Below are 85,616 nucleotides of genomic sequence, written 5' to 3' on the forward strand. Positions count from 1 at the left end.
AAACCGCGTCGGAGGACTTCCGCAGCATGTTGTCGCGCTCGTTGTCGCCGTACGTGGTCTTGTGGCCGAGGTCGATGGGCTCCTTGGTGCCGTCCCCCAGGCCGGCGCTGGTGGCGTTCATGGCCACGCTGGAGCCGACGTTGCGGACGGAGTCGATGCCGTTGACCCACGTCTGAGGCGAGGTCAGCAGGGAGATCGAAAAGATCGTGGACACCGCCACCCAGCCCAGCTGTGACAGGCTCGATCCGCTGGCCTTGCGGTGGTTGGCCCACGCGACCAGCGCGCCGATCACCATCGCGGACGGCAGCAGCGTCTCGGTGAGCGTCTTGGCGGCGCCGCCCACCGAAGAGGTGATGGCGCTCTCCAGCGGCGGGATCGTGGTGACGTTGAAGATCCACTGCACGATGGTGACCGCGGCGGAGCCGACTACCGCGGTGAGCCCCATGCAGATGATCGCCGGGATCTCCAGCATCGGGTCCATGACGTCCCACATGCCGTAGTCGTCGGTGACCGTGTAGAGCAGCGGGTTGCCGTACTCCTCGTAGAGGGTGCCCTGCCCCTTGGTGTAGGGAATTGACACCGAAGGGAGCAGGTCGCCAACGCCGACCGGGGTGTAGTCCTTCGCCCACGCCGACTGCGCGGTCACGAGCAGCGTGACGTAGACACCGAGGATCGGGATCAGGATGTTCCGCTTGCGGGGCAGGCGGAAGTTCTGCAGTCGGATCAGCAGCTTCAGCACGCTGAACCGGTAGGTCTTGCGTTCAAGGCTGGTCACGGCGTCATCCCCTCGTCAGCGCGTCACGGACCGGATCGCCGTGGGCCTCGTCCGACTCGGCGATGTCCTCGGCCTGGTCGACCAGCCATGCGTCTCCCTGCTGCACGACACGGAGGGCCCTGCGCGTGGTGGTGGTGGAGTCGGGCCAGGTGACGGTGTACTCGACCAGCACACCCATGCCAGCCGGGTGGTCACCGATCGCCGGAACGTCCTCTGGTGCGCTGGCCTTGACCTTTCCCGTCTTCGCACGGTCGGGTCCGCTGGCGCTCGGCGTCGACTTTCCGGGGACGATGGAACCGTCAGCTCGTCGCAGCGGCGGGAACTCGTCGCTTTCGGTCGGCGTCGGCTCCGGGCTCTTGGTCTCCGGCTGGTTGTTGGCGACGCACTCCTTGACGGAGCCGTGCCGGTATCGCTCGGTGCGGAGTCCACACGCCGTGGCCCAGTCTTGATCGTTGACGGCGGTCTGGTACTTCTGGGCGACCAGCACGACGGCCTTGGTGGCGTCGGCGGTACTGCCTCCGCTGGTCTTTCCCTTCTCGCCTTCGTCCTTCGATGAGCACCCGGCGACGAGTACAGCGGCCGCCACGGCGGCGGCGGTCACGGCGCGCTTCATACCCCTACCCCCTGCGGTTCCTTGGTCAGGTTGGTCTCACCGGCGCCGCCGGTGTCGACCTTCGGCGTCGTGCTCAGCAGCTCCAGCAGCTCCACGGACGGCACATCGAACTGGACGGTGGCGGACTGGAACCGCCGGTCGCGCATGATCGCGTGGCCGTGCCGGATCTCTTGGTCGTAATCCACGCCGATGGCCTGGATCAGGGCTCGCGTGTGGGCTCCCACCGGCAGGTCGAGCAGGGCGGCAAGCGCGTCCTGCTGCTCGGCGCTGGTGAGCTGGAAACCGAACATGGTGGTGATCTGCTCGATCAGGCCGGTCAGCTTCGCCAGCGACTCCGGGTCCTGGGTGTCGATGACGAGAGCCGTCTGCAACGCCCTGCCGACCCTTGCGATGTACTGGAGGAAGGAACTTCCCTCGCGGGTCGCGGTCAGGACGTGCACCTCGGGGACGGCGATCACCTTGCGCAGGCCACGCAGGTCCTTGCGGCCGGCCATCGAGATACCGAAAGCCAACATCGAGTGGACCAGGGCCACGCTGAGCCTCTGGTGCACGGACCAGTCCTCGCGGTCGTCGTCCGGGCCGGGGAGCGAGATCCCGGGGATCTGCACCACCCAGATGCCAGGCTCGGGCCGCATGAACGCGCTGCCGGACGGCTTGCCCATGAACGGGGCGCCGAGTCCCGTCTGCGCGAGCTCGTACAGGGCCTCGCCCGTCTCCTTGGCCAGGTCGTCGGTGGAGTGCCGCAGGTGCTCGATGACCTTCCACACCTGGGGGTCACCGGCGGCGATCACCTCGTTGACGGCCGACTGGATCGGCGTCTCGGCACCGCGCATCCGCAGGTGCTGAGGCAAGGCGATGCCCAGCTGTGCGGGGACCTCGGTCTGGGCCCGCTCGGCGCTCTCGCCGGTCAGCAGGGTGAAGAGGTCCGCGACACCGGCGAACTGGCTTCCCGTCTCGACCAGGTGCGCGTTCAGGCCGTAACGACGGCCGGCGGCGACCAGACCGCCCATGTCGCCCTTGAAGTCGAGCGCCAAGACGAAGCTGCCGCGGAATGCCGAGTCCAGCAGGGACATCATCATCGCGGTCGTCTTGCCTCGTCCCGACCTGCCGATGAAGGCCGTAGTGGTCGCGTCGCCCCGCTGGCTGCCGCCGGTCAGGTCGTTGCGGACCAGGCCCGGGGTCGAGCCGGTGAGGTAGCCGATCACTGGACCGGTGTCGTCTCCGACGCTGGCGCCGCCCCAGAACCACGATCCGGCGAAGGCACCGACGGTACGGATGTGGTTGAGGTCGGGGACACGGACCTTGTCACCGGGCAGCGTCTCCAGCCAGAGTTCCTTCTGCTCCTCGCTGGCGACGGACACCTCGATGCCGAGTCCGCCGTAGTGGGTGACCACGGCGTCGATCTTCGACCGCAGGTCGTCCAGGGATACGTCGCTGGAGACGACCAGCCGGGGATGGTCCTCCATCAGGGTGACGTCCTCGCGCTTCATGTCTCGCGCGAGCTGGGTCATGGTCTCTTCGGTCTCGATGATGTCGGCCGCGGGTGTCTGTGCGGAGTGCTGGGCCGCTGAATCTCCCTGTTCCTTAGCCAGGCGCCGGGTTTCCTCGGTGATCTTCAGTGCGTCGCGGCGGTGCAGCACCTTGAAGCGGACGCTGGGCTCCGGGTTGACGGGGAGAATCTGGACGTCGGGGTCGACGCCCTCCTCGTCGTACTCGGGGACGTACGTGATCTCGCTGACGGTCCGCAGCCACTCCCCCGGGCCGGGGCTCTCCATCTCTTCCGGAAAGCTGTCCATCGTCAGGACGCTGGTCCAGGACGCGACTTCCCCGTGCGCGTCGATCACGCGTACGTGGTCCGGGTAGGGGACAACGCGGCCGCGGGTGAGCGCGGCCAGCTTCGCGCCGGTGATCACCCCTGCGGAGTTGGGGCTGGGCAGGGCGGTGACCCGGTGCTGTTCGCGGGCGATCATCCACGCCAGGACCTCGACCGGCGCGGGCTTGGCCTTCCACGGTGTGGTCTCCAGCTGTCGGCCGAGCCGTCGCGCGAGTGCGTCGAGTCGGGCCAGTTCACGCTGGGGGATGCCCGTCGACTTGATGCCGAGGGCGTCCTGCAGACCGCTTCGGCCGCGGGCCTGGGCCTGGCCGGATCGCTCCTGGATACGGACTCCCAGCAGCAACTGGCGGCTGGACAGGGCGAGATCGTTCAGCCGCTCGACCCGCACGTCCGCCCACGACTGGAAGTCGCCAGCGGTGAATAGTTCCTCTGCCTCGACGCGGTAGTCCTCCGCGTTGAGGGGGCTCCACAAGATCCGCAGGTGGCACTCGTGCCCGGCGAGGATGCGCGCGAGTGCACTGGACGCCTGGTCGTGCTCGGTGTCCCGCGCGCTCTCGGGCATCAGGTCGGTGTTGCTGCTGGACAGGACGTACCACGCTTCCGCGTGAGTCTCCGTCACCAGGACTCCGTCCGCCAGAGCCACGTAGCGCGGCGGCGGCGCCGACCGGTCGCCCGCGACTCCGAGGAAGCGCCCTACTGCCTTCGCGATCTTCATCCCCGTACCCCTCTGTTACTTCCTGCCGCTGGCACGCTTACGGGCGCGGTAGACCACGTCCGGCCCGTACAACCGGGTCTTGGTGTCGAACGGAACGCTGCGGCCGGCGGTCGGCCGGGGTGCGTCCTTGCCCAAGGCCTTCTCGAAGACCCCCATTCCGGGGAGCTCGACAAACGCCTCGGCTCGTTCACCGAGGCGAGCCCGCATCGGCATCCATTCGTGGCGTTCCGCCGCACGGCGGCCGCCGTTGATGACGGGGCGGTGCCCCACCGTCAGGTAGCGCACCCACAGCGCCCACTGGGTGAGGTTCCACCTGCGTTCGTTGGACCGGCTGCGCTGGGCACCGTAGAAGGTGATCACCGCCGGAGGCGCGAAATACAACGTGAACGTCAGCTGGCTGGGCAGCCCGAAGACGGCCAGCAGGGTGCCGGTCCACACGGCGTAGATCGCGGCGCCCGTGACGAGCATCCGGCGGGACGGGCCTTCACCCAGGTCCATGCCGAGGATCTCGTGCTGGCGCGTTTCAAGATCGAAATGCCGGGTGTAGGTGTGTCCGACCCTCACGCGCCTGCGACCTTGTTCCAGATTTCCACGAACATCGTCTTGGTGGTGTCGGTGGCGAACACGAAGCCCGCCACCACGACGCCCGCGATGATGTGGCCGATGAGGTCGCCCCACTCGCGCTTGGCGTAGTGGCCGATTGCCCGGACTACCAGGACGATCAGGAAGATGTTTCCGGCGATCAGGAAGACCCACGTCTTCAGGTCTGCGCCGCTGGTCAACGCAAGGTTGACGCCGTTGGACATGCCTCGTATCCCCTCGTTCGGTTCGTGCGGGCGGAGAGTCAGGACGCTCCGCCGTGGACCTCGGCCACCTGCCAGCGTTCGGCGGCGGCCGAAGCCACCCGGGTCAACTCGACCCGGTAGGTCTGCTCCAGCTCCGCGCCGCCGATCTGCCAGCGGACGACGGCGGTACCGGTGCGGTCGTCCCCCTTGCCCTTGTCGACGTTCCAGCTCTGAACGTCCAGCAGCGTCATCCCGGCAGGCAGCGGCGGAACGGTCGCGCCCGGAGCGGTCACGGTGTCGGACTCGCCCTTGGCGTACTCGGTGAAGAAGGTCTCCACGGTGCTCTGGGTGTGAGCGGACAGCTCAACGTCACTGTCGACCGTGTTCTGGTCGGTGACGGAAGGGCCGGAGGTGGGGACGCCCACGATGCCGGGCTGGCCGGTGACGACGATGCGGCCGGAGGTGTAGAGGACGGGCACCTCCAGCCCGACCCACTTCTGCTCGGCCGGCGGGGTCTTCTTGCCCTTGCCGGTCTCGCCCGGGGTGCTGACCAACGCGTCCACGTGCACCCGCGCTCGCTTGTCGCCGAGCTCGTCCACCCTGCCCGGCTGGACGATCAGTACGGACTGCTGCCCCTTCGCGTTCCAACCTGCGGAGGTGTCCATGCCCTTGGGCATGTCCCGCGCCAAAGCCTTGGTTCGCTCCTCCGGCTTCGCCTCGTCCCAGGTCAGGTAGGAGTACGCGAAGCGGGTGGCGACCGCCTGGGCGTCCTGCACGGGATACGTCGGGCCCTGCTGGACCTTCGGGGGCGGAGCGGGCGCGGGCTCGTTGGGCCAGAACCATGACCTGACGCCGGTGATCGCGGCCAGGGCGACCACCGCCCACAGCGCGATCCGGCCCGCAGTGACGAGAGCCCTCGTGCCACTCTTCTCCTCGTGGATGGCCCAGGGGGTCACCGGAGTTCGTGTTTGCTTGGGTTCGGTCGCAACCTGCGGCTTGCTGTGGCCGTTGCGCTCAGCCTGCACACGCTTGCCTGCCGCCACCCACTGCTGCGCGCCCACTGGCGAAGCGGTCCGCTGCGGGGAGGGTTCCGGTTGGGGGGGCGGGGTGTCCTTGCGAGGCTCCGGCAGGTTGAGGATCTTCCACACAACCGACTTGAACGCACTCATCCCCTGATGACCTTCCCCGCGATAGGCCCGAATGTTTCTGGACAGTACGCCGTTGACTACTGATCGTCAAAAAATTTCGTATCGGGGCGGGTAGAGTGCGGCGCCATGCGCACGGGGGCAGACGGATGGCGTCTGCGGGGATGGCTTGTCGCGGAGTTGCGGCAGGCCCGTGGAATCCCCCAACAGGTATTGGCAAAAGAGGTGGGGTGCTCTCGCAGCACAGTCGCGATGTGGGAGGCGAAGAACCAGCGACCAGGTCCACGGTACCTTCCCCGGCTGGCCAGGCGTCTCGACGTCTCCCCCCTTGACCTTGTCGAACTCATAGATGCCGAGTGGACGTTGAGGGTGCTGCGACGGCTCCTGGGCTTCACCCAGACCCAAGTCGCGCAGGCCCTGAAGGTCGCTGTCAGCACCTATTGCGATGTCGAGCGGGGGCGGCAGGCTCTCCCTGACAGATGGGTTCCGGTACTGCAAGTGCTTTTCAATACCGACGAACACACCGTCAGGAACAGTGCCCCATACAAGAAGACGAAGAAGAGATAGACCTTTGTCGACAAACCCACAGAATGCATGGCGACGAAAGCGCGAGTCCGATTAGCTCGGTCTACCGTATTTTGAACACAGATGCGGCTTTCGGGCAGTCACGCAGATTCGATTCCGCTTCTGTGGACCGCGTACCCGGGATGCCGTAGGGCATCCTCGCCAGTCCCGCCGTGACCAGGACAAGGGCACATGACAACAGCACAGCTAAGCCCCGGAGTAACGGCGCTTGCCGCATTCCGGGGCTTTGCTGTCGTGCAGCCGTGAGCTACTGGGGGTTGATCTGGCGGAGCCACTGCCCCAGCTGCTCGGCGGTGGGCCGGTCGGCCGAGGGCCGGGTGAGCGCGTACTGCAGGACCTCTTCGAGCGCGGGCCAGTGCGTGATGCGGCCGTGCGGGACACGGTTGCGAAGCAGCAGCCGCCGGAGCTCGGTCGGCGTGAACCTCGCGGGGTCGACACCCATAGCGGCGTAGTCGCGGTGCCAGGTCCCGGTCGCCGCCCACCACAGGCCGGCCGCGAGGGCGTACACCTCATCCGACGGGTCGGTGGTCACCGGCCGGACCCGCGACTCCACGCGGTGCATCAGCTCTGGTGACATCAGGTGCAGCAGTCCGCCGAGGTAGCCGTGCGACGGCGGCAGGCTTGGACTCGATGCCCATGCACAGTCGATGAGCCGAACCGCTGCCGCCGTGTGCACGGTGTGGTGCGGCTGAAGGTCACCGTGCACCCACCCGGCCGCGTGCAGAGCACTCACAGCCAGGCACGTGTCCACCGCGGCGGCGAGGGCCGAGGCCCGGCCGTCTTCGCGCCGCTGTCGTACGCCCTCGAACCGGTTCCACGTGGAGGCGCCTTCGAGCCACGGCGTGATGAGCCATGCGGAACCGGCGCCACGGCCCGCCTTCGCCCGTCCGCCGTACGACAGGCCGGGCACCAGGGAGTGCGTCTGTTGAAGTACGGCTGCCTCGCGTGCGACGGCGGCGGCGTCTTCGCCGGTGCCGATCTTCAAGGCCCACAGTCCGCGCGGACCGGACACGCGCCAGACGGCCGCGCGTGAAGCCACCTGTTCCCACTGCGCGGGCTCACCCGCCAGCGCCTCCGCGTCTGCCCGGCCGATCATCGGCGGTCCCTGCGCGACACGTTGCCCCGGCAGGTTGACGGAGTCCGTCCCCTCAGTGTCCAACACGGAAAAGCCCTCTCTCTACGGTCACGCGGTGATCGGGGTCAGGTCGTCTCAGAGCAGATTCAGAGCGGCTACGAGCGCGGTCACGGCCCACATGACGCCCAGGTAGGTGCACAGGCAGCGGACCAGCACCGGATGATCACGGCGCATGTGCCTCAGTGCGGCGAATCCCGTCCTGCCGTGCGACTGCGCCCGGAAGCCGAAGAACGAGACGGAGACCGCCGAGACCTGCACCGCGCGGTCCTCGCCCTGGCCCCGTTCCTGCTCCAGAAGCATGTCCATGAGGGTGCGCGGCTCGAAGTCCTGGCGCGGGGGGCGCTTCGCGCGGATGCGACGCAGGTACGGGAAGTCAGGCATGGCGGTTCGCTCTCTCGGTGGTCCGGATGGGTAGGGCGGCAGACGCGGTGGCCCGCCGGCGTTGACCGCCCGACGGCCCGGGCGCGAGGCATCGGGTCGCCGGGCGGGGCTAGGCCGCGACGCTCGGCGTCGCGAGGTCGGCCAGGTTCACAGGGGTACAGCCGTGCAGAGTCACGACGTCGCGGGCGGCGAGAGTCCACCGGAGCGTGGGGTCTTCGAACGCGACGTCGGTGAGGCCGTTCTTGTTCCTGGTCGGGATCGGCCGAAGAGTCCGCGGGTCGTAGACGATCCCGGCAACCCCCCAGGGCTCTGCCCGCTCCACCAGGGCGGCGGTGTGTCCCTTGACCAGGTGCGGGCAAGCCTCAGCGGCCTCGACGGCGCACGGCAGGCATACGGGAGGTGTGTCGGTCCTCTCGCCGTCGCGGATCGGTCGCCCGTCGACCGCGCGCCCGATGAACAAGTGCTTCCCGCCCCACTGGCGGAACTCATCGTTGAACGTGGAGGCGGCACAGACCATGCACAGCATGTGCGACATGGCCTGTCGCTGACGCAGAGGGTGGATGTCGGCCAGGCGGGGTTTACCCCTCCCCCGCAGGGCCGGCCACCGTACCCAGAGGTTGCCGTCCCTCCGGTCCGCGCTGCTGACCTCGTCGGCGTAGCCGATGCCTTCCACGCCATCCGGCCCCACCCGCTTGATCACCTTGTATGGGAGCGGCTTCTCCTCGCTCCACGGTGCGATGAATGGGACGTGGAGGCCCTTCCAATGGAACTGCTGGCGGGCCGTCACGTCGCTGTCCTCTCACGGGTCTGGGGTGGTGTCATCCGTCGGCGGTTCATGCGACCTGCTTGATCGTTCGCGTCGCCGTGAGCCGTTCCAGGAGGTCGTTGGCCACGGCGCCCTGCCTACGCAGGTGAGCGATCTGGCCGCGGTGGTCCTCCGGCAGCTCCACGGCCTGCAACTCGACGGCGCGGGCGGTCAGCCTCAGCACTTCGGGGTCCTTTACCTCCGCCACCGTGGCGATGGTGGCCAGCCGCTCCAGGTCACCGCGCAGACGCTCATGGATGTCCTTGACCTCGGCCGCTGCGGGCGGCTGGGGGTCGAGCGCGTCACCGATGTCGTCCAGCACCTGAGAAAGCGTGCGCATCTTCCGCAGGGCCGCGGCCAGCCGGATCAGCGTCTCGACGTCCGCCTGGCCCTCTCTGGCGGGCACGGTGAGGGTTGGGTGCATCAGAAGCTCCCTATCTCGTAGACGTGCCGCCCCCGGCCCGGGATACGGGGGGGTTGCCCTGCCGGGGGCGGCACGAGGGGCGCCGGTAAGGCGCCCGGGGTCCGCACCGGACGGCGCACTCGCCAGTCCGGTGCGGTGGCTGTGGTGGGGCACGAGTGGCCGGCCCGAGCCCCGGTCAGGCTCTCCGTCTCATGCAGTCGCGGTTCGCGAGCGGGTCGCGGCATATCGGTCATTGGTCACTGTCCGTCGCCCGGATCGCGGCCCAGACCCTGAGGCCGGGCCCGGCTTCGGACGCGCCCCACCGGCTGGCGAGCCTGCGCACAAGGTCGAGCCCGCGGCCGTTCTCGTCCCACAGGTCTCCGGTCTCCTCCGAGATCGCCTGGAGCGACCTGGCGGGCCGGGGGCCGCTATCGCAGACGGCCACCTCGACTTCACCGTCACGTCGCAGCAGTTCGAGCTGGATAAGAGGCGAAGTGGTGTGCTGCACCGCGTTGGTCGTGATCTCGGAGGCGAGCAGGACGGCCGTGTCCACGGTGTCCTCCGGCATCCGCCAGGAACACAGGGCCTCGCGCACGTGAAGACGGGCGCGTGCCGGGGCCTGGATGTCGCCGTCGAAGGCGTACTGGTGCGGCTCGGCCTGGCCGGCGCTCGACTCGGCGGCGCCGGTGGGGCAGACTTCGCGCGCCGGTGTCCTCACCGGGCGATTCGACACGTCACGCGTCACAGCACACCTCCGTCCACGGGAGCCGACGCGGCACGGCGGCGGTATCCGGGCAACGCGAGCCGAACGGCCGTCCGCAGCTCGGCGGCGGTCAGCAAGTCGCTCTCCACGTTGGGACGGTGGAGCCACCAGGTCGGGCAGTCACACGGCCCGAACTCCGGGTGGGGAATGGTCAACCAAGACTCGCGGGGGAGGGTCCAGATGTCCTCTGCCCAGACTCCGCCCTGGTCCGGCTCGATGAAGAGGTAGAGACGGCGGTTCCAGCGGTCGGCCAGCGCCGGGGGGCAGCAGCCCCTGAGCGTTCCGCACGCTCCGAGTACGTCGAGTCCGAGGGTGTATGGCATCGCCACGGCGTCCCACGCCCGGCCTGCCGGAAGTTGCCCAGTCCACTTTGGGGACTCGGTCCACTCGACGGCCAGCCGGTCAGGGCTGGGGTGGGCGGCAAGGAACCAGACCATGTTGGTGTCCGCCAGGGCCGCTGTCACGACGCGCCCCCGGCGGCCTTCAAACACCCGTCGTGGGCTCGGACGTCCCACCAGAGGGTGTCGCCGCCCGGGCTGATCGTGCACGCGCGGCCGGCGGAACGCAGTTCCCCGTCCGGCATCTGGCAACACAGGCAGGAAGCACCCTGAAGCACGCGTAAGACCTGAGTGCTCACGGGGATCTCGAACTGCCGCTGTACTCCTTCTGCGGCATTCGTCGCACCACTTCGGTCGGCGCTCTGTGGAGTCACTTCGCTGGGCATCCGGGTTCCTCCCGGTCCGGTCGGTACGACGCGGCCCACCCCATCCAAGATCACGGGCTGTTGTCAGGTGGGCGCGCTCTGTGCTGACTCGGTACAGGATGCCAGCAGATTCGCTACGGTGGGAACCACTCTCGCAGAATTCTGCGGAATCAGTTTCTGTTCGAACTGACGCACAGAGGGGGGAAACTGACTGGTGTTCGGGAAGTGGCAGAATTTTTCGCGGAGCCGCAGAAGATTCCTTGCCGTGGCAGAACAAGCACCGACACACTGGCCCTGGCACGACGAAGGGACGCTGGATGATTGAGGACGTAGGGTCGGCGGCACCGGCCCTCTGCCGTCTTCAGCTCGCTGTCGAACTCCGCAGCCTGCGAGAGGGATCAGGGCTGACCGCCTCAGAGGTGGCCAGGCGCCTTGTTGTGAGCCCGTCGAAGGTCAACCGGCTGGAGGCCGGCGAGAACGGGGTCGTAGAACCGGCCGATGTGATGGCCCTGTGCGACATCTACGGAGCCGAACCCGAGCAGCGAGCGACGCTGATCGGCTACGCAACCGTCACCAAGACGAAGAAGGACTGGTGGCAGGAACGCGAGTACGCGCCGGTCATCCCGCCCGGCTTCAAGGCGTACCTCGGCCAGGAAGCCACCGCATCCGCGCTCCACAACTACGAATCGGAGTACGTCCCCGGCCTGTTGCAGACCGAGGCGTACGTCCGCGCCCTGCACCGCCGAGCGCACGAGGGCCTGGGCAAGGACGAGATCGACCGCCTGGTGGCCGTTCGTATGACGCGACAGGAGGTCCTTCACCGGGAGGCGTCGCCGCTCAGGCTCATCGCCATCATCAACGAGTCGGTCCTGCGGCGCCGTGTCGGCAGCGCTGAGGTGATGCGCGAGCAACTGCAGCACATCGCGGAACTCGCGTCATCCCTCTCCAACGTCCGCGTACAGGTCGTTCCGTTTGAGTCCGGAGCACACCCCGGCATGAACGGAGCGTTCACCATCTTGCAGTTCCGGGAGAAGGACCCCTTCCCTCCGATCGTCTACCTGGAAAACCTGTCCGACGCGTGGGTCGTTCGGAAGCGGGCCGACGTCGACCGGTACGAGGAGACGTTCACGGACCTGCAAGCGTTCGCTCCAGGGCACACAGAGTCCTTGAGCATGATCAAGAAAGCGATCGAGGAGTTCTGATTCCTATGACCAGGGACGACGCCCAGAGCCCCCAGTGGTTCACGTCCAGCTACAGCAACGACCAAGGGGGTCAGTGCGTCGAAGCGGCTCGCATGGGCAACGGGACGGCGATGTGGGTGCGTGACTCCAAGAACCCGAGGGGAGCCGTGTTCGAGTTCGGTGACGGGCCCTGGATGAGCTTCCTCCAGGCCGTGGTGGACGGTGACATCGAGCAGCGGGACGCCTAAAACTCACCCAGCGAATGACGCGGCCCGAATCGGCCCGGCAGACACGCGTCTGCCGGGCCGATTCCGTTTGCAGCATGACCCGGTCAGCTCATGAGCGGGAGGTCGCACGAGCGAGCCAGGACCGTGAGGACGGCCAGCGCGACCAGACCGTACAGAACCTGACGGCCCGTGATCGGCTGACCACCCGTCTCCTCGGGCCCGTCCTCACCGTCAGGGACGCCCCCAAAGTGAGCCTGATGGCGGTGGGCCTCGCGTGCAGCCGCTTCCCCCTCCGGGCCGATCGGGAAGCGGGTTCGACAGGCGCCGCACCTCCAGTACGCCACGGGGACGTCCTCCTCTCACAGGCCACCCACGGGGCGGCTGCTGAATACGCGAGTCGAGCCTAGAACCTGCTCCGGAGAGCAAGTAGCCCGCCTACCGAAACGGTAGACGGGCGGTAGGTGGCGGGTAGTTATTGCAGGTCAGAGGGCTGACCTACCGGAAGTAGGCGGACCAGGTTCGAGCCCTGGGCCGGCAGGGGAGTGAAGGTCTGGGGAAGGTCTGCGGAGTGCACACCGGGCCGGTTACGCGTGGCCCCGTCCTTGTCCGATGCGGGGGCCTTCACGCCATCCCGGACGGGGATCTGGTGGGCCGCCAGGAGGGCCCTCACCCGGCCGATTTCGGACCGCACGTCACCCCCCTCGGGCACGCTTTCCAGGGCCAGTTCACGGAGGTGCACAGCGGTGCCGTTCCCCCGCGTTCTGATGCTCTCGCGTACCCACGCGTAGACCCTGATTCGCTCCGCTGCAGCGGCCTCTTCGGGGGACGGTTCCGCCACTTCCCCACCGGACGGATCGGGTTCCGCTTCCCCACTCCCCTGATCCTGTTCGTGATCTTCAAGGGGTTCCGACTCCGCGACTCCCCCGTCCGCACTCTCTTCGCGATCTTCCTCTTCGTGATCTTCGTGAGCCCCGGCGGCCGCTCCCACAACCCAGGCGATCACCACGAAGATGATCACCAATCCGCTCGCCCCTCGGATCAGGTCCAGCGGGTGGTCGATCACCCAGTTCCCCACTCCCGCCGCCAGCTTCCCCACGGCCGGGACCGCCGTGTTGACCAGGAACATGCCGCCCATGCCGGTGAGCACCGCACCGCCGATCACGAGGTCACCGGTGCTGGTCCCGGACTTCGCGGGCGCCTTCTTACCCCCCGTCGACTTCTTCGCCGGAGACTTCCCGCCGCGCCGCTTCGGCTTCGCGGAGCGCTCGGCGTCGCCACCGGCCGCCGCCTTCGGGGCCGACTTCACGCCCTTCCCCCTCCGCACCCGGCCGATGACCAGCACCCAGCCTCGGCGTGTCAGGGTCCAGGTCGCGCGGAGGATGATCACCGACCCCGCCCGTACGGCGACCAGGCCGGCGCGGTCGAACGCGTGATACGCAGACAGGTCCGGGCGGGTGACGGCACGGCCGGGCGCCCGGGGGGCGTCCGCCTGGCTCTCCAGGGACTCGATGATCTGGCCCCACCACGCCCGAGGGCGTGACGGCTGCTCCGCCGCCACGCCCTCGTCGTCCACCAGCTCGACGTCGTCCGCCACGCCCTTGCCCTCGTCGCCCGGGTCGGGCTTGACCAGGTCCACAGCCATCAGGCGACCACCGTTCCGGTCAGGTTGCTGATCAGGCCCGTGAGCGTGTCGAAGATGCCACCGGCCGCCGTGAACATGCTGGGCAGCATCAAGGCGAACAAGCCGTTGCGGAACTTCGACGGCTTCAGGCCGTAGATCAGGATGCACATCAGGAGGGCGACCGCACCGGCGCCGAAGTTGCCTGCGGACCCGAAGCTGGTCTGGATCGCCTGGGACAGGCCGCCGCTCATGTCCGCGACGAAGCTGAAAGTCTCCCCGCCCTGGGCATAGAGCTGGCCGGTGATGAACGCGGCCACGATCACGCCCTCGTGGGACAACTTGATCTTCCACTGGCCCCGCGCGCCGACGATCAGGAACGCGGTCATCACGACGGCGCCGCCGGTGAAACCGATCGCTCCGAAAATCTGGCCCATGTCTGTGATCTGCTCTCTCGGTTAGTTCGTGCCGTACAGGAGAAATGCGACGGTGGCCGTGGCGGCGGGAACGTGGGCGGCCCAGACCACGCCCTTCCAGGGCCACTTGTCGCCGTAGTGGCCGATCCAGCCACGGACCATGCGGTAAGCGGTCTGGAGCCCCAGCGCGACGCCGCCGCCGACGACCCAGGCGGGCTGGGCCATCTGCAGGACCGTGATCAGACCCAGCGAAGAGACGAAGATGACGCCGCCCAGCTTCGTCCGCGCGGCCAGGCCCACGAGCCCGCAGTACAGGGCGCAACCAGCCACGGGAGTGGCGTACTGGTCGGCGTGGGCCATCAGGCCCGTGACCCAGTCGTCCAGGTGCAGACCCCAGCCCGCGGCGTACGCGGTGCCGGCGAAGACGACCTGGCGGCCTCGGGGGTTGTTGATCAGGCCGCCGCCACTCGTGGTGCCAGCGATGACCGGACCGGCGTTCCTGACCGCGGCCGCGAACCGACCGCCCGTCGTCGCGTCCGGTGCCGGGGCCTCGTCGGTGTCCGCCTCGTCGCCGTCGTCGCCACGGGAGGACTTGCCCTTCCTCCGCCAGAAGGCCTTCTTCGGCTCGGGCGCCTCGTCCTGGTCGTCGCCGTCCTCCTCGGCGTCGGCCTCGTCGGCGTCGTCCTCTTCGACTACCGGCTGGGCCGGGGCGGCGGGGGCGTACTTCGGGGCGGACGGCGCGGCCGCCTGAGCTGGAACGTTGCCGGTGAAGGTGTCCTGGTCTGCGGCGTCGTCCTTGTAGACGTCGTTCCACCAGTCCTTCGCCGGTGCGGTCGGGGCGGGTGCCTCGACCGGGGCGGGTGCCTCGACCGGGGCGGGTGCCTCGACCGGGGCGGGTGCCTCGACCGGGGCGGGTGCGGGCGCGACGGCGGCCGGCGACGTGTCGGCGTCGGCGTCCGGGCCGACCACGTCCAGGTCCAGGTCGACGTCGGGCATGGTCGCCGCAGCATCGGGCTCCGGGTCCCGCTCGGTGGCCGGTGCCGGAATCGTCGGCGCGGTCGACGTCGCCAGGACGTCGTCCAGGTCCGCGAGGAAGTCGCTCACGTCGCGGACGCCTGCCTCGGAGACCTGCGTCTCCGAGTCGGTGTTCGTCGTCATCGGGCCAGCCACCCCCATCGGCGGACAGCGGCGGTCATCAGCCGCCGGATACGGATTTCGTCGGGGTCAAGTCGTCGCAGTGCCTCGTCCGGGACGGCCGGTGTGCCGACCCGCTCGAATCCGGGCGGGAGGTCCAGGGCAAGCGGCGAGAGACCGTGCTGCTGGACGCTGCGGGGGCCGGGCACGTGCTGGTCCCCGGAACGCGCATCACAGCGCGAACTCATGGTTGTCAGTGAGCCGTTCGGGTCGCCCGGGTGCGGTGCGCGCGTCGCGCGCCGGTTCACCGTCACAACTGGCTCCAGATGATGAGGACCACCAGCGCGGAGCCGATGGTCATGGTGTCCTTCGCGATGCGGACGGCCCGGGTCTGCGGCCGACTGAGGTGAGTCGCCGCCAGCACGATCAGCACGCCGCCGAGCAGGAGGTGGGGCACGGGAGTCCTTCAGGAGTGCGCAACACCGAGGGCGACGGCGAACGCCGCGACCAGGGCGGTGCTGCAGGCGAGGGCCTGCCGTCCGTGGGGCCGGACGCCGAGAGCGACGGCTGCCCCTGCGGCGGAGGCCGGGAACATGAGGGTGAGGACCAGTTGCAGCGCGTACATGGCGCCCTTCCCGCCGGGGCGGCCGGAGCCCGTCCGGCCGCCCGCGGCTCGCGGCCGGCTACTGGGGGCTGGTCTGCTCACCCTGGGGGGTGCCGGGGACCGGCTTCGCGGGCTCGGGGAACCAGCCGCCACGGCTGGACTGGTACGTCGGGCCGCTCGCCCGCTGCTCGGGCGTCAGCTTCTGTCGCAGCTCGGCCTGGGAGATCGACTTGCGAAATGCCATGATGGAGGTCCGTTCCGTGATTCGGGATGGGACCGGGGCGGCCGTCTGCTGTGGAAGGTGGGAGGCCGCCCCGGAGCTTGTCCGGCCCCGGCTGCGCTCGCGCGTCAGTACGGGGCCTTTGTCGTGCAACGGAGCGCCGCAGCAAGCGCGTTGGCGTCCTGCGGCACAACACCAGTAAACGCCAACCTCCACGGGAGGTCAATCGAGTTCCACGGGAGATTTAGAAATCTCCACGGGAGATTGAGTGAGCTGCTGCGGAGCCTTACCCTCAGCTCATGACAAAGCACCCGTCCGCCACCGTGGAGTTCCGTCGCGTCGCTCAGCGGCTGCGCGACGCCGTGACGGGCGGCACGTACGAACCCGGCTCGCGGCTCCCGGCCGCCGCCGATCTGGCCGAGCACCTTGGGTGCACGCGCTCCGCTGTCGAGCGGGCCGTCCGGGTGGCGGCCGCCGAGGGCCTGGTGACCACCCGGAAGGGGTCCGGGGCCTATGTCTCCCGCTTGCTGAAGCGGATCACCCGGCAGACCACCGGCCTGCTCCGAGCGGGCGGCGACGGCGAAGCGGACGGCTTCGGCGAAGCGCTGGAAGCGGAACTGCGGGCGCTCGGCCTCGTCGCCCGCCACTTCCCCGATGTCCGCACCGAGCGGGCCCCGCAGGACCTGGCCGCGCTGCTCGGCCTGAAGCGGAGCGGGCAGAACGTCCTCGTCCGCGACACCAGGACCTTCGCCGTGGCGGCCGGCGCCGCGCCGACCGATCCGGGCACTCCCGTCCAGCTCGCCGTTACGTATCTGCCGCTCGACATCGCGCGCCATACCGCCCTGGAGGACCCGGACCCCGGCCCCCGGGGTGTGAGGGGCCTCCTTGCCGACCTCGGGCACCGGCCCACGGACTTCTCCGAGACCATCGACGTCCGCCCGCCCCGCGAGGACGAAGCGGCCGCCCTGGAGATCGACCCGGACAACCGAGTCATCCAGCTGACCCGGACCGCGGCCACTGCCGACCGTGCCGTGGAGGTCACCGTCAGCGTGCTTCCCGCACACCTGTGGTCGCTCTCCTACCGGTGGACGACCGCCTCCTGACGCCCCTCTCCCCGACCGGTCCGGCCGGCGCGTCGAGCTACCAGGTAGGCCGGTAGATTCGCAGGTCAGAGGCCACCTACCGGCCAACTACCTACCGCCTACCAGCGGCTGCCGCCACCCAATCCGGAGACCGCTGAGAGGACGCGGAGCGCCCTCCCAGAGAGGCCCTGGCGGGTCCGGGCCGGACGGGGCTCGCACGGCCTCAGCGGGGCCTCCAGGCACCTTCCAGCCCGCTGCGGCAGGCAGCAGAACGGGGGCTGGCCGGACCTCTTCCAGGTCCGGCCAGCCCCCGCTTGCATGCGTCAGATCCCCACCAGCGTCTTACCCTTCGGGTCGAGCTGGTCCAGGTCCGCGATCGGACGGCCGAAGGTGTCCAGCAGCTTGCCCTTCTTCGCGTCTTTCGCCGCCTTGGCAGGGGCGTCCGCCTTCTTCGCCGCCTCGGCCTGCTGCGCGGCCTCCCACCGCTCCATCGCTTCCTGCATGTAGGTGCGAGCCGTCCCCTGCGAGGTGAGCCCCAGTTCCGCCTGCACCTGGTACGCAACATCTGTGCGGGTGCGCGGGGTCACTGCCGGACCGAGCAGACGCGGTTCGCCCTGCTCGCACAGCTCATGCACCCGCTCGATGAAGCGCTGCTTCAGCGATCCCTTGTTCAGCGGTGCCAGCGGCTTCGTCGCCTCCCTCGGCTTCGGCGTCCGCGGCTGCTCCGTCGACTGCTCGGCGGGCGCGGACTGCTTCGTCTCCGCCTGCTTCGCTTCGAGCTCGGCCCGCAACCGCTCCGCCTTCTCCCGCTCGGCGGTCACCGCCCGCTTCGCCTCGGCCCGCTCCGCTTCCAGTCGCTCGGCTGCTTCGCGCTCGGCCCGCTCGACCGCTTCGCGCTTCGCCTGCTCTGCTTCCGCGCGAAGCTGCTCAGCCTGCTCGCGAAGCTGACGTGCCGCTTCGGTGCGAAGCTGCTCCAGCTCCCCGCTCCACCGTTCCCGCTCCATGCGGACCTGCTCGGCGCTCTGCTGCTTGAAGCGCTCCGCCTGCTCCTGGAGCTGCCGCTTCGCCTCGTCACGAAGCTGTTCGACCTGCTCGCTCCACCGCTTCGCCTCACGCTCGGCCCGCTGCTCGGTGCTCTCCCGCTCCGCTCGACGGTCCGCGGCTTCACGCGCCGCGCTCTGCTCGACGGCTTCGCGGATCAGCCGGACCTGCTCGGCCGCTTCACGCTTGGCAGCTTCACGCTCCGTCTGCGCTGCCTCGACCTGCTCGCGAAGCTGCCGGACCATCTCCTCGAAGCGCTCGCGCTCCGTCTCCCGCTCCGCGTTGAGCCGCGTACGCTCCTCCCGCTCCGCTTCCAGAGCGGCAACAGCCGCGTCCCGCTCCTGCTGGGCCTTCCGCTCCGCGGCCCGCAGTTCGTCCTGCACCTCGGCCTTCTGCTCCTCCAACTTCTGCTTGACCTTCTGCTGCAGCGCGGGCAGCGAGACGACGGTGTCCACCACGCTGTCGACGTCGCCATAGTTGAGCCGTCCCAGCTGTCCCGCCTGCATGTGCCCCATCGTCCGTCGCACGACCGCGAGAGCCTGCTCCACGTCGACCGGGGCGTCCGCGCGGTCCAGCGCGACCGCCGCGTCAGCGGTCAGCCGGTCGACCTTGCGGTCCGCCAGCGACTTCCTCCAGCCGAACCGGAATTGGCGGTCGGCTCGCGTCTGGGCTCGGGCCAGGTCGATCACCGCGCGGGCCGCACGCTGGGCCAGCAGCCGGCGAGAGGTCTCGCTGGTCGTGGAAGCGGCGTCCAGACCCAGCCACGCAAACAGGGCGATCCAGGTCCGGCGCCACAGCAGAACGACCAGCCGGAGGGGTCCGGGCCGGACGCCGTCCTCCTCCTCGGCCTTGGCCAGCTCGGCGATCCGCAGGTCCAGCCCGTGTTCCAGCAGCTTGACCGACACCACGGGGACACCGGCCAGGGCCACCTTCGCCCACAGACCGCCGCCCTCGGGAGCGTGCGCCCAGTTCGCGGCGGCCGAGAGACCCACCAGGCCCCACGCCATCCGCCGGGACCGGATCATGCCCTCGGTCCACCGCGGGACCTCCTGGGCGGCCAGGGCCCGGGCCAGGCCCAGCATGAGGCCGATCTCAGCACCGTCGAAGATCGCGATGAAGAAGATCCGCAGCACCATGGGCAGTCCGGCGGTGTCCTCGGCGAACCCATACAGGCCATACATGCTGACCGTCATGCCGCAGATGCCGACGATGGTCCGCCAGCGGTCGTCAATCATCGCCATGACGCGGGCCCGGGCCTCGCTGTCATCATCCCGGCGGGCCTTTTCAACCGCCCGCGTCACCGCCCGGCCCGCCAGTCGCAGGGCCAGGACCAGCAACGCCAGGCTCGCCACGCCAGCGGCCACCCCACCGAGCGCCACCGTCCACGGCGGCACCCCCAGGGACTCGGCCACGGCGTGGACACGGGGAAGCACGTTCACGCCTGCACCTCCGAAGCCTGAACAGCGGAAGGTGCACGTCCACCCGCCCACGGGGGGATACTGAAGTACGACATCAGAGCCTCATCTCTCTGGTGTGAGCCCCCGGGATGCCCGCCTCCACAAGCTGAGGCACCCCGGGGGTTCGTGTTTATGTCGCAAGCACATCCCTTGCGACACCCTTAATTATGCCTTATTCAGGGATCTTTGTCAAGCCCTTCCTCAAGGCCCCCTACGGCGAGTTGGGGCAGCCTGCTCTGTAGGGGCCACCCCAACTCGTATTCGTCCTCACGATGCCCGACGAGCCTAGTCGTCGCGATCGAACGCACACCCGACCTGCTGATTCCCGTCAGTTGACGCGCTCCAGTCGGACCGGGATGTCGAAATAGGCGCCTAGCGCGATCCGCGCCAAGACGGACTGTTTGAGATTGTGCTTCTTCGCCACGGCCTGAAGCGTCGGCATCCACTTCATCGACACGGAATACTGCAGTCGCGAGTTGGCCGGTTCAACCTTCTTCGGCCGGCCTGGGCCACGCTCTATGATCTCCAGCCCCGGGAAGAGACCACCCTCGTGAACGGGCCCGCGGGCTTCGGCGATGAGTTCGGGCAGCCGGTCCGCGCACTGTGCCACCGCGGTCAGAATGATGACCTCTGCCGACTTGCCGGTCTGCTGCATGTCCTTGACCTTGACCGCGATGGAACTCGGCACGTAGGTCTGGAGAGTGACCTTGCCGGTTGCCGATCCTTGGTACTCGGATTCGTCGTAGTCCGTAGCAGCATCGGCCTCCGCCTCAGCACGAGCGGCTTCCTCCGCCTCCCGCTTCTCCTGGGCCTCCGCCTCAGCACGAGCGGCTTCCTCCGCCTCCCGCTTCTCCTGGGCCTCCGCCTCAGCACGAGCGGCTTCCTCCGCCTCCCGCTTCTCCTGGGCCTCCGCCTCAGCACGAGCGGCTTCCTCCGCCTCCCGCTTCTCCTGGGCCTCCGCCTCAGCACGAGCGGCTTCCTCCGCCTCCCGCTTCTCCTGGGCCTCCGCCTCAGCACGAGCGGCTTCCTCCGCCTCCCGCTTCTCCTGGGCCTCCGCCTCAGCACGAGCGGCTTCCTCCGCCTCCCGCTTCTCCTGGGCGGACTGATCGCTCGTGCCGTTGCCGACGAATGCGGCTGGCACAGGCGCCCCAGGCGGCGAAGGGACCGCGGACGGACTGCCAGCCGCAGCAACGCGAGACCCGCGTCGACGTCCCAGGCCACCCACTTCAGGTTTTGGCGGTGCCACCGGGCCGCTCGGCTTGTACGTCTCTGTCATGCGGCCAGAGCCTCCTCCCGCTCGACCTGGGTCACCCGCTCAACGATCTCGACGACCAGGTCCTCGTAGTCACGGCCGACCTCTTCAGCGCGTTCCGTGGGGAGCACCGTTCCACTTTCCCCGCGCTTTTTCTGCCACCACTTGATGCCGTCGGAGGCTTCGGCGATCTCGTACGAGAGCTGGCCCCTGTCCCTGCAGTTCACCGCGACACCTTCCGCGGCCCGAATGACCGCCTGAAAAACGGGGGCGTCCGAGCCGGCCTCGGTCAACAGTGCCTGGATTCGCTCGCGGGCCTGGACCCACATACCGACCGGCCTCTTCTCCTTGGTCTTCCTGTCGGTGTAGTAACGGTGCACGAAGCCGAAGAGGACCGCGCCCAGCAGCTCCAAGTCCGGGTTGAGGTGAGCGGTCTCCTCGAAGCGGTGCGACACGCCACCAAGGCCATCGATTGATGAGCTGTCGCCAGTGGAGACCGGGGCCAGCACCCATCTTGCGGCGCACAGGGCCAGCAGCTGAGCCTCCTTGGTAACCGGCGGGCAGTCGATCACGATCCAGCTGTACTCGCGGGACAGTTTGGCGAGCATCACGGCGAGGCTGAGATTGGCCGCCTGACCGTGCCTGCTCTGCATGGTCACCATCTGGAACGGGATCTGTTCCAGCTGTCTGCCGCTCGGCACCACGTCAAGGTGGGGGCGCACGTCACGGATGATCTTGGGCAGGTCGCCGAACTGAAGGGCGATGGCCAGGGATTTGCCGTCGTCGTTCAGTGGGTGTCCCTTGACACCCAGGTCGTGCAGCGTGTTGCCCTGGGCATCGACTTCGAGAAGCAGAACGCGTCCGGCGGGCTGTCCCTCCGCGGCCTTGGCTGCCTCCCCCTCAGCGAGCAGGCCGGCCGTGTGGGACGCGATGCTCGTCTTGCCCTGCCCACCCTTGCCGTTGAATACCGCGACGCAACGCGTCAGGAAGGGACGAAGCGACTCCACGAACTGGTTCAGCACCTGCGGCGGAGTCGAGGGCGTGAACGGCTCCAGCGAGAAGTCAGGAAGCGCGAGTTCATCCACGGTCATCAGTGCGGGTTCCCCTCCGAACGATCGACGGGCGCTGTGTGGCGCTCGATGGCGGACTCCGCCTTGAGCCAACGAGCAGTCCGCGGCCCTGGCGTAGAGACGGGACCGCAGCCTACCCGAGGGGCTGCCTGCCGAGTGGGTCCCCCGCTACGGCCGAGGCCGGTTCCGTTGGTTGTCGGTGTGGTGTTCCGCTTAGGGGAGCTGCTGTTCCACTCTGTGCATGAATCGTGGATGGTTCTAGAGAAAGAGCAACCTATTGATCTGTTGGCTGTTCAATAGTGGGTTCTTAAGGCGGTCTCGGGCAGGAGACCACCAATCGGGCAGGTCGTAGTTCCTTCACCAGCCTCAGGGCAAGACTTGCGCAAAGCCCTAAACACATCCCCTACCTCAGAACTACCGCTCAACTTGCCTATAGCAATATGGATCAACCTAGCTATAGGTCTGAGGCGAGGTCGATACTTCGTTCTGTGGATAGGCCCTTGATTGAGTCTACCCATAGACCTATGAACGAGACTGTTGAGGATCTGCCGAGAAGGGTTGCCTAACCACTGGTGGCACGACTAGTCAGGAGGCTGCACGAGAGACTTTAGACCCACTGGATAGGAGACTAGGGCAGAGACTTATACAGGTCTGTGACCTGCACAGATGGACCATCTGTGCAACACTGCAGAGCTGATGAACTGGACGGATACGAGGTAGATTCTGTTCTGGTTCACTCATCGAATGGACTTCTGACGAGTCCTCAAATTCTCCATATTTAGCCCGACGCAAGGGCATAGATGACGCGACGGCAGGTCTCTCCTGCCGCCATGTCGCCAACATTCCTTGTGTGTATCTGAACTAAAATGGCCGCGCCTTACGCACGCATCGGAGTATTTGTTAGCACGCCGGTGAATGCGATTCCGTCACTCAACGCAGCACGATGGGGACGACACCCGCAACCATGTGACCCATTTTGATAGCCCTCCCGTAGGCCACCAGCGGGGGAGTCACGGAGTGCAAGACAGAGTGTTCAAGACGTCCCATCATGAGGGTGACTTCACCTGTCTCCTCGGCGAGCATCCGCCAGGCAGGCGGGACGTACATGTCGCCGTCCTCCAGGTGGACTCGTGCGTTGGACCGGACGTGCACGCTCGTGCCCGGCCCGATGACCGCCTGCCATCCGGCACTTCGGGGTGCGGGCTTGCCGAGCGAGGGGACGTGATGGAGCCCTTCCGCTACCAGGTGACGGACCACAGGGTCATACGGTGGCTCGTCTCCTTCCTCGACCGTGACCTCCTCCTCGTAGGCGAGCAACAGCGCTGGTCTGGTCCCGTGCGGGGACGGTAGCCCCAGCACCCGGGGGATCAGATCGACCGCGCCGGCGAGAACCAGGTCTCCAGGGCCGTACTCCCGGACCTGGGAGTCCGCACAGCGATGGTGTGCGACCCCCAGGTGGGAGAGACCGGGACTCCGTCGCAGAACAACGACGGCAGGCTCCTGCCTGGCATCGCCAGCGGTGCCGCACTCGACGCACTCGAACTCGGTGATGCGACTCTGGAACTCCGCGGCCTTCTGCAGCCCAACCTGGTCAATGACGTCGGAGGCGATGGTGACGCTGGTGGTCAAGTGATCACCCCTCCGGGTTCTGGCGTGCGCTGCGGACGATGTGGGACCAGGTCCCCGCCGTGCCGCCGTGCTGGCGGGCGAGGTCACCAGCGAGCTGAGCGGTCGGCGTGTCGGGGCTCGCCTTCAGCGCGGTCCGGGCCTGGTCCAGGCGGGGGTCGCCGTCGTACGGGAAGCGGCGGGTGGTTTTGGACGTGCCGGCGGGGCGTCCTCCGCCCCCGCGCTCGCGGAGCTCGCCGTACTTCCAGATGTCTCCGCGCCTGTACCAGCGCTTCACGCGACCACCGCTAGGGCTGGGTTCCACCCTGATCGGCTCGGGCCAGTGCTTCGGCGGCCTGACGGGGTACTTCGTGATGCTGGTGGGCTCCATGTGCAGGACTCGGGCGGCCTCAGCGAGCGTGATCTCGTCCTCGGCGTTCCCGCTTCGGTCGATCTCTGTACGCCATGCCTGGTTGGCCTTGTACTCCGCGTACCAGGCGTCCCAGGCCTTGGTGTTCCAGTACATGGTGTTCCCCACCGTCTTCTCCGGCAGGGGGTGACCGTTGTTCTCGCGCTCCCTGTAGAGCAGTTCGAGCGTGCTGCGCGCCAGGCCCGTCCGTTCCTGAAGGTCCTCCCGGGTCTCCAGCCCTGCCGTGCCCGTGAGTTCCTTGTACCAGCGGCGCCACTCCGTGGCGTCCCACATCAGTTCCCGGCCTGGGGCATCGACCGGCGCGGGGTGTCCGTTGGCCTCCCGCTCGCGGTACAGCTTCTCCAGGTGGGTGACGCTGAGGTCGTGCTTCTCCGCCAGCTCCCTCCTGGTCAGTACCCGGCGCCCGTTGAGCATGGCCATGAGGGTGTCCTCCGTGATGTGTTCGTCCCGCGGCGGGGCTTCAGTCGTCATTGCTCGCCTCCTGGTCGCGGTCGTGCTTGTCGTGACCGGCGGCGCGAGGCAGGAGTACCACGCCGGACCCCGTGAGACCGTGCTCGACCTCCGGCTCGTCGTCCTCGCCGGTGTCGGCCGGCTCCTGGCCAGCGGTGTGCTTCCACTGCATCACCCCGGACTCGATCGGCCTGGTGATGGTGTCGATGTCGCGGTCCTGGATGGTCGTCGCCCAGTCCAGGGCCCCCGCAGCATTCTCGTCCGCGAGCAGGATGAACCATCCCGCGTCACCGGGGAGGGGACCGTCCTCGATGCGATAGAGCACCTGGTGGTCGGCTCCGGCCGTGTTGTCGGCGTGGAGGGTGATCAGGTCGTCAAGCGCGGGAGCCGTGTTGAGCTCCGCGTCGTTTACCATCATGCGTAGATGCCTCTTCCTGGATATGGGCTTGTTGAAGGGCCTGGGGCCAGGGGAGCGTCAGGGCGGTCAGCACTACTGCCATTGAGCTGACCGCCCGCCCCCTTCTCCCGCGTTTCCGCGGCAGCGCCGGACATAAAACCTTCCGACTTCACTAATCGTGCCTTACTCAGTCACTGCATGTCCAGTCGTTCGGCACATCGGCCGGCTGGAACGTGAACGGGCCGCGTTCGCATCGCAACCCCTGAAGGCATCCCTAATTCTGCCCTGTTCCGACCGGTGCGGCAACCCGTAAAACACCAGGTCATCGGGCCTTTGCGTCGGCCCGAAACCGTCTCGTTGACTGACGTTCTGTTCATGCAAAGGGGACCGCCTCCGGCGGGGGCCCTCACTCCCAAGGGGGCGGGGGGCTGGTCGCCGGGTGCGGGCCGGTGGGTGGCTGGGGTGTGGGGGGTGGCCGGGGTCTCCCCTCGGCCGGTCGGTCACCCGGAGGGCTACCCGGAACCCGGCGGGGCCGCCAGGCCGGGCCGCTTCGCGGTCGCTTCGCGAGCCTGGCACCCCCGCCGGAACCCGGGTACGGGCGGAGCCTGCCCGACCGACCGAGGGGAGCCCCCGCCCACCGGGCGGGAGCCGTGGCGGACGCCGCCCGGCGAGGTTCAGGCCGGCGCGACACGGCACCGGGTCAGGTACGTCTCGACCTTGCCCTCCCGGACCGCGTTGCGCACAACCCGGCCGGTGACACGGAGACGTTGCCCTTCGTCGGGGAACGGCTTGGTCATCGAGTCCCACGCGTAGAGACGTCCGGCGCCGTCGGTGAAACGGATACGGCGGCGCTCGCCCCACTCACTCGCAAGTGGGCTGACTTCCGTCACCGTGGCCGTGATCGACTCACGGTCCTTCGCCTTCAACTGGCGTTGAGCCTCGCGCAGATACATCGGAACCGCGGACACCAACAGGCCGATATCTCGGGGTGCCACATCATGCGCCGCCGCGCGGGCTAGCTTGCGGCGGTAGTCGCTCGCAGCGGTGACCCCACGACGGCACCAGTCCCGGACCGCGGCGGCCGTGGCCGCGACATCTCCGGCAGCTCGAAGGTGTTCGTACATCTGGCCCAGGACCTCCCGGCCGGCGCCGCCCAGCAGAAGCGCACGAACCTGCTCGGCGGTCGTCCAGCCCTCGCCCCGCTTGACGTACCCGGCCTGGACCGTCAGGGCGACGGCGTACTCCAGGACTTGGTCGACGTGCAGCCGAAGGTCCGGCGGTACCTCTCCCGGTTCGTACGGCTCGACCGTCGTGCACCAGCGAATCAGGCGCCACAGGTCGCCCAGGACGGCCACGGGGAGATTCGCGTACGGCCCCGCGCACGTGGTGCCCAGCTGCATGGTGCTGCCGTCCTCGTGGCGGAGTAGATAGCTGGTCAGGGCCCCCCGCTCTCCGCAGGCGTCGCAGTGCGCGATCCGGCCGGCGGCTTCGTCCTCGTACGGGGGCAGCGCGGTTACAACGCTGCCCGCCGCCGGGTCGTGCTCGACCTGGGCGATGACGGTCCACCCCTCGAACTGCAGCAGGGGGAGCGTCACGGTGACGTCCTGGCTGGCCACGGCGCCGATGGGGACGCCGTTGATGTCGGGCCACGGCATGGTCTCGACCGGGCCGCGGGTGAGGTGGCAACCGGCCAGCCCATGGGCCCGGGTCTGCCGGTCCGCCTGCTCGATCACCTGCCGCAGGGCGGTCAGTTGATCGGTCCGGACGGGAAAAGTGAGGGACATGCTGGTCATGCGTTCTCCTGGGGGCGGCACGGCCCGGCCGTGCGGGACGGCCGGGCCGGCGGGTTGGTCAGCTTCGGTGGACCGGGCCGGTCCGCCCCGCGGGAGCACGGTAAGCGCGGTGGGGCTCATCACGGCTCCTCGTCGTTGAAGGTTCGGGGTCCGTCCGAAGGAACTGCCACACCTTCAGACGTAACTAATTCTGCCTTATACCGGCGGCGGGGTCAACGCTGTTCTCCCTGCTCTGGGCCTACATCGTCAGGGTGCAGGTGTCGCACCCGCCGGTGGCGTGCAGCAGCGGGGCAGACCCGCCGGTACGGGCCTTGGACTCGTACGTCGGCGGCCGCCGGAGGGCGGCGTGCACGTCCCGCTCCATCCGCTCGAAGTCCGCGTCCTCTTCCACCACGACGCCAGGGTCCGGCGCATCACGCCGACGGCTCAGCGTGATCAGCTCGGCCATCGTGACGTTCGGGTTGAACGGGACCTGGCGGACGCGCTCAACCAGGGCGCACAGCTCGGCAAGCCGGGGCCGGCGGGCGACGGCCAGCAGCAGATCACGGTGGCTGGCCAGCGTGCAGGTCGAGCAGGAACAGCGGCTGGACCCCCGGCGGTCCCCGGCACCGGGGTGGGAGTCGTAGCACCAGTGGTACGGGACCTCTTCCGCAAGGGTCCACGCCCACACGTCGGCAGTGCTCACCTGGTGAGCGGGCAGCCACTCGTCCACCACACGGTGGCTGTTGTCGGTCGTGCGGCGCCACACCTGCCGGTTGCGGCGGTCGCGGCTCTCCTCCGCCCTCAGGCCGAGGACGTTGGCGAACATCAGCGGCCCCTGGACCTCCTTGCGCAGCGCGCGGACCTGAGGGGTGAACGCGCCGAACACCATCCTCGTCTTCCACGGCCCCGTGCAGGTGCGGGCCTGGCCCAGCCAGGGCCAATCTCCCCGCTCGGCGATGAACGTGAGCAGATCGAAGGGGACGGTGCGGCCGTCGACCTGCCGGGTGCGGCGGACCTCGATGTGCCGCTCCGGCGGGACGCCGAGGATCTGGCTGTGCTGGGCTGCGAGCTCGCTCGCGCTCGGCCACCGCACCCCGTCCACGGTGACGGCGGGCCACTCCATCGGGCCCAGGCTGGCGTGGGCGGTCCAGACGCGGTCGGCGACCCCGGCCCGGCGGGCGGCGTCCATCGCCTTGGCGCCCGCGATCACGCCGTCCTTCCCACCGGACAGGTTGATCACGATGCGGTGCCGGGTCGCTGCGAAGGCGACGGGATCGGTGTAACTCATCTTTCTCTCCTCGGTGTTGGGCGGGCTCCGGCCGTTCCGGAGCCCGCAGGGTGGTTCAGGCGATGAGGGTCACGCCGCCGATGCTCTTGGCCCGGCGGATCAGCGGCTTTCCGCCTGTGGGGCGCGGGGGTTCGGGCGCGGGCAGCGGGCGAAGCGGGTTCCAGCGGGTGCCGACGTCCCCGGTGTGCCGGGTCCATGCCTCCTCGAAGTGCCTTCGCTGCTTGTCCCGTACTCCGGCCGGCGCCGCGACGGCGAAGGCGGCGGCCGCCGGGAACCCGCCGTCGGCGGTGAGGTAGTGGGCCCGCTGGATGCCGGACGTCTCCCCGCGCTCCAGGGCAAGCCCGTGGCGGGCGGCGAACTGCCGGATCAGCTGCTCGGCGGTGCGGCGGTCGCCTTCCCACACGGTCCGCACCGACCGCCAGGCGGGCCCCTTCTTCGCCGGTCCCCGGCATTCGCTGTGCCCGGGGCACCACGGCTCGAAGGCCCCGGCGGGGTGGTCGACGCGGCACTGCTCGGTCCGCGGCTGTCGGCACCACCACTTCGGTGACCGGCAGGACCGGCCGTGATGTGTGCGGCAGTCCGGCGTACGCGCCGCGAAGTAGATCCTCCGCACCTCGTAGATCGCGTACGGGGCCTGGTCCAACGACTCCTCGAAGGCGCTGAGTACGGGGTGGTTGCGGCCGTCCTCGGTGAGCCTGCGGTACAGGCTGTCCGTCCCGTACAGGCTGGAGCGCTCGTTGAGGGCCATCGCGACGTGCTCCATCCGCAGGACGTCCGCGGCGATGTGCGGGTGTTCCCGCAGACGCGCCTCGTGGGCGTCCCTGCTGGCGCACACGCCACTGAACGGGCACTGCGAGCAGTACGACTTCTGCACCGGCTCCCCGAGCCGTTCCAGGACGAACCGTTCGACGGCGGCACGGTCCTGGCGGGCCAGGATCAGGGGATAGAACGGCTCGCAGATCGTCCGGCCTGCGGCCCGGTTGTGCTCGCGCTGGATGCGGCTGTCCTTCTCGGCGCGCTTCAGCTCGCCGTAGTGGTAGCCGATCACCCGGCGGTAGCTCGCGCCGTCGAACTCGGCCTCGGCCCACTGGTCCAACACCCACCCCTTGAAGCGGATGCTGCAGGTCCTCCGGCCGTTGGCGATCTGGGGGACGGTTCCGGCCTCCCGGAGCTCGTCGCTCAGGCGCCACGGCCCCCGCGCGAAGATCCGCCGGGGAGAGCGGCTGTCGTCCAGGACGACCACGCCGTCCGCGTCCTGGCGGCCGGCGCGGGCGACCTGCACCAGCCGGACCCCGGCCCGGCGCAGGCGCGGCAGGACCAGCCGGTCGACGTAGTCCAGGGTGTCCGGCCATTCGTCGCCGGTGACCGCGTGGACCACGATCAGGTCGGAGAGGTCGGGGGCCAGCCCGTACCGCTCGGGGTGGTCCAGGAACTCGATCAGGATGGCTGTGCTGTCGGCTCCCAGTCCGTAGCTCAGCACGGTCATGCCGGAGGACCGGCCGAACGCGGGTCGCTCCGAGGGTGAGGGCTCGGGCAGGTCGAAAAGGGTGGCGGGCAGGGCGGTTGCGGACACGGAGAGCTGAATCCTCGGGTCGAGTGGTCTCGCGCCGGCGGACGGCGGTGGTCGTAGCGGGCGGCTCTATCGCCGCCTGTCGGCCGGGGGGCGCGGGCGCGGGCCCGCGCCCCCCGGCGGAGGTCAGCCCTTCTGCGAGGGCTTGACGATGTCCCGCATCACGGCGGCGCGGGTCGGCGCCGCCGGGCAGGGCCCCAGCAGCCGGGTGAGGTGACCGCGCAGGGCCTCGGTGTCACCGGCCTTGCGGGCACGGTCGGCCTCGTCCAGGAGGCTGATCACCGCCTCGCGGTCGGTCGGGTGCGTGATCTCGCACGGGCACCGGGTCGGGCGCTTGCCCACCAGCTCGGCCACGCGGGCGGCCTGCTCCTCGAAGGGAACCGTGCATCCCTCGTGCCGCCACGCGGGGCGCGGGGTGGGGTCGCCATTCCGTCCGCGCAGGTGGCTCCACCAGCGGTTCCCGACCCAGCCACAGATCAGGTCTTCCATCTCGAACGGGTTGTCGGACCCGGGGTAGCCGTGCTTGGGTCGCCACGCCAGTTCATCGAGCCTGCCCAGGCAGATACCCGCGCTCAGGATGTTGCGGCGCGTCGGCGCCATCCGCGGGTGCAGCCACGGGACGATGCCCGCCGGTGCTTCGTCACTGGCCTGTTCCGTTCCGGGAAGGGCGGCGCCGGACTGGGTGACGGTGTCCAGGTGGGCGGCGGCCGTGTCGCGGTCAGGGTGCTGGGTCTCCTCGGTCTGACCCAGCACACGCGCGTGCCAATCGCCGTGCCAGCGGTGAATGTGGCCGATCAGCTTCCCGTCGACCGTGACGGGGTACCGGCCGTCCGTGGCCCGGTCGCCGATGCTGTAACGCGGCTTCGGGGTGTCGGGGGCGTCGTTCGTCGCCATCTCGTTGTCTCCCTGCGTTGAAGGTTCGGGGGGTGGGCTTCTGCCAAAGCCCTGGTGGGGTGGGCCCGCCTCGCTGCCTCGGGGCGGGCCCACCGGCCCTACCGGCGGCGGTGCTTGAGCAGTGCGCTCAGACTCGGGACGGACGGGCGGGCGTTCTGCGGGTGCCATCCCTCGCGGAGGAACGCGACGGGGCGGTTCTCGCAGTCGCGTACGAGGATCAGGTCCCGGCTCGTCGCGACGGTCTCGCCCCGTCGGGCGGCGCGGACCAGCAGGTCACGCACCTCGTACCGGTCGGCACTCTCGGGCTCGGTCATCGACTTGCCGGTGAACAGCGGGCTGCTCATCCAGCGGGCCGCGAGGGGGATGGTGCGGGCCTCCACGAGGGTGGGGGTGTGGTGGTCGAGCATCCCGGCGGGGACGGGGACGATCGTGGTGACCACCGTGCCGTCCGTGGCGTCGAGCAGCCGGACCAGCTCCGAGTCGGGCGACTGACTGACCGTCAGCTCGTCCGACAGGTCGGCCGCGCAGACGGTCCACCATGCCGCGTTGATGTCGGCGGCGGCCGTCACCAGCCGGGGACGACCCTCGGACCACACGTAGGTGGTGCCCAGGTAGAGGGCGAACCCGCCGATTTCGCGCGGGGTCTCGGTCTTCAGCTCTGCGTACATCGGTGCTCCCGTGTTGAAGGTTCGGGGTGTCGAGAGGGACTGCCACCCCTTCCGACATCACTAATTCTGCCTTATTTTGGGTTGGAAGTCCAGCCCTGGCGACCTTCCAGATGGGTGATTTGGATCACACATTTCCGCAGGTCAGGGGCGGTTCCCGCCCCACCGGCGCGGGCCTCGGTCGGCGGCCCCCGCCACAACTCCGCCCGGTGGGCGGGGGCTCCCCTCGGTCGGTCGGGCAGCTCCGCCGTACCGCCGGTTCTGCGGGGGGTGCCAGGCTCGCGAAGCGACCGCGAAGCGGCCCGGCCTGGCGGCCCCCGCAGGTTCGGCGGTAGCCCGAAGGGTGACCGACCGGCCGAGGGGAGACCCCGGCCACCCCCACACCCCAGCCACCCACCGGCCCCAACTCGCCTCGCGCCCCGACCCCCTTGGGAGTAAGGGGCCCGCCGGAGGCGTCGCTGTTCGCCTCGACCTCGACCTGGTGCTGCCCGGCGTCGACCGTCGCGGTACGGACGGACCCGGCGGTCCGCGCCAGCGGACCCGGAACAAGGTCGTCGCCCCGCCAGGGGCGCCCGCTTCGGCCCGACGAAGGAGGGCCCGGTCCGCGCCAGCGGACCCCCGGCCGCCCCGCGGCCGCCGGCCCCGAAGGGGCCCAACAGGGTGCCGCGCCGCCAGGCGCGTCCACGGCCCGGTGCCGACGGCACCGGCCGACGAAGGAGGCCGGGGCCGGCGAGCACGCACCGGGCCACCAACACCGCCACGCCGCCAGGCGTGTCCGCTACCGCCGCCGCGCACGGCGACGCCCGCCCCGGCCGGCTCGACCGGGACGGACGGCGTCCGGCGGCGATCAGCCGCCCTGGAGCTCCTGGCGGCGCCTGTCGCAGTCCTCGGGGCTCCAGCCTTCGACGTAGACGCCGGACCTGTGAACGGGGTACTCCAGCCGGGGATGGATGCTGTCCACGGTCCACGGGAAATCGTCGTGACGGAAGTACACGCGGTGCTGGTCCCATGCCGTGCCACCGGGCACGCGGCTGCACCACATCTTTCCGACTCGGACACCGGCCTGGTGCTCGTAGTGGTACAGGTGGTCACCGGGCTGCACGTCGGCCCCCTTCACCTTGATGATCTTCAGGCGCGGGATCAGCCGGTACACCTCGGTCTCGTCCGCTGCGGTCCTCATCATGTCTCCTCTGTTGAAGGTGCGGGGTGCCCGCCGGAAGGGCCCGGCGGGCGGAGTGAGTCAGGACCCGAACACCAGGTCAAGGGCGTTCAAGAAGTGGAACGCGCAGGCCCGGTAACGCGTGGGGCGGCGGTCCCTGTAGTCCCGCTTGATCCACGGGTCTGCCTCGATGGCGACGGGCGCGGGCTGCGTGCACCGTGGGTGGTCGCAACGGCCCGGCCGTCCGGCCTTGGCCAGGTCGATGACGCGGTACGGATCGGCCAGGTCGACGTCGAATCCGAACGCGCTGGTGCGAATCGTCGCTTCGTATGCGGCCCGCTTCTCGGCTTCAGCGCGGGCCTTCTCTGCGGCGGCGGCTTCCTGCTCCGCAAGGACCCGCGCCAGGGTGGCAGCGGACGGGGAGGGGCGGCCTGCCAGCGTGTGGGCCTTCAGAACTGCCCTGCGGCGGCTGGCCAGCGACTCGTCGTCCTCCCACGGCTCCCGGATGGGCAGCACGCGGCCGTGGGCCCAGTTCCACCGGTCGACCATGTAGTTCAGGGCGATCTGCGCGATACGTCCGGTGCGGACTTCGGCGACGAACTCCAGGTCGTCCAGGGTGACGTCGTTCCACCACTCGACGTGCGCCCGGCGGCCGTCACTGAAGAAGGCTCCGAGGAATGCGTCCGTGTCTGCGAAGTACACGTTGGCGGCGACGATGTCGCCGTGGTAGCCGTCCTCCCGGAGAGTGTCGAGCAACCAGTCGTAGTGCCGGAGTTCACCGGGCGGCATCGGGATCACAGTGAGGGGGACGTCCCGACCCTCAGCCAGATGGGGGCCGCGGCGGTGGAACGCGACGACTCCGCCGGTGCGGTATGGGGTGCTGGTGGTCACGTCGTCTCCCTGGTGTTGAAGGTTCGGGCCTGTCGTCCAGGGCTGCCATCCCCTTCCGACATCACTAATTCTGCCTTATTCGAGGGTCTGAGTCCACCTGGAACACCCCTCCGAACGGGTGACCTGAATCACATCTTTCCCCAGGTCAGGGGCGGTTTCCGCCCCACCGGCGCGGGCCTCGGTCGGCGGCCCCCGCCACAACTCCGCCCGGTGGGCGGGGGCTCCCCTCGGTCGGTCGGGCAGCTCCGCCGTACCGCCGGTTCTGCGGGGGGTGCCAGGCTCGCGCTTGCGCGACCGCGAAGCGGCCCGGCCTGGCGGCCCCCGCAGGTTCGGCGGTAGCCCGAAGGGTGCCCGACCGGCCGAGGGGAGCCCCCGGCCACCCCCCACACCCCAGCCACCCACCGGCCCGCACACGACCACGGAGCCCCCACCCCCTTGGGAGTGAGGGCCCGCCGGAGGCGTCGCTGTTCGCCTCGACCTCGACCTGGTGCTGCCCGGCGGCGGCCGTCGCTCGGCGCGACGGACCCGGCGGTCCGCGCCAGCGGACCCCGAACGGAATAGCCGCCCCGCCAGGGGCGTCCGTTCGGCCCGACGAAGGAGGGCCTGGTCCGCGCCAGCGGACCCCCGGCCGCCGCGCGGCCGCCGGCCCCGAAGGGGCCCAACAGGGTGCCGCGCCGCCAGGCGCGTCCACGGCCCGGTGCCGACGGCACCGGCCGACGAAGGAGGCCGGGGCCGGCGAGCACGCACCGGGCCACCAACACCGCCACGCCGCCAGGCGTGTCCGCTACCGCCGCCGCGCACGGCGACGCCCGCCCCGGCCGGCTCGACCGGGACGGACGGCACCGTACGGCGGGTGCTACTCGGCGGCGGGCGCCTCGACCGTCACGCAGCAGGTGAGCGGGACGCCGTGGAGGTCGTAGTTCGTGACGCCGGGGGCGACGAAGAACTTGCGGCTCCCGCTGTAGCGCAGGACGTTCGTGCTGTCAGCGTCGAGCGTCACGGTGGCACGCGGCTTGCCGCGACGGGGGCGGTCGACCTCGGCGACGATCCCCTGGAGGCCGTTGAGGTACGCGGGGGAGAGCCGGGCGAGCTGGACCGTGGCTCCCTTCGTCACCGTCGCGGCGGCGACGGTCTCGGCCTTGCGGCGGTCGGCCGCACGCCGCGTGTTGACGGCCTCGATGATGTGGTCCAGCGCCGCGTCGTCAGCGTCGCTGACGATGAAGGCGGTCATTTGCTCAAGGGTCGTGGTCAAGTGAACTCCTGTGTTGAAGGTTTGGGGTCGGGCCGGGGGAGGGCTGCCTCCCTCCCCCGGCGGGTCAGGCGGTGCTGCTGGAGAGTCGGCTGATTGCCTCCTGGAAGGTCTCGGCGGAGAACATGACGTCGGGCCACTGGACGGACGCCTCGCGACCGTCGCTGTACTCGATCCGCCACGCCAGGGAGTCGCTGCCCCCGGTGGCCGGACCGGTGACCTGGGCGGGCTCCCATCCGGCGAAGCGGCGGCGGGGGTCTCGGGCGTCGGGCACCCACTTGCGGACCCTGACGGGCAGACCTGCCACGGCGGTTGCGATCCGGGCCGCTTCGTCTGCGTATGACATGCGGTCTCCTCGTGTTGAAGGTTCGGGCCTGTCGTTCGGGGCTGCCATCCCCTTCCGACAAAGCTAATTATGCCTTATAGAGGGACCTGGGTCAACGCTGCGACGTGCGTGTTTCTAGCTTCCCCACCACACGCGCTGCCCATCGATCAGCAGCTCCATCGGCAGGGCTCCCGCGCCGTTGAGTGCGGTCGGTGACACCTCGTCACGGTCGACGGACAGGCGCATACGGGCGTCGCCGTCGGGGTCCAGGACCAGGTAAGCCGAGACGTGCACCCCGACCAGCGTGATCATGGGGACCTCTCCGGCTCCGTCCCGCTCGGGCGCGTGTACGGGATACACGCGGGATTCCGCGTGCAGCCGCTCGACGTCCTCTTGCCGCACGGGTTACGCCTCCTGCGCGATCTCGTCCGCCTTGTATCCGGCGGGCCTGCGCATACCGGGCCAGACGATCATGGCCAGTTCGTCGCCGGTGAAGGGGTCGGTGCCGTACCCCGTGACGGTTCCGAGGATGAGCGGCAGCGTGCGGTGCCGCACGGTGCTGTTGAGGGGGTGGGCCTTCTCGATGGCAGGGGCCTGGGGCTGGGCTTTTTCGGTGTTCACGTGCACCTCTCGGAGGATGGGGGCCGGTGCCGACCGGCACCGGCCCGGGGGCGGTCAGGCTTCGGCGTGGTCCCGGTCGATCGCGTGACGGGTGCCGTTGCAGCAGGGGCAGGCGTCGCCGATCAGCTGCGCGAGGGTGCGACCGAGCGTGATCGCTCGGACGGCGCTCGCCTTGACGGGCGGGTTGTTCGGATCGGCGGTGATCCACCCGGCGGACGGCGGGACCAGGAGGGGGCCCGGCGGCACTCCGAGGATGCGGGCGGCGACGTGGGCGGCGGCTGCCGCCTCGGCCTCGACCTGCTCGGCGTCGGCGCCGCCCGTGGACTCCAGGCCGGCTCGGGCGACCTTCAGCAGCAGGGCGCGGGATGCGTCCTCCGGGTCGATCGCCTCGGCGGGCACCCCGTTGATCAGGAAGGCTCGGTGGTCTCCCTGGGCGGTCAGGGCGGCGATCAGCCGGTTGCGGACCACCTGGGCAGGGCTGCCAGCAGCCGGACGGGCCGCGACCGGCGGGCCGTCGGTCTGCGAGACATCGAAGACCGCGTTCGAGACCCATCCGCGCGCCTGTGCCTCGTCCTGGGGCTCAGGGTCGTCCAGCGTCGACGCCTCGACCTCCCGCCGTCCCCCTCGGGTGACGGGCCCCCAGATCCGGATGCTGGTCTCGCCCTTCCGGACCTGCCGCCCTTCGTCCTGCCATGCCCTGTAGCTGCGTACGCGCGTCGCCTCCGGGGCCTGGAGGCCGATGGCGATGGCATTGACGGGTCCGCGGTCCAGGTGGACGGCGCCCGCCCTCATGACCGCCGCCCACACATCTCGGCGTCCCATAGCGGCGTATCCGGCCTGGAGAAGGTCCGCCAGTTCGGCGGTGCGCTGCCTGCCGAGTTCCCGCCGGGCTTCCGGCGTGAGCTTCCTGTACCCCATCGGGCTTGTCCTTTGCGTTGAAGGTTCGGGCCTGTCGTCCGGGGCTACCATCCCCTTTCGACATCACTAATTCTGCCTTATTTTGGGGTCCGAGTCCACCTGAAGCGGGGGTTTGAGCGGGTGATTTGGATCACATATATCCGCAGGTCAGCGGCGGTTTCCGCCCCCTCCGGCGGCGGCCTGCTCGGCGGCGTCCGCCACAACTCCGCCCGGTGGGCGGGGGTTCCCCTCGGTTGGCCGGGCAGCTCCGCCGTACCGCCGGTTCTGCGGGGGGTGCCAGGCTCGCGCTTGCGCGACCGCGAAGCGGCTCGGCCTGGCGGCCCCCCGCAGGTTCGGTGGTAGCCCGAAGGGTGCCCGGTCAACCGAGGGGAGCCCCCGGCCGCCCCTCCACCCCAACCACCCACCGGACCCGCGCCCGGCACACTGCCCCCTGCACCCCTTGGGCAGGCCCGGCGCCCGCCGGAGGCATCGCTGTTCACCTCGACCTCGACCTGGTGCTGCCCGGCGGCGGTCGTCGCTCGGCGCGAGCGGTCCCGGCCGGTCCGCGCCAGCGGACCCCGAACGGAATAGCCGCCCCGCCAGGGGCGTCCGTTCGGCCCGACGAAGGAGGGCCTGGTCCGCGCCAGCGGACCCCCGGCCGCCGCGCGGCCGCCGGCCCCGAAGGGGCCAGAAGAAGGGGCCGCGCCGCCAGGCGCGTCCACGGCCCGGTGCCGACGGCACCGGCCGACGAAGGAGGCCGGGGCCGGCGAGACGCACCGGGCCACCAACACCGCCACGCCGCCAGGCGTGTCCGCTACCGCCGCGGCGACGCCGCCCCGCCCCGGCCGGCTCGGCAGGGACGGGGCGGCACCGAGAGGCAGCCTCAGAACAGCGCCGCTTCCACGTACTCGTACGTGGCTTTCGTCGGCTTGGGCACGGCGGTGCGCGGGGTGGACACGGAGCGCGGGGCGGGGACCGGCAACAGGCCCTCTTCCGCATCCTCGAAGTCAGCGAACACCACCTCTGTGCGCGGGCTGACGCCTCGCCAACCGTCCGCGTATGCGGACGTGTCGATGCCCACGCGCGAGCACAGGGTGAATCCGGTCTCCCGGTGGAAGCGCTCGTAAGCGGTGCTGTGCTGCTCCTCGTAGCACGGGACGCCCGACACTTTGAACGGGCTGGACATCTGAGGGACGATGAACACGCCCTTTCTGGCGACGGTGGACGCGACGTCGATTGCGTGGAACTCGAAGTTGGGGCCCCGGTATCGGGGGCCGTTCCCGGTCCGCTCCACTCGGCCGAACGGAGGGTTGGCGACCGCGTAGTCAAAGCGCCCCAGCGTCCCCGGGTCCAGGGTGAAGATGTCGGCGCAGATCCAGCGGGCTTCCGGTACGACCTTCCGCCCCACCTCCACGTACGCCGGGTTCTTCTCGACGCACACCAGCTCGCGCGGGGGCAGCCCTTCCCACTCCCGGCTCCACTTGTCCCGCAGGGCCCACGCCAGGCGGCCGATGCCCGCGCACAGGTCGATGACCCTTTGCCCGCACACCTCCAGCCGGAGTTCGAGCGCCAGGTCCTCCGGGGTGAAGAACGCGCCGTCCAGGCTGTTGCTGGTCGTGCTGGACTCCTGCCAGTGATCGAGCACGGTTTCCCGCTCCTCCTCCGTCAGCTCCCGGTCCAGCTTGACCAGCCGCGCCGCCTCGCGGTGCAGCCGCTCTTGCTCCTTGGTCAGCTTCGCCATCGCGTCTCCCTGGGTTGAAGGTTCGGGGTCTGTCGTCCGGGGCTGCCATCCCCTTCCGACATCACTAATTCTGCCTTATTTAGGGGTAGGAATCCACCTGAAACAGGGGTCCGGGCGGGTGATCTGGATCACTATTTCCGCAGGTCAGGGGCGGTTTCCGCCCCACCGGCGCGGGCCTCGGTCGGCGGCCCCCCGCCACGACTCCGCCCGGTGGGCGGGGGCTCCCCTCGGTCGGTCGGGCAGGCTCCGCCCGTACCCGGGTTCCGGCGGGGGTGCCAGGCTCGCGAAGCGACCGCGAAGCGGCCCGGCCTGGCGGCCCCGCCGGGTTCCGGGTAGCCCTCCGGGTGACCGACCGGCCGAGGGGAGCCCCCGGCCACCCCCACACCCCAGCCACCCACCGGGCCCAACTCGCCCGGAGCCGCCGCCCTTGGGAGTGAGGGCCCGCCGGAGGCGTCGCTGTTCGCCTCGACCTCGACCTGGTGCTGCCCGGCGGCGGTCGTCGCTCGGCGCGAGCGGTCCCGGCCGGTCCGCGCCAGCGGACCCCGAACGGAACAGCCGCCCCGCCAGGGGCGTCCGTTCGGCCCGACGAAGGAGGGCCTGGTCCGCGCCAGCGGACCCCCGGCCGCCCCGCGGCCGCCGGCCCCGAAGGGGCCAGAAGAAGGGGCCGCGCCGCCAGGCGCGTCCACGGCCCGGTGCCGACGGCACCGGCCGACGAAGGAGGCCGGGGCCGGCGAGACGCACCGGGCCACCAACACCGCCACGCCGCCAGGCGTGTCCGCTACCGCGCCGCGCACGGCGACGCTGCAGAGGGCGTCGCCGTGCGGGCCGGGAGGGGGGTTCTCCCCTCCCGGCGTGCGGTCACTGCGCGTCGAGCTGGTCCTGTCCGGACTCCTGCGCCTTCTCGGCGGACACCTTCGCCGCGTGCTCGGTGCCGTCGTACTCCTCGCCGTCGATGATGGCCTGTTCGATCGGCGTGGCCGAGTGGCCCAGCTGAACCAGCATGGAGAGGTACGCGCCGATCCGCTCCCGTGTGCGGTCGCTCAACCCGTGGCGGTCCGTGCGCCACGCCCTGTTGTCCTTGTGCCCGGTCGTCTTCTCGTAGGACGCGACGACGGCCATGAACGGGTACAGGAACAGGCGGCGGGCGTCGGCCTTGGCCACGATCTCGGCCGTCATCGTGCCCGCCCTGGAGGCGTCCGCGATGCCGAGCCATTCCCGGACCATGCGGCTTCCGTCCTCGCTGCTGATGTCACCGATGCCCAGATCGTCGCCGCGCAGGGTCGCTTCCGCGACGAACCGCGCCATGATCACCTGCGCGTCACGGGGGAACGTCTTGCGGGTCATCCAGGTGTTCAGCCACTCGCGGCGTGCTGCCGTCGCGGCCTTGTAGTGCTTGTTCCCCTGGATGATGCGCTGGCGGGCCTCCTTGTCCTCCTTCTTGGTCGTCGCCGTGGTGCCGTACGGCTGGCGGACGGTGTGGTCGTACAGGGCGGGCTTCAGGCAGTAGGGCACCCACTCAGACCCGTACTTGCCCGGGGCCATGACGTGCCCCCGGCACGTCTTGTGCTCCTCCTCGCTGATCGTCTTCGTACCGTCGTGGGTCAGCAGCTCGTGAATCTGGGTCGCGCTGTCCGGCAGTGCCTCGTACTCGTCAATGACGGTCAGCCCGGCTGCGACGAACTCCGCCCGCTCCTTGGCCAGCCGCGCCGTCTCCTCCCGGTCATCACGGAGCCTGCGCAGGCGGTACGCGAAGTTCCCGCTCTGGGCCGCCTCGGTCAGTTCGGCCAGGGCCTCCGGGTCGTCCTCGAACTCGGTCAGCGCTGCAAGCTGGTCGAGCGTCCATGCGTACTGGACGGACTGGGCCGCTTCCATCGACTTCGCCGCGCGTCCCACCTGAACGGCGGTCTTCACGTCCTTCTGCGTCCACCCGGTCTCGCTCGCGATGGCCTTGACTCCGGCCCCCAGCTCGCTCGCCTGGAAGAGAGCGGCGGCCTTCTCCCGCGTGCTCAGCCCGACGCGCTGTTCAGCGGTGGTGACCATGTCCACGTACTGCCCGGCCTCGTCCTCCGCCCTGCTGTCGTCGATCACGACGGGGACGGTCTCCCACTTGTCCTCGATCATGACCAGCAGTCGGCGGTGTCCGTCGATCACCTTGTACGTGCCGTCCGCCTGTGGGGTCACCAGCAGCGGCGTCCGCAGCTTCTTGCGGATGCTGCGGCGGAAGCGGTCGGTCACCGCCAGGTCCTCGCGGACGTTGCCGGGGTGGGCGGTGAGCTGGGAGAGCGGGACGTCCTCGAATCGGAAGGTGGTCGGGGTGATCTGCTCGACGGTCTCGGTCGTCACGTCGTTGTCCTTGGTGTTGAAGGTTCGGGTCTGTCGTCCGGGGCTGCCATCCCCTTCCGACATCACTAATTCTGCCTTATTCGGGGGTCTGAGTCCACCTGGAACACCCCTCCGAACGGGTGACCTGAATCACATCTTTCCCCAGGTCAGGGGCGGTTTCCGCCCCACCGGCGCGGGCCTCGGTCGGCGGCCCCCGCCACAACTCCGCCCGGTGGGCGGGGGCTCCCCTCGGTCGGTCGGGCAGCTCCGCCGTACCGCCGGTTCTGCGGGGGGTGCCAGGCTCGCGCTTGCGCGACCGCGAAGCGGCCCGGCCTGGCGGCCCCCGCAGGTTCGGCGGTAGCCCGAAGGGTGCCCGACCGGCCGAGGGGAGCCCCCGGCCACCCCCCACACCCCAGCCACCCACCGGCCCGCACACGACCACGGAGCCCCCACCCCCTTGGGAGTGAGGGCCCGCCGGAGGCGTTTCACTCAACGGGGCCGGCTGAATGAGGATCGACGCCCGCGCCGCGCTCTACCCCTGCGTGGGCAGCAGTTCCTCGGGCACACCGTCCACGGCCGTCCACATCCGGTTCACCACCGGCCGGCCATCCGGGTGCCGCTCACGGTACTCCCGGACAAGTCGGTACGGGTCACCGTCGATCGTGTGCAGCACCGTGTCACCCTTGGCCAGCACCGCGTCAGCGAGGATCGACGCCACGGTCAGGGAGGAGTTCAGGGTCGTCACCGGCTCGTCGGTCGGTTGTGCTTGCGCGGGCCGACCGTCCAGCGGGTACAGCAACACGGACCATGAGCCGTCCGGCTGTTCCTCGTGATAGGCCACGGCGGACACCTCGGCCCTCATCTCCTCGAACGTCCCGCCCGAGGTCACCAGGCCGGGGGCGTCGGATCGGCCCGCGACGTACCCGAGCCAATCAGCGTGCTGAAGCACGAAAGGGGTGTCGCACACCCCGGAAGCTGCCGGTCCTCGATCTCGTCGCGGCTTCCGCGCCTTGTCCCTGCCCACACCTCGGTAACGACGGACCGGCCGCAAGGTGCCGTTGCCCGTGTCGGCTACCACGCAGTTGACGACCTGGTGCTGTCCGGCGGCGGCTGTCGCTCGACGCGACGGTCCCGGCCGGTCCGCGCCAGCGGACCCCGAACGGAACAGCCGCCCCGCCAGGGGCGTCCGTTCGGCCCGACGAAGGAGGGCCTGGTCCGCGTCAGCGGACCCCGGCCGCCGCGCGGCCGCCGCCCGAAGGGGCCAGAAGGAGGGGCCGCGCCGCCAGGCGCGTCCACGGCCCGGTGCCGACGGCACCGGCCGACGAAGGAGGCCGGGGCCGGCGAGCACGCACCGGGCCACCAACACCACCACGCCGCCAGGCGTGTCCGCTACCGCCGCGGCGGCGCCACCCCGCCCCGGCCAGCTCGACCGAGTGCGGAGCGGCGCCGGTTTCCCGGCGGGTGTTCAGTTCGCGGCACGGTCGCAGTACGACCAGTGGCCCGGGGTGCAGGTGGCCGGAGTCTGCGGGCTCCCGAGCCCCTTGCCCCACATCCGGCCGCAGTGCTGGCACTGCTTGCCCTCGTGCTCACCGGCCGCCGCGACGTGCTCCCGGATCACCTCCAGCGTGCCGGTCCAGTCCTTGCCCACACCGACAGCCGTGCCGGTCGCGTTGGCGGTGCGCACCTGGAAATGCAGGTCCTTGACGTCCCGTCCGGTAACCATCCGTACGCGGTACACCCGCCCGCACGCGCTGGTGAAACTCCACTCGCCTTCGGGCAGCTTGAGCATCTGCTCACCCTCGGCCAGCAGAGCCCGCAGACGCTCGGGGATGTCGGCGGACCCCTCCACCTCCGCCGGGCCCTGGTCCTGGCCCTCGGGGCCGACTGCGGTCACGCCGTCCATAAGCGCCTTGGCGTCAGCGATGCTCGGCGTACGGTCACGCTCCAGATAGCGCGCCATGTCTCCGGCGCTCATCCGTGCCTTGACGTCGGAGTAGTCCACCGGCTGCCTGCCGACGCGGCCGTCTTCGAACGTCGCATCTGCGGCGGTCATGACCGCCTTCGGAGCAAGGCGCAAGTTCCACGCCACCGTAAGTGTCTTCTTGTTGACCCGCAGCACCTCGTACCACGATCCGCGCGAGCGCACGAAGTCACCCTTGGTGAAGTCGTCGGCCCCCCACACCTTGAACCCCTCGGCCTCCGCCTTGGCCACGATCGACCGCCAGTAACCGACTTCCTCGGTGAGCTCGTCGCGCCGCCGCGAGAGCTCGACCACGACGGCCGGCGACAGACGCACGGGATAGCCGTTGTTGGACTCCCCGCGCTGCCAGCGGATGACCCCGCGCAAGTCCGCTTCCTTCGTCTCGATCCGGCGCAGGGTCCGGGCCGGGTTCGTTCGGTGCTCCGCGTACGCGCCGGACGCCTCCGCCCGCTGGGCCCAGTGCTTGGCGCGCTCCCGCTCGTTGATGGACTTGCGCATGGCGTTGTCCATACGGGCATGGTCCCGCCGGGCCCGGCCCTCGCTGTGGTGCCCGACCAAGATCGGCTGCCCCATGTGGAAGCGCTCGCTGATCTGCTTCGACCGCTGGTAAGACGCATCGGACGATGCGGTTGCACGGCTGGCCCGGTCCTCGAACCGCTCGGCGCGGCTCTCGGCCCGCTGCTCGCGGTCGGCCTCGGCGTCGGCGAACGCGCGGCGCTCGTCCTCGTTGACCACGATGCAGACGGTGAAGCCCAGTTCACGAATCGCCTTCGCCGCCGGGTCGATCTTGCTCCGGTCCGCCGACGTGTCCCGGGAGTGGTTGAGGCCCAGGCATCCGAGCGAACGGAAGAACCGCCACCCGTACGGCCGGATCGCCTCAAAGATCCCGTCCCCCTTTCGCGAGCCCTCCAGAAGGGTGCCGTCGGCGCGGGTGTGGGTGATCACGACGTCCGCCTTCTCGGGCGGGCAGTCACCCTCCCACGGCGGCGGCGGGAAGGTCGCGGCCACGCACGCGGGGCACACGCGGGTGACTTCGTCGCCGGAGTACAGCGGGGTGTCCTCGTGTCCGCACGCGGAACACACGCCGTCTCCGGCGAAGGTGAGCGTCACGGTCTGGTACCGGTTGTCCACCGGCGTGATCGTCTCGACCTGATTGGTCGTCACGGTTGCTCCTGTGTTGAAGGTTCGGGGTCTGCCGTCCGGGGCTGCCATCCCCTTCCGACATCACTAATTCTGCCTTATATGGGGGGTCCGAGTCCACCTGAAACAGGGGCCCGGGCGGGTGATCTGGATCACACATTTCCGCAGGTCAGGGGCAGTTTCCGCCCCACCGGCGGCGGCCTCGCCGGGCGGCGTCCGCCACGGCTCCCGCCCGGTGGGCGGGGGCTCCCCTCGGTCGGTCGGGCAGGCTCCGCCCGTACCCGGGTTCCGGCGGGGGTGCCAGGCTCGCGAAGCGACCGCGAAGCGGCCCGGCCTGGCGGCCCCGCCGGGTTCCGGGTAGCCCTCCGGGTGACCGACCGGCCGAGGGGAGACCCCGGCCACCCCCACACCCCAGCCACCCACCTGGCCCAACTCGCCCAGAGTCCGCCGCCCTTGGGAGTGAGGGCCCGCCGGAGGCGTCGCTGTTCGCCTCGACCTCGACCTGGTGCTGCCCGGCGTCGACCGTCGCGGCACGGACGGACCCGGCGGTCCGCGCCAGCGGACCCGGAACAAGGTCGTCGCCCCGCCAGGGGCGCCCGCTTCGGCCCGACGAAGGAGGGCCCGGTCCGCGCCAGCGGACCCCCGGCCGCCCCGCGGCCGCCGGCCCCGAAGGGGCCCAACAGGGTGCCGCGCCGCCAGGCGCGTCCACGGCCCGGTGCCGACGGCACCGGCCGGCGAAGGAGGCCGGGGCCGGCGAGCACGCACCGGGCCACCAACACCACCACGCCGCCAGGCGTGTCCGCTACCGCCGCGGCGGCGCCACCCCGCCTCGCATGACCGAGGGGAGGCGGCGCCGGGCTGGCGGGGCGCTGTTAGCGGGTCGGCTCGGCGGTCCACGTTCCGCATCCGGTCTTGTCGCGGCGGTAGCGCCGCCACCCGTGACCCGGAGTGTGGTCCGTCTGGTAGTGACCGCAGTCCGCGCACGGGGCCCCGAAGTCTCCGGGCTCGGCCACGGGTTCGGCGGCCCATTCCTGGGGCCCGGACCACGGGAATCCTCCTGGTGCGAAGCGAATGCCCCCATCGGGCATGAGGTGAGCCCATCCGCTGGGCCAGTCGATCGGCCCTTCTCGGCGGCAGACCTCGATGGCTCCGAGCATGGCGTGACGGCTCCACAGGTAGCTCGCGCCGTCGGGGGGAGTGATCCGGTAGCCGGGAGCGGTGACCTGCCTTTCAGGGTGGCGGATGAGCACTCCTGCCGCCGGGTTCGGTTCAAAGCGCCGGACGGAGTGCCTGGAGGACTGGCGGTATCGGATCACGCCGTCATCTGTGACGGTCGCCTCGCTGGCGACCAGTCCCCAAAGGCTGCTCTGCAGGAAGTTGCGCACCCCCTTGCCCGCTTCGCGACGGGGTCCGTAGGCAACGGGCGCCGGGGGCCATTCGCCGCCGCTCTCATCGACCCTTTCGTAGTGCACGTGAATGGGCATGTCGCTGAGGACGACGTGCGGGAAGGGGGGGCCTTCGTACCACTGGGGCACGGGGGCAATGAGGATCTTGGCTCCGGGGAGCTTCTGCCCTGCCTGGATTTCGCCGTTGTCGATGACCACGGGAGGTTCCTTCTGCCGTTGAAGTGTTCGGGGTGTGGGCGGGGGCGTCGCCCCCGCCCGATCGGCCGTAGGTGTCAGATCACACCGATGGCCAGCAGCCATGACGGGGAGCCGTGTTCACAGGTGCCGTCCGGCTCCACCCAGCACCCGTCGCGGGCCTCGGCTCCGCCTTCGGACATCCAGCTCTGCATCTGCTCGATGGACGGCATCCCCGCGCCGTCCCCGCGCTCGGGCTCCTGGTCCTCCTTCACCTCACGGGAGACGATGAGCGCCTGGCCCGACAGATCGAAGGTGGTCATGTCCTTCGCCCACCACGGGGCTCCGCTGACCTGGAACGTCCGGTGTGTGACGTCCTCCAGGCCCTGCTTGCTCAGCTTCAGCACGCGGTCCGTCCAGCCGGTGACGCGCGGGTAGGCGCTGGCGTCACTGAGCAGACAGGCGATCCTGTCGCCCACCTCCACGTCCTTCGTGTCGATCCATTCGGTTTCGACGGTCACGGTCACTCCCTGGGTTGAAGGTTCGGGGTCTGCCGTCCGGGGCTGCCATCCCCTTCTGACATCACTAATTCTGCCTTATATGAGGGTCCGAGTCCACCTGAAACAGGGGTCCGGGCGGGTGATCTGGATCACACATTTCCGCAGGTCAGGGGCGGTTTCCGCCCCACCGGCGGCGGCCTCGCCGGGCGGCGTCCGCCACGGCTCCCGCCCGGTGGGCGGGGGCTCCCCTCGGTCGGTCGGGCAGGCTCCGCCCGTACCCGGGTTCCGGCGGGGGTGCCAGGCTCGCGAAGCGACCGCGAAGCGGCCCGGCCTGGCGGCCCCGCCGGGTTCCGGGTAGCCCTCCGGGTGACCGACCGGCCGAGGGGAGACCCCGGCCACCCCCCACACCCCAGCCACCCACCGGCCCGCACCCGGCGACCAGCCCCCCGCCCCCTTGGGAGTGAGGGCCCCCGCCGGAGGCGTGCCGACCTGAGCAACCAATTCGCTTCGGTGCAGTGCAATGTAATGCAACGTAATGGAATACCGTGCCGACCGTCTGGGTTCACGGGCTGCCCGGCTGTCCGGTCCCTGTTGTCCTGGCGAATGGCCCGCTGTAGTTGGCGAGTTGTGGGCCACTCGTCTAGGTGGACCTGGCGAACGTGGCGAACCGGGGTGGTCGGCGGCTGTTGTGCGCTACGCCTCTGTCGTACGCAGGTAGGACCGGGCGAAGCGGGCTGCTGGCTCTACGAGCGGTGCCGCACCCTCGACGTCTCCGAGCTCCTCTGCCCGATCAGCCAGCGAGGCCGTGGTCTCCAACCAGGCGGCGAGCAGCACCGCAGTCTGCGGGTCCAGTGCGGCCATGTGCGAGGCAGCGCCCAGGACTCGCGCGTGAGTCGCCCGCTCCGCGCTGCCCGGGTAGGCGAACCAGGCCACGACACCGCCACCCACCACGCCGTCCGGGGCGATGTCCTCCGGTACGAACGCGGTGAGGACCAGGCCGCCCGCCTCGTCCTGGTCCACCATCCACCGCTCGTCAGGGAACGCCACGGCCTCGCCGGCGCGCAGTCGTAGAAGGGCTGCGGCCTCGCGCAAGAGCCCCTTCGTCATCACGGCCTCCGGTCGGAGAAGTGCCCGATAGCGTCACAGGAAGACGTCACACGGTGACGCCTGCTGAACGCGAACGCTTCCGCCACGCCCGGGTGCGACACCGAGGCGAGCAGTAACGGCTGTCCGAGCGCTTCCGGGTACCGAGCGGGCTGTCGCTGGCGTACCAGGTGTCCCCGCACTCCGGGCAGCGGAACCGGGGCCACGGGTGCCTCCGCCCCTCGACCAAAGCCCGGTACGCCTCGCCACCAGCTTCGATCGCCGCCCAGCGGGCGCGCGCCACCCTCCAGGCCCTCGTACGGCACGCTGCCCCGCAGTACCGGCGCGACCGCCTGCTGCCCGTGGGCAGTTCCATGCCGCACTGGCCGCACCGCCGGAGGTTCCTCCTGGCCATACCTCCAGAGTCCTCCCCTTCGGCGGTGCAGGCCAGCGCCGGTCAAGGTGCCTTCGTTGCGAGTCTGTGCGAGCAGATGGACCGGCCCACTGGAGGAACCTCAGAAACGCCATGATCGCTGAGACAGCGACACCGTGAACCTCTCAATGATCATGACGAGCCGCAGCAGAAGATGCCCCTCTCGCCATCTTCGCTGAGAAGGAACACCGGCGACGGCGCCGCTCGGCGCGGACGGACCCGGCCGGTCCGCGCCAGCGGACCCCGAACGGAACAGCCGCCCCGCCAGGGGCGTCCGTTCGGCCCGACGAAGGAGGGCCTGGTCCGCGTCAGCGGACCCCGGCCGCCGCGCGGCCGCCGGCCCCGAAGGGGCCCAGAAGGAGGGGCCGCGCCGCCAGGCGCGTCCACGGCCCGGTGCCGACGGCACTGGCCGACGAAGGAGGCCGGGGCCGGCGAGCACGCACCGGGCCACCAACACCGCCACGCCGCCAGGCGTGTCCGCTTCGGCCCGACGAAGGAGGGCCTGGTCCGCGTCAGCGGACCCCGGCCGCCGCGCGGCCGCCGGCCCCGAAGGGGCCCAGAAGAAGGGGCCGCGCCGCCAGGCGCGTCCGCTGCCGCGCCGGTGCGGCCCCCCGGCTTCGGGCGGGGGGCCGCACCGCGCGGGCTTCAGCTGCGGCGACGGTCGAGCATTTTCAGGACCACGCCCAGCACACCGCACACGACGAATGCGGGGATGAGGTGCTGAATCAGCCACCACACGCCGTCAAGGCCGATCGCGCCGCCCACGAACAGGGCACCGATTCCGACGATGATGGCCAGTCCGTAGCTGCGGCCGTCGTCCTGGCGGGTGTTGCGGTTCCGGGGCATCGTCTTGCTCCTCGTTGAAGGTTCGGGGCCGGGAGGGGCTGCCACCCCTCACGGCGGGGTTTCGCGTCAGCGGCGGACGGGCTCCAGGTCCTGGGGCATCCCGTGGTTCGCCACGAACTCCATGACGCCCGTGGCGGAGTGCATGACGACCGGGGGAGTGCCCTTCTTGATCACCGCGATCCACCCGAAGGAACGGCGCTCGGCGGCGTACAGGTATCCGCGCTGCTGGAGTCCGAGCAGTGCCTTGGTGGCCTGCAAGTTGGCCTGCGCCTGCTCGTCGGTGGTGGGGGTGTTCCGCATTGCGTCTCCCGGTGTTGAAGGTTCGGGCTGTCGTCGGGAGGGGCTGCCATCCCCTCCCGACATCACTAATTCTGCCTTATTTTGGGGTCCGGGTCCAGCTATGTGCGTCGCCCGATCGGGTGATCCAAGTCACACCAGGTTGCGGGCCTGGAGCACTCCGGCGAACTGGCGCGCGACGGTGGTGACCTGGGCTCGCGGGCGTCGGACGGCCTGGAGCCCCAACAGGCGCTGTCCGCCGCGCTGGATGACGTACGGCTCGCCGACTGGCGGAATCGCAAGGGCAATGAGCCCTTCCGCCGTGTCGACGCGCACGACGGGCGCATTGGTGACCGGATCGGTGCCGTACCCGACATTCACGGCCGGGACGCCGTGCTTGGTCAGTTCCTCGCTGATCGCGCGGGCCTCGATGATGCCGGACGCCGTGGCGGCGTCGACGTCGGCGGGCTTCGCGGCGGGCCAGTCGGGGGTGTCGACGGTCTCGGGCTTGGCCTGCTGGGTGCTCATGCTGCGTGTTGTCCTTGCGGTGTTGAAGGTGCGGGGCACGTCCGGGGCGGGCTGCCATCCCGCCCCGGACGGTGGGTCATGCGGGCTCGATCACTGGGTGTCGAGCGCCCGGCGGTGCAGCTCGGCGTACGCGAGCGACCGGCGGGCCCGGCTGAACGCCCGGCGGCGGTTGTCCAGCTCCGGGACCTCGTGCGCGCCGGTCGCGATGTCGCGGAGCATCCATTCGGGGACGTTCCCGAACGCCGTGCGGGCGGCCTCGTGCAGCTCCGGAAGGGTCTTGATCGCGTTGATCTCGTCGGCGGTGAGCGCGCCGGTCTCCAGCACGCACGGACCCATGACGCCGTACTCGTCGCGGCACGTCATGCACACGCGCGCCGGGCTGGACATGTCGGTGAAGACCATGTCCCCGACCGCGATCACGTCGTACGTCTCCACGATCCAGTGGGCGGCGGCCTCGGCGGCGGTGGTGGTGGTCATTTCGTCTCCCTGGTGTTGAAGGTTCGGGTCTGTCGTCCGGGGCTGCCATCCCCTTCCGACATCACTAATTCTGCCTTATTCGGGGGTCTGAGTCCACCTGGAACACCCCTCCGAACGGGTGACCTGAATCACATCTTTCCCCAGGTCAGGGGCGGTTTCCGCCCCACCGGCGCGGGCCTCGGTCGGCGGCCCCCGCCACAACTCCGCCCGGTGGGCGGGGGCTCCCCTCGGTCGGTCGGGCAGCTCCGCCGTACCGCCGGTTCTGCGGGGGGTGCCAGGCTCGCGCTCGCGCGACCGCGAAGCGGCCCGGCCTGGCGGCCCCCGCAGGTTCGGCGGTAGCCCGAAGGGTGCCCGACCGGCCGAGGGGAGCCCCCGGCCACCCCCCACACCCCAGCCACCCACCGGCCCGCACACGACCACGGAGCCCCCACCCCCTTGGGAGTGAGGGCCCGCCGGAGGCAGAAAAGCGTGAAGCTCAGCCTCTTGATCAGAACGCGTCGCTGGCCGGCTTCGGTGCTGCGGGCGTGCTCGGCGAAGGCTTCGGCACGGCGACCGGAGTTTCCTGTGCGGCCTGTTCCGCCGCGGCGTCGGTGTCGGCCGCCTCGACGTGCTTCTCGTCGGCCTCCTCCGGTTCGTCCTCGACCTCTGGCGGTTCTTCCTCCCAGCCCTCGTACTCGGTGGCGCCGTCCGGCTTGTGCTCCGGGACCGTCTCGGCGGGTTCGGCGTCCTCTCCGGCCGGCCGGGCAGAGGGGAGTTCTTTCGTGAGGTCGACCGGGGGTTGTTGCTCCACTGCCTCGTCCGGTTCGGTCTCCGGCACGGGATACCGCGGAGCGAGGGCCATCTGCACCGTCTGGGAAGAATCCTCCGGGTGGCCGATGGCGACGATGGCCTCGCCGACTCCGAGTTCCCTGAGCTGGTTCGGGTGGACCTTGAAGCGGTCGACCTGGCGGAGCGAGCCGACACCGGACCCGGCCGTGGTCGAGCCGAGGACTCCGATGTCCTCCTGGACCTGAAGGGTCTCCTCCCAGCCCTCGTACGTTCCCAGCAGTTCCGCGACCTGCTCCGCGGACGCCTTGGTGCGATGCAGGATCAGCACGTCAGCGTTGGTGAGCACGGCGTTGAGGAACGCGTCGGAGACGTCCGCCAGGTCCGCCAGGTCCTGGGTACACACGAACAGACCACCGCCGGCGGCGCGCAATCGCTGGAACAGGCCCGTCATCGTGCTGCCGCCGAGTCCGCTGAACTCATCGACGCCCGCGATGAACAGTCCGCCGTTCTCCCCGAAGTTCTCCGCCAGCAACCGGTCACCGACGGACCCCAGGTCCGTGAGGAACAGGTTGCCGATCTGCCGCGCCGCCTTCGCGTCGGTGTTCGCCGCGAGGGAGAACAGGACGATGTCGCCGCGCTTGACGGACTCGTAGAGGTCGACGCCGTCCGGTGTCTCGACCAGGACGCGCCCAGCGTCGCCCGAGACCAGGTTCCGGATGCGTGTGGCCAGGCCGGGGATCGACCGCTTCAGGTCCTTCGCCTCGGTGTTGAGGTAATTCAGGTAGTCGCCCAGTTCCTTCTGCAGCCGCGGGGAGAAGTTGTTCGTCCGGGAAGCGAGCGACTTCAGCGTCAGCAGTCGGGCGAGATCGGGAAGGTCCCGGCGCCAGGCTCGCGTCGTCCCGTCAGGGAACAGCTCTGTCACGCTCCCGCGGACCAGGTCGTCCAGGGCGCGGACGGCATACAGCAGGAACTCCTCGGCGGCCTCACGGTGGTGCGGCTCGGAGAACCCGCCGCCGGCCACCTGATCCAGGCACTCCACGATGCGGCTGCGGATCTGCTCGGCAGATCCGTGACGGATCGGGTTGTACGTCGTGCCTGCCCCGGTGACGGTCACCAGTTTGAACCGGCGCCCCGCGTGGTGCGCTCCTCCGGCCATCGCCTCGATCAGCATGGGGTCCGCCTTCATGTCGGCGAACAGAAACCCGATGCCCAGAGGACGGGCGTGAGGGCTGACGACCAGTTCGTACACCAGCTGCTCGATCGTGCGGGACTTTCCGTAGCCGGAGGCTCCGGGGATGAACCCGTGCCGCTTCATCGCCCGGCCGCTGATCTCACACGCCTCGCCGGTCAGCTTGTCCACGCCCAGCCGGATGCGGAGATCGTCCAAGCTCTGCGCCGGAGGACGGTCGTCGTTCTGCGCGAGTTCCCGCAGCTTCGCCTCGATCTTCTTGCGAGGGACCGGGTTCTTCACCTCTCGCCATTCGGCCTGGAACTTCGCCCGGCGGATGAGCCACGCTCCGCCAACTCCGGCCGCGATGGTCACGCTGAACGGGATCTGGTTACCCGTCCAGTTCAGCCAGTTCTCCTGGGCCAGTTCTGCCAGAGCCGTCCGGTTCGGGCTGTTCCACATCGCCGTCCCCAGCTCACGGTAGGGAACCAGATACCACCGGAAGAACCCGACCAGTGCCCCGCCGACTACAGCGGCCCAGCCGCCCCAGCACACCCAGAGCCGGGTACGCCGAGGAAAGCGGCGGCCGGCCGCGACCAGGACCAGGACCAGAACGGCCGCGATGGGGTTGAGGACGGCGAGCACGACACCCGCCGCCCTCGCCACGGCCTCACCGGAGTTCGGGTTGATGGGCTGCGAACTCTGCCACTGCGTCGCGGGTCTGCCCGCAATGTTCCCCCGAGTTCGCTGGCTGCCTGGTGTGCTCACTCTGCTCCCCGTTCTCCCGCGTCCCAGACGCGGACTGCGATCTTCTGCCCTCGACCTAGCTCAACTGAAGCCGCGTTCGCTTCCTCCGCCGCCAGCTCCACGTTCCGGAGCAGTTTGGGAAAGGCCCAGTACATGGCGTAACTGATGTGATCGGCATTGACGTACAGCAGCATGTTCCGCACGAGACGCGGCCGCGGCTTCCTCGTCCGCTCCAGCTCGTGAGCCCACACCGTCCCGTCCGGACGAACGCCCACCAGATCCGGATACCGGCGGCCGCGCTCGTTCTCGCCTGTTGACACCGAGTAGGTGGGTTCCGTGCTCGTGTATTGGTTCGGTGTGTCACGCGCACGGATCTCGCGCTCGGTCACCAACTCGTCGTCCGGCCTGATCTCCGCGATGTGCTGGGCTAGGTCGATGACGGCCAGGTCGTGGTTGTACTCCTTGATGTTCGGCGTGCTCGCGTTCCCAGCGATGTTCAGAAGCTCCGTCGCGTACTTGGTCAGCCAGAACACCTGGGCGCGTCGGCCTGGAAGCTGACCGGCTGACAGCAGACCCATCTCCGTCAACGCTCGGAGCCGGCGGTAGACCACCTGCCGCGACGGGAGAACTCCGGCGAACTCGCGCGTCACCTGTTCCGCAGTCACTCCATACCAGCGCCCGATCCACTCCAGGACCTGCGTATCCCGCTCAGTAAGGCGCCGGTTTCGTCCCCTCGGCACCATCACCTCACGAACTACGACCTCCACCACACTCAACTCCCGCCGTTACTCGCCAACTCACGCCGTGCGGCACACGGCAAAACTCTGAGGTTCAAACCGGCCTTCCCCGCCCGCAGGGGCCGAGGTACGAGAGCCTCTGCCGTGGTGGCCGACGAAGGAGGCCACCACCAGATCAAACCAGCCGACCCCGCCAGGGGTCGACCACGGTCCGGCGCCCTGGTGCCAGGCCAAAGGCCCCCCAGGGGCCGACGCCTGGCACCAGGTGAACGCCGCCGGACCACAAAGCGCCGCCCGCAGGGCGTCCACATCAGTAACCCTGACCACGTCGGTGGGAAACCCTCACTCGACCTCAGCACCCCCGCCTCGATACCCCTCACGGCCTTACGGCCGGGCCGCCGGAGCGAACTCGCCCCACCGCAAGACGGGAACTCGCGGTGGGTGAAGACGTTGCATCACGACTTCCTTGGTCAGAGCGGCCGGCCCCAGCACACCGGCAGCGGCCTATCACCGACTCCTGCGAACCCCCCAGCGGCCAGCCCTGTCACGGCCGGATGTTCCACCCAGAGTTTCGCTGATGATCCGCCCCGCCCACTCCTCCCGCGACAACCAGCTGACATCCCACAACCGAACCACCCACCGGCCCACTCTAGTTCTTCAATAAAATCTCTTCTCTTTGTCCTTCGTCTTTCTCTCTTTCCTTTCTCTTTGTCCTTCTTCTTTGTCTTTCACTCTCTTCTACTCACTCCCACTCTCCTTCTCTCAGTTCCTCTCAGTTCCTCTCCAACCTCCACCACACTCAACCTGTGCTCCCCCCACCCGCTCTGACCTGAACCCACGTGCTGCACCGAGACCACCCACTTCCTGAGGGACGATGGGAGTGGGTGGTCTCGGTGCAGCACGTGGAAAAGGGCAGGTCAGAGCGGGTGGGGGGAGCACCCTTTGTCACACCCTGTTTTACACATGGTTTTACACCCTGCGGCAAACTCTGAGTTTGCTAGCAGGGTTCGCGCTGCCGAACTGTGGGGCGGCTACCCAGCGGGGGACCTCTAGGCGGCCGCCCCCAACTTCGCCATGTACCGGCGCTCACGCAACTCCGCCACCCTGGCCTTCCTCTGGGCCGGCATCAGGTCCCGGAAACGCGCCTTCCACTCGTCTCGGCGACTCTTCCTCTCCTCCGCGGGCAAACTCGCCCACCACGCTTCACGACGCCTCTGGTCGGCTGCTGCACGCTTCTGGAGGGCCTTCTCCTTCTGCTCCTGCCAACGCCGCTGCAGCTTCTCCCTGGTCGCTTCCCAGGCCCGCGCGAAGGCTCCTCTCTCCCGCTCGATCCGCGCTGCGGTGGCAGCCTTCCGCTGGGTCATTGAGCGCGACTCCTTCACGGCCTGGCCGGTCAGCTCCCAGCCCTGCCGTCCTGCACGAGCGATGCCCAGCTTCCTCAGCACCTGGAGGCCGGTCTCCACGTTCTCCAGCTGTGCCCGGGTCGGGTGGGGGGTGGGGTGGTAGCCGCTGAGGCGGTAGAGCTGGGTCACCGTGTGGGGGCGGGGGTGGAGGGCCAGGGTCGTAGCGAGGCTGAACCAGGAGCGGCTGCGGGGGGCGGGGGTGTGACTACAAGGTGGTTCAGAAGTTTCAGCACGGAAGTCCAGCGCGAGCAGGTTCAAGCTGAACTCGTGGGACGCCTTGGGGCCCATGCTCTGGTCGTAGGTGCGGGTCCTGATGAGGATGCCGTCCTCCACGAACGCCTCCAGGGCGCCCCGGATCGTGTTCCGGCTCTTGCCGGTGTCGTTCTCCAGGTCGCGTTCAGGCAGCGGCCGGCAGGCCAGTCCCTGACGCGCCATACGGTCACCGATGGCGGCAAGGATGTGCTCGCGGCTGTGCCGGGTCGCGGTGGTCCAGTTCGGCCAGTGGAGTTCTCGTACGCCTGCCAGAAGTGGGCCGGTGACTTTCTTCCAGCGCTCCGACGGGGATTTACCGGTGCGGCTGCTCCGGTGGTCGTCCACGTACTCGACGGCCGCGTTCCAGCAGTGCTTCACCCACCAGCGGTGGCCGCGCTTGCGGGCGCGGTGGAAACCGAGGTGTGCGGGGTCGCTGACTACCTGCCATGCGGCCTCGGCGTCGTACCCCGCGATGACAAGGCGGGCTGTGGAGAGCAATTCGCTCAGGGACCGGTCCACCCAGTAATCGGGGCCGGGCTTACGAAGACGCTCCCAGAACTCCCCCTCCGGAATCGTGGAGAGGCGACGACGCCAGGGAGTTGCCGGGTTTTCCTTTCGCAGAGTTGTAACCGGGCGGGTGCACTGGGGCATGTTCATGGCCCACGACGGCAGCGTGTTGGCGGCGCTCTCCACGAACTCGGGGAGGTCGACGCGGCCGGTTCGGCGGTGCGGTGCGGAAAGGGGCCGCAGGGTGCGGCGCCAGTCGATCTGGCGGGAGGTGGCGCCCCAGTGGGCGCGGACCGTCTCCACTGTGGTCTTGAACTCGGCGCGGGCGGCCTGGGTGCGGAAGCACGCGATCAGGTGCCAGCGGCCGGCGCCGCCGCCTGAACGGCGGGTGACGAACCAGCCGTCCAGTTCTCGGGCCCGGCTGGTGAGGTGTTCGAGCGCGCTGGTGCTCCAGTCCTCGTCGTCACCGTCGATGTCCACCGCGACCGCGCTCTCCCGGAGGGTGGCGACATAGGAGGCGGCTCGGCCGGTACGGACAAACTCGGCGGCCTGGCTCAGGAACTTCAGCGGCCGGTCGGTGGCGACCTTCGAGTTTTCACTGTCGATGCAGAACACCGGGGCAGAGAACAGGAGGTCGTCCAGCAGCAGAGCGGCCACGCGGGCTCGCTCAGTAGCGCTCTCGGTGTTGTTCCCCGTCTGCTGCCGGGGCAGGGACGGAGTGCTGGGCAGGGGGAACAGCGGCTCGGTGGCCGCGGCCCTGTGCGTACGGGGCTCGGCGGTGGGTACCCCAGCGAACGGTGCGCGTGACACACCGTTTTGAGGCAAGGAGGTGCCGGCCCGGGGACCTGTGGCTATGATGGTCTCCAGAACTGAACGACATCAGGCAGCACAAAGCCCGCATCGGGCGGTGTCGCCGACGTCATTGGAAGAGGCGCTGGTCAGCTCCCTGGCGACCAACCTGATCGCTGACAGTGCCTCGGGATTCAGTTTTCGTATGGCCCCGCGGGTCAGTCCCCGGGGCGTGTATCAGCTACGTCGATATGCCCCCATGGCGACTACCCCGAGGGAGGGGTGCGTCCTGAGCCGGGTCGGACGGGCGCGATGCACCCTCGATTCCCTCAATCTCCTTCTTCACCATCTCGGCCGTGCGCTTCCAGTCCAGCGGCTGCTCACCGCGCAGCACCAGGTGCTCCACGACGGCGCCGATGAGTCCGGCGGCGGCCAGGCGGGGGTGAATCTCCCGCAGCTTGGGGATCAGGGCCTCCGCCACCACGGGCGGCAGGTTGACGGTGATCCGCCAGTTCTCGCCGGAGGCAGGGTCATAGCTCGACTCACGGTTGGTGAGCATCCGCTTGTTCCCAGTCCCGGCCATGATCCGTATCTTGCCATCTCCGACCCCTTCCGTGCATCACGAATCACGCGTGTCGGAGCACTTTTTTCAGGCCCGTCCCGCCCTGCTCACAGGGGAATGTCTGGTCTTACCCCTGTTCATGTCGGCTTGCCCTCGGTGGAGTCCGGGCGTCAACGAGGCACGGGGGTGTCCGCCCCCGGGGGTGACAGCTCGTCACCCCCGCTCTGCAGAAGCGTTAGACAGGATGTCGGCTCTTGCGGCGGCGCTGTGGGCTGCCCGCAGACGTGCGACAGCCGGAACGTACGACGGTCCCCTCGGTGCGGACCGAAGGGACCGGGATGGGGGACTCGGGCGGCAAACCGTCCGGCAGTTCGCGGAATGGGCCCTTGGAGCGTTCAGCCAAGAACGGTTGGCTGCTCCGGAGTGCCGTGCTTGAGGAGATCAGCGATCAGGTCGGCAAGGCCGACTGGATACACCGTCTCCCTGGTGTCTTGGAGTTCTTGGAGCGTCCACCAGCGGCTGGCCCGGATGTTGTCGGTCTGGGTCGCGCGAGCCGGGTCAAGGTCGGAAGCCTCGATGTGAGCGAGGAAGTATTTTTCGACCTGGCGGACCTGGTGGCCGCCCACGGAATGGTCCTGCTGGCGTTCAGCGACCTGAGCGCTCAGGGTGACGTCCGTGGCGCCGAGTTCTTCGCCGAGTTCCCGCAGAACGGCCGTGGGGTAGTCCTCGCCGGGTTCCAGACTGCCGCCGGGGGTCGCCCAGAAGCCGCCGTTCTCGTCGTAGGCCAGTAGCAGGACGCGCTGGTGGGAGTCGAGAACGACGGCTCGGGCCGCCTCGCGGAGGGGCAGAGTGTTCATGAGGTTCAGTCTGGCAGGCAGTTCAGTCCCGCTCGATCAGGTAGCCCCCGATGCATACGGCGTCCAGGTCGCACGCCTGGAACGTGGCCAGTGCGTGCGCGGGGGTTTCCACGATGGGTTCCCGGTCGTTGAAACTCGTGTTGAGTACGACCGGGGTTCCGGTGATCCGGTGGAAGTGCTCGATCAGGGATGCGAACGCGGGGGCCGCGCTCGGGTCGACGGTCTGAACACGGGCGGTCCGGTCGACGTGAACGACTCCCGCAATCTTGTCCGCTCGGTCAGCCCTGACCGGCGGTGCCAGCAACATGAAGGGGCTGGGCACGTCGAGCTCGAACCAGTTACGTGCGTGGTCGGCGAGGACGGCCGGCGCGAAGGGACGGAACGGTTCGCGGTGCTTGATGCGGTTGTTCAGTGCCTCCGAACTGGACGTCGTGCGGGGGTCGGCAAGGATGCTGCGGCCACCGAGAGCACGGGGGCCTAGTTCGCTGCCGCCCTGGAACCAGCCGATGATCCGTCCGTCCGCGATCATCTGCGCGGCCGCAGCTGCGATGTCGCTCTCCCGTCGCCACCGGTACGGCGTCCGTCGACGCTCGGCGAGTCCGGAGCGCGGGTCACGGGTGAGGGCCTGCTCGATCTCGGTGTCCGTGTACGTGCGGCCGAAGTAGTCGTGCGCGAGCGGACGGCGGGGGATCTCGCCTGTCATCTGATGCCATGCGTACAGGGCACACCCGAGTGCCTGCCCCCGGTCGGAGGAGGCCGGCGGCGCGAAGTATCCGCTGACCGTGTCCAGGCGGCGGAGTTTGTCGGCGGCGACGCAGTTGAGGGCGACGCCGCCGGCGAAACACAGGTTGCCCAGGCCGGTGGCGGCGATGGTTTGTTCGGCCAGGGCGCTCAGGGCCTGTTCGGTCTGGGCCTGGACGTACGCCGCGGCGTCGGTGCCGCGTTGATCGCCGCCCCGGCTGTCGGGCGGGCCGAAGTCGGCGCCGGTTCGTTCCGTGAGTTCGGCGACGCCTGCGGCGTGGGTGCGGGTGAGGTGGCCGTGGACGGTGGCACCGGTGACGTCGAACAGCGGGGTCCGGTGGGCGCCGGGGTCGCCATAGGAGGCGAGGGCCATCGTCTTCCCGGCTTCCTGTTCGTGCCACCCGAGCCAGTTCGTGAACGCCTCGTACGTGGCACCGATGCCGCCCGCGCGGGGCCGCTCGGGCGGGTTGCCGCCGAGGCGGTCGATGCCGTCGCGGGTGGCGGCGTAGTAGGTCTCGGTGTCGTGGTTGTTGCCGCCGCCGTCGACCACCAGGACGGTTGCCTCGTCGTACGGGCTGAGGCAGTACGCGGTGTACGCGTGGCTGAGGTGGTGGTCGACGGGGACGATCCGGGCCGGGTCGATGCCGAGGTGGGTCAGGCCGGTCTCGCCGGCGGTGGGCGGATGGTGACCGATGCCGCTGACCGCGATCAGGTCGACGTCCTGAAGCTGCACCTGGGCGGCACGCAGGCAGTACAGGAGGGCGGCCTGCCAGCCGGAGCTGTAGCGGGTGCGGTTGAGACGTTCCTCGCTGATGGCGACCATCGTGGTGTCGGTGATGAGAGCGGCGCCGCCGTCGTGGCCGAGGTTGACGCCGACGACGACGGGGGTGTGGGCGGTCATCAGGCGGCCCCTCGGGCGGGTTCGGCCAGCAGGTCCCACAGCCCGGTGTTCCCCGCCCGGTCACGGTGCAGAGCGCCGAGCTGGCAGAGCTGGACCGTGCCGCCGCGGTGGGCGAACGGTTCGGTGAAGGGGTGGCCGAAGGACTCCAGTCCACCGAGCGCGTCGTACACGGGCCGGAACCGGGGGTCCAGTTCCGGGCGGGACTCCGGAGCGGGGGCGGCGGTGAGCCGCGTCGCCATGTCGGTGAGCCCGGCTTCACCGAGAAGTCCGCTGACCTGCGCGAGGACGGTGTCCGGGGTGGCGCCGTCGGTCTTGATGATCACCGGCGGGGTGGGACACAGGGTCGGGGCGATGTCGGTGTAGAAGACGTGCAGCCGCTCCAGCAGCCCCTGGTCGAACCACTGCTGCCAGCGTGGCCGCTCGGCCACGCTCCCCCGGCGCGTCAGGCTCTCGCTGGGGCTGACCAGGAGGATCGCCGTCAGGACCTGCTCGGGCAGGGCGGCGGCGATGTGGCGGGCGTAGAAGTCGCGGGCGGTGCGGTAGGGGAGGCTGTCGTCCGCGCGGGTCGCCCAGCAGTAGGCCAGGGCGCCGAGGTGGTTTCGATCGGAGATCAGCAGCCGGGTGGCCGGGTCGGCGGCGAGCCGGGCGGCAGCGCGGGCCTTGTCCAGCTCGTGGCGCAGGAACCAGAGGCTGTGTCCGGCGGTGGAGGGGTGGACGGGGGCCCGCAGGCCGGTGCTGAGGCGGGCGTTGGGCTCGGTGAACCACAGGCACTCGTCGCCGAGGACGGGCACCATCCGCGCGAGCAAGCTGGTCTTGCCTGCTCCGGGAGGCCCGTCGAGCACGAGTACAGGGGCGTGGGCGGGCATGTCAGTCCTTCCGGGGGTGCGGGCCGGGGCGGCAGATGGCGGCCATCGCGAGCGCGAGGTCTTCCACCCGTACCGCGAGGGCGGCGCTGGTGGGCAGGTCGGCCGGGTACTGCCCGGCCAGCCGGTCGCTGACGGCCTGCCACATGGCGGCGAACGGGTCCGGGAACCCGCTCTGCTCGCCGCTGGCGGTGGTGACGCGTGTCGTGGCGGCCGGCTCGTAGGGGCGGGCGAAGTCCACCGTGGCCGCGTCGGACGGGCCGCTGAAGTGGATCTGCTCCAGGAAGCGGCCGGGCGGGGTGGCGCTGATGACCAGAGTGAAGGGCTCGGCGCCCGGCCCGTACAGCAGCGCGTGGAGGGACCGACCGTCGGCGTCGAGCGTGCACGCGGCCGGCGTGATGCCGGGGGCGGCCAGGACTAGGGCGGTCAGCAGGTGGTAGCCCTGCCACAGCAGCGTCTGGAGCGCGGTCACCTGGTGCGGGCCGGACAACTGCTCGGGTACCGCCTGGGGCGGGTCGTCCGCGAAGGTGTACGGGCTGAAGCCGGGCGGCAGCAGGCGCCGCCGGGCGGCCTCGTCCACCCCGTCGGCCTTGATCAGCCAGCCGCCCGCCAGGTCGGGGACCGCCGCGAGGGCGACGTGCAGGGCCGGGTCGTGGGCACGCATCGCCCCGACTTCCAGCAGCAGCCCCGATTCCTGCGCGCGGTCGGCCAGTTTGCGGGTGCTGGTGACGTCCAGCCCGACCGGCTTCTCGGTGAAGACGTGCGTCTGCGCGTCCAGCGCCGCTTCGATCAGGTCCCCGTGCACGCCAGTGAGGATCACCAACATGTCCGCACCGTCGAGCAGGTCCTTCGTGGTGCCGGCGACGCGGGGCACCGCGAAGCGGGTGGCGGCGGCGCGGGCCCGCGCCGGGTCGCGGTCGGCCAGTGCCGTCACCTCGAAGGCCGGGTGGGAGGTGAGCAGGGGCAGGTGGAGACCGAATGCGGCGGCGCCGCATCCGGCGACGGCCAGTCTCCACGGCCGCGTCTGCAGGCTCATCGGGATGCCTCCTCGGGGTTCCAGCAGATGGTGGCCGCGCGGTGGGAGCGGGCGGCGATCTCGTCCTCGGGCAGGGCCCGCAGGACGGGGTTGAACAGCTCCACCGAAGCGGTCCCGGTGTAGCCGACCCGGGTGAGCGCGTCGGCGAAGGCGGGCCAGGGGAGGGCGCCGTCGCCGGGGAACAGCCGCAGGGCGTCCGTCCAGCCGCGCGGGGTGCCGGCGTGCGGGATGTCGGCGATCTGCACGTGACCGACCGTGCCCATGCCGAGTGCCGTGATGTGGTCGGGGTCGGCTCCGGCGACCGCCCAGTGGAAGGAATCGACCAGCACCGCGGCGTTGTCCGTGCCGCTCTCGTGCAGCAGCTCGGCGAGGGCGGGCAGGGTGACGGCCACCGGGTGGGGTCCGTCGAGTTCGGGAGGCAGTCCGTCCACGACGCTGACCGCCTCCACCGCCAGGCGCACGCCGTACTCGGCGGCGGCGTCCGCAAGTCGGACGATCCGCTGGCGCGCGAGGACCAGGGCGTCGCCCTGGTCGAGCTCGGAGAAGGGGTTGAGGACGGTCGTGGCGACGGGACAGCCCAGCTCGGCGAACGTCTTCAGCCGCTCGTCCAGGGTCTGCAGGTGCTCGTCGTACGCCGCCGTGTCGACCAGCAGCGGGGCGGGCAGTACGGGACCGGCGGGCAGGATGCCGCTGGCGGCCGCCACGGTCAGCCCGTACTCGGCCAGCAGGTCGCGCACCCGGGCGGCGCCCAGGGCCTGGGCCTGCTGGATGGACATCTCGACCGCCTCGAACCCGGCGGCCGACGCCAGGCCGAGGAAGTCGGGCAGGTCGACGCCGGACAGGGTGGCCGGGTTCAGGCACGGTCGCAGCGGGGCGGCACACTCGCGGCGGGCGGTCATGCGGTGGCCAGCTTCCCGGCCAGCAGCCGCTCCCGCAGGCCCTCCAGGTCGTCCATCACGGCGGTGAGGACCCGGCGGGCGTCGGCGGCCAGGATCGGGTTCGGGCCGGAAGTCTGGACGACGGCCTGCCACGGGTCGGCCAGGTCCCGGCCGGACTGCGAGACGAGTGCGACCGCGCACTCCAGCCCGGTTTCCTCGTGCAGCCGACGGGCGGCCTCCGTGGCGGCCAGGTTGTAGAGCTTGCCGACGTGGTAGACCGGGTTCTTGCCGGAGACGCCTTCGGCCGACCAGGGGCGGAGCATCGAGATCAGCCCGTTGGAGCGGTTGCCCCGGCCGACCACGCCCTCGTCGCCGGACTCGATGGATGAGCCGGTGGCGGTCAGGTAGAGCTCGGGCCGCTGGTCCTGGTCGCGGGTGTTGACGGAGACCTCGATGTCCACGGTCGGAGCGATCCGCGCGGCCGTCTCGATGATCAGCTCCCGGGCCTGGGCCCGGCGGGCGATGTAGGTGTCCAGGTCCGGGGTGTGCCGGGCGATCTGCGGCACGCACGCCGTCAGGCGCACGCGGGTGCCGGTGCGCACGACCATCAGCTTGATGTCCGTGCCGAAGTACGGGTGCTCGGCTCGGAAGGTCTCGCTGCTCAGGTGCGTCTCGATGCCGCTGGCGAGCTGTTCGCCGATACCGAGGGGGGCATAGCCGACGCCGGCGGAGGTGTCGTTGGAGAACAGGCGGTGCCGCTCGGCGAGGTCGTCCAGGCTCCGCGGGGCGAACCAGCGCTGGCGGGACGCCTCCCGGTCGGCGTTCGCGCCGGTGGTGACCGCTCCGGGGCTGGACGCCTGGGTGAGCCGGGGCCTCACCTGTACCCACCGCTCGGTGTCCAGCAGCGGCAGGGCGGCACCCAGGAACTGCCGCGCCGCCGTGGTGACGATGTCCTCGACGGGGATGCTCTGCTCGCCCAGCGCGGTCGTGATCCGCCCGTTGACCAGGACCTGGATCGGGGCGGTCATTTCGCCGCGTCCGAACGCGACGTCGGCGGCGCCGCCCAGCAGCGCGAGCTTGTCGGTGTTGTGGTGCAGGATGGCGCCGAAGTGGTCCAGGCAGTACGCGCTGTAGGCACGGGAGATCGCCTCTGCCATGCCGTCGGCGAGGGTGTCGGGGTGGCCGGAGCCCTTCCGCTCGATCACCTCGACGGCGTTCTCGGCGGCGGCGGGGTACAGCCCTGCGGCCGTGATGACGTCCATCAGCAGCTCTCCTTGGTCTTTTGGGCGGGCAGTTGGGCGAGCGCGATCGGACGGCGGCCGAGCAGCCGAAGGCGTCCGCGCTCCAGGTGGTAGGCCCCGATGCGGGCGAGGTCGCGGGCCGACTCCACGGCGCGGGAACGGTCCAGGAAGGTCCATCCGGCGGCCAGCCCGATCACGGCCTGGTGCACGGCCTCGCGCCCGGCCTGGATGGCGGCGGGCTCGACACGCACGCTCAGGTGCATCCGGGCGACGCACACCCCGTGACCGGCGCCTTGGCGGACGAAGTACCGCAGGGTGGTCTCCGGCCGGTAGACGGGGTGGGAGACGACGGCGGCCGGCTCGATGAGGGTCTGGTGACCGGCCTGACGGGCGCGGTCCACGAACTCCAGATCCTCGCAGTCCCCGAGCCACCGGCCACGGCGCCCCAGGTCGGTGCGGAACAGGCCGATGTCGAGCGCCGTCTGACGGTCAAACAGCAGGTTGCAGCCGGTGACCCAGTACGGCCACACCGCCAGCTCGCGGTGGTCGGGCCAGTCCACCGCACCGTGGCACTCGCGCAGGGCCTTCGTCAGCGCGGTCACTTCGCCGCCGGGGTACTCCACGACGGTGCGGCCGCCGACGGCGAACACCTTCTCCTCCTCGATCGCGGTCACCAGAGTCCGCAGCCACTCCGGTTCGGGGGTGATGTCCGGATCGGTGATGGCGACGTAGCGGCCCCGGGCCGCACAGACCCCGCGGTTGCGCCCCGCGCTCAGCCCTGGCGTCGGCTCGTACAGCACCCGGACCGCAAACGGCCAGTCACCATCCCGGACGGCCTCGGCGATCGGGCGGACCGGTCCAGGCAGGTCGTTGTCCACGACCACCGCCTCGAACCGGTCGGCGGGCAGGCTCTGGCGGGCCAGGGCATCCAGCAGGTTCCGCAGACGTGCGGTGTTCCCACGGGCGCTCACCACGACCGACACCAGGGGCGGGTCCAACTCGCCCATCGGCGCTCCTTCCTTCACACGGCGTGTTCGGCGGGTCCATGGCACCGCCGACCACCCCGCTCCGGGAAGGCGAATCCTGTTGCTGCGCTGTTGCTGAGGCTTCTCCGAACGACTCCCCGGCCACCGGGCGGATGGCTACTGTGCGGACCGTCAGGAGGACGTTGCGTGAGGAGGACCGCGATGCCCGTCCAGCCGCTCTTACAGCACCCGCTGGCTGCACTGCGCTCCCAACTCGGCCTTACCGCCGCGAAGTACCTGGACCGGCTCGACGACTCACACCACGCACTCGGGTACGGCCGGATGGCCAAGCGCCGAGAGAAGGTCTCCCGCTGGGAGAGCGGCATCAACGCCCCCGACGAACCCGCCCGCTACGCGATGGCACACCTCCACGGCATCCCGCCAGCGGCCGTCACCGAACTCGGCTGGCCCAACTTCCTCCTCCTGGCCTTCCCCGGCGACCGCCCAGTCCTCGACAGCCCCTGGTCCCCTGCGGGTACCGTGGAAGCAGTAGCGGCTATCGCTCGGGGAGGGTCCATGGATCGACGGGGATTCCTGATCTCCAGCGGTGCCGCACTGTCCGGCATCGCAGCCAACTGGAGCAACGCGGTCACGGCCCTTCCGCTCCCCCTCGACGCCCCCGGACGCCGCCTCGACCCAGACGTGATGACCCGGCTCGAACAACGGATGGACGATCTGCGACACCTGGACGACGTCCTCAGCGGCAGCGAACTGCTCCCTGCCGCCACCGAGGAATACCGGCTGCTCAACCGACTCGCCAGCCGCGCGACCTGCGACAGCCGCGTCAGCCGCCGTCTGTTCTCCAACCTCGCCGAAGCCGCGAGGGTCTGCGGATTCCTCCACTTTGATGCCGGTCAGCACGCACAGGCCCAGCGCTTCTACATCACGTCCCTGCGGGCGTCCGCCTCCGCCGGTGACCCCGAAGTCGGTGCCAACACCCTGAACTTCATGGCGATCCAGACCTACACCAAGGGCAACCCACAGGACGCCGTCAACCTCGTACGGACCGCCCAGGACCGGGTGACGGGATCGACCACACCCCGCGTTCGCGCCCTGCTCCATGCCCGTGCCGGCCGGGCCCTGTCCAAGACCGGAGATCGGAAGGGCTGCGCCAGGGAGTTCGACGCCGCCCGGGATGCTTTCGCCAAAGGCACTCACGACGACGACCCGCCCTGGGCCTACTCGGTCACCGAGGGAGAAATCGAGATGCTGGCAGGCTCCTCAGCCCTCGACCTCGGCGACCCCCGCCGGGCCTTGCACAGTTTCACCACCGCCCAGCAAGCCGAGTACAGCGCCGCTGGTCACGTACGCGACGGACTTCTCTACCTCACCAGGACAGCCCGCGCTCACCTCGAACTCGGTGACATCGACGCGGCCTGTGCCACCGCCGCAGAAGCTCTGCAGCAGAACAGCAGCGTCAACTCTGCCCGCCCCTCCGACGCGCTCAGCGACCTCCGCGACCAGCTCGCACCGCATCGCGACGTTCGGGCGGTGCGTGAGTTCCTGAAGATGAGCGCCTGAGCCCCTGTCAGGCGGTCTCCCGCCGGGTGACGATCAGCTGATGGCTCCCGGGGACATCGGCCCGGACGCTCGTGACGAAGCCCCGCCGTCGCAGCACGCGGTCGATCGCGGCGGCCATCGCCGCTTCCGTCTCGTCCTGCAGCTGCACGTCGGGGTGGTCGTCCTCCTCGCGGTCGATGGCGTCGGCGGCCTGCTTCAGCAGCTCCGCGCTGCACGCCCACCCCACGATGACGGCGCCCAGCTCGGGGGACTCCACCACGTCCACGCCTCCACTGGCAGGGCTGGCTGGAGCCGAGGGGAGGTCGCTCAGGGGCAGGCCCGCCAGCTGCAGCGTGCGGTACACCTCGATCCGCAGGCCCTCGACGTCGTCCACCGTGCTCTCCGCTTCTTCCGGCTCCCGTGTGCCGCTGCCGCGGCCCAGGGGGAAACGCTACTGGTCACACGGGTTCCAGGGCACCAGCGCACTGATGCACGACCGTAGGAACCAGCCAACGGCACCCGCGTTCCCTGTTCGGGGTGGGCGGCTGCCCGGTACGGTCTGCCGTATGCCGGACAACGTCCTCGCGCCCGCCCCGCTCACCGTCCCGGGCCTGCCCACGCCGTGCTGCCTCCAAGGCCGCGACCTCATGAACACCTGGGTCACCGTCTATGGCGCCGCCGTGGATTCCGGCGAAGCGGCCCGGGAGGTCTACGAAGCCGAGATCGCGTGGACCACGCACCAACTGGTCGTGCACCGGTTGAACCCGCCCCGGGTGGACGGCTGCCCTAACTGTGTGGAGTGGGCGGCGAACCTGGGGCTGGGGCCGGACGACTCCCCGGACCTCGACCACCCCGTAGAGTACGAGGCGGCCGAGCACGCGGTCCGCCATCAGGTCTTCGACCCCATGGTTCGGCACTTCAGCGGCGGCCGTCACTCTCCCCTCTGACCAGGACTTGCGAACATGCCAGAACCCGCCGCCGCCCGCGACCGGCAGGACCGTGCGACGGCGGCCGGGCTGACCGGCGCCGCCGCGGTGTGCGTCGTCCTCGCGGCCGGCTCGGGCCACCGGTGGCCGGTACTGGTCGCGGCGGGCGCACTGTTCGGTGCCGTAATGGTGTACCGGCGAGTCATGCACGGCGCTTACGCCTACTGGGTCGCCTGGGCGGTGTCTCCCGTCCTGAGCCTGCTCATCCTGTGGGCCCAGCCCCCTGACCTCCGGGGTGCGACCGCCCTGCTCGCCCTGCCGTGGGCCGGGCTGAGCGCCGTGGTGGCGCTCGTGCTGTTCGTGCTGTGGCGCTCCCGCCGGGACGGTCACCTGGACTGGGTGGTGTGGCACCCCGAACTCGGCCTCCTTCGCCGTGTGCCGACGAAGCGGGCGGCCGTCGACTGGGCTCGGTGGCACTATCGCGAGCCGTGCTTGATCACCCGCCTCGACCTGGCACCGGAGCTCGCGCGGCAAACACCGCTCTACCCGCACGCCGACCGGCCGCTGAAACAGGTCGACCGGCCTGACCCCACCGTCCGGTAGCCGTTCACACGTCCCGGTGGTCCTTCCGCGTGTCGGGGGCGGGCTCGCTCCCCCCTCGTGCACCGTGGGCTGGTGCGCCGTCTCCTGTCCACCCTCGTCCTGCTCGCTGTGGGGTGCGCGGGGTGCGTCGACGTCGCCGGGCAGGCTCCGCACCCGGACGGCACACGGGCCCCGGCGAACGCCCGACCGATGGTCTTTCCCGAAGCGCCGTCGCCCTCGCCCTCACCTCCACCGGCCCTTGAAGCGCTCGTGGACACCTCCGAGGACTCGGCACGTTCCATGACGTCGTCCCGGCCGGCGAAGAAGACGCGGAGGACGCCGCCACGGCCCTCCGTCTCTCCTTCCCGCGTCGCACCGGCTCCCGTCGAACGTCGCGTGGTCCCGCGCCCGCGCCCTCGGGTCGAGCACGCTGACGCTCGGCCGCGTGCGGTCCCGAAGCGGCCTTCGGCCCGTCCTCGCCCGGCCCGCTCGTACGACATGGGCACGGTGTGCGCCATGTCGAAGGGGGCCGTCGACCCGGCCCTCTCTCAGCTGTGCGAGTCGACGTATGGCCGGTGACCCGCGCCCCCGGGTCCGATATTCTCGCGTCTTAAGACGCGAGAATGGGAGAGGCGATCATCACCACGTCAGCGGCCGGCTCCGAGGGGGCCAACGAGAACGCGACGCTCAGCAGCGTCGGGGCAGCCATCACCGACGCCCTCGCCGTGGGGTGGGAGGCGATCCGTCGCCATCACCCCGACGTGCCGGACGCCGTGGTCACGATGGGCACCCGGCACCGCAGGCCGGTGTGGGCGCACTTCTGGGCCCAGCAGTGGAACCTCGCTGGCGGCGAGAAGGTCCCGGAGGTGTGGATCGCCGCCGAGGGCCTGGCCCGCGGCGCCGCCGACGTAATGGGCAGCCTGCTGCACGAAGCGGCGCACGGGCGGTGCTCCACCCGCGGAGAGAAGGACTGCAACGACGCGCAGTATCACAACAAGTTCTTCCGGGACTCGGCCCAGATGCTGGGGCTCTCCGTGGAGCGCTCGGAGCGCAAGGGCTACTCCGTCACCTCGATCACGGACATCGCGCGGCAGCGCTATCGCGAGCAGATCGCCGCCCTGGACGCGGCGATCCGGGCGGAGCGGACGATCCCGCCCTCGGGCACCACGGCGACCGGCGAGAAGCGGCGGAACACCAACTACCGTCCCGCGAGCTGCCAGTGCCGCCCCGTGCGCACACTGCGGGCGGCGGCGGGCACCTGGGAGGGGCCGCCGGTCATCTGCGGCGGGTGCAACAAGCCGTTCGTGATGACGTCCTAAGCCGCGAGACGCAGGGACATCGTCGCGCTCTGCTCCCAGTCCGGGACGCTGTCGACGTACTCCCAGAAGGCTCGGCTCTTGGGTGCGTGACGGGAGTGGATGGCGACCTGGTGCGGTGGCTTCTTGCTGCGCAGGGCGGCCTGGATGAAGCCGCGCCTCATGCTGTGCCCGGTGATGCGGCGACCCCGCTGCAGAGCACGGCGGAGGCGGAGCCGCCAGCCGGAGAGGATGCTGCTGGCCTCGTCCTCAGTGTCGGCGGCCGCCGCTGCGGCGATCGTCTCCGCGCGGTCCTCCCAGACCTCGGCGACCGCCCGTTCGTCCTCATCCTTGATGAGCCCGGCCGCTCGGGCGGCCGTCTTGATGATGGTCCGCACCGTCCGGGCGGTGATGCCGCCCTGACGGTCGGCGTCGTCGTTGCGGCGGCCGGCGGCGTCCGCGCCGATCTTCCCGTGCCGGTCGATCCGTCGCAGGAGGGGGCCGTCGGTGAGCTGTCCGGCGTCGGCGAGGACGTCGAACCACCGTCGCACGGCGGTGACCGGGCACAACTCCGGTGCGTCCAGGGGCGCCAAGATGCGGACGGTCTCGCCCTCGGCGTCCTGGTCCGCCTTGGACTCCCTGATCTCGACCTCCAGCGCGGGCACCTCGTGGATCTCGCCGGTCTCCTCGTCCGTCAGCTCCACGGTGAGGATGCGGATGTCATGGATGTTGAGGGCGGCGGGCTCGCTGCACCGCCCGGCCATCCACCAGTCGAGCAGCAGCGTGACGGCATCCCGGGCCCCGCGCGGGGTGCTCAGGTCCAGGGTGGCGACCATCCGGCGCAGGTCTTCCGGGGTCACGCCGTCCGCCTTCAGCGGGCCGGGCCGGACGCCCCCGATCCCCTTCGCCTCGTGCTTGGCGCGTCCCCGGATGACGCCCTCGATCGCCTTCAGCTCCTCGGCGTCCAGCGGCGATCCGTCCAGTGCGCGCATCCCGCGCAGAGTGCCCGACATCGCTTGCAGCGTCTTGACCGGGTGCCCCCGGTCCGCCAGGGCGGCGATGAAGGAGGCCACGGCGCCGCGCTCGGCGGTGTGCCAGTCGACGTCGCTGCACCACTGCGCGTACTCCTGCCAGCGCCAGGCCCGCGCGTCCCGGCTCGACCGCGGGACGCTCTCCTCGAACCAGCGGGCGGCCGACGCCGACAGGCGCATCCCGGTCCTGGTGGTCACCGTCTCCACCTGCCGGGCGACGGGACGGGACGGTGCGAGGGCGATGTCAGTGCTGGTCACGGCAGGGGCCTCCGGGTCTTACTTCCGCTTGCTGCGGGTCGGCGGGAGCATCGCGCGTACGGCGGCGGCGGCCTCCTGGGCGGCCTGGTGAGCGGCTTCGGCGCCGGTCCCGGACGCCCGGGTCATCTCCTTCAGTGCGTCGAGCAAGGAGGCGACCGGGTCCGTGGTGCCGTCGAGCGGCTGGGCCCGGTAGACCAGTACGGCGTCGCCCGGGTCGGACGACAGGGCGGCGGGGAAGGTCTCGATGCCCATCCGGCCGGCGCGGTAGGCGAAGGCCGTCTGCAGGCGGGCGCGTTCTTCCGGCAGTCCGGTGAGGTCGAACTCCTCGTCGCCGAGCAGCAGTTCAACCAGGGGGAAGACGGCGATGCCGCGCCCGCGCTTCAGCGCGGCGTGGACCTTCGTCTTCACGGCTTCTGCCTCGGGCCCCCACTCCTGGGTGCGCGGCTGCCCGTACATCTGGGTCATGAGGCGTCCGTGCCTTCCGTGTCCGTGCCGTTGTCCGAGCGCAGGGCCTTCAGGCGTTCTTGGATGTCACGGCGGCGGACGGGCTGCCCTCCGCCGAGAACCCGGGGGTCGATGGCCGGCGGGGGCGTGTCCGTCGGGCTGCGGTCCAGCATCCGGTGGACGTCCTCGAAGCTGATGCGCATGAGCTGGTCCCCGGGGAACGGGGGGCCCACGGGCTCCTGGATCTCGGCCAGCAGCACGACGTCCGGGATGTCGCGTCCCTCGGGGTTCGCCACCGAGTGCAGCCGTACGCGGCCGGGTCCAAGACTGGTCTCCGGCAGCCGCTCGGCCCGCAGGTGTGCCTCCCACGCCTCGAACTCGGCCCGCCGCTCACGGGCGTCGGGGTGGTGCGGGCGCCCCAGCAGCGCGCCGAATCCCTGGACCGTCCACTCGATGACAGGCAGTCCGGCGGCGATGCCGTCCTCCATCAGTTCTTGCAGGCGGCGGCACTGGGCGAGCTGCAGACGACGGGCGGCTGCCCAGGTGTCGGCCCACTCCTGCTCTGTGGTCGCCTGCGGTGTCCTGGCGTCCGGTTGTGGGTCACGCATCCCGTCCCCCGGCCCTGGGGTACCAGCTCGGGGGCTCGTAGTCGAGCTCGAACAGGCTCGACTCCTGCCCGCCGGGGCCGATGTCGTCCGGGTCGTTCTCCGGGTCCTTGGGGCCCAGTTCGGGGTAGCCGCCAGCGGTCGCGATGGCCCGCAGGACCGCCGCGACATGGAAGGCACCCAGACTCGACACGGCACGCTGCAGGTCCAGCAGGAAGCCGGGCACCACCAGCGACAGGGCGACGGACAGGACCGCCTGCTGGCTGGTCGAGCTGGTCAGCCTGCCGTCGGTGACTCCCGCCGCGAGGGCCTGCCAGTCCAGGTCGACCACGCAGCCCGTCTCCGGGTCGGTGCGGCGGAGGTCCGGGTGGGAGTACGCGATCCGTGCCACCCAGTAGTCGTGTTCGAGCAGCAGGGTGACGGCGGCCTCCTTGCTCGGCCAGCCCGCCGCCGTCTCCTTCAGGGCCTGCGCGAGCTCGTCCGGCTCCATCCGCTGCCCGGTCGTCGCGTTGGTCACCGGCCCGGCTCCTCGGCCTCGTCTCGCTGCGACATCGCTGCCCCCTCCGATAGTTGTCAGCGCCTGTTGTAGGCGTCTGCAAGCGCGCCGTCTCTGATTTCCGCTAAGGAGACGGTATCGGAAATCAGCCCACCGGCAGGGGGCCTTCGGCGTCGCCCGGACGGGTACTTCGCCTGCCTAACGGTTCTGTGAGAGCGATTCTCCGCTCCGGCGGCCGCGCGGCCGGTAGACCGGGTGCCGCGCACGTCGGCGCGAGGGAGAGAAGGCGAGCAACGGCGACGGCCGGAGGGATGAGCCGCTGTGTGCCGATCTGCGGTACCCATTGCCTGACCCGGTAGGTACCTGCACTGAAATGAAATCGCCCGCTCAGATCGGCACACGTCGAATCATGCCTGTTCAAACCCTATGTCGATTTAATTTCATTGCGTTGCATTGCATTACGTTACATTACATTGCGCTTGAAACGGGTTCGGCTACACTACGGAGTCAGGTCGGCACACTCGTCTTCGCTGAGAGCTCCGTCCTGCTGGAAGTTCCGTACCGCCGACAAGGGAGGAGAACGCAGTGAGGAAGAACCGCGGTCGAGAGCAAGGGGTCACCGGGGATGGGTGTGTGAGGCGCGTGCTTACGACGGCTGTAGCGGTGACCGGGGCGTTAGTCATCGCCGGGTGCTCGTCGGGTACCGGGACGACGAAGGGAAGCCAGAACGGTGGGGGCGGTGGCGCCGACGCCACGGCGGCCGCCGTGCAGGTCGCCCGGACCTACCAGATCGCCGTCAACGGCGACGACTGGACGAAGGCGTGCGGCCTGCGGACCGAGCGCTACCGGCACGGCTCCGTGAAGGAATGCGTCGTCGACAACGCGCCGAAGACCGAGAGCCCGGAGCCGACACCGACCGAGTCCGAGTTCCCGCCGCTTCGCCGGGCGGACGGCTCTGTTGTGCCCGGCAAGTCGACGCCGAGCGCCACCGGCCCGGACCGGGCGAAGACGGGAACGGTCAAGGCCAGCACGCCGCAGAGCGTCCCCGCCATCGGTGACCACCCGGCCGGCACGGGCGTGCTGGTCGAGTACAGCGTCACCTGGCCCGACTCCACCACCACCAGCCGCAAGGCCCTGCGCGTCGTACGGCAGGGCGGTACGTGGCTGGTCGACCAGGCCGAGGACATCGCCGAGTCGGACGAGGCCCACGGCAATCCGGTCCGCGACGCGCTGATGAGGGGATGACGCCGTGACCAGTCTGGAACGCAAGACCTACTTGTCCGTGGTGCGTGAGACTGTGAGGTCCCGCGACGCACATGATTCCGCGCAGGTACAGGGGAGGGCCTGAGGGTGAAGAAGAAGCCGCCGCCGTCACCGCGCCTGGCCGCCGCCGCGGTGATGGACCCGGACCTCACGGGGAAAGACCGGGACCTCCTAGAGCGGGCTGAACGGCACCCCCGTTCGTACAGCGAGGGCGAGATGAGCGTCTGGTGGGCCACGGCTCCGCGCCTGGTCCGCCCCGGTGCCGGCGTCGTTGGTCTCGCGGGCGGGGCGTGGGTCACCGGTGAAGTCGAGTGGTACGACCCGAGCGCGCACGACGGTGGCCGGGCCACTGCGGCGGACGTCATCGGCCGGAACATGCAGGGCGTCTTCGACGCGCTTCACGCGGCCCTCACCTACGCCTGGCCGATCGGGGTCGGAGCCCTTGTTGTAGTGGCGGCCGCGTACGCGACGGATGCGGCCGCGCGGAACAAGTCGGCGCGACGGCTGGCCGAACTCAAAGACCGGTGTGTACGGCCCGCCGAACTGAACGACGACGCCCGGACTCTCCTGGCCCGTGTTCAGCAGGCGAAGAAGGCCGTGCTCACCTCCGCAGTGCACCGCTTCGACCTCATCGACCGGCAGCGCAACGAGGTGTCCCTCCCCCGTCAGGAGTGGGAGATCGCGGAGGCGCTGCGGGAGTACACCCGGCTGGTGAAGGCCGAGCCCTCCAACCCCAAGGGGAACAAGATCTCCGCGCTGCTCGACACCCGGCGTCGCAAACTGCGGGCGGGCCTCGACGGCATCACCCGGCGAGTCAAAGCCCTGGAGCTGTACGCCGAGCAGGTGGCCCAGGCCGATGACCGCTACCGCGAACTGCAGCAGATCCAGGCTCTGACCGACGGCAACGACGACGTCCTCAACTTCCTCGCCCGCACCGTGCGCGATGACCTCGCCGTTGCCGAGATCGAAGGTATGACCGGGGAGGCCGCCGCCGTCGCCGCCTCCTTCACCACGGCGCTCGCATCCGCGAAGGAAGCCGCCGTCATCGCCCTGCCCACACGCACGACCGCCGCCTGAGCGACGGGGAACGGAAGCCACCGATGAACGACCAGAGCGACGGCACCACCGAGACCGCCGTCCGACTGTGCGAGTTCCCCGCCGGGTGTTCCCGGCCGGCGAAGGCGAAGGCGCCCGGGACTCCCGGGCCGCCCTCGAAATACTGCGATGATCCCGACCACACCGCGCTCAAAGCCCTGCGCTGGGAGCGGAAGCACGGCAAGGATGCCGCCGTTCGTCAGGACGCGGTGCCGGACGATCTGTCCGCGCTCCCCCACAGTGCCGCCGTGGCAGAGGCCCAGACCACGGAGGTCACCCTTCGGTCCCTCCTGGTCCAGGTCCTCGAAGCTCTGCCGGGTCACCTGGCGGCGGTGGAGGCCGCGGGCGACCCTGAGCTGGCGAGCGTCCAGGTCGCGAACGCGCAGAACGCCGCCCGACTCGCCGTCACCGAAGCAGAGACGAAGCTCGGTGAGGAACGTGAGGCCCGGATCGCCGCCGAGCAAAAGGCGAAGCGACTCGAAAGCCTGAAGGAGACGGCGGAGGAGGCGGCGGTCGAAGCGGACGGCCTCCGCGAACAGGCCGAGTCGACCGCTGCCCTGATGTTCCTCCTCGCGCTTCACGCCTCGCGGGCCCAGCAGGCTGCCGAGCGGGAGGCCGAGGAACGGGTCACCGCTGCCGATGCGCGGGCGCAGGCCGCTGAGGAAGCCGCCCGTGCTGAGATCGAGCGGGTCACGATCGAGACGGACAAGCAGATCGAAGCGGCCAAGGCCGCGGCCAACAAGCAGATTGAGGAACACCGGGCCCGGGTCGAGAAGGACGCTGAGGACAAGGTCGCCGCCGCCCGGAAGGAGGCGGAGGAACAGATCGCGGCCGCCCGGAAGGACGTCGAGACCATCGAACGGACTGCCCGGGAGCGCGTCGAAAAGCTCCAGGCGGAGACCGCCCAGCACAAGGCGACGGCGGACGCGGCGACGGCTCAGGTCGCGGAGGCCAAGCGGGAGCGGAAGGATCTGATCCAAGAGCACCTGAACGACCGCAACAACCTGATCCGGCAGCACAACGAGGAACGCGATGAGCTGATCAAGCGGCACAACGCCGACCGCGACCGGTTGCTCGATGAACTCAGGCAGAGCCAGGAATTCGGCAAGGCCCAGGCGGCGGCGGCCGAACGGACGGAGAAGGCCCGCAAGGCTCTGGAGACCCAACTCCGGCGTCTGGAACGACAGGCGAAGTCCCCCTCCGGCAGCAAGGGGGGCAAGTCGTCCTCCCCGGCAGCGGACGGCCACGGCCGTGACCAGGTCAGCAGCACCGTGGACGAAGACGCAGCGATCCCCGGCCAGTCGCTCATCGTGGACGACCACGGCCTTCCGGTCCAGGACGAAGAGGGGGACCGGTGACGGCCGATCCCGCTCTGCTCGATGACCTGTTCGCCCGGGATATCGACGGTCGGGCGGCTCGGTTCGTACGGCCGGCTGACACGGACCGGCACGACTTCGCGGTATACGACGGGGACGACTTCCTCGGGATGCTCTACTCGGACCAGGTCCTCGGGACGACCGGGTGGCGGCTCGGGGGGACAACCGAGCGGCACGGTGCCCTGGATGACGCGGTGCGGGCCCTGCGTAGGCCGCGATCGTGGCCGCGCGAGCGGGCGCAGGTCTCGGACTGGGCCCGGCGGCTCCTGGAGGACGAATCCCTGACCGCCGTCGACGTGGAAACCACCGGCCTCAACGAGCCGTGGGCCGTCCAGATCGCGGCTACCGACCGGGACGGTGCCGTACTCTTCGACGCCTACCTCGACCCGCGCGCCGAGATCGAGCCGGGCGCCGTCGCCGTCCACAAGATCACACCGGAGAAGGTCGCTGGTGCGCCTACCTTCGGGGAGCTGCTGCCAGCCCTGACCGAGGCCCTGCACGGGCGGACGTGCGTCGCCTACAACATGCCCTTCGACAGGGAATGCCTCGAACGGGAGCTGAGGCGCCATCACGGGTCTGTGGAGGCGGCCGCGCGGTGGCTGGGCGGGTGCCGGTGGCACGACGCGATGGAGCCGTACGCCGTGTGGAAGGGCCTGTGGTCGGTCAAGCGCGGGCGCTACCGTCCCCAGAAACTCGGAGGACCGCACCAGGCCGTGGAGGACTGTCGTTTCCTCCTGGCGCGTGTACGCGAGATGGCCGACCGGCCGGCGAGGGGTTGATCCCGTGAAGGAACATGCTGAACTGCCCGACTCCCCCGGTGCGGTGGCCGAACGCATCCGCGAGGACGTCCGGCAACACGCCACCCTGCTCACACGTGCCCGACAGCACGGCGAGCAAAGCCCCCAGTACCGGGAGGCTCAGGCCGCTTGGGGCCACCGGAAGGCAGTCGTTGACGCGCTCGCGGCGAAGCGGGGCGTTTCTCCTGGCGACATCGAGCTGCACCGCGTAGCCGCGTACGACGTCATCGCTGCCGCGCGGGTAGTGCGCGACGATCTCCTTCAGCGCCACCCGCACGACGACGCCGGACGCCGCTTCCTGGAGGCGACGGCGTTCCTGGACACGCCCGCCGGTTCGGCATCAGGTGCAGGCGACCGGGACTTGCCCGAGTGGAGCCCGGAGCCTCCCGGCTGGGCCGGCTAGTCCCGAGCGTCCGCGACGGCCCCGCATCTCGCGTAGCGCGAGGTGCGGGGCCGTCCGTGTCGATTGCCACCGGCGGGGCTGGGCTCGCTTCGCGTGCGGCGCCGTTGTCGGCGGTCGCCCCGGTGGACAGCATCATCGGAGCTGCGTCTCGGGTGTCTGGGCGCCGTGACGTTCACAACGAAGGGAAGCGTGGCTGATGCCGGCGGGGGTGCCGCCGCACGGCCCTGGGGGGCCGCACGGCTGGGTACCTCCGCCCGCCGGTCTTCGTCTGCAGGGCTTCGGAGGTGCCGTTCTGTGGCTGAGGGCGAAAGAACGGCAGATCATACGGTTTGCCGGTCGTCATGGGGCAGGACGTGGCACAGTTGCACCTATCAGCCCAGCGCCGATTCCCCCGTGTCGGCGCTGGGCTTTGCTCGTTCTCCTGGTTGGAGGTCTCTCCGCATCGACTTCCACGCTCGGCCGAGCGGTGTCTTCGGGGTCGTTGATCGCCCCCGCCCGCGGAAGGGTCTGAAGACACCGAAGGGCGCTTTCCCCCCACCCTCTGGGGTGAGGGGAAAGCGCCCTTCGTCGCTGCTCAGACGCGCTTCAGGCAGGTCTGTGGCCGCCGTGGTGACCGCCGCCCTCCTCAGCCCAGGCCGGCGTACGCGATGCTCAGCACCGTGACGGTCTTGGTCTCGGCTCCGACCATCAGCACGACCGCCAGGTCCCCGGCGGCCCACAGCCGCACCACGCCGTCATCGACGTCGCCGTACGGCTCGGTCGCGGCGATGGGGTCGGTGAGTGAGTCGAGCAGAAAGCGGGCCAGGCGGTCGCGGGCCCGCTCGGGCAGGCTCCTGTAGACCTCGTGCTGCGTGGGGTCCATGTAGAGCCTGAAGTTCACGCGACCCGCCGCTCGGTGATCAGCTCGGTGACGTCCGTGTACTGCGGCGGCAGAGCGCCGCCGTGCTCACGCTGGTAGGCCATGATCTCGGGGGCCTTCGCGGCTCCGGCCCGCAGGTCCTCGATGAGCTTCCGCCACCGGGCGCCGAGGGCTTCCAGCTCGCTGAACGGGGTGAGGTTCAGCTGACGCATGAACTCCATCCGCTGGTCCGGTGTCAGAGCGTGAGCGATGGCGTCCGGGGTCCACTCCCCCTCGCCAGGATTCGCCGCCTCGCGCATGGTCACCGCCTTCCCGTCGCACGGGGCTCCGGACGGTCGCCGGGCCCTCGCCTACAGACTAGCGACGGCGAGGGCCCGCGCGGGATGCGACGGACAGTCCCGGTCGGCTACCCGCTCTTGCCCGGAGGAAGGGCGGGGCGGCTCCGGCGCCCGCTCATCGGACGCCCGCCGCCGCGGCGGGCGGGGCTGTCCTCCCGGTCGACGCGCACGGTGTGCTCTGGCCCGGCGGCTGGCGCCGGAGCGGGGATGACGGTGAAGACGATCCGGTACGCGGGGGTGCCCGGCTCGGACCGCCGGTTCTGCAGGCGGCGCGGTTCGTCCACGGCGACCGGCACCGGGTACGCGGCGAGGGCCTTCCTGATCAGGTCCGTGACCTGCTCCTGCTCCTCGGCGCTCGCGCCCATGACGCGGATCTCGGCCATCAGCGGGTTCCCTCCTGGCGGGCCTCGGGGAGGTGTGCGCGGCCGCGGCCGCGTGACCGCCGCACCAGCTCCTCGCGGAGGTACGTGCACCCCTTCCTCGCGGGCAGACCTGCGACTGGGGTGAACGGGTTGTCCCCCTTCTGCAGCACCCATGAGTCGTCGGCGGCGAGGTGCATGGGGCGCTTGCCCGCGCGCTCGGTGTCGGCCGTGATCAGCTTCTGGTCCTCTCCCGGTCGGCCCGGGACGATCAGGCGCCCGCGGGTCACGTCCCGCACCCGGACCAGTACGCGCTCCCATGGGGAGGCGTCCGCCAAGTCCTCGTCCGAGAGCCCGCCGGCGTACCGGTCCCCCAGCGGGACGGAGGGCTTCACGCGGCGATCCAGCAGCACCTTGCCGGTGGAGGCGTCCATGACGGCGATCTCGATGATCTCGGTCGTCTCGGTGTCGTTGGTCGGCGTCCCGGAGGACCTGGTGCACAGCAGCACCGCTGTGTCCGGCGTCATGATCTCGCGTGCCTGACGGGCACGCTGGCCCCACCGGGTGCCGCCCACCGTGATGTCCGCGCGGTAACGGGCGGCCTGCGGGTCGGCGCGGAGCTCGGCGGCGACCTGTTCGCGCGTCGGTCCGCCCTGGTCGTCACGGTCCCAGTCCAGTTCCCACGCGCCGGTGCGGTCGTCGTGGTAGGCCCACACCTCGACCTGGTGCCGGTCTGAAAGGGCGGCGGCGAAGGCGTGGATCGCCTCGGCACGGGTGGTCACCCGGCCCGTGTACTCCCGCAGCGGGCTCGGCTCTCCGGCCCGCACGGCGCGGACCTCCTCCCAGGGCACGCCCGGCAGGTCGCGCAGGCTCTCGACGTCGCGGGTACGGAACAGCGGTACCTCGATCCACCGCCGCTGCCCGACCCGGGCCTCCGTGTGGGCGGCCGGGGCGATCCAGCCTGCCGCCACCACGTGCTGCCAGTCGGTGGGGTATCGGATCTCCAGCAGGCCGGCTGCCTCATCCGCCCGGATCAGCCGGTCCCCCGCCACCCTCTCGCACAGCTCCTCGTCCGCGGCGAGCACGTCCAGGTCCTCGACGGCGAACCGGCCGCCCTTCCCCGCGCTGATCCGCCCGTCCTGGGCGACCTGCTTCAGCTCGGCCACCTTCCAGCCCAGGCGGCCGGCTGCCTCGTCGGGCGGCAGGCTCACCTCCACCCACGCGTTCCACTCGGCCTCGCTGCGGGCCTTCGCCTCCTGCCGGGCCGCGATCAGCTCAGACATCAGCGTCTTGGCCCCCTCGGACTCCGCGAGAGACCGCGCGTCGCGCAACGAGTACAAGGGCCAGCCCTTGTACTCGTCCACCACGCGCAACGTCGCCCGCTCGGCCAGGAGCGGTACATCGGCGGCCTCCACCGCGAGGCCAGTCAGCTCGGCCAGCAGCTCGGCGGTGCGGCGGGCCCCGAAACCTTCGCGGGCCGCGATGCCCTCGCGGATCGCCTCGACCTGCGACGCGAGAGCGTCGGCCGCCTCCCGCGACCACCCCCGGGACTTGTCGCGGGGCGGGATGAGTCCCAACTCCAACGCGCGGGTGACCATCCACGGCTCAATGCCCAGTTCACCCGCCAACTGCGTTCCATTGACCACTTTCGGCCGGACCTTTTCCGCCATGACCCCTGTCTCTTCAGACATCTAAGAACCCCTTTCTCTTCCTCGATCCACAGACCCGCGATAGGCAATGAATAGCAGCAGGACATATACCTAGGCAAGCAGAACTAGCAATCGAGAAGAAGGCCACCAGAAAAGAAGGTGCGTTATCCCGAGGCAAAATAACGTTATTGGTCAAAAGCCTTTCTCGATTCAGCCTCCGAAGAACCCTTGGTGGGCCAGTGCTCCTGGATTCCCTGCCGGACGATGGCGCCAAAGGTGAGGACGTGGGCGCCGAGGGCGGCCCGTTCGTCGCGCCGTTCTTCGGTGAGCCCTCGCAGGTTGCCCAGCCCCCGGCTCAGGATCTCCTCGATCCAGGGCTTACTGATCCGCCATGCGGCCGTCCGTGCCTGCCAGACCAGGTCGTAGTCGAGCGTGACCGTGAGGGGTGTCCCGAAGTCCTCGTCCGGCCGCTCCGATCCGGGCCACATGCCGGGCAGCTCCAGCTCAGCCCTCTCCTCCGGGGTCAGCGGGGGCCAGTCCCGGGCAAGGTCCGGCTGCACCATGCGGCCGCGAAGGCAGGCTTCGACAAGGTGGTCTTCCGTCGGCCACTCTGATTTGCGGCGCAATTTGGCTTCTACTCGAATCCTCTTACGCTCGCGGGGGTCTCTCGCGCTTGCCAGAGAAAGCTGTCGCCAAGTTTTCTCAGCCAGCCGGTACGATCGCGCAGTGCTGGTGATCCGCGTCGCAAGGTCTTCGGACATGTGGATGGTGACACGCAAAGTTGCAGCCATACCTCTATTAAACCGCCCCGGAAAGCCCTGTGCCAATGGTTCGGAAATATCCCCGGACCATTGGCACAATGTGTTCGGTTTGCTGGGCGAATCGGCTGACTATTGCTTCGGAGGGAGGGCCTGGTCGGCTGCCTGTCCGACCTGGGCGATCTCGGCCGGCGAGAGGACTCGACGCTGTTTGCGCAGGTAGCCGCGAAGACGCCGGGCCTCGATCACCACTACGCCGTCGAAGACAGCGATGCCGCGGCGGCCGACTGGAGCACCGTGAACGGCGATGATCGGGCGGACGTCGACCGGCAGTCCGTCCAGCGGCCGCCGCAGGATTGCGGCGGCCTGCCGTGCCTCTCCACGGGCCTTGGCCACCTCGCGGTTCTGAGCGTGGGCGCCGTACCACAGGGTTCTGCCGTCGGGGCTGACGGCGACTCTCGCCCCGCGTGCTTGCCAGTTCTTCGTGTTGATGCAGGCGATCCCCCAGTGTCCGATCGCAAGGTGGTCCAGATTCGCGACCGGGCCGAGGGCCCGGTCGTGGAGGATGACGGCGCCGCGACGGGCCAGCGGCGCGAGCATTCGAGCGGTCCGGCGTTCGCCGTCGGCGCCGGACCGCCAAGCGCGCACGTGCTGGGGGGTGGTGAGCGTCCCGCACCACGCGACGACCACGGCGACCGCCGCGATGTGGCCGAACAGCGGGATGCCGACGCCGTGCCAGCCGATCCACCACTCCAGCACCCCGGCGAGAGCGAGCACGACGGGCAAGCCGATGAGGAACCGCCTCCGCGCGGCGGTCCGCCAGGCCCGACGGCGCCGCTCGTACTCGTGCTGGGCCGACTGGCCGGCTCCCACGCGAGTCGCCACTGTGTCCCCCGTCTTGTCGTGGTACGTCAGGAAGCGACGGGCAGCAGCTTCGCCGCCCATTCCTCGGTCGTGGTGATGATGATCGGCTCGACGCCGACATGCCGGAGCATGCGAAGGAGGTCTTGGACCCGCCGCTGGGCCTCCGCCTGGTTATGCGTCCCGGGGTGCTTCCGGCAGGTTGCGACCAGGTGCTTCCAGCAGAAGTGTGCGTTGCGGGCCAGCCTCAACGTCTCCTCGCGGGGTGCCTGGTGGTCATGCCGGAGCCAGGCGGCCCGCATGTGCAGTTCCAGGCCGATGGCCCACGCTGCCCGGCGTACGGCGAAGCTGGCGCGGACCGCGACCACGTTCACGGTGTAGGGGTGCGCGGGCCCGAACGCGTCCTCCAGGGCGTCTTCGAGATCCTGTGCGGCGACCTCGGCGGCCGCCAGGTTGCCCGCTTGCTCAGCTGCCTTCACCGCGTCCAGCATCTCCTGGTACTCGGGGGGCAGGGGTGCCATCCAGTCGACGTCGCCGGCGGCGCGTGCGGGTCCGGGGATGACCGGTTCGCCGGTGGGCGGGGGCAGGTGCACGGGGGCGGTGGGAGCTGGAGGCTGCTCAGGTGCTGGCCGTGCTGCGGGCGGCGTTGGCGGCGTCGGGTGCGGCTGGTCGAGCGGGGTCACTTCGCCGTCGTAGTCCACGATCAACGGCCAGCTGCTGCCGTCCGGCTCCTTCGCTGTGACGCGGACCGGACGGTCGAGCCGGGCCGCCCGCTCTTGGATGTTCGCGAGGGCGGCAGCGCGGGCGTCTTGCCCGGGGAGCTTGTCCACTGGATGCCCGTCGACGCTGGCCTCATCGTTCTCGCTGATCACGATGGTGTAAACGGGCGTCAGGGGGACGGCGTCATGGTCAGTCACAACAGGCATCGACGTTTTCCTTACTGCTTGTCCGTGTGCAGCCGGTCCGGGTCGGTCCATGTGGCGGCACAGCGTCTCTGGATGGCGTCGAGCGCGGGCCCGGCGCCGTAGTACAGAACCGTCCCGGGCCGTTTCTGGTCGGGTAGTTCGGTGCTGGTGGCGTCGATCAAGCGTTGAGCGTGGGGGGTGATCTCGTCCAACAGTTTGTTGGCCCCGTCCGCTGGTAGCGGGGCGATGGGCCAGCGGAGCGTCCAACCCGCTGCTACCGCCCACGGGAGGCTGTCCGCGGACTCGTCGGTCGCGGCAACGGACAGCTCTGCCGTGGTGAGTTTGAGCCAGACGTAGCAGGCCCCCTGTTCGAGCAGGGCCTTCTCCGCCTCGTCCTTCACGGGCCGCCAGAACACGGAGGTCTGGCGAGCCCTCTTCGAGTCAGCGACCGGCATAGGGGTTCTGGGTCGCGGTTCCGGCGGCGGTCTCCTGCTGCACCTGCGGCGGGACGGTCTTTTCCGGCTCGGTCTGCGCCCGCGCGTAGGCGTCCCGCACGTCCTTCGGGACGGGACCACGCTCGGGCACATCGTGCCCGTTCGCCTTGGCCCAGTCACGGACCTTCTTGGTCTCAGCCGCCGCCTCACCCTTGGGCTTGGCTGTCCTCCGGCCGCCCTTGCGGCCGGCTCCCTGCTTGGCCCTGGCCACCTTCAGCAGCGGGGCGAGAGCTTCGTCGTACTCCGCCATGTGCTCCGGGCTCAGGTCGACCTCGTAGTCCGTGCCTCGCCACGTGAACTCGATCCGCTCAACGCCTTCGCTGGTCTCCTCGTCCAGGTCGTCAACCAGGATCACCCGCTCTGCCACACCCGTCTCCTTTGCTCTGCTCTAGATCATCTCAAAAGGCACTGACATGCCACGTCTTATCCGGCATTGGGGAAGTACGGGGGCGCCCAACCCTGGTACGTAGCACCCCATTTCGACTCAATCTCCGTGGCCGGAACGATCGAAATCCGGCCGGGCTCACGGATGTCGTTGCTGGCGATTTCCCCATTGCCGACATAGAGGGCGACATGCCCAGCCCGGCCGTCGGTGCTCCAGAACATGAGGGCACCCACCGGCGGATTGCGGTCCCGGTTGTGCCGCATCGTGGACGGCATCGCCCAGTAGTGGTCAATGGCGTATCGGCTGCCGGCCGATGTCCAGCCGTACGACTGCGCGACGAACTTCAGGCACCACTGGTACCACTCCAAGGACCCGCTGTCGGCCTCGCGCTTGGCCCACTTGATGGCATCAGCGGTGGACCTGGGGTTCTTCACCTGAGCGGGCCAGCCAGCGGCGCCGTCGTGGAACGCGGTGCCGGGCTTGGCGGGGGTGTCCTGCTGGCCTTCCCCTTCGTTCTCGCACCGTTCGGTGGGCCCCTCGCCGGTCGGCGCCCCGGAGCCGGACGCATCGTCGGACGGCGCGGTCGGCTGGGCACTCGTAGCCTGGCCGGCGCGGGTGAGGTTGATCCCGGCTTCCTTGGCGATCCGGCGGGCCTCAGACTCCTGCCCCGCGTACAGGTCGGGGTACTTCGAGCGCTGCACCGCCTGGGCGGCGGCCCCCAGATCCATCGTCTCCCAGCCCTTGATGTCGGTCAGGCCGGGGGGATCACCACCATCCCCGCCGAGGAAGAACATTCTGGCCGCATAGTGCACATCCATGATCTGTTCCTCGGTGCCCCACCCGGTGCTCGGACGCTGCTGGAAGACACCCACGCTGTCTTTGTCGCCATGGTCCAAGTTCAGGAGAGTCGACTCCTGAAGTGCCGTCATCAGAGCGATGAGGGTTGCCCTACCAGAGAGTTTGGCCCTAATCGCCTCCGAGTCGATGATCTTGGCGTTCTCGATCTGCTTGGCGTGAAGCCCGTCGGTGCTGTCAGTACCGCCTTCATCGTTGTCGTCGTTCTCGTACTGGGCGTCCGGCAGGCCGGCGCCGCCGCAGGACGCGGCGGACGCCTGGGAGCTGCCGGAGATACCTCCGACGATCCCGAGACCTATCAGGAAGGCGAAGAAGAGGAGGGACGCCGGGACGGCGAGCTTCAGTGCTGCACCTCGACGCGCCACCCCCGTGGCCAGCATGGCGGCCTGGCGCGAATTCACGTCAGACCCCCTGCACCCTCGACACGCGCCATTCGTCGTCGTCGCGTGTCATCTCCGCTTGGAAGACATACGTCTTGTCGTACGTCTTGTAGCCGTTGATGACGGCCTTGACCGTGACCTTCCGCCACGCACGCAGCGGGGTGTCGATGCCCAGCTCCTCGTCGGCCTTGCCGACGTCGACCGTGGTCACGGTGGACACGCCGCCGTTGGAGACCAAGTTGTTCCACCAGCGGTCTTCGTTGCCAGCGAGGTTCCGGACCAGGGCTTCGGTCATCCACGGGGCCGCCCTCTCGACCACGGTCCCGTGTTCTCTGTCGACCGGTGGATTGCGGGTCATGTAGACCCGGGCCCAGCCCTCCGCGGTCGTCTCCGGTGAACTCAGGTCCACCGGGGGAAGGGATACGGAGGGCGAAGCGGACGCGCTCGGTGTGCTGCTGGCCGTCGTACTGCCTCCGGCGGCCGGATCGGCGGCGGTGGGGCTCGGGGCGACGCTGACGGTGTCCTGCGGCTTCTCGTCTCCGAGAATCCACTTCGTGGCGCCGAACCCTATGGCCAGGACCAGGATGATGACCACGGCGGCACCGGCTGGGTGCATGGGCTCCTTGGCCCTCTCCTCCTCCAGCACCTGCCTGACCGTGGTCTTGCGGTTCTGCTTCGCCTCGCGGCGTGCTTGGCGGCGGGCACGGCGCCGGTGACGGCGCTTGCCCTCCTCCTCGACCTCGGGAGGCTCGTACACCTCCCGCAGCAGCTCCCGGAACTCGGCCGGAGTGCGCGGGCGCTTGTCGTCGTCGCTGGCCATCTAGTTCCCCCCATTGCGGCGCGTCGTGGTCGGCACAGCCAGGCCGCGACCGCGACCGCGGGGGCGGACACGGGTACGGGCCTCCGGCCGGCTCGGGTTCGGACCGGTGGACCCGCCGGGCCGGACGGGCGTCGAGCGGATCACCTTGTGCGGGATGACCTTCGGTGCCGAGGTGCCGGTCTTCGGGCCCTGGCGGAAGGTGTAGGTGGCGCCGCCGTTCTCAGTCCGGAGCGTCGGGGACGGACGGCTGGCCGCTCCCGTCGCGGGGCGGTTCGCGTTACCTGCAGCGGGCTGGGTGGCCGCCTGAGCGGAGGCGCTTCCGGCGGGCAGAGCCTGGCGGGGAACCGAGCCCCCAACTTCCGCCGGACGGCGGGTGCCGGGGACGGCCTTGGCCGGGCCGTCGGCCACGGACCGGCCGCGGGCCGGCGCAGTGGACGAAGGCAGTTCGGGGCGGCTGGTGAGGGGACCGACTTCCTTGCGGCTGCTGCTGCCCGGCAGTGCGGCGCCTGCGCTCTGCCCGGAGGGCAGCGGCGGCATGGGGCGCCTGGCACCGGAGAGTGCTCCGGGGGTACCGCCGGGCGGAAGCTGCGGAGTCGGGTTACCGCTGGTGCCTCCGCCGCCGCCAGGGCTGCGGCGGGGAAGCCGGGGCAGACGCGGAAGCCGCATGGCCCCGAGCCCGCGGCCGAGTGCCTTGGTCATGCCCCATCCGGCCTTGCCCGCCGCGCGAGCGGCCAGCAGTCCGCCGACGGCGGCGGCCGGGCTGGTCAGGCCGGTGACTCCGACGATCGACTCCAGGACGCCCCGGAACTTGAAGGCGACGACCGCGGTGGCGATGGAGATGCCGGCGGCGGCCGCGTAGCCGTATTCGCCCATCATCTTGGTGGATGCGGTGGTCACGACCAGGACCCCGCCGAGGGTCATCGTCGCGATGCCGCTCTGCAGGGTGTAGCCCAGGAGGAAGTCGAACCAGCGGGTGCCCCACATCCTCGGGCGGCCCGGGATGATCCACAGGCAGGCGAAGATCACTCCGGACAGCAGCATCATGAGGGCGCCGATCAGTGACGCCAGACTGGCAAACGCCAACATCAGGACCAGAGCCGCGAACAGCACGACGCAGATCAGAGCGGGGATCGCGACCATCATGCGGCCAACCGGGTTGTGCCCGTCGACCCAGTCGTTCGTGGCGCCGCCGACATCGTCACCGCCGACCTTGTCAGCCATGTACTCCTTGCGCTTCTCCTTGTCGAGCCCCTGGTCCAGGAACTCCTTCCCCTTCTCCTTGCAGACCTCCAGGCTGCCGAACTGCACTACGCACCACGGCGTGACCACATAGGTCCGCC

88 protein-coding genes and 1 pseudogene are annotated in these 85,616 nt (G+C 70.0%); 13 read left to right on the forward strand and 76 right to left on the reverse strand.

Annotated elements, in window-relative coordinates; all coding sequences use genetic code 11:
• The 6 genes from ACQEU8_RS36035 to ACQEU8_RS36060 form a co-directional block, all read right to left on the reverse strand.
• The coding region (locus ACQEU8_RS36035; protein ID WP_433109110.1) for a hypothetical protein at nucleotides 1-775 on the reverse strand (775 nt) is incomplete at its 3' end.
• 4 nt (nucleotides 776-779) lie between these two features.
• Nucleotides 780-1,388: a hypothetical protein gene (locus tag ACQEU8_RS36040; RefSeq protein ID WP_433109112.1), complete on the reverse strand. Its 609-nt coding sequence runs from the start codon at nucleotides 1,386-1,388 to the stop codon at nucleotides 780-782.
• On the reverse strand, nucleotides 1,385-3,937 hold the full coding sequence (locus ACQEU8_RS36045) for an ATP-binding protein (protein ID WP_433109114.1): 2,553 nt from the start codon (nucleotides 3,935-3,937) through the stop codon (nucleotides 1,385-1,387). The genes ACQEU8_RS36040 and ACQEU8_RS36045 overlap by 4 nt, the downstream gene beginning before the upstream one ends.
• 15 nt (nucleotides 3,938-3,952) lie before the next feature.
• A complete protein-coding gene (locus ACQEU8_RS36050) occupies nucleotides 3,953-4,501 on the reverse strand; it encodes a hypothetical protein (protein ID WP_433109116.1) in 549 nt (182 codons plus the stop codon).
• Nucleotides 4,498-4,743, reverse strand: coding sequence for a hypothetical protein (locus tag ACQEU8_RS36055; RefSeq protein WP_433109119.1), 246 nt, complete (start codon nucleotides 4,741-4,743; stop codon nucleotides 4,498-4,500). The genes ACQEU8_RS36050 and ACQEU8_RS36055 overlap by 4 nt, the downstream gene beginning before the upstream one ends.
• A 38-nt stretch (nucleotides 4,744-4,781) precedes the next feature.
• Nucleotides 4,782-5,891, reverse strand: coding sequence for a conjugal transfer protein (locus ACQEU8_RS36060; RefSeq protein ID WP_433109121.1), 1,110 nt, complete (start codon nucleotides 5,889-5,891; stop codon nucleotides 4,782-4,784).
• A gap of 105 nt (nucleotides 5,892-5,996) precedes the next feature.
• Between ACQEU8_RS36060 and ACQEU8_RS36065 the strand changes: the two genes are divergently transcribed.
• Nucleotides 5,997-6,434: a helix-turn-helix domain-containing protein gene (locus ACQEU8_RS36065; protein ID WP_382103377.1), complete on the forward strand. Its 438-nt coding sequence runs from the start codon at nucleotides 5,997-5,999 to the stop codon at nucleotides 6,432-6,434.
• Nucleotides 6,435-6,699: 265 nt separating this feature from the next.
• On the opposite strand, the gene ACQEU8_RS36070 is transcribed toward ACQEU8_RS36065, so the two are convergent.
• The 6 genes from ACQEU8_RS36070 to ACQEU8_RS36095 all read right to left on the reverse strand — a co-directional run bounded on the left by ACQEU8_RS36070 (nucleotide 6,700) and on the right by ACQEU8_RS36095 (nucleotide 10,403).
• A complete protein-coding gene (locus tag ACQEU8_RS36070; protein WP_433109123.1) occupies nucleotides 6,700-7,548 on the reverse strand; it encodes a phosphotransferase in 849 nt (282 codons plus the stop codon).
• Between the two features lie 114 nt (nucleotides 7,549-7,662).
• Nucleotides 7,663-7,968: a hypothetical protein gene (locus ACQEU8_RS36075; protein WP_433109125.1), complete on the reverse strand. Its 306-nt coding sequence runs from the start codon at nucleotides 7,966-7,968 to the stop codon at nucleotides 7,663-7,665.
• 109 nt (nucleotides 7,969-8,077) lie between these two features.
• Nucleotides 8,078-8,755, reverse strand: a complete 678-nt coding sequence (locus ACQEU8_RS36080; RefSeq protein WP_433109127.1) for a hypothetical protein — start codon at nucleotides 8,753-8,755, stop codon at nucleotides 8,078-8,080.
• Nucleotides 8,756-8,801: 46 nt separating this feature from the next.
• A complete protein-coding gene (locus ACQEU8_RS36085) occupies nucleotides 8,802-9,197 on the reverse strand; it encodes a DUF6415 family natural product biosynthesis protein (RefSeq protein WP_433109129.1) in 396 nt (131 codons plus the stop codon).
• A gap of 229 nt (nucleotides 9,198-9,426) precedes the next feature.
• A complete protein-coding gene (locus tag ACQEU8_RS36090; RefSeq protein ID WP_433109131.1) occupies nucleotides 9,427-9,894 on the reverse strand; it encodes an ATP-binding protein in 468 nt (155 codons plus the stop codon).
• 23 nt (nucleotides 9,895-9,917) lie between these two features.
• Nucleotides 9,918-10,403 (reverse strand): hypothetical protein, encoded by a 486-nt coding sequence (locus tag ACQEU8_RS36095; protein ID WP_433109133.1) that lies wholly within the window; start codon nucleotides 10,401-10,403, stop codon nucleotides 9,918-9,920.
• Nucleotides 10,404-10,959: 556 nt separating this feature from the next.
• Between ACQEU8_RS36095 and ACQEU8_RS36100 the strand changes: the two genes are divergently transcribed.
• Nucleotides 10,960-11,844 carry a helix-turn-helix domain-containing protein gene (locus ACQEU8_RS36100; protein WP_433109135.1) on the forward strand — a complete coding sequence of 295 codons (885 nt, stop codon included), beginning with the start codon at nucleotides 10,960-10,962 and terminating at the stop codon, nucleotides 11,842-11,844.
• A 5-nt stretch (nucleotides 11,845-11,849) separates the two neighbouring features.
• Nucleotides 11,850-12,071: a DUF397 domain-containing protein gene (locus ACQEU8_RS36105; protein ID WP_433109137.1), complete on the forward strand. Its 222-nt coding sequence runs from the start codon at nucleotides 11,850-11,852 to the stop codon at nucleotides 12,069-12,071.
• A gap of 451 nt (nucleotides 12,072-12,522) precedes the next feature.
• Here the strand turns inward: ACQEU8_RS36105 and ACQEU8_RS36110 are convergent, their stop codons facing one another.
• The 7 genes from ACQEU8_RS36110 to ACQEU8_RS36140 all read right to left on the reverse strand — a co-directional run bounded on the left by ACQEU8_RS36110 (nucleotide 12,523) and on the right by ACQEU8_RS36140 (nucleotide 16,066).
• Nucleotides 12,523-13,692, reverse strand: a complete 1,170-nt coding sequence (locus ACQEU8_RS36110; RefSeq protein WP_433109139.1) for a hypothetical protein — start codon at nucleotides 13,690-13,692, stop codon at nucleotides 12,523-12,525.
• Nucleotides 13,692-14,105 carry a hypothetical protein gene (locus ACQEU8_RS36115; protein WP_382106168.1) on the reverse strand — a complete coding sequence of 138 codons (414 nt, stop codon included), beginning with the start codon at nucleotides 14,103-14,105 and terminating at the stop codon, nucleotides 13,692-13,694. The genes ACQEU8_RS36110 and ACQEU8_RS36115 overlap by 1 nt, the downstream gene beginning before the upstream one ends.
• Before the next feature lie 21 nt (nucleotides 14,106-14,126).
• Nucleotides 14,127-15,242 (reverse strand): hypothetical protein, encoded by a 1,116-nt coding sequence (locus ACQEU8_RS36120; RefSeq protein ID WP_433109142.1) that lies wholly within the window; start codon nucleotides 15,240-15,242, stop codon nucleotides 14,127-14,129.
• Nucleotides 15,239-15,466, reverse strand: coding sequence for a hypothetical protein (locus ACQEU8_RS36125; RefSeq protein ID WP_433109144.1), 228 nt, complete (start codon nucleotides 15,464-15,466; stop codon nucleotides 15,239-15,241). The genes ACQEU8_RS36120 and ACQEU8_RS36125 overlap by 4 nt, the downstream gene beginning before the upstream one ends.
• 62 nt (nucleotides 15,467-15,528) lie before the next feature.
• Nucleotides 15,529-15,675 carry a hypothetical protein gene (locus ACQEU8_RS36130; RefSeq protein ID WP_433109146.1) on the reverse strand — a complete coding sequence of 49 codons (147 nt, stop codon included), beginning with the start codon at nucleotides 15,673-15,675 and terminating at the stop codon, nucleotides 15,529-15,531.
• A 9-nt stretch (nucleotides 15,676-15,684) separates the two neighbouring features.
• Nucleotides 15,685-15,843 (reverse strand): hypothetical protein, encoded by a 159-nt coding sequence (locus ACQEU8_RS36135; protein WP_433109148.1) that lies wholly within the window; start codon nucleotides 15,841-15,843, stop codon nucleotides 15,685-15,687.
• A gap of 58 nt (nucleotides 15,844-15,901) precedes the next feature.
• Entirely contained in the window at nucleotides 15,902-16,066 is a 165-nt protein-coding gene (locus ACQEU8_RS36140; RefSeq protein ID WP_433109150.1) for a hypothetical protein, read from the reverse strand.
• A gap of 275 nt (nucleotides 16,067-16,341) precedes the next feature.
• Between ACQEU8_RS36140 and ACQEU8_RS36145 the strand changes: the two genes are divergently transcribed.
• Entirely contained in the window at nucleotides 16,342-17,145 is an 804-nt protein-coding gene (locus tag ACQEU8_RS36145; protein ID WP_433109152.1) for a GntR family transcriptional regulator, read from the forward strand.
• A 302-nt stretch (nucleotides 17,146-17,447) separates the two neighbouring features.
• On the opposite strand, the gene ACQEU8_RS36150 is transcribed toward ACQEU8_RS36145, so the two are convergent.
• The 40 genes from ACQEU8_RS36150 to ACQEU8_RS36345 all read right to left on the reverse strand — a co-directional run bounded on the left by ACQEU8_RS36150 (nucleotide 17,448) and on the right by ACQEU8_RS36345 (nucleotide 63,524).
• Complete coding sequence (locus tag ACQEU8_RS36150) at nucleotides 17,448-19,604, reverse strand: hypothetical protein (protein ID WP_433109154.1); 2,157 nt, start codon at nucleotides 19,602-19,604, stop codon at nucleotides 17,448-17,450.
• Nucleotides 19,605-19,950: 346 nt separating this feature from the next.
• Nucleotides 19,951-20,763, reverse strand: coding sequence for a hypothetical protein (locus tag ACQEU8_RS36155; RefSeq protein WP_433109156.1), 813 nt, complete (start codon nucleotides 20,761-20,763; stop codon nucleotides 19,951-19,953).
• A 131-nt stretch (nucleotides 20,764-20,894) separates the two neighbouring features.
• A complete protein-coding gene (locus tag ACQEU8_RS36160) occupies nucleotides 20,895-21,965 on the reverse strand; it encodes a ParA family protein (RefSeq protein ID WP_433109158.1) in 1,071 nt (356 codons plus the stop codon).
• A gap of 909 nt (nucleotides 21,966-22,874) precedes the next feature.
• Complete coding sequence (locus ACQEU8_RS36165) at nucleotides 22,875-23,573, reverse strand: hypothetical protein (protein ID WP_433109160.1); 699 nt, start codon at nucleotides 23,571-23,573, stop codon at nucleotides 22,875-22,877.
• 4 nt (nucleotides 23,574-23,577) lie between these two features.
• Nucleotides 23,578-24,450, reverse strand: a complete 873-nt coding sequence (locus tag ACQEU8_RS36170) for a hypothetical protein (protein WP_433109162.1) — start codon at nucleotides 24,448-24,450, stop codon at nucleotides 23,578-23,580.
• Entirely contained in the window at nucleotides 24,440-24,847 is a 408-nt protein-coding gene (locus tag ACQEU8_RS36175) for a hypothetical protein (protein ID WP_433109164.1), read from the reverse strand. The genes ACQEU8_RS36170 and ACQEU8_RS36175 overlap by 11 nt, the downstream gene beginning before the upstream one ends.
• A 653-nt stretch (nucleotides 24,848-25,500) precedes the next feature.
• Entirely contained in the window at nucleotides 25,501-26,619 is a 1,119-nt protein-coding gene (locus ACQEU8_RS36180) for a hypothetical protein (RefSeq protein WP_433109166.1), read from the reverse strand.
• 238 nt (nucleotides 26,620-26,857) lie between these two features.
• Nucleotides 26,858-27,889 (reverse strand): phosphoadenosine phosphosulfate reductase family protein, encoded by a 1,032-nt coding sequence (locus ACQEU8_RS36185; RefSeq protein ID WP_433109169.1) that lies wholly within the window; start codon nucleotides 27,887-27,889, stop codon nucleotides 26,858-26,860.
• A 55-nt stretch (nucleotides 27,890-27,944) separates the two neighbouring features.
• Nucleotides 27,945-29,462 (reverse strand): hypothetical protein, encoded by a 1,518-nt coding sequence (locus ACQEU8_RS36190; RefSeq protein WP_433109171.1) that lies wholly within the window; start codon nucleotides 29,460-29,462, stop codon nucleotides 27,945-27,947.
• A gap of 123 nt (nucleotides 29,463-29,585) precedes the next feature.
• The gene (locus ACQEU8_RS36195) at nucleotides 29,586-30,353 is read right to left on the reverse strand and encodes a hypothetical protein (RefSeq protein WP_433109173.1); all 768 of its coding nucleotides are present in this window, start codon (nucleotides 30,351-30,353) and stop codon (nucleotides 29,586-29,588) included.
• Nucleotides 30,354-30,451: 98 nt separating this feature from the next.
• A complete protein-coding gene (locus ACQEU8_RS36200) occupies nucleotides 30,452-31,021 on the reverse strand; it encodes a hypothetical protein (protein ID WP_433109175.1) in 570 nt (189 codons plus the stop codon).
• An 844-nt stretch (nucleotides 31,022-31,865) separates the two neighbouring features.
• Complete coding sequence (locus tag ACQEU8_RS36205; protein ID WP_433109177.1) at nucleotides 31,866-32,201, reverse strand: hypothetical protein; 336 nt, start codon at nucleotides 32,199-32,201, stop codon at nucleotides 31,866-31,868.
• A 57-nt stretch (nucleotides 32,202-32,258) separates the two neighbouring features.
• Nucleotides 32,259-33,068 (reverse strand): hypothetical protein, encoded by an 810-nt coding sequence (locus ACQEU8_RS36210; RefSeq protein WP_433109179.1) that lies wholly within the window; start codon nucleotides 33,066-33,068, stop codon nucleotides 32,259-32,261.
• Between the two features lie 856 nt (nucleotides 33,069-33,924).
• On the reverse strand, nucleotides 33,925-34,320 hold the full coding sequence (locus tag ACQEU8_RS36215; protein WP_433109181.1) for a hypothetical protein: 396 nt from the start codon (nucleotides 34,318-34,320) through the stop codon (nucleotides 33,925-33,927).
• Between the two features lie 64 nt (nucleotides 34,321-34,384).
• Nucleotides 34,385-34,663, reverse strand: a complete 279-nt coding sequence (locus ACQEU8_RS36220) for a hypothetical protein (protein ID WP_433109183.1) — start codon at nucleotides 34,661-34,663, stop codon at nucleotides 34,385-34,387.
• 114 nt (nucleotides 34,664-34,777) lie between these two features.
• Nucleotides 34,778-35,044 carry a hypothetical protein gene (locus ACQEU8_RS36225; protein ID WP_433109185.1) on the reverse strand — a complete coding sequence of 89 codons (267 nt, stop codon included), beginning with the start codon at nucleotides 35,042-35,044 and terminating at the stop codon, nucleotides 34,778-34,780.
• Nucleotides 35,045-35,047: 3 nt separating this feature from the next.
• Nucleotides 35,048-35,269 carry a hypothetical protein gene (locus ACQEU8_RS36230; protein WP_433109187.1) on the reverse strand — a complete coding sequence of 74 codons (222 nt, stop codon included), beginning with the start codon at nucleotides 35,267-35,269 and terminating at the stop codon, nucleotides 35,048-35,050.
• Nucleotides 35,270-35,317: 48 nt separating this feature from the next.
• On the reverse strand, nucleotides 35,318-36,181 hold the full coding sequence (locus tag ACQEU8_RS36235; RefSeq protein WP_433109189.1) for an ArdC family protein: 864 nt from the start codon (nucleotides 36,179-36,181) through the stop codon (nucleotides 35,318-35,320).
• 862 nt (nucleotides 36,182-37,043) lie between these two features.
• Nucleotides 37,044-37,901: a methyltransferase gene (locus tag ACQEU8_RS36240; RefSeq protein ID WP_433109191.1), complete on the reverse strand. Its 858-nt coding sequence runs from the start codon at nucleotides 37,899-37,901 to the stop codon at nucleotides 37,044-37,046.
• An 858-nt stretch (nucleotides 37,902-38,759) separates the two neighbouring features.
• On the reverse strand, nucleotides 38,760-40,244 hold the full coding sequence (locus ACQEU8_RS36245) for a ParB/RepB/Spo0J family partition protein (RefSeq protein WP_433109193.1): 1,485 nt from the start codon (nucleotides 40,242-40,244) through the stop codon (nucleotides 38,760-38,762).
• 511 nt (nucleotides 40,245-40,755) lie between these two features.
• Nucleotides 40,756-41,172, reverse strand: a complete 417-nt coding sequence (locus ACQEU8_RS36250; protein ID WP_433109195.1) for a hypothetical protein — start codon at nucleotides 41,170-41,172, stop codon at nucleotides 40,756-40,758.
• A gap of 516 nt (nucleotides 41,173-41,688) precedes the next feature.
• Nucleotides 41,689-43,368 carry a DUF3560 domain-containing protein gene (locus ACQEU8_RS36255; protein ID WP_433109197.1) on the reverse strand — a complete coding sequence of 560 codons (1,680 nt, stop codon included), beginning with the start codon at nucleotides 43,366-43,368 and terminating at the stop codon, nucleotides 41,689-41,691.
• Between the two features lie 848 nt (nucleotides 43,369-44,216).
• On the reverse strand, nucleotides 44,217-44,948 hold the full coding sequence (locus ACQEU8_RS36260) for a hypothetical protein (RefSeq protein ID WP_433109199.1): 732 nt from the start codon (nucleotides 44,946-44,948) through the stop codon (nucleotides 44,217-44,219).
• A gap of 74 nt (nucleotides 44,949-45,022) precedes the next feature.
• Nucleotides 45,023-45,445, reverse strand: coding sequence for a hypothetical protein (locus ACQEU8_RS36265; RefSeq protein ID WP_433109201.1), 423 nt, complete (start codon nucleotides 45,443-45,445; stop codon nucleotides 45,023-45,025).
• 672 nt (nucleotides 45,446-46,117) lie between these two features.
• Complete coding sequence (locus ACQEU8_RS36270) at nucleotides 46,118-46,531, reverse strand: hypothetical protein (protein WP_433109203.1); 414 nt, start codon at nucleotides 46,529-46,531, stop codon at nucleotides 46,118-46,120.
• Between the two features lie 1,054 nt (nucleotides 46,532-47,585).
• Nucleotides 47,586-47,786: a hypothetical protein gene (locus ACQEU8_RS36275; protein ID WP_433109204.1), complete on the reverse strand. Its 201-nt coding sequence runs from the start codon at nucleotides 47,784-47,786 to the stop codon at nucleotides 47,586-47,588.
• A 66-nt stretch (nucleotides 47,787-47,852) separates the two neighbouring features.
• The gene (locus ACQEU8_RS36280; protein ID WP_382106985.1) at nucleotides 47,853-48,086 is read right to left on the reverse strand and encodes a hypothetical protein; all 234 of its coding nucleotides are present in this window, start codon (nucleotides 48,084-48,086) and stop codon (nucleotides 47,853-47,855) included.
• 129 nt (nucleotides 48,087-48,215) lie between these two features.
• Nucleotides 48,216-48,590, reverse strand: coding sequence for a hypothetical protein (locus tag ACQEU8_RS36285; protein ID WP_433109206.1), 375 nt, complete (start codon nucleotides 48,588-48,590; stop codon nucleotides 48,216-48,218).
• Nucleotides 48,591-48,680: 90 nt separating this feature from the next.
• The gene (locus ACQEU8_RS36290; protein ID WP_433109208.1) at nucleotides 48,681-49,067 is read right to left on the reverse strand and encodes a hypothetical protein; all 387 of its coding nucleotides are present in this window, start codon (nucleotides 49,065-49,067) and stop codon (nucleotides 48,681-48,683) included.
• A gap of 487 nt (nucleotides 49,068-49,554) precedes the next feature.
• Complete coding sequence (locus tag ACQEU8_RS36295; RefSeq protein ID WP_433109210.1) at nucleotides 49,555-51,669, reverse strand: hypothetical protein; 2,115 nt, start codon at nucleotides 51,667-51,669, stop codon at nucleotides 49,555-49,557.
• A 98-nt stretch (nucleotides 51,670-51,767) separates the two neighbouring features.
• On the reverse strand, nucleotides 51,768-52,520 hold the full coding sequence (locus ACQEU8_RS36300; RefSeq protein ID WP_433109212.1) for a replication-relaxation family protein: 753 nt from the start codon (nucleotides 52,518-52,520) through the stop codon (nucleotides 51,768-51,770).
• Between the two features lie 1,016 nt (nucleotides 52,521-53,536).
• Nucleotides 53,537-55,306, reverse strand: a complete 1,770-nt coding sequence (locus tag ACQEU8_RS36305) for a hypothetical protein (RefSeq protein WP_433109214.1) — start codon at nucleotides 55,304-55,306, stop codon at nucleotides 53,537-53,539.
• Between the two features lie 373 nt (nucleotides 55,307-55,679).
• Nucleotides 55,680-56,021: a hypothetical protein gene (locus tag ACQEU8_RS36310; protein WP_433109216.1), complete on the reverse strand. Its 342-nt coding sequence runs from the start codon at nucleotides 56,019-56,021 to the stop codon at nucleotides 55,680-55,682.
• Nucleotides 56,022-56,395: 374 nt separating this feature from the next.
• A complete protein-coding gene (locus ACQEU8_RS36315) occupies nucleotides 56,396-56,857 on the reverse strand; it encodes an NUDIX hydrolase (RefSeq protein WP_433109218.1) in 462 nt (153 codons plus the stop codon).
• Nucleotides 56,858-56,879: 22 nt separating this feature from the next.
• The gene (locus ACQEU8_RS36320; protein ID WP_433109220.1) at nucleotides 56,880-58,499 is read right to left on the reverse strand and encodes a carbamoyltransferase family protein; all 1,620 of its coding nucleotides are present in this window, start codon (nucleotides 58,497-58,499) and stop codon (nucleotides 56,880-56,882) included.
• Complete coding sequence (locus ACQEU8_RS36325) at nucleotides 58,499-59,365, reverse strand: AAA family ATPase (RefSeq protein ID WP_433109222.1); 867 nt, start codon at nucleotides 59,363-59,365, stop codon at nucleotides 58,499-58,501. The genes ACQEU8_RS36320 and ACQEU8_RS36325 overlap by 1 nt, the downstream gene beginning before the upstream one ends.
• A gap of 1 nt (nucleotide 59,366) precedes the next feature.
• Complete coding sequence (locus ACQEU8_RS36330; RefSeq protein WP_433109224.1) at nucleotides 59,367-60,398, reverse strand: Gfo/Idh/MocA family oxidoreductase; 1,032 nt, start codon at nucleotides 60,396-60,398, stop codon at nucleotides 59,367-59,369.
• Nucleotides 60,395-61,297, reverse strand: a complete 903-nt coding sequence (locus ACQEU8_RS36335; RefSeq protein ID WP_433109226.1) for a sugar phosphate isomerase/epimerase family protein — start codon at nucleotides 61,295-61,297, stop codon at nucleotides 60,395-60,397. The genes ACQEU8_RS36330 and ACQEU8_RS36335 overlap by 4 nt, the downstream gene beginning before the upstream one ends.
• Entirely contained in the window at nucleotides 61,294-62,538 is a 1,245-nt protein-coding gene (locus tag ACQEU8_RS36340) for a methionine adenosyltransferase (protein WP_433109228.1), read from the reverse strand. The genes ACQEU8_RS36335 and ACQEU8_RS36340 overlap by 4 nt, the downstream gene beginning before the upstream one ends.
• The gene (locus ACQEU8_RS36345) at nucleotides 62,538-63,524 is read right to left on the reverse strand and encodes a glycosyltransferase (RefSeq protein WP_433109230.1); all 987 of its coding nucleotides are present in this window, start codon (nucleotides 63,522-63,524) and stop codon (nucleotides 62,538-62,540) included. The genes ACQEU8_RS36340 and ACQEU8_RS36345 overlap by 1 nt, the downstream gene beginning before the upstream one ends.
• Nucleotides 63,525-63,704: 180 nt before the next feature.
• Here ACQEU8_RS36345 and ACQEU8_RS36350 point away from each other — a divergent pair, with 180 nt between their 5' ends.
• Nucleotides 63,705-65,063: a transcriptional regulator gene (locus ACQEU8_RS36350; RefSeq protein ID WP_433109232.1), complete on the forward strand. Its 1,359-nt coding sequence runs from the start codon at nucleotides 63,705-63,707 to the stop codon at nucleotides 65,061-65,063.
• 7 nt (nucleotides 65,064-65,070) lie between these two features.
• Here the strand turns inward: ACQEU8_RS36350 and ACQEU8_RS36355 are convergent, their stop codons facing one another.
• Nucleotides 65,071-65,436 carry a hypothetical protein gene (locus ACQEU8_RS36355; protein ID WP_433109234.1) on the reverse strand — a complete coding sequence of 122 codons (366 nt, stop codon included), beginning with the start codon at nucleotides 65,434-65,436 and terminating at the stop codon, nucleotides 65,071-65,073.
• A gap of 172 nt (nucleotides 65,437-65,608) precedes the next feature.
• Here ACQEU8_RS36355 and ACQEU8_RS36360 point away from each other — a divergent pair, with 172 nt between their 5' ends.
• From ACQEU8_RS36360 to ACQEU8_RS36370, 3 genes are all read left to right on the forward strand, one after another.
• Complete coding sequence (locus ACQEU8_RS36360; RefSeq protein ID WP_433109236.1) at nucleotides 65,609-65,989, forward strand: hypothetical protein; 381 nt, start codon at nucleotides 65,609-65,611, stop codon at nucleotides 65,987-65,989.
• A 15-nt stretch (nucleotides 65,990-66,004) separates the two neighbouring features.
• Nucleotides 66,005-66,571: a hypothetical protein gene (locus ACQEU8_RS36365; protein WP_433109238.1), complete on the forward strand. Its 567-nt coding sequence runs from the start codon at nucleotides 66,005-66,007 to the stop codon at nucleotides 66,569-66,571.
• A 602-nt stretch (nucleotides 66,572-67,173) separates the two neighbouring features.
• Complete coding sequence (locus ACQEU8_RS36370; RefSeq protein WP_433109240.1) at nucleotides 67,174-67,869, forward strand: hypothetical protein; 696 nt, start codon at nucleotides 67,174-67,176, stop codon at nucleotides 67,867-67,869.
• On the opposite strand, the gene ACQEU8_RS36375 is transcribed toward ACQEU8_RS36370, so the two are convergent.
• The 4 genes from ACQEU8_RS36375 to ACQEU8_RS36390 are packed head-to-tail and all read right to left on the reverse strand — an operon-like array spanning nucleotide 67,866 to nucleotide 70,700.
• A complete protein-coding gene (locus ACQEU8_RS36375) occupies nucleotides 67,866-69,134 on the reverse strand; it encodes a hypothetical protein (protein ID WP_433109242.1) in 1,269 nt (422 codons plus the stop codon). The two genes, ACQEU8_RS36370 and ACQEU8_RS36375, sit on opposite strands and share 4 nt — an antisense overlap.
• 18 nt (nucleotides 69,135-69,152) lie before the next feature.
• A complete protein-coding gene (locus ACQEU8_RS36380) occupies nucleotides 69,153-69,599 on the reverse strand; it encodes a hypothetical protein (RefSeq protein WP_433109244.1) in 447 nt (148 codons plus the stop codon).
• Complete coding sequence (locus tag ACQEU8_RS36385) at nucleotides 69,596-70,186, reverse strand: hypothetical protein (RefSeq protein WP_433109246.1); 591 nt, start codon at nucleotides 70,184-70,186, stop codon at nucleotides 69,596-69,598. Before ACQEU8_RS36385 ends, ACQEU8_RS36380 begins: the two co-directional genes overlap by 4 nt.
• Complete coding sequence (locus tag ACQEU8_RS36390) at nucleotides 70,179-70,700, reverse strand: hypothetical protein (protein WP_433109248.1); 522 nt, start codon at nucleotides 70,698-70,700, stop codon at nucleotides 70,179-70,181. The genes ACQEU8_RS36385 and ACQEU8_RS36390 overlap by 8 nt, the downstream gene beginning before the upstream one ends.
• 642 nt (nucleotides 70,701-71,342) lie before the next feature.
• Here ACQEU8_RS36390 and ACQEU8_RS36395 point away from each other — a divergent pair.
• The 5 genes from ACQEU8_RS36395 to ACQEU8_RS36415 all read left to right on the forward strand — a co-directional run bounded on the left by ACQEU8_RS36395 (nucleotide 71,343) and on the right by ACQEU8_RS36415 (nucleotide 75,613).
• Nucleotides 71,343-71,924 (forward strand): hypothetical protein, encoded by a 582-nt coding sequence (locus tag ACQEU8_RS36395; RefSeq protein ID WP_433109250.1) that lies wholly within the window; start codon nucleotides 71,343-71,345, stop codon nucleotides 71,922-71,924.
• 105 nt (nucleotides 71,925-72,029) lie between these two features.
• A complete protein-coding gene (locus ACQEU8_RS36400) occupies nucleotides 72,030-73,019 on the forward strand; it encodes a hypothetical protein (RefSeq protein WP_433109252.1) in 990 nt (329 codons plus the stop codon).
• 23 nt (nucleotides 73,020-73,042) lie between these two features.
• The gene (locus ACQEU8_RS36405; RefSeq protein ID WP_433109254.1) at nucleotides 73,043-74,395 is read left to right on the forward strand and encodes a hypothetical protein; all 1,353 of its coding nucleotides are present in this window, start codon (nucleotides 73,043-73,045) and stop codon (nucleotides 74,393-74,395) included.
• Nucleotides 74,392-75,192 (forward strand): 3'-5' exonuclease, encoded by an 801-nt coding sequence (locus tag ACQEU8_RS36410; RefSeq protein ID WP_433109256.1) that lies wholly within the window; start codon nucleotides 74,392-74,394, stop codon nucleotides 75,190-75,192. The genes ACQEU8_RS36405 and ACQEU8_RS36410 overlap by 4 nt, the downstream gene beginning before the upstream one ends.
• Before the next feature lie 4 nt (nucleotides 75,193-75,196).
• A complete protein-coding gene (locus ACQEU8_RS36415; protein ID WP_433109258.1) occupies nucleotides 75,197-75,613 on the forward strand; it encodes a hypothetical protein in 417 nt (138 codons plus the stop codon).
• A 625-nt stretch (nucleotides 75,614-76,238) separates the two neighbouring features.
• Here ACQEU8_RS36415 and ACQEU8_RS36420 read toward each other — a convergent pair.
• The 12 genes and pseudogenes from ACQEU8_RS36420 to ACQEU8_RS36475 form a co-directional block, all read right to left on the reverse strand.
• Complete coding sequence (locus tag ACQEU8_RS36420; protein WP_382106591.1) at nucleotides 76,239-76,475, reverse strand: hypothetical protein; 237 nt, start codon at nucleotides 76,473-76,475, stop codon at nucleotides 76,239-76,241.
• 14 nt (nucleotides 76,476-76,489) lie between these two features.
• Nucleotides 76,490-76,771 (reverse strand): hypothetical protein, encoded by a 282-nt coding sequence (locus tag ACQEU8_RS36425; RefSeq protein ID WP_433109260.1) that lies wholly within the window; start codon nucleotides 76,769-76,771, stop codon nucleotides 76,490-76,492.
• Between the two features lie 107 nt (nucleotides 76,772-76,878).
• Nucleotides 76,879-77,193: a hypothetical protein gene (locus ACQEU8_RS36430; protein ID WP_433109262.1), complete on the reverse strand. Its 315-nt coding sequence runs from the start codon at nucleotides 77,191-77,193 to the stop codon at nucleotides 76,879-76,881.
• Complete coding sequence (locus tag ACQEU8_RS36435) at nucleotides 77,193-78,860, reverse strand: hypothetical protein (protein WP_433109264.1); 1,668 nt, start codon at nucleotides 78,858-78,860, stop codon at nucleotides 77,193-77,195. The genes ACQEU8_RS36430 and ACQEU8_RS36435 overlap by 1 nt, the downstream gene beginning before the upstream one ends.
• A gap of 143 nt (nucleotides 78,861-79,003) precedes the next feature.
• On the reverse strand, nucleotides 79,004-79,609 hold the full coding sequence (locus tag ACQEU8_RS36440; RefSeq protein WP_433109266.1) for a hypothetical protein: 606 nt from the start codon (nucleotides 79,607-79,609) through the stop codon (nucleotides 79,004-79,006).
• 99 nt (nucleotides 79,610-79,708) lie between these two features.
• The gene (locus tag ACQEU8_RS36445; RefSeq protein ID WP_433109268.1) at nucleotides 79,709-80,461 is read right to left on the reverse strand and encodes a nuclease-related domain-containing protein; all 753 of its coding nucleotides are present in this window, start codon (nucleotides 80,459-80,461) and stop codon (nucleotides 79,709-79,711) included.
• Between the two features lie 26 nt (nucleotides 80,462-80,487).
• The gene (locus ACQEU8_RS36450; protein ID WP_433109270.1) at nucleotides 80,488-81,363 is read right to left on the reverse strand and encodes a hypothetical protein; all 876 of its coding nucleotides are present in this window, start codon (nucleotides 81,361-81,363) and stop codon (nucleotides 80,488-80,490) included.
• An 11-nt stretch (nucleotides 81,364-81,374) separates the two neighbouring features.
• Nucleotides 81,375-81,797, reverse strand: a complete 423-nt coding sequence (locus ACQEU8_RS36455; RefSeq protein ID WP_433109272.1) for a hypothetical protein — start codon at nucleotides 81,795-81,797, stop codon at nucleotides 81,375-81,377.
• The gene (locus ACQEU8_RS36460) at nucleotides 81,784-82,203 is read right to left on the reverse strand and encodes a histone-like nucleoid-structuring protein Lsr2 (protein WP_433109274.1); all 420 of its coding nucleotides are present in this window, start codon (nucleotides 82,201-82,203) and stop codon (nucleotides 81,784-81,786) included. Before ACQEU8_RS36460 ends, ACQEU8_RS36455 begins: the two co-directional genes overlap by 14 nt.
• Nucleotides 82,204-82,259: 56 nt before the next feature.
• On the reverse strand, nucleotides 82,260-83,456 hold the full coding sequence (locus ACQEU8_RS36465; protein ID WP_433109276.1) for a peptidase M23: 1,197 nt from the start codon (nucleotides 83,454-83,456) through the stop codon (nucleotides 82,260-82,262).
• 22 nt (nucleotides 83,457-83,478) lie between these two features.
• Nucleotides 83,479-84,276 (reverse strand): hypothetical protein, encoded by a 798-nt coding sequence (locus ACQEU8_RS36470; RefSeq protein ID WP_433109277.1) that lies wholly within the window; start codon nucleotides 84,274-84,276, stop codon nucleotides 83,479-83,481.
• Nucleotides 84,277-85,616, reverse strand: a pseudogene (locus ACQEU8_RS36475) (hypothetical protein); the annotation flags it as partial.

It is taken from the genome of Streptomyces sp. CA-250714 (genome assembly GCF_050936705.1).
GTDB lineage: Bacteria > Actinomycetota > Actinomycetes > Streptomycetales > Streptomycetaceae > Streptomyces.

Coding starts and splice junctions, on each gene's coding strand:
- ACQEU8_RS36345 (WP_433109230.1), bottom strand. CDS start 63,524: ATGGGCGAGTTGGACCCGCCCCTGGTGTCGGTCGTGGTGAGCGCCCGT.
- ACQEU8_RS36100 (WP_433109135.1), top strand. CDS start 10,960: ATGATTGAGGACGTAGGGTCGGCGGCACCGGCCCTCTGCCGTCTTCAG.
- ACQEU8_RS36110 (WP_433109139.1), bottom strand. CDS start 13,692: ATGGCTGTGGACCTGGTCAAGCCCGACCCGGGCGACGAGGGCAAGGGC.
- ACQEU8_RS36115 (WP_382106168.1), bottom strand. CDS start 14,105: ATGGGCCAGATTTTCGGAGCGATCGGTTTCACCGGCGGCGCCGTCGTG.
- ACQEU8_RS36140 (WP_433109150.1), bottom strand. CDS start 16,066: ATGGCATTTCGCAAGTCGATCTCCCAGGCCGAGCTGCGACAGAAGCTG.
- ACQEU8_RS36310 (WP_433109216.1), bottom strand. CDS start 56,021: ATGGCCGGGACTGGGAACAAGCGGATGCTCACCAACCGTGAGTCGAGC.
- ACQEU8_RS36385 (WP_433109246.1), bottom strand. CDS start 70,186: ATGCGTGACCCACAACCGGACGCCAGGACACCGCAGGCGACCACAGAG.
- ACQEU8_RS36455 (WP_433109272.1), bottom strand. CDS start 81,797: ATGCCGGTCGCTGACTCGAAGAGGGCTCGCCAGACCTCCGTGTTCTGG.
- ACQEU8_RS36290 (WP_433109208.1), bottom strand. CDS start 49,067: ATGACCACCACCACCGCCGCCGAGGCCGCCGCCCACTGGATCGTGGAG.
- ACQEU8_RS36470 (WP_433109277.1), bottom strand. CDS start 84,276: ATGGCCAGCGACGACGACAAGCGCCCGCGCACTCCGGCCGAGTTCCGG.
- ACQEU8_RS36070 (WP_433109123.1), bottom strand. CDS start 7,548: ATGATCGGCCGGGCAGACGCGGAGGCGCTGGCGGGTGAGCCCGCGCAG.
- ACQEU8_RS36320 (WP_433109220.1), bottom strand. CDS start 58,499: ATGACCGCCCACACCCCCGTCGTCGTCGGCGTCAACCTCGGCCACGAC.
- ACQEU8_RS36180 (WP_433109166.1), bottom strand. CDS start 26,619: ATGACCAGCATGTCCCTCACTTTTCCCGTCCGGACCGATCAACTGACC.
- ACQEU8_RS36365 (WP_433109238.1), top strand. CDS start 66,005: ATGCCAGAACCCGCCGCCGCCCGCGACCGGCAGGACCGTGCGACGGCG.
- ACQEU8_RS36280 (WP_382106985.1), bottom strand. CDS start 48,086: ATGCGGAACACCCCCACCACCGACGAGCAGGCGCAGGCCAACTTGCAG.
- ACQEU8_RS36160 (WP_433109158.1), bottom strand. CDS start 21,965: ATGACCGTGGATGAACTCGCGCTTCCTGACTTCTCGCTGGAGCCGTTC.
- ACQEU8_RS36465 (WP_433109276.1), bottom strand. CDS start 83,456: ATGCTGGCCACGGGGGTGGCGCGTCGAGGTGCAGCACTGAAGCTCGCC.
- ACQEU8_RS36350 (WP_433109232.1), top strand. CDS start 63,705: ATGCCCGTCCAGCCGCTCTTACAGCACCCGCTGGCTGCACTGCGCTCC.
- ACQEU8_RS36380 (WP_433109244.1), bottom strand. CDS start 69,599: ATGACCCAGATGTACGGGCAGCCGCGCACCCAGGAGTGGGGGCCCGAG.
- ACQEU8_RS36235 (WP_433109189.1), bottom strand. CDS start 36,181: ATGGGGTACAGGAAGCTCACGCCGGAAGCCCGGCGGGAACTCGGCAGG.
- ACQEU8_RS36440 (WP_433109266.1), bottom strand. CDS start 79,609: ATGGCTGCAACTTTGCGTGTCACCATCCACATGTCCGAAGACCTTGCG.
- ACQEU8_RS36405 (WP_433109254.1), top strand. CDS start 73,043: ATGAACGACCAGAGCGACGGCACCACCGAGACCGCCGTCCGACTGTGC.
- ACQEU8_RS36045 (WP_433109114.1), bottom strand. CDS start 3,937: ATGAAGATCGCGAAGGCAGTAGGGCGCTTCCTCGGAGTCGCGGGCGAC.
- ACQEU8_RS36055 (WP_433109119.1), bottom strand. CDS start 4,743: ATGTCCAACGGCGTCAACCTTGCGTTGACCAGCGGCGCAGACCTGAAG.
- ACQEU8_RS36240 (WP_433109191.1), bottom strand. CDS start 37,901: ATGGCGAAGCTGACCAAGGAGCAAGAGCGGCTGCACCGCGAGGCGGCG.
- ACQEU8_RS36430 (WP_433109262.1), bottom strand. CDS start 77,193: ATGGCCGAGATCCGCGTCATGGGCGCGAGCGCCGAGGAGCAGGAGCAG.
- ACQEU8_RS36105 (WP_433109137.1), top strand. CDS start 11,850: ATGACCAGGGACGACGCCCAGAGCCCCCAGTGGTTCACGTCCAGCTAC.
- ACQEU8_RS36220 (WP_433109183.1), bottom strand. CDS start 34,663: ATGTCATACGCAGACGAAGCGGCCCGGATCGCAACCGCCGTGGCAGGT.
- ACQEU8_RS36275 (WP_433109204.1), bottom strand. CDS start 47,786: ATGCCCCGGAACCGCAACACCCGCCAGGACGACGGCCGCAGCTACGGA.
- ACQEU8_RS36200 (WP_433109175.1), bottom strand. CDS start 31,021: ATGTACGCAGAGCTGAAGACCGAGACCCCGCGCGAAATCGGCGGGTTC.
- ACQEU8_RS36060 (WP_433109121.1), bottom strand. CDS start 5,891: ATGAGTGCGTTCAAGTCGGTTGTGTGGAAGATCCTCAACCTGCCGGAG.
- ACQEU8_RS36145 (WP_433109152.1), top strand. CDS start 16,342: ATGACAAAGCACCCGTCCGCCACCGTGGAGTTCCGTCGCGTCGCTCAG.
- ACQEU8_RS36425 (WP_433109260.1), bottom strand. CDS start 76,771: ATGCGCGAGGCGGCGAATCCTGGCGAGGGGGAGTGGACCCCGGACGCC.
- ACQEU8_RS36040 (WP_433109112.1), bottom strand. CDS start 1,388: ATGAAGCGCGCCGTGACCGCCGCCGCCGTGGCGGCCGCTGTACTCGTC.
- ACQEU8_RS36450 (WP_433109270.1), bottom strand. CDS start 81,363: ATGCCTGTTGTGACTGACCATGACGCCGTCCCCCTGACGCCCGTTTAC.
- ACQEU8_RS36330 (WP_433109224.1), bottom strand. CDS start 60,398: ATGAGCCTGCAGACGCGGCCGTGGAGACTGGCCGTCGCCGGATGCGGC.
- ACQEU8_RS36125 (WP_433109144.1), bottom strand. CDS start 15,466: ATGAGTTCGCGCTGTGATGCGCGTTCCGGGGACCAGCACGTGCCCGGC.
- ACQEU8_RS36370 (WP_433109240.1), top strand. CDS start 67,174: ATGGGAGAGGCGATCATCACCACGTCAGCGGCCGGCTCCGAGGGGGCC.
- ACQEU8_RS36205 (WP_433109177.1), bottom strand. CDS start 32,201: ATGATGAGGACCGCAGCGGACGAGACCGAGGTGTACCGGCTGATCCCG.
- ACQEU8_RS36135 (WP_433109148.1), bottom strand. CDS start 15,843: ATGTACGCGCTGCAACTGGTCCTCACCCTCATGTTCCCGGCCTCCGCC.
- ACQEU8_RS36335 (WP_433109226.1), bottom strand. CDS start 61,297: ATGACCGCCCGCCGCGAGTGTGCCGCCCCGCTGCGACCGTGCCTGAAC.
- ACQEU8_RS36340 (WP_433109228.1), bottom strand. CDS start 62,538: ATGGACGTCATCACGGCCGCAGGGCTGTACCCCGCCGCCGCCGAGAAC.
- ACQEU8_RS36175 (WP_433109164.1), bottom strand. CDS start 24,847: ATGATGGTAAACGACGCGGAGCTCAACACGGCTCCCGCGCTTGACGAC.
- ACQEU8_RS36325 (WP_433109222.1), bottom strand. CDS start 59,365: ATGCCCGCCCACGCCCCTGTACTCGTGCTCGACGGGCCTCCCGGAGCA.
- ACQEU8_RS36195 (WP_433109173.1), bottom strand. CDS start 30,353: ATGGCGACGAACGACGCCCCCGACACCCCGAAGCCGCGTTACAGCATC.
- ACQEU8_RS36185 (WP_433109169.1), bottom strand. CDS start 27,889: ATGAGTTACACCGATCCCGTCGCCTTCGCAGCGACCCGGCACCGCATC.
- ACQEU8_RS36360 (WP_433109236.1), top strand. CDS start 65,609: ATGCCGGACAACGTCCTCGCGCCCGCCCCGCTCACCGTCCCGGGCCTG.
- ACQEU8_RS36170 (WP_433109162.1), bottom strand. CDS start 24,450: ATGACGACTGAAGCCCCGCCGCGGGACGAACACATCACGGAGGACACC.
- ACQEU8_RS36065 (WP_382103377.1), top strand. CDS start 5,997: ATGCGCACGGGGGCAGACGGATGGCGTCTGCGGGGATGGCTTGTCGCG.
- ACQEU8_RS36315 (WP_433109218.1), bottom strand. CDS start 56,857: ATGAACACTCTGCCCCTCCGCGAGGCGGCCCGAGCCGTCGTTCTCGAC.
- ACQEU8_RS36085 (WP_433109129.1), bottom strand. CDS start 9,197: ATGCACCCAACCCTCACCGTGCCCGCCAGAGAGGGCCAGGCGGACGTC.
- ACQEU8_RS36075 (WP_433109125.1), bottom strand. CDS start 7,968: ATGCCTGACTTCCCGTACCTGCGTCGCATCCGCGCGAAGCGCCCCCCG.
- ACQEU8_RS36420 (WP_382106591.1), bottom strand. CDS start 76,475: ATGGACCCCACGCAGCACGAGGTCTACAGGAGCCTGCCCGAGCGGGCC.
- ACQEU8_RS36435 (WP_433109264.1), bottom strand. CDS start 78,860: ATGTCTGAAGAGACAGGGGTCATGGCGGAAAAGGTCCGGCCGAAAGTG.
- ACQEU8_RS36285 (WP_433109206.1), bottom strand. CDS start 48,590: ATGAGCACCCAGCAGGCCAAGCCCGAGACCGTCGACACCCCCGACTGG.
- ACQEU8_RS36120 (WP_433109142.1), bottom strand. CDS start 15,242: ATGACGACGAACACCGACTCGGAGACGCAGGTCTCCGAGGCAGGCGTC.
- ACQEU8_RS36270 (WP_433109203.1), bottom strand. CDS start 46,531: ATGACGAAGGGGCTCTTGCGCGAGGCCGCAGCCCTTCTACGACTGCGC.